Origin of the sequence: Nostoc paludosum FACHB-159, assembly GCF_014698835.1 — a bacterium.
Classification (GTDB): domain Bacteria; phylum Cyanobacteriota; class Cyanobacteriia; order Cyanobacteriales; family Nostocaceae; genus Nostoc; species Nostoc paludosum.
In genome coordinates, this window is record NZ_JACJTU010000006.1 from 57,672 (window position 1) to 173,014 (window position 115,343).

120 protein-coding genes, 1 tRNA gene and 2 pseudogenes (1 of these 123 only partly in view) are annotated in these 115,343 nt (G+C 41.8%); 84 read left to right on the plus strand and 39 right to left on the minus strand.

What is annotated here, in order from left to right; genetic code table 11:
* The 4 genes from H6H03_RS07925 to fabI form a co-directional block, all read right to left on the minus strand.
* On the minus strand, positions 1–641 hold the start of the coding sequence (locus tag H6H03_RS07925) for an SLBB domain-containing protein (protein WP_190954605.1). The gene continues 823 nt to the left of window position 1, outside the view; only the first 641 of its 1,464 coding nucleotides appear in the window; its start codon is at positions 639–641; its stop codon lies beyond the left edge, outside the window.
* Between the two features lie 387 nt (positions 642–1,028).
* Positions 1,029–2,027, minus strand: a complete 999-nt coding sequence (locus H6H03_RS07930) for an ABC transporter ATP-binding protein (protein WP_190954606.1) — start codon at positions 2,025–2,027, stop codon at positions 1,029–1,031.
* Positions 2,028–2,226: 199 nt separating this feature from the next.
* Entirely contained in the window at positions 2,227–2,868 is a 642-nt protein-coding gene (gene hisB / locus H6H03_RS07935; protein WP_190954607.1) for an imidazoleglycerol-phosphate dehydratase HisB, read from the minus strand.
* Between the two features lie 89 nt (positions 2,869–2,957).
* Positions 2,958–3,734, minus strand: coding sequence for an enoyl-ACP reductase FabI (gene fabI, locus H6H03_RS07940; protein WP_190954608.1), 777 nt, complete (start codon positions 3,732–3,734; stop codon positions 2,958–2,960).
* Positions 3,735–4,114: 380 nt separating this feature from the next.
* On the opposite strand from fabI, the gene ntcA reads away from it, so the two are divergent.
* From ntcA to H6H03_RS07955, 3 genes are all read left to right on the plus strand, one after another.
* Entirely contained in the window at positions 4,115–4,786 is a 672-nt protein-coding gene (ntcA, locus tag H6H03_RS07945; RefSeq protein ID WP_010998529.1) for a global nitrogen regulator NtcA, read from the plus strand.
* Between the two features lie 282 nt (positions 4,787–5,068).
* Positions 5,069–6,559, plus strand: coding sequence for a DUF3084 domain-containing protein (locus H6H03_RS07950; protein ID WP_190954609.1), 1,491 nt, complete (start codon positions 5,069–5,071; stop codon positions 6,557–6,559).
* A gap of 232 nt (positions 6,560–6,791) precedes the next feature.
* The gene (locus H6H03_RS07955; RefSeq protein ID WP_190954610.1) at positions 6,792–7,247 is read left to right on the plus strand and encodes a Holliday junction resolvase RuvX; all 456 of its coding nucleotides are present in this window, start codon (positions 6,792–6,794) and stop codon (positions 7,245–7,247) included.
* Between the two features lie 113 nt (positions 7,248–7,360).
* On the opposite strand, the gene H6H03_RS07960 is transcribed toward H6H03_RS07955, so the two are convergent.
* The gene (locus tag H6H03_RS07960; RefSeq protein WP_096537001.1) at positions 7,361–7,624 is read right to left on the minus strand and encodes a DUF3146 family protein; all 264 of its coding nucleotides are present in this window, start codon (positions 7,622–7,624) and stop codon (positions 7,361–7,363) included.
* 220 nt (positions 7,625–7,844) lie between these two features.
* On the opposite strand from H6H03_RS07960, the gene H6H03_RS07965 reads away from it, so the two are divergent.
* The 3 genes from H6H03_RS07965 to H6H03_RS07975 all read left to right on the plus strand — a co-directional run bounded on the left by H6H03_RS07965 (position 7,845) and on the right by H6H03_RS07975 (position 10,493).
* Positions 7,845–8,711 carry an aldo/keto reductase gene (locus H6H03_RS07965; RefSeq protein ID WP_190954782.1) on the plus strand — a complete coding sequence of 289 codons (867 nt, stop codon included), beginning with the start codon at positions 7,845–7,847 and terminating at the stop codon, positions 8,709–8,711.
* Between the two features lie 300 nt (positions 8,712–9,011).
* A complete protein-coding gene (locus tag H6H03_RS07970; protein ID WP_242057792.1) occupies positions 9,012–9,812 on the plus strand; it encodes an EndoU domain-containing protein in 801 nt (266 codons plus the stop codon).
* A 111-nt stretch (positions 9,813–9,923) separates the two neighbouring features.
* Positions 9,924–10,493, plus strand: a complete 570-nt coding sequence (locus tag H6H03_RS07975) for a GNAT family N-acetyltransferase (RefSeq protein ID WP_242057791.1) — start codon at positions 9,924–9,926, stop codon at positions 10,491–10,493.
* Positions 10,494–10,861: 368 nt separating this feature from the next.
* Here the strand turns inward: H6H03_RS07975 and H6H03_RS07980 are convergent, their stop codons facing one another.
* Both H6H03_RS07980 and H6H03_RS07985 read right to left on the minus strand, forming a co-directional pair.
* Positions 10,862–11,569 (minus strand): Crp/Fnr family transcriptional regulator, encoded by a 708-nt coding sequence (locus H6H03_RS07980; protein WP_190954612.1) that lies wholly within the window; start codon positions 11,567–11,569, stop codon positions 10,862–10,864.
* 2 nt (positions 11,570–11,571) lie between these two features.
* Complete coding sequence (locus H6H03_RS07985; RefSeq protein ID WP_190954613.1) at positions 11,572–12,975, minus strand: amidase; 1,404 nt, start codon at positions 12,973–12,975, stop codon at positions 11,572–11,574.
* Positions 12,976–13,184: 209 nt separating this feature from the next.
* Between H6H03_RS07985 and H6H03_RS07990 the strand changes: the two genes are divergently transcribed.
* Entirely contained in the window at positions 13,185–14,651 is a 1,467-nt protein-coding gene (locus tag H6H03_RS07990; protein ID WP_190954614.1) for a hypothetical protein, read from the plus strand.
* A 954-nt stretch (positions 14,652–15,605) separates the two neighbouring features.
* On the opposite strand, the gene H6H03_RS07995 is transcribed toward H6H03_RS07990, so the two are convergent.
* Positions 15,606–16,886: an ankyrin repeat domain-containing protein gene (locus H6H03_RS07995; protein WP_190954615.1), complete on the minus strand. Its 1,281-nt coding sequence runs from the start codon at positions 16,884–16,886 to the stop codon at positions 15,606–15,608.
* A gap of 202 nt (positions 16,887–17,088) precedes the next feature.
* Between H6H03_RS07995 and H6H03_RS08000 the strand changes: the two genes are divergently transcribed.
* Entirely contained in the window at positions 17,089–17,559 is a 471-nt protein-coding gene (locus H6H03_RS08000; RefSeq protein WP_190954616.1) for a DUF4079 domain-containing protein, read from the plus strand.
* A gap of 135 nt (positions 17,560–17,694) precedes the next feature.
* Here H6H03_RS08000 and H6H03_RS08005 read toward each other — a convergent pair whose 3' ends face one another.
* Positions 17,695–18,378 (minus strand): DUF1997 domain-containing protein, encoded by a 684-nt coding sequence (locus H6H03_RS08005; protein ID WP_190954617.1) that lies wholly within the window; start codon positions 18,376–18,378, stop codon positions 17,695–17,697.
* A gap of 178 nt (positions 18,379–18,556) precedes the next feature.
* Here H6H03_RS08005 and H6H03_RS08010 point away from each other — a divergent pair, with 178 nt between their 5' ends.
* Together H6H03_RS08010 and H6H03_RS08015 are read left to right on the plus strand one after the other, a co-directional pair.
* A complete protein-coding gene (locus H6H03_RS08010; RefSeq protein WP_190954618.1) occupies positions 18,557–19,213 on the plus strand; it encodes an SDR family oxidoreductase in 657 nt (218 codons plus the stop codon).
* 201 nt (positions 19,214–19,414) lie between these two features.
* Positions 19,415–19,978, plus strand: coding sequence for a Uma2 family endonuclease (locus H6H03_RS08015; RefSeq protein WP_190954619.1), 564 nt, complete (start codon positions 19,415–19,417; stop codon positions 19,976–19,978).
* 15 nt (positions 19,979–19,993) lie between these two features.
* On the opposite strand, the gene H6H03_RS08020 is transcribed toward H6H03_RS08015, so the two are convergent.
* Positions 19,994–22,315, minus strand: coding sequence for a WD40 repeat domain-containing protein (locus H6H03_RS08020; protein ID WP_190954620.1), 2,322 nt, complete (start codon positions 22,313–22,315; stop codon positions 19,994–19,996).
* 1 nt (position 22,316) lies between these two features.
* Positions 22,317–23,879 (minus strand): NACHT domain protein, encoded by a 1,563-nt coding sequence (locus H6H03_RS08025; protein WP_190954621.1) that lies wholly within the window; start codon positions 23,877–23,879, stop codon positions 22,317–22,319.
* 559 nt (positions 23,880–24,438) lie between these two features.
* Here H6H03_RS08025 and H6H03_RS08030 point away from each other — a divergent pair.
* The 7 genes from H6H03_RS08030 (at position 24,439) to H6H03_RS08060 (ending at position 31,675) form a co-directional block, all read left to right on the plus strand.
* Positions 24,439–24,591: a hypothetical protein gene (locus H6H03_RS08030; RefSeq protein WP_190954622.1), complete on the plus strand. Its 153-nt coding sequence runs from the start codon at positions 24,439–24,441 to the stop codon at positions 24,589–24,591.
* A 122-nt stretch (positions 24,592–24,713) separates the two neighbouring features.
* Entirely contained in the window at positions 24,714–25,430 is a 717-nt protein-coding gene (locus H6H03_RS08035; RefSeq protein ID WP_190954623.1) for a GDSL-type esterase/lipase family protein, read from the plus strand.
* A gap of 73 nt (positions 25,431–25,503) precedes the next feature.
* A complete protein-coding gene (locus tag H6H03_RS08040) occupies positions 25,504–25,938 on the plus strand; it encodes a hypothetical protein (RefSeq protein WP_190954624.1) in 435 nt (144 codons plus the stop codon).
* A 228-nt stretch (positions 25,939–26,166) separates the two neighbouring features.
* The gene (locus H6H03_RS08045; RefSeq protein WP_190954625.1) at positions 26,167–27,456 is read left to right on the plus strand and encodes a cation:proton antiporter; all 1,290 of its coding nucleotides are present in this window, start codon (positions 26,167–26,169) and stop codon (positions 27,454–27,456) included.
* Positions 27,457–27,878: 422 nt separating this feature from the next.
* The gene (locus H6H03_RS08050) at positions 27,879–30,095 is read left to right on the plus strand and encodes a cation:proton antiporter (protein ID WP_190954626.1); all 2,217 of its coding nucleotides are present in this window, start codon (positions 27,879–27,881) and stop codon (positions 30,093–30,095) included.
* Positions 30,092–30,601 carry a hypothetical protein gene (locus H6H03_RS08055; protein WP_190954627.1) on the plus strand — a complete coding sequence of 170 codons (510 nt, stop codon included), beginning with the start codon at positions 30,092–30,094 and terminating at the stop codon, positions 30,599–30,601. Before H6H03_RS08050 ends, H6H03_RS08055 begins: the two co-directional genes overlap by 4 nt.
* Before the next feature lie 225 nt (positions 30,602–30,826).
* The gene (locus H6H03_RS08060) at positions 30,827–31,675 is read left to right on the plus strand and encodes an AMIN domain-containing protein (RefSeq protein WP_190954628.1); all 849 of its coding nucleotides are present in this window, start codon (positions 30,827–30,829) and stop codon (positions 31,673–31,675) included.
* A 120-nt stretch (positions 31,676–31,795) separates the two neighbouring features.
* Here H6H03_RS08060 and H6H03_RS08065 read toward each other — a convergent pair whose 3' ends face one another.
* Positions 31,796–32,335, minus strand: a complete 540-nt coding sequence (locus H6H03_RS08065; RefSeq protein ID WP_190954629.1) for a DUF3172 domain-containing protein — start codon at positions 32,333–32,335, stop codon at positions 31,796–31,798.
* A 351-nt stretch (positions 32,336–32,686) separates the two neighbouring features.
* On the opposite strand from H6H03_RS08065, the gene H6H03_RS08070 reads away from it, so the two are divergent.
* Both H6H03_RS08070 and H6H03_RS08075 read left to right on the plus strand, forming a co-directional pair.
* Positions 32,687–33,514, plus strand: a complete 828-nt coding sequence (locus H6H03_RS08070) for an ABC transporter permease (protein WP_190954630.1) — start codon at positions 32,687–32,689, stop codon at positions 33,512–33,514.
* A 183-nt stretch (positions 33,515–33,697) separates the two neighbouring features.
* A complete protein-coding gene (locus H6H03_RS08075; RefSeq protein WP_190954631.1) occupies positions 33,698–34,165 on the plus strand; it encodes a GNAT family N-acetyltransferase in 468 nt (155 codons plus the stop codon).
* Between the two features lie 82 nt (positions 34,166–34,247).
* On the opposite strand, the gene ndhN is transcribed toward H6H03_RS08075, so the two are convergent.
* On the minus strand, positions 34,248–34,724 hold the full coding sequence (ndhN, locus tag H6H03_RS08080) for an NAD(P)H-quinone oxidoreductase subunit N (protein ID WP_190954632.1): 477 nt from the start codon (positions 34,722–34,724) through the stop codon (positions 34,248–34,250).
* A 1,015-nt stretch (positions 34,725–35,739) separates the two neighbouring features.
* On the opposite strand from ndhN, the gene rplC reads away from it, so the two are divergent.
* The 32 genes from rplC (at position 35,740) to prfA (ending at position 54,527) form a co-directional block, all read left to right on the plus strand.
* Positions 35,740–36,375 carry a 50S ribosomal protein L3 gene (gene rplC, locus H6H03_RS08085; RefSeq protein ID WP_190954633.1) on the plus strand — a complete coding sequence of 212 codons (636 nt, stop codon included), beginning with the start codon at positions 35,740–35,742 and terminating at the stop codon, positions 36,373–36,375.
* Between the two features lie 125 nt (positions 36,376–36,500).
* Entirely contained in the window at positions 36,501–37,133 is a 633-nt protein-coding gene (gene rplD / locus H6H03_RS08090; RefSeq protein WP_190954634.1) for a 50S ribosomal protein L4, read from the plus strand.
* Positions 37,126–37,440 carry a 50S ribosomal protein L23 gene (locus tag H6H03_RS08095; protein WP_190954635.1) on the plus strand — a complete coding sequence of 105 codons (315 nt, stop codon included), beginning with the start codon at positions 37,126–37,128 and terminating at the stop codon, positions 37,438–37,440. The genes rplD and H6H03_RS08095 overlap by 8 nt, the downstream gene beginning before the upstream one ends.
* Before the next feature lie 174 nt (positions 37,441–37,614).
* A complete protein-coding gene (gene rplB / locus H6H03_RS08100; protein ID WP_190954636.1) occupies positions 37,615–38,478 on the plus strand; it encodes a 50S ribosomal protein L2 in 864 nt (287 codons plus the stop codon).
* A gap of 163 nt (positions 38,479–38,641) precedes the next feature.
* Positions 38,642–38,920, plus strand: coding sequence for a 30S ribosomal protein S19 (gene rpsS / locus H6H03_RS08105; RefSeq protein WP_190954637.1), 279 nt, complete (start codon positions 38,642–38,644; stop codon positions 38,918–38,920).
* Between the two features lie 162 nt (positions 38,921–39,082).
* Positions 39,083–39,439, plus strand: coding sequence for a 50S ribosomal protein L22 (gene rplV, locus H6H03_RS08110; protein ID WP_190954638.1), 357 nt, complete (start codon positions 39,083–39,085; stop codon positions 39,437–39,439).
* A 33-nt stretch (positions 39,440–39,472) separates the two neighbouring features.
* Positions 39,473–40,258, plus strand: coding sequence for a 30S ribosomal protein S3 (gene rpsC / locus H6H03_RS08115; RefSeq protein ID WP_190954639.1), 786 nt, complete (start codon positions 39,473–39,475; stop codon positions 40,256–40,258).
* Between the two features lie 93 nt (positions 40,259–40,351).
* Positions 40,352–40,777, plus strand: a complete 426-nt coding sequence (gene rplP / locus H6H03_RS08120) for a 50S ribosomal protein L16 (RefSeq protein WP_190954640.1) — start codon at positions 40,352–40,354, stop codon at positions 40,775–40,777.
* Positions 40,778–40,780: 3 nt separating this feature from the next.
* Complete coding sequence (gene rpmC, locus H6H03_RS08125) at positions 40,781–41,011, plus strand: 50S ribosomal protein L29 (protein ID WP_190954641.1); 231 nt, start codon at positions 40,781–40,783, stop codon at positions 41,009–41,011.
* Between the two features lie 6 nt (positions 41,012–41,017).
* The gene (rpsQ, locus tag H6H03_RS08130; protein ID WP_190954642.1) at positions 41,018–41,266 is read left to right on the plus strand and encodes a 30S ribosomal protein S17; all 249 of its coding nucleotides are present in this window, start codon (positions 41,018–41,020) and stop codon (positions 41,264–41,266) included.
* 47 nt (positions 41,267–41,313) lie between these two features.
* A complete protein-coding gene (gene rplN, locus H6H03_RS08135) occupies positions 41,314–41,682 on the plus strand; it encodes a 50S ribosomal protein L14 (RefSeq protein ID WP_073641953.1) in 369 nt (122 codons plus the stop codon).
* Positions 41,682–42,035: a 50S ribosomal protein L24 gene (gene rplX / locus H6H03_RS08140; RefSeq protein WP_190954643.1), complete on the plus strand. Its 354-nt coding sequence runs from the start codon at positions 41,682–41,684 to the stop codon at positions 42,033–42,035. The genes rplN and rplX overlap by 1 nt, the downstream gene beginning before the upstream one ends.
* Before the next feature lie 113 nt (positions 42,036–42,148).
* Positions 42,149–42,697 (plus strand): 50S ribosomal protein L5, encoded by a 549-nt coding sequence (gene rplE, locus H6H03_RS08145; protein ID WP_190954644.1) that lies wholly within the window; start codon positions 42,149–42,151, stop codon positions 42,695–42,697.
* Positions 42,698–42,717: 20 nt separating this feature from the next.
* Positions 42,718–43,119 (plus strand): 30S ribosomal protein S8, encoded by a 402-nt coding sequence (gene rpsH / locus H6H03_RS08150; protein ID WP_190954645.1) that lies wholly within the window; start codon positions 42,718–42,720, stop codon positions 43,117–43,119.
* A 100-nt stretch (positions 43,120–43,219) separates the two neighbouring features.
* Positions 43,220–43,768: a 50S ribosomal protein L6 gene (gene rplF, locus H6H03_RS08155; RefSeq protein ID WP_096536967.1), complete on the plus strand. Its 549-nt coding sequence runs from the start codon at positions 43,220–43,222 to the stop codon at positions 43,766–43,768.
* A gap of 2 nt (positions 43,769–43,770) precedes the next feature.
* Positions 43,771–44,133 (plus strand): 50S ribosomal protein L18, encoded by a 363-nt coding sequence (gene rplR / locus H6H03_RS08160; RefSeq protein ID WP_190954646.1) that lies wholly within the window; start codon positions 43,771–43,773, stop codon positions 44,131–44,133.
* Positions 44,134–44,240: 107 nt separating this feature from the next.
* The gene (rpsE, locus tag H6H03_RS08165) at positions 44,241–44,768 is read left to right on the plus strand and encodes a 30S ribosomal protein S5 (protein WP_190954647.1); all 528 of its coding nucleotides are present in this window, start codon (positions 44,241–44,243) and stop codon (positions 44,766–44,768) included.
* Positions 44,769–44,869: 101 nt separating this feature from the next.
* Complete coding sequence (rplO, locus tag H6H03_RS08170) at positions 44,870–45,313, plus strand: 50S ribosomal protein L15 (RefSeq protein ID WP_190954648.1); 444 nt, start codon at positions 44,870–44,872, stop codon at positions 45,311–45,313.
* 74 nt (positions 45,314–45,387) lie between these two features.
* Complete coding sequence (secY, locus tag H6H03_RS08175; protein ID WP_190954649.1) at positions 45,388–46,698, plus strand: preprotein translocase subunit SecY; 1,311 nt, start codon at positions 45,388–45,390, stop codon at positions 46,696–46,698.
* Positions 46,699–46,700: 2 nt separating this feature from the next.
* A complete protein-coding gene (locus H6H03_RS08180) occupies positions 46,701–47,252 on the plus strand; it encodes an adenylate kinase (protein WP_190954650.1) in 552 nt (183 codons plus the stop codon).
* Positions 47,253–47,438: 186 nt separating this feature from the next.
* Positions 47,439–47,663, plus strand: a complete 225-nt coding sequence (gene infA, locus H6H03_RS08185) for a translation initiation factor IF-1 (RefSeq protein ID WP_006276978.1) — start codon at positions 47,439–47,441, stop codon at positions 47,661–47,663.
* A 36-nt stretch (positions 47,664–47,699) separates the two neighbouring features.
* Complete coding sequence (gene infA, locus H6H03_RS08190) at positions 47,700–47,963, plus strand: translation initiation factor IF-1 (protein ID WP_190954651.1); 264 nt, start codon at positions 47,700–47,702, stop codon at positions 47,961–47,963.
* A gap of 117 nt (positions 47,964–48,080) precedes the next feature.
* Positions 48,081–48,194 (plus strand): 50S ribosomal protein L36, encoded by a 114-nt coding sequence (gene rpmJ / locus H6H03_RS08195; protein ID WP_015129703.1) that lies wholly within the window; start codon positions 48,081–48,083, stop codon positions 48,192–48,194.
* 117 nt (positions 48,195–48,311) lie between these two features.
* On the plus strand, positions 48,312–48,692 hold the full coding sequence (gene rpsM / locus H6H03_RS08200; RefSeq protein ID WP_190954652.1) for a 30S ribosomal protein S13: 381 nt from the start codon (positions 48,312–48,314) through the stop codon (positions 48,690–48,692).
* A gap of 58 nt (positions 48,693–48,750) precedes the next feature.
* Positions 48,751–49,146: a 30S ribosomal protein S11 gene (gene rpsK, locus H6H03_RS08205; protein WP_096558115.1), complete on the plus strand. Its 396-nt coding sequence runs from the start codon at positions 48,751–48,753 to the stop codon at positions 49,144–49,146.
* 447 nt (positions 49,147–49,593) lie between these two features.
* Complete coding sequence (locus tag H6H03_RS08210) at positions 49,594–50,541, plus strand: DNA-directed RNA polymerase subunit alpha (protein ID WP_096536960.1); 948 nt, start codon at positions 49,594–49,596, stop codon at positions 50,539–50,541.
* A 136-nt stretch (positions 50,542–50,677) separates the two neighbouring features.
* Complete coding sequence (gene rplQ, locus H6H03_RS08215) at positions 50,678–51,028, plus strand: 50S ribosomal protein L17 (RefSeq protein WP_190954653.1); 351 nt, start codon at positions 50,678–50,680, stop codon at positions 51,026–51,028.
* A 154-nt stretch (positions 51,029–51,182) separates the two neighbouring features.
* Positions 51,183–52,010, plus strand: coding sequence for a tRNA pseudouridine(38-40) synthase TruA (gene truA, locus H6H03_RS08220; protein WP_190954654.1), 828 nt, complete (start codon positions 51,183–51,185; stop codon positions 52,008–52,010).
* A 71-nt stretch (positions 52,011–52,081) separates the two neighbouring features.
* Entirely contained in the window at positions 52,082–52,537 is a 456-nt protein-coding gene (gene rplM, locus H6H03_RS08225; RefSeq protein WP_190954784.1) for a 50S ribosomal protein L13, read from the plus strand.
* Positions 52,537–52,953 (plus strand): 30S ribosomal protein S9, encoded by a 417-nt coding sequence (gene rpsI, locus H6H03_RS08230; RefSeq protein WP_096536956.1) that lies wholly within the window; start codon positions 52,537–52,539, stop codon positions 52,951–52,953. Before rplM ends, rpsI begins: the two co-directional genes overlap by 1 nt.
* 131 nt (positions 52,954–53,084) lie before the next feature.
* A complete protein-coding gene (rpmE, locus tag H6H03_RS08235) occupies positions 53,085–53,324 on the plus strand; it encodes a 50S ribosomal protein L31 (RefSeq protein ID WP_073641968.1) in 240 nt (79 codons plus the stop codon).
* 105 nt (positions 53,325–53,429) lie between these two features.
* Positions 53,430–54,527, plus strand: coding sequence for a peptide chain release factor 1 (gene prfA, locus H6H03_RS08240; protein ID WP_190954655.1), 1,098 nt, complete (start codon positions 53,430–53,432; stop codon positions 54,525–54,527).
* 6 nt (positions 54,528–54,533) lie between these two features.
* On the opposite strand, the gene H6H03_RS08245 is transcribed toward prfA, so the two are convergent.
* The gene (locus H6H03_RS08245; RefSeq protein WP_190954656.1) at positions 54,534–54,983 is read right to left on the minus strand and encodes a hypothetical protein; all 450 of its coding nucleotides are present in this window, start codon (positions 54,981–54,983) and stop codon (positions 54,534–54,536) included.
* Between the two features lie 191 nt (positions 54,984–55,174).
* Here H6H03_RS08245 and H6H03_RS08250 point away from each other — a divergent pair, with 191 nt between their 5' ends.
* The 8 genes and pseudogenes from H6H03_RS08250 to H6H03_RS08285 all read left to right on the plus strand — a co-directional run bounded on the left by H6H03_RS08250 (position 55,175) and on the right by H6H03_RS08285 (position 62,870).
* The gene (locus tag H6H03_RS08250; RefSeq protein ID WP_190954657.1) at positions 55,175–55,537 is read left to right on the plus strand and encodes a helix-turn-helix domain-containing protein; all 363 of its coding nucleotides are present in this window, start codon (positions 55,175–55,177) and stop codon (positions 55,535–55,537) included.
* Positions 55,538–55,667: 130 nt separating this feature from the next.
* A complete protein-coding gene (locus H6H03_RS08255) occupies positions 55,668–56,126 on the plus strand; it encodes a DUF29 domain-containing protein (RefSeq protein ID WP_199338882.1) in 459 nt (152 codons plus the stop codon).
* A 204-nt stretch (positions 56,127–56,330) separates the two neighbouring features.
* Positions 56,331–56,828, plus strand: coding sequence for a hypothetical protein (locus H6H03_RS08260; RefSeq protein ID WP_190954659.1), 498 nt, complete (start codon positions 56,331–56,333; stop codon positions 56,826–56,828).
* Positions 56,829–56,863: 35 nt separating this feature from the next.
* Positions 56,864–57,661: pseudogene (locus H6H03_RS08265) on the plus strand (Rpn family recombination-promoting nuclease/putative transposase).
* Between the two features lie 152 nt (positions 57,662–57,813).
* Complete coding sequence (locus tag H6H03_RS08270) at positions 57,814–59,508, plus strand: ABC-F family ATP-binding cassette domain-containing protein (protein ID WP_190954660.1); 1,695 nt, start codon at positions 57,814–57,816, stop codon at positions 59,506–59,508.
* Positions 59,509–59,984: 476 nt separating this feature from the next.
* The gene (gene gpmI, locus H6H03_RS08275; RefSeq protein WP_190954661.1) at positions 59,985–61,583 is read left to right on the plus strand and encodes a 2,3-bisphosphoglycerate-independent phosphoglycerate mutase; all 1,599 of its coding nucleotides are present in this window, start codon (positions 59,985–59,987) and stop codon (positions 61,581–61,583) included.
* Positions 61,584–61,713: 130 nt separating this feature from the next.
* Complete coding sequence (secG, locus tag H6H03_RS08280) at positions 61,714–61,947, plus strand: preprotein translocase subunit SecG (RefSeq protein ID WP_096536948.1); 234 nt, start codon at positions 61,714–61,716, stop codon at positions 61,945–61,947.
* 17 nt (positions 61,948–61,964) lie between these two features.
* The gene (locus H6H03_RS08285; RefSeq protein ID WP_190954662.1) at positions 61,965–62,870 is read left to right on the plus strand and encodes a peptidase; all 906 of its coding nucleotides are present in this window, start codon (positions 61,965–61,967) and stop codon (positions 62,868–62,870) included.
* A gap of 9 nt (positions 62,871–62,879) precedes the next feature.
* On the opposite strand, the gene H6H03_RS08290 is transcribed toward H6H03_RS08285, so the two are convergent.
* The 6 genes from H6H03_RS08290 to H6H03_RS08315 all read right to left on the minus strand — a co-directional run bounded on the left by H6H03_RS08290 (position 62,880) and on the right by H6H03_RS08315 (position 69,632).
* Positions 62,880–63,338, minus strand: a complete 459-nt coding sequence (locus H6H03_RS08290; protein WP_190954663.1) for a DUF29 domain-containing protein — start codon at positions 63,336–63,338, stop codon at positions 62,880–62,882.
* 131 nt (positions 63,339–63,469) lie between these two features.
* A complete protein-coding gene (locus tag H6H03_RS08295) occupies positions 63,470–64,618 on the minus strand; it encodes a glycosyltransferase family 4 protein (protein WP_190954664.1) in 1,149 nt (382 codons plus the stop codon).
* Positions 64,619–64,963: 345 nt separating this feature from the next.
* On the minus strand, positions 64,964–66,619 hold the full coding sequence (locus H6H03_RS08300) for an MFS transporter (RefSeq protein WP_190954785.1): 1,656 nt from the start codon (positions 66,617–66,619) through the stop codon (positions 64,964–64,966).
* On the minus strand, positions 66,606–67,511 hold the full coding sequence (recO, locus tag H6H03_RS08305; protein ID WP_190954665.1) for a DNA repair protein RecO: 906 nt from the start codon (positions 67,509–67,511) through the stop codon (positions 66,606–66,608). The genes H6H03_RS08300 and recO overlap by 14 nt, the downstream gene beginning before the upstream one ends.
* Positions 67,512–67,599: 88 nt before the next feature.
* Positions 67,600–68,280: a deoxyribose-phosphate aldolase gene (deoC, locus tag H6H03_RS08310; protein WP_190954666.1), complete on the minus strand. Its 681-nt coding sequence runs from the start codon at positions 68,278–68,280 to the stop codon at positions 67,600–67,602.
* Positions 68,281–68,453: 173 nt separating this feature from the next.
* Positions 68,454–69,632, minus strand: a complete 1,179-nt coding sequence (locus H6H03_RS08315) for a DNA cytosine methyltransferase (protein ID WP_190954667.1) — start codon at positions 69,630–69,632, stop codon at positions 68,454–68,456.
* A 286-nt stretch (positions 69,633–69,918) separates the two neighbouring features.
* Between H6H03_RS08315 and H6H03_RS08320 the strand changes: the two genes are divergently transcribed.
* The 6 genes from H6H03_RS08320 (at position 69,919) to H6H03_RS08345 (ending at position 75,706) form a co-directional block, all read left to right on the plus strand.
* Entirely contained in the window at positions 69,919–71,190 is a 1,272-nt protein-coding gene (locus H6H03_RS08320; protein ID WP_190954668.1) for a glycosyltransferase family 4 protein, read from the plus strand.
* An 818-nt stretch (positions 71,191–72,008) separates the two neighbouring features.
* Entirely contained in the window at positions 72,009–72,467 is a 459-nt protein-coding gene (rsfS, locus tag H6H03_RS08325) for a ribosome silencing factor (RefSeq protein ID WP_190954669.1), read from the plus strand.
* Positions 72,464–72,964 (plus strand): CGLD27 family protein, encoded by a 501-nt coding sequence (locus H6H03_RS08330; RefSeq protein ID WP_190954670.1) that lies wholly within the window; start codon positions 72,464–72,466, stop codon positions 72,962–72,964. The genes rsfS and H6H03_RS08330 overlap by 4 nt, the downstream gene beginning before the upstream one ends.
* Before the next feature lie 105 nt (positions 72,965–73,069).
* Positions 73,070–74,023 (plus strand): asparaginase, encoded by a 954-nt coding sequence (locus H6H03_RS08335; RefSeq protein ID WP_185564983.1) that lies wholly within the window; start codon positions 73,070–73,072, stop codon positions 74,021–74,023.
* Between the two features lie 46 nt (positions 74,024–74,069).
* Positions 74,070–74,146, plus strand: a tRNA-Met gene (locus tag H6H03_RS08340).
* Between the two features lie 105 nt (positions 74,147–74,251).
* Entirely contained in the window at positions 74,252–75,706 is a 1,455-nt protein-coding gene (locus tag H6H03_RS08345; protein ID WP_190954671.1) for a YcjF family protein, read from the plus strand.
* 372 nt (positions 75,707–76,078) lie between these two features.
* Here H6H03_RS08345 and H6H03_RS08350 read toward each other — a convergent pair whose 3' ends face one another.
* Positions 76,079–77,128: an anti-sigma factor antagonist gene (locus H6H03_RS08350; RefSeq protein WP_190954672.1), complete on the minus strand. Its 1,050-nt coding sequence runs from the start codon at positions 77,126–77,128 to the stop codon at positions 76,079–76,081.
* A gap of 182 nt (positions 77,129–77,310) precedes the next feature.
* Between H6H03_RS08350 and H6H03_RS08355 the strand changes: the two genes are divergently transcribed.
* Positions 77,311–78,108: a 7-carboxy-7-deazaguanine synthase QueE gene (locus H6H03_RS08355; protein WP_190954673.1), complete on the plus strand. Its 798-nt coding sequence runs from the start codon at positions 77,311–77,313 to the stop codon at positions 78,106–78,108.
* Between the two features lie 226 nt (positions 78,109–78,334).
* Here the strand turns inward: H6H03_RS08355 and H6H03_RS08360 are convergent, their stop codons facing one another.
* Positions 78,335–78,979 carry a DUF3318 domain-containing protein gene (locus tag H6H03_RS08360; RefSeq protein ID WP_096536933.1) on the minus strand — a complete coding sequence of 215 codons (645 nt, stop codon included), beginning with the start codon at positions 78,977–78,979 and terminating at the stop codon, positions 78,335–78,337.
* A gap of 77 nt (positions 78,980–79,056) precedes the next feature.
* Entirely contained in the window at positions 79,057–79,614 is a 558-nt protein-coding gene (locus H6H03_RS08365) for a hypothetical protein (protein ID WP_099070206.1), read from the minus strand.
* A gap of 607 nt (positions 79,615–80,221) precedes the next feature.
* Here H6H03_RS08365 and H6H03_RS08370 point away from each other — a divergent pair.
* The 8 genes from H6H03_RS08370 (at position 80,222) to H6H03_RS08405 (ending at position 87,819) form a co-directional block, all read left to right on the plus strand.
* Complete coding sequence (locus H6H03_RS08370) at positions 80,222–81,310, plus strand: amino acid ABC transporter substrate-binding protein (protein WP_190954674.1); 1,089 nt, start codon at positions 80,222–80,224, stop codon at positions 81,308–81,310.
* 57 nt (positions 81,311–81,367) lie between these two features.
* Complete coding sequence (locus tag H6H03_RS08375) at positions 81,368–82,273, plus strand: amino acid ABC transporter permease (protein ID WP_190954675.1); 906 nt, start codon at positions 81,368–81,370, stop codon at positions 82,271–82,273.
* Between the two features lie 31 nt (positions 82,274–82,304).
* Positions 82,305–83,456, plus strand: a complete 1,152-nt coding sequence (locus tag H6H03_RS08380; RefSeq protein ID WP_190954676.1) for an amino acid ABC transporter permease — start codon at positions 82,305–82,307, stop codon at positions 83,454–83,456.
* Between the two features lie 37 nt (positions 83,457–83,493).
* Positions 83,494–84,240, plus strand: a complete 747-nt coding sequence (locus tag H6H03_RS08385) for an amino acid ABC transporter ATP-binding protein (protein WP_313931813.1) — start codon at positions 83,494–83,496, stop codon at positions 84,238–84,240.
* A 107-nt stretch (positions 84,241–84,347) separates the two neighbouring features.
* On the plus strand, positions 84,348–85,235 hold the full coding sequence (locus H6H03_RS08390) for a LysR family transcriptional regulator (RefSeq protein WP_190954677.1): 888 nt from the start codon (positions 84,348–84,350) through the stop codon (positions 85,233–85,235).
* Positions 85,236–85,365: 130 nt separating this feature from the next.
* Positions 85,366–85,782, plus strand: a complete 417-nt coding sequence (locus tag H6H03_RS08395) for a XisH family protein (protein WP_190954678.1) — start codon at positions 85,366–85,368, stop codon at positions 85,780–85,782.
* Positions 85,770–86,102 (plus strand): XisI protein, encoded by a 333-nt coding sequence (locus H6H03_RS08400; protein WP_190954679.1) that lies wholly within the window; start codon positions 85,770–85,772, stop codon positions 86,100–86,102. Before H6H03_RS08395 ends, H6H03_RS08400 begins: the two co-directional genes overlap by 13 nt.
* Positions 86,103–86,421: 319 nt before the next feature.
* Positions 86,422–87,819: a hypothetical protein gene (locus H6H03_RS08405; RefSeq protein WP_190954680.1), complete on the plus strand. Its 1,398-nt coding sequence runs from the start codon at positions 86,422–86,424 to the stop codon at positions 87,817–87,819.
* Positions 87,820–87,993: 174 nt separating this feature from the next.
* Here the strand turns inward: H6H03_RS08405 and H6H03_RS08410 are convergent, their stop codons facing one another.
* The 6 genes from H6H03_RS08410 to bchL all read right to left on the minus strand — a co-directional run bounded on the left by H6H03_RS08410 (position 87,994) and on the right by bchL (position 92,413).
* On the minus strand, positions 87,994–88,410 hold the full coding sequence (locus tag H6H03_RS08410) for a putative toxin-antitoxin system toxin component, PIN family (RefSeq protein ID WP_190954681.1): 417 nt from the start codon (positions 88,408–88,410) through the stop codon (positions 87,994–87,996).
* Positions 88,400–88,627, minus strand: a complete 228-nt coding sequence (locus H6H03_RS08415; protein ID WP_190875983.1) for a hypothetical protein — start codon at positions 88,625–88,627, stop codon at positions 88,400–88,402. The genes H6H03_RS08410 and H6H03_RS08415 overlap by 11 nt, the downstream gene beginning before the upstream one ends.
* A gap of 75 nt (positions 88,628–88,702) precedes the next feature.
* A complete protein-coding gene (locus tag H6H03_RS08420; RefSeq protein WP_190954682.1) occupies positions 88,703–88,951 on the minus strand; it encodes an AbrB/MazE/SpoVT family DNA-binding domain-containing protein in 249 nt (82 codons plus the stop codon).
* A gap of 172 nt (positions 88,952–89,123) precedes the next feature.
* A complete protein-coding gene (locus H6H03_RS08425; protein WP_190954683.1) occupies positions 89,124–90,527 on the minus strand; it encodes a ferredoxin:protochlorophyllide reductase (ATP-dependent) subunit N in 1,404 nt (467 codons plus the stop codon).
* A 198-nt stretch (positions 90,528–90,725) separates the two neighbouring features.
* Entirely contained in the window at positions 90,726–91,514 is a 789-nt protein-coding gene (locus H6H03_RS08430; protein WP_190954684.1) for a DUF5331 domain-containing protein, read from the minus strand.
* Between the two features lie 32 nt (positions 91,515–91,546).
* Positions 91,547–92,413: a ferredoxin:protochlorophyllide reductase (ATP-dependent) iron-sulfur ATP-binding protein gene (bchL, locus tag H6H03_RS08435; RefSeq protein ID WP_073642093.1), complete on the minus strand. Its 867-nt coding sequence runs from the start codon at positions 92,411–92,413 to the stop codon at positions 91,547–91,549.
* An 842-nt stretch (positions 92,414–93,255) separates the two neighbouring features.
* On the opposite strand from bchL, the gene H6H03_RS08440 reads away from it, so the two are divergent.
* Positions 93,256–93,966 (plus strand): hypothetical protein, encoded by a 711-nt coding sequence (locus tag H6H03_RS08440; protein ID WP_190954685.1) that lies wholly within the window; start codon positions 93,256–93,258, stop codon positions 93,964–93,966.
* Between the two features lie 4 nt (positions 93,967–93,970).
* On the opposite strand, the gene H6H03_RS08445 is transcribed toward H6H03_RS08440, so the two are convergent.
* Positions 93,971–94,249 carry a BrnA antitoxin family protein gene (locus H6H03_RS08445; RefSeq protein ID WP_190954686.1) on the minus strand — a complete coding sequence of 93 codons (279 nt, stop codon included), beginning with the start codon at positions 94,247–94,249 and terminating at the stop codon, positions 93,971–93,973.
* Positions 94,218–94,481, minus strand: coding sequence for a BrnT family toxin (locus tag H6H03_RS08450; protein ID WP_190954687.1), 264 nt, complete (start codon positions 94,479–94,481; stop codon positions 94,218–94,220). Before H6H03_RS08450 ends, H6H03_RS08445 begins: the two co-directional genes overlap by 32 nt.
* A gap of 242 nt (positions 94,482–94,723) precedes the next feature.
* On the opposite strand from H6H03_RS08450, the gene H6H03_RS08455 reads away from it, so the two are divergent.
* From H6H03_RS08455 to H6H03_RS08470, 4 genes are all read left to right on the plus strand, one after another.
* Positions 94,724–95,698, plus strand: a complete 975-nt coding sequence (locus H6H03_RS08455) for a hypothetical protein (RefSeq protein ID WP_190954688.1) — start codon at positions 94,724–94,726, stop codon at positions 95,696–95,698.
* A 2-nt stretch (positions 95,699–95,700) separates the two neighbouring features.
* Positions 95,701–96,093: a hypothetical protein gene (locus H6H03_RS08460; protein ID WP_190954689.1), complete on the plus strand. Its 393-nt coding sequence runs from the start codon at positions 95,701–95,703 to the stop codon at positions 96,091–96,093.
* Positions 96,094–96,275: 182 nt separating this feature from the next.
* Positions 96,276–96,518 carry a CopG family ribbon-helix-helix protein gene (locus H6H03_RS08465; RefSeq protein WP_185566578.1) on the plus strand — a complete coding sequence of 81 codons (243 nt, stop codon included), beginning with the start codon at positions 96,276–96,278 and terminating at the stop codon, positions 96,516–96,518.
* Positions 96,508–96,786, plus strand: a complete 279-nt coding sequence (locus H6H03_RS08470; RefSeq protein WP_190954690.1) for a type II toxin-antitoxin system RelE/ParE family toxin — start codon at positions 96,508–96,510, stop codon at positions 96,784–96,786. The genes H6H03_RS08465 and H6H03_RS08470 overlap by 11 nt, the downstream gene beginning before the upstream one ends.
* Positions 96,787–96,803: 17 nt before the next feature.
* Here H6H03_RS08470 and H6H03_RS08475 read toward each other — a convergent pair.
* The 3 genes and pseudogenes from H6H03_RS08475 to H6H03_RS08485 form a co-directional block, all read right to left on the minus strand.
* Positions 96,804–96,970 (minus strand): annotated as a pseudogene (locus H6H03_RS08475) (DUF433 domain-containing protein).
* Between the two features lie 70 nt (positions 96,971–97,040).
* Entirely contained in the window at positions 97,041–97,319 is a 279-nt protein-coding gene (locus H6H03_RS08480; RefSeq protein ID WP_190954691.1) for a LapA family protein, read from the minus strand.
* A gap of 184 nt (positions 97,320–97,503) precedes the next feature.
* Positions 97,504–98,943 carry a phosphoglucomutase/phosphomannomutase family protein gene (locus tag H6H03_RS08485; protein WP_190954692.1) on the minus strand — a complete coding sequence of 480 codons (1,440 nt, stop codon included), beginning with the start codon at positions 98,941–98,943 and terminating at the stop codon, positions 97,504–97,506.
* Positions 98,944–99,090: 147 nt separating this feature from the next.
* Here H6H03_RS08485 and H6H03_RS08490 point away from each other — a divergent pair, with 147 nt between their 5' ends.
* Positions 99,091–99,945, plus strand: a complete 855-nt coding sequence (locus H6H03_RS08490) for a PD-(D/E)XK nuclease family protein (protein WP_190954693.1) — start codon at positions 99,091–99,093, stop codon at positions 99,943–99,945.
* Here the strand turns inward: H6H03_RS08490 and H6H03_RS41185 are convergent.
* Entirely contained in the window at positions 99,942–100,070 is a 129-nt protein-coding gene (locus tag H6H03_RS41185; RefSeq protein WP_277926141.1) for a hypothetical protein, read from the minus strand. The two genes, H6H03_RS08490 and H6H03_RS41185, sit on opposite strands and share 4 nt — an antisense overlap.
* 61 nt (positions 100,071–100,131) lie before the next feature.
* Positions 100,132–101,802 carry a transglutaminase-like domain-containing protein gene (locus H6H03_RS08495; RefSeq protein ID WP_190954694.1) on the minus strand — a complete coding sequence of 557 codons (1,671 nt, stop codon included), beginning with the start codon at positions 101,800–101,802 and terminating at the stop codon, positions 100,132–100,134.
* Positions 101,803–102,485: 683 nt separating this feature from the next.
* Between H6H03_RS08495 and H6H03_RS08500 the strand changes: the two genes are divergently transcribed.
* Together H6H03_RS08500 and recF are read left to right on the plus strand one after the other, a co-directional pair.
* Positions 102,486–105,344: a cation-translocating P-type ATPase gene (locus H6H03_RS08500; protein ID WP_190954695.1), complete on the plus strand. Its 2,859-nt coding sequence runs from the start codon at positions 102,486–102,488 to the stop codon at positions 105,342–105,344.
* Positions 105,345–105,534: 190 nt separating this feature from the next.
* On the plus strand, positions 105,535–106,653 hold the full coding sequence (gene recF, locus H6H03_RS08505; RefSeq protein WP_190954696.1) for a DNA replication/repair protein RecF: 1,119 nt from the start codon (positions 105,535–105,537) through the stop codon (positions 106,651–106,653).
* A gap of 265 nt (positions 106,654–106,918) precedes the next feature.
* On the opposite strand, the gene H6H03_RS08510 is transcribed toward recF, so the two are convergent.
* Entirely contained in the window at positions 106,919–107,596 is a 678-nt protein-coding gene (locus H6H03_RS08510; protein ID WP_190954697.1) for a pentapeptide repeat-containing protein, read from the minus strand.
* Between the two features lie 32 nt (positions 107,597–107,628).
* Positions 107,629–108,087 carry an MgtC/SapB family protein gene (locus tag H6H03_RS08515; protein ID WP_190954698.1) on the minus strand — a complete coding sequence of 153 codons (459 nt, stop codon included), beginning with the start codon at positions 108,085–108,087 and terminating at the stop codon, positions 107,629–107,631.
* A gap of 333 nt (positions 108,088–108,420) precedes the next feature.
* On the opposite strand from H6H03_RS08515, the gene H6H03_RS08520 reads away from it, so the two are divergent.
* Together H6H03_RS08520 and H6H03_RS08525 are read left to right on the plus strand one after the other, a co-directional pair.
* Positions 108,421–110,859, plus strand: coding sequence for a putative PEP-binding protein (locus H6H03_RS08520; protein WP_190954699.1), 2,439 nt, complete (start codon positions 108,421–108,423; stop codon positions 110,857–110,859).
* A 711-nt stretch (positions 110,860–111,570) separates the two neighbouring features.
* Positions 111,571–113,781 carry an EAL domain-containing protein gene (locus tag H6H03_RS08525; RefSeq protein WP_190954700.1) on the plus strand — a complete coding sequence of 737 codons (2,211 nt, stop codon included), beginning with the start codon at positions 111,571–111,573 and terminating at the stop codon, positions 113,779–113,781.
* Positions 113,782–114,064: 283 nt separating this feature from the next.
* Here the strand turns inward: H6H03_RS08525 and H6H03_RS08530 are convergent, their stop codons facing one another.
* The gene (locus H6H03_RS08530; RefSeq protein WP_190954701.1) at positions 114,065–115,234 is read right to left on the minus strand and encodes a baeRF7 domain-containing protein; all 1,170 of its coding nucleotides are present in this window, start codon (positions 115,232–115,234) and stop codon (positions 114,065–114,067) included.
* Between the last annotated feature and the right edge of the window lie 109 nt (positions 115,235–115,343).

The window sequence follows — 115,343 nt, forward strand, 5'->3', positions numbered from 1 at the left end:
CGTAAGGTTATATCCTGTGATAATGTACCTGTTTGGATAAGTTCTTTTAAGTTGAGCGTGACGACTTGTTCTGAAGAACGTCCGAATTTACGTCGTAATTGAACTTGAGTCACATCCGCAGCCAGTGTAACTCCTTGGGCTGTTGTCAATGCAGCTAATACAGTGGGGTATTGTACGCCTGGATTGTCTCCGGCGCCTCCACTCAAGTTTAAAGTATAAGCCCCTGGACGTGTTACCTCTCCGGCAACAAAAACATTAATTGGACGAGGCGATAATAAATTAACTGAGATTAAAGGACGTTTGAGGAAGCGAGCATATCTTCTGGCAATTTCATCAGCGGCCTGTTCAGTTGTTAGCCCAAGAACTGGAACACTGCCAATTAAAGGTAAGTTGATTGCTCCTCCTGGAGGAACTTGGTATTCACCAGTATATTCAGGTACTTCAAAGACATTTACACGGATGCGATCGCCGCCTCCCAATAAATAATTAGTATCTAGTTGTGTATTGGGGATTTGTGTAGTTGGTGATGCTGGTTGTCCCTGAGCTAGGCTAGCAAAGGGTACGGCAACATTGACAGCAGTTAATAAAGCCGCACCCACAACTGGTTGAGTCAGCGATTTAAACAAATTTGTTTTAAGCATATTTCCTTGAGATTCTGAAATTACGATTAATAAAGTACTGTCTAAACATTTTTATTTTGACTATACCTAAGTATTCAAGTTCCCCAACACTCTTATTTTCCTTGAAAAGTGTAATTTTCCGGAGAAAATTTGTTTTTTGAATTTGAATTTTCAATGAAGATACTTTAAAGTTAACCGTGTTTGAATATGATAACTATTGAACAAGATCGGAGTTAAGTAAATTCAAGTAGTTTATACAATAATTTGTCTGCTTTCCAATGAGGCAATTACTAATAACTGTTTCCTAGTAAGTCATTTTAATAACACTTAAGTTTTAATTTGAAAGATTTAATAAGTAACATTTGTTGTCAAAATTAAAATCAGGAATCTTCAATTTTCAAGCAGGAATTATTTAGCGATCGGATTAGTTAAGTGAGTTATTTTTGTTTGAATTTGTTGAATAAAAAACTCTTCTAAGGACTGACGGGACAAGTTCATGGTAATAATTTTACCTTCCATTAGACGAAGGCTAGCAAGAAAATCATAGTAGTCATCTTGTAGTGTACCTTGCCAGGAACCATCAGGTTCAAATCTCAAAGTAGGTAGCCATTTTTTGAGAACTTCCCAGTCGCCACCTTGACCTTTAACATGATATGTGTTGTCGCCACCTAAAAGTTCATTGAGAGAACCAGAGCAAATTAATTCGCCTTGAGCGAGTATGGCAATGCGATCGCAAATCTGTTCTACTTCACTGAGAATGTGGCTGTTGAAAAAAATCGTCTTGCCAGCAGCTTTTAAAGCCAAAATAATTTCCCGCATTTGGTAGCGTCCCACGGGATCGAGTCCAGACATTGGTTCATCTAGAAAAACCAATTCTGGCTCGTTAATTAGCGCCTGTGCCATACCAACACGCTGTAACATTCCTTTGGAATAGCGGCGCAGCAGTTTTTTGCGGGCATCGGCTTGGGATAAACCTACTAATTCCAGCAGTTGGGGAATGCGTTGGCGTTGTATGCCCTCAGGAATTTGGAATAGCCCAGCTGCTAACTGCAAAAACTCCCAGCCGGTCAAATAATCATACAAATAGGGATTTTCAGGTAAATAGCCGATGTATTGTTTAACATGGCGATCGCCGATTGGCTTACCTAACAATAGTCCCCTTCCACTAGTCGGACGAATAATCCCCAACAATAGTTTTAGAAGGGTAGTTTTACCAGCACCGTTTGGCCCTAGCAGCCCAAAGGTTTCACCTTGATAAATTTTTAAAGAACAGCTTTTGAGAGATACGACTTTTTGATTTAGCCAAAAACCAGTACGATAAACTTTTCGCAACTCAGAAGTTACGACTACTGGCAAAGTGTTTGCCGTATTCAGTTGAGAATCAGCGTCATCTGCAACAGACTTCATCTCGTTTTAATCAACAATTAGCAGCTTGGTATTTATTACAAGTTACCCAACAGGGCGATCGTAATCACCACTTAGTTGGATAATTTTCGCAAACAGATTCAGTGCTGAGTCAAGAGTTAGGAGTTAGGAGTTAGGAGCTACTATTGTCCCCTCTGCTTCTTTGCCCCTCTGCTCCTTTGCCCCTTTGCCTCTTTGCCCTTTACAAGACGCCTTTAGAACTAGGAATCAAGCCAGCACGACGAAGGTCAATTTCTACTGCTAGCCGTGTTGCCCTCGCAAAGGCCTTAAATGTCGCCTCAATAATGTGATGAGAATTAATGCCATCCAGTTGCCGAATGTGTAGTGTCATTTGGCTATGATTCACCAATGCTACAAAGAATTCGCGCACCAGCTGAGTGTCATAAGTTCCTACACGCTGGGTAGGAATTTGTAAACCGTAGCTGAGGTGAGGGCGTCCAGAAAAGTCCAACACTACTTGAACTAAAGCTTCATCCAACGGTGCAAGGAAATTACCAAAACGAGCAATGCCTTTCCTATCACCTAATGCTTGGTTCAAAGCTTGTCCTAAGGTAATACCCACATCTTCGTTAGTATGGTGGTCATCAATTTCCCAGTCTCCCTTGGCTTGGATATCTAAATCAATCAACCCGTGGGAAGCGATTTGATGCAACATATGATCCAAAAACGGAATGCCTGTTGCTGCGGTGCATTTTCCTGTTCCATCAAGGTTGATGGTGACTTGGACATCGGTTTCCCCTGTGGTGCGATGAACAGTAGCAATTCGAGGGGTTTGGATTAACTGATCGTAGTTTGAATTGACTTGGCGATTGGTTGTTTGCATAGGGAAGAGTTAGAAGTTAAGAGTTAAGAGTGAGGAGTTAGGAGTTAAAAATTCATAACTCATAACTCATAACTCATAACTTTATCGCGTCACATTCCCATAATTTCATATCCTGCATCTACATACAGAACTTGTCCGGTGATGCCGCTGGACAAATCGCTACATAAAAAAGCCGCAGTGTTGCCAACTTCTAGCTGAGTCACAGTGCGTCGTAGCGGAGCTACTTGCTCTACATGATGAATCATATCTAATATTCCGCCTACTGCTGAAGAAGCCAAAGTGCGGATAGGGCCTGCGGAGATGGCATTGACGCGGATATTTTGCGGCCCTAGTTCAGCAGCTAGGTAACGCACACTCATTTCTAAACCCGCTTTGGCAACTCCCATAACATTATAGTTAGGAACTGCCCTAACACCGCCTAAATACGTCAGGGTGACGATACTACCTCCCTCTGTCATTAGGGGTTTAGCTGCACCGCTTAATTGCACCAGCGAATAAGTACTAATCTCTAAAGCAGTTTTGAAGCCAGAACGAGAGGTTTGGCTAAAATCTCCAGTCAAATCTTCTTTGTTGGCAAAGGCAAGACAATGAATCAGGATGTCTAGTTTTCCCCACTTATCGCGTATTGCCTCAAAGGTAGATTGAATTTGTTCGTCGTTTTGGACATTACACGGAACAAATAAGCTGGGGTTGAGGGGTTGAACTAATTCAGCTACTTTTGCTTCCATTTTGCCGCGTTCATCAGGCAGATAGGTAATTCCTAGATTAGCTCCTGCTTTGTGTAGTTGTTGGGCGATGCCCCAGGCGATGGAGCGGTTATTGGCAATACCTGTTACCAAAGCATTTTTTCCAGTCAGATTCAGCATAGGAATTGTTAATGCGATCGATCATTAGGAGCATACTAGAATCTGATGCACGTTTTGTCTTTGTTTTTCACAGGATTTGCAAAAATGAATATTGGTAAGGGTGTTTGCTCTCATCAAATTCTTGATTCTTTCTAAAGATATTCTCAAGTTGTCTTTATTTGTTCTTCAAAAAAGCTTTTTAATACAGCTACTTGGAACCATTTATCAACAATTTATAGCCTAAGAGATTGACAATTATGTATCATTATAAACAATGAGTTAAGAAGCAATTAGTTGGAGTATAGGAAAGTACAGAAAGGTTGACGGTGCTTTATTGAATTTTCGGGTGTATTCTTAGGTAATTAGTTTTTGTTTTTCCGGCATTGGGTAGGGGAAGGGAGATGATCGTGACACAAGATAAAGCCCTAGCAAATGTTTTTCGTCAGATGGCGACCGGGGCGTTTCCGCCAGTTGTGGAAACGTTTGAACGCAATAAAACGATCTTTTTTCCTGGCGATCCTGCCGAACGAGTTTATTTTCTTTTAAAAGGTGCTGTTAAGCTTTCCAGGGTGTACGAGGCAGGAGAGGAAATAACGGTAGCACTGCTGCGAGAAAATAGTGTTTTTGGTGTATTGTCATTGCTGACAGGAAATAAATCGGATAGGTTTTACCATGCGGTTGCATTTACCCCTGTGGAATTACTGTCGGCACCAATCGAACAAGTTGAGCAAGCACTCAAGGAAAATCCAGAATTATCAATGTTAATGCTGCGGGGTCTGTCTTCGCGAATTTTACAGACAGAGATGATGATTGAAACTCTTGCTCACCGAGATATGGGTTCCAGGTTAGTGAGTTTTTTATTAATTCTTTGTCGTGATTTTGGAGTTCCCTGTGCAGATGGAATCACAATTGATTTGAAGTTGTCTCATCAAGCGATCGCTGAGGCAATTGGTTCGACTCGTGTTACAGTTACAAGGCTACTAGGGGATTTGCGTGAGAAAAAGATGATTTCTATCCACAAGAAGAAGATTACTGTGCATAAACCCGTTACTTTAAGTCGGCAGTTCACATAAGCAATTGGCAGTTAGCAATTCTTAATTTTGTTTTGTCAGGGCGACTGCTAACCCAAAACAAGACAAACAACCCAAATGGAAGGGTTTAAAACCCCTTTTAGTAGGTAGGATAAAAACAATTGGAGTCAGCGGAGTCGGCACGTGTCGTGTTTTTCAAGATCGCACTAATAGCTAAAGGAACACCTAAAATTGAGTAATTTTCAGCTATTGCCAACCTCCACTTCTCCACAGACAATGGTCAAAAGTAGTAGGCTGTATCTGGAAGGATTTCGGTAGCTAAACATGACCACCGGATACATCCTCATCGCAGCAATTTTAATTCTGGGAGGCGTAATTGCAACCGTGGGCGATCGCATCGGCACACGAGTTGGCAAAGCCCGCCTCTCACTTTTTAACCTTCGTCCGAAAAATACCGCCGTACTAGTGACGATTTTTACTGGCGGTTTGATTTCAGCATCAACCTTAGGGATTTTATTCACTGCTGATGATAAATTGCGGCAGGGAGTCTTTGAGTTAGAGGATATTCAAACAGACCTCAGGCAAAAGCGGGAACAGCTAAAAACCGCAGAAAGCCAGAAAAGTCAAGTAGAAAGCGAGCTAAATCAAGCAAGGATCGCCCAAGCCAAGGCACAACAAGAGTTGCAAGCAATTAACCAATCCTTGCAGGCGGCCAATGCCAAGCAAAGGGAAACCCAAGCCCAACTCAACCGCACCATTGAGCAGCAAGCCCAAACTCAAACTCAACTCCAGCGCACTCAAGGGCAGCTAGATCGAGTTGTCAGTCAGTACCAAAAAGCCATAGCTGAACTGCAAAGCGTTTACAATCAGCGAAAGGAACTACAGGCAGCAGTTGAACTACTAAAAACAGAGCGTCAACGACTGTATGTTGAGGCAAAAAAAGCGATTGACGAAGCCAAAACAGCTATTGAAAAACGCGATCGCGAACTTGCTAACCGCCAAGAAGTAATAGAAGCACGCGATCGCAAAATTGCCCAACTCGATCAACTGATTCAAAAGCGTAATTTAGAAATTACAGCTAGAGAACAAGTGATTGCCAAACGTGAATCTCGTCTCAAAGAATTGGAAGCACAACAACAGCAACTAGAACAAGAAGTTGCAAGGCTGGAAAAATATTATCAGTCCTACCAAGACCTGCGTTTGGGTAAGCTAGCTTTAGTTCGCGGTCAAGTTCTGGCCGCTGCTGTAGTTCGCGTTACCCAAGCTGCTGCGGCTCGTCAAGCAGTGGTACAACTTTTACAGCAAGCCAATCGTAACGCCAACTTGGAATTAAGTGAGCCTGGTGGAAATTCTCCAAATGTAGAGCTTGTACGCGTAACTCAGGAGAGAGTTGAGCAATTGAGCAAGCAAATTGAAGATGGCCGAGAATACGTGGTGCGAATTTTCTCAGCGGGTAATTACGTCAGAGGAGAAAAGCAAATAGAATTTTTTGCTGACATAGCCAGGAATGAACTGGTTTTTTCTGGAGGCGCCCAGTTAGCAACAACTACTGCTGACCCCAAAAACATGACATCCTATCAGTTGCAGCAGCGATTGGAAATACTAATTTCTGCTTCGCAATTTCGTGCCCGTAACGCCGGAATTGTGGAAAATGTACAAGTAGATGGGACTTTTCTGCGTTTTGTCGCTCAATTAAGGCAGTACAATCAACCACTGGAAATTAAAGCGATCGCCGCAGAAGATACTTATACAGCTGGGCCTTTGAGGGTGAAATTAGTAGCAGTAGTCAACGGACAAATTATTTTTAGTACTTAAACAACAAGTCAGGAGTCAGAATTCAGAATTCAGAATTCAGAATACAATTAGTGGGAGATGAGCGCGGAAAGTCACCAGTGGCGGCTTACGCCGTAGAGGCTAGGAGGGCAGCTTGCCATAGGCATCATAACTTTCCAACACAGTATTTATGGGGTCATTAATTTTGAATTTTGAATCGCACCTTTGGTGCGCTTTCAGCGCAACTTGAATTTTGAATTCGGAGCGAAGCGACGTGACTTTCCGTGAATTTTTACCGACACAGCCAGTGATTTTGGGTTTCGATCCAGGTCGAGATAAGTGTGGTTTAGCCGTAATGGGACTGGATCGGCAATTATATTATCATCAAGTCGTGCCGGCAAAAGAGGCGATCGCTACCATTGAGACACTGCGTCAGAAATTTCCCATCTCGTTAATGGTGATGGGCAACCAAACAACAGCTAACCAGTGGAAACAGTTATTGTATCAAGAATTACCAGAACCGCTGAATATCATTTTAGTAGATGAGCGTTATACCACCTTAGAAGCACGCGATCGCTATTGGCAAATGTATCCGCCCACAGGGCTAATAAAACTATTGCCACAGGGTATGCGACAGCCTCCAAGACCTATAGATGACATTGTTGCCATCCTGCTAATCGAAAGATATCTAAATCGCCTCACGGAATCAGGAGTCAGGGGTGAGGAGTGAAGAGTTAAAAGCCAGGAGTGACGAGTCATTAGTTAGGAATTAATATCTTCATAACTCCTAAGTCCTAACTTCTAACTCCTACCTCCTAACTCCCAATTTCCAATTCCTAACTCCTAAATTTCCGCCCGAATAGTAAAAGCATAGTCTCCTCCAGGCTCTAGTTGATAATCTTGTTTCTCCAAAAATCGACCGAGGGGTTCTTTAATTAAGGCGCGACCTTGGGAGGGCTTGACGGCAAGTTCTCCCCTGCGAAAATGCCACTGGAAATGCCATTCAAACTCACCTGCACTCACTTCACCCTCAAGGAAGCCGTGTTGCCAGGATTGGCGGGTAATTTTGACATGGGCAATGGTTTCTGGCAGACGTTTAGCACTCACAATGCTTTATGTCAAGTGTGGAATAACTAGCCAATTATGTAGGCTACTTATTTTATTTACCAAACATAGCTTAAATAGACAAACTGACAAAATGGGTATTTGTAATTGAGGCGGTTATATTAATCAGCCGAAAGACTTAAAGGTAGGGAAGTTGCGGGGATCGCTAAAAAATTTTTGACTAAGTGCTTCATAATTAGGTCATAAAACTATGACTAAAAGCATGGAAACCAAACAGTTAGGAAAAACTGGTATCTTTATAAGTGCGATCGGTTTGGGTGGTATGCCGATGTCAATCTATAATCGCCCTCCAGAATCGGAATCAATCCAAGTGATTCATCGTGCTTTAGACCTGGGTATTACATTTATTGACACTGCCGACTCTTATTGCAAAGATGAGTCAGATAAACATCACAACGAGCAGTTAATTCACAAAGCACTTGCTACTTATCAAGGTGATATTAGCCAAGTGATTGTCGCAACTAAAGGCGGCTTGATGCGTCCCGATGGTAATTGGACACGCAACGGTAACCCAGAACACCTGCGTCAAACAATTAAAGTCAGCTTTGAGGCTTTGGGCGGCGCTAAACCCATTGATGTTTGGCAATACCATTCCCCGGATAATAATTACACCATCGAAGAATCTCTTGCACCAGTCAAAGAAGCAGTAGAAGCAGGTTTAATTCGGTTTGTCGGAGTTTCTAATTTTTCCGTTGAACAAATTAAGCGGGCGCAAGATGTGGTGGATATTGCCTCAGTCCAGAATCAATACAGCCCTTGGGAACGACAGCCAGAAATTGACGGCGTGCTGGAGTATTGCGAAGAGCAAGGATTGACTTTTTTACCTTGGAGTCCCTTTGGTGGTAGGCGTCGTCATCAAAACTTAGAAGAGATCCCAGCGATCGCTCAGTTAGCTAAAGAAAAAGGCGTGTCAGTGTACAATATCGTTCTGGCGTGGTTGCGTTCTAAATCACCTGCTATTTTGCCAATTCCTGGGGCTAGCAAAATTTCCAGTATTGAAGACTCAGCACAAGCTATCAATGTGAAACTATCTGATGAAGAAGTGCGAAAAATCGATCGGTCAACTTAATCATTATTTTAGAATTCAGAATTCAAGAGTCAGAAGTCAGAATTTATATCGGTTTGACATGATTATCGACGCAAGGAGATAAATTCAGAATTTGATTTTTTGACCTTCTGACTCCTGAATTATCATCATTATTCTAGAGCAACACACTTGCTAAATAATATTAGCAACCCGGTTTATTAAAAAAACTGGGTTTTTTATCAACTAGGCTATCCCTCGAATTAAACTTGGCATGGCACTATTATCCAAGTAATCAAATTAAAATCTATGCAGCCAAGTTTCGTAATCAATAGGTTCAAGCAGATGATAAAAGCGCTTGCTGTTTTGCTACTATTTTCACCGTTTTACTTGCAAAATCCAGTAGACGCACAGCCACAGCAAAATACCAAACTTCTGCCATTTTTTGACAATGTAGATAATCCCGTTCCTGTTGGTTTTCCCGCAGGACAACAACTAGATATCACACCACCGCCACCACAGCTAAATTCTTTTGACCAAGCTGTATTAAAAATTTGTGGGCCTATTAATACGAGAGTGAGTGCTAACAGTTTTAAACAATTGTTATCTTCTTATCCAGATGTGTTGCAGAAAGTTCAGGAGGCTAGCGGTGGCGAACTGCTTCCGGGACGTAGGAATAAAGCGCAATTTCTGGAAGATTTAACTAATATTTGGTTCAAGCGCCGGGGGTTTGAACATATATTTTGTGGTGAAATATATAACGCAAATGATATTGGTGGCTTACATTTTTACGGCAGGTATTTACAGCTACAAAATCAGGGCATAGCAGGACGCCTACCGTATAATCAAGGGCGAGAAGAAGTTGTTCCTGGGGTTATTTATACAATGGGTGTAGTAATTCAGCAGAAAAATCGTACAGTCACAGATGTCATTAAAGGCTATGGCTATCTTAGTAATGCTGAAGAAATACTTTTAGATACTACTAAAATATTTAAACTTCAAGGAAACAATGAAGGAGCGTGTATTTATAATGTACGCGATCGCCAAACCGATAAATCCTTTCCTACTGTCTTTGTAAGAGAAGAAAAAGCAATCATTACCTATTATCCTGATGCTACTCCTTTTGGTGCAAAATGTAAAACTTGAAGTGGCTATTGGTGACTAGAAACTGAGATAAACTTCGACCGATTAATAATACGTTCAAAGACATTTCACTGCATCTTATTAAAATTATGAAATCTCATATATAAAGCCCATATGATGATACTAGAAACAAACCGCTTGCTAATGCGTGACTTTGTAGATGCAGATTGGCAAGCAGTTTTTGTTTATCAATCCAATCCCTTATACTTGCTTTACTCGCACTGGACACATCCTACAGAGAATGATGTTTGTGAGTTTGTCCAGATGTTTATTAATCAGCAAAAAGAAAAACCCAGGACAAAGTTTCAGTTAGCTGTTGTTCTTAAAAAAGAAAATCGGCTGATTGGCAATTGTGGTATTCGTGTCAACGACTCTGAACTGCGAGAAGCAAACATTGGCTATGAACTAAACCCTCTATATTGGGGACAAGGTTATGCAACAGAAGCAGCACAGGCAATTTTAAAGTTTGGTTTTACAGAATTAAAAATGCATCGTATCTGGTCATGGTGTGTTGCAGAAAATATCGCCTCTTCTAGAGTTTTAGAAAAAATTGGTATGTGTCGTGAAGGTCATCTGCAAGAAAAAGGGTTAATTAAAGGTAGATGGCATGACAATTTTATTTACGCTATTCATGAAAATGACTGGAAAATATCACAAGATATAGCAATCCTAAATGAGTCGTGAAAAATATAGATAAGGAAACGAACCGCCAAGGACGCAAAGGACGCAAAGGTAAGAAAGAACAAAGAGATATATAATTTTCACAAATGATTTAGGACTGCTATATCTAGTGATACCAATTCTATATGAAGATGCACAGAATATTAAACGTAGACGCAAAGCGGCTTGCCGCAGGCTAACGCCTTGGCGTAGCGTCTCGCAGAGAAGTACGCCTTCGCGTTAGCGAAGCCTCTCGTAGAGAAGTGTCTCGTTCGCTCTTAGCGTCTCGTAGAGAAGAGCGCCAAGAATAGAGAGTTACTTATTTAGTGCAGCTTCACATTAAATTGGCATTATATAGTAGTTGTTTTTATAGGTCAAAATATTTTTAATAATCAAATAAGATTACTATCCAATCCAGAAGCGATCGCATTTAATTTTTTACCATCAAGTATTGTAATCTTACCACCCCGTTCGTAAGTAATTACTGACTTGAGACTTTTAATTAGCCGCACACATTCTTCGTAAGTAATGCCGCTACTTCTAGCCATACGGTAATAAGATAATCTGACTTTTAAACACTCTCCTTGTGGAGTTAAATCAGTTCCCGATTCTCCAGCAAAATATTCAATTAATTTCGCAAGCCTAACAATAGCTCTTTCGGAAACTAATCCGTGGACTATTTCATGTAATTGCTGAATCCGACTATTAAAAACCATCAGCATTCGTAATGCAATTTCGGGATTTTCCTGAATAGCTTTTAATAAAGCATCTCGCTCCAAAGTCAGAATCTCACAATCAGATTCAGCAGTTACAGTTGCCGGAGAAATGCCATTTCCTAATAAAGCGGGAGCCGCAAAAATTTCTCCAGCAGCTAAGACACGGAAAATAGTTTCTTTCCCTGTTGTTGCTGTTTTGCTAACTTGAATTAATCCACTGACAACAGCATACAGTTTTGCAGGTAAGCGATCGCCTTCATGGAGAATAATCTCTCCTTTGCGATAGCGTTGCACCTGGGTGTAAGGTTGCAAAGTTACTGTGTTTGCTGTTTCTAAACCAGCAAACACAGTAATTTGTGAAATTTGTTCCAACGATGCCTGCATAATTAGGCTGAGATTGCAAAGGCTGGACGATGCCCAATCCAAGGTTTAGCTGCTTCTATTTGTGCTGCTAGGCTGATGAGTGTGGCTTCAGCTGCCGGTTTGCCAATTAGCTGTACGCTGATGGGTAAACCCTTACTATCAAATCCTACAGGAATGGCGATCGCTGGTTGTCCAGTGGCATTCGCAGGCGGACAAGGGGCAACCCATTGAACAATATTTTGGAATGTCTCTTCAGGACTCAGATTAGCCCATTCTCCCACCCGAATGGGTGAATGCAAATAAACTGGTAATACCAGCACATCCACGCTATCGAAAAACGCCACAATTTGCCGTGCCGCTACCTGCATTTGGGCAACTCCTTGCAAGTACTCAGCTACAGAACCTGTGCGGGCAAATAGCCAGCGATTTAAAGGCTGCAAAGCTTCAATAGGAAGCCCTGACGCCGCTACCCCAGCTTGCCAGACAATTTGAAATGGTTCAATTAAACCGCTGAAATCTGGAGATTTCTGTTCAACTTGATGGCCGAGTTGTTCTAACAATTGGACTGTTTCTCGGACGCCTTGCTGACAGTTAGCGTCAGCTTCTCCCAAAGGAAAAATGCTCGTGTCAAAGGCTATTCGCAAAGCGCCGGGTTTTGCTTGGCTGGCGGCGAGAAATGATGTTTCGGGATCTGGCAGCCAGTAAGGATCGCCTGTGACATAGCCAGCTATGGCATCTAAAAGCGCAGCAGCATCAGCCACAGTCCGCGCTATTGGCCCGTTAGTGGCAATTCCAGCGAGACGTTCGCCCACGGGTGCTTTACTCACCCTACCCCGTGATGGCTTGAGTCCCACTAAACCACAACAAGCCGCAGGCCCCCGAATCGAACCACCGCCATCAGAACCTTGAGCGATAGCACATAATCCTGCTGCTAGCGCCGCCGCCGCACCACCACTAGAACCGCCAGGAGTGTATTCTAAATTCCACGGATTTCTTGCTGCGGGAAAAGCCGTAGGTTCGGTGTAAGGTAATGAACCTAATTCGGAAGTGGCTGTTTTACCGAGAATAATAAAACCAGCTTGCCTAATCTTGGTTACAACTAAATCATCATAACTAGCAATATTGTTAATTAATGCTGGATTTCCATAGGTACAGGTAACACCAGCTACAGCATTCAAGTCTTTAATGGAAATCGGGACACCAAAAAATGGCGGTAGTTCTGAGGTAGTTGTTAGTAATTCTGTTTTAGCTTTGGCATCTGCGATCGCCGTTTCAGCCGTGACTGTAAAATAACTTCCTAATTGGGGATTCAACTGTCCAATGCGTTCTAAATATATTTCTACCAACTCTAGCGGTGACACTTCTCGACGACGGATTAATTGGGCTAACTCTAGTGCTGGGGTAAATGCTAAATCAACTTCATTCATACGTTAGCGAATAGGTAGTTTCGTCTTTATTTTGGGATTTTTAAACTGAAATTGATACTTTAGTAGGATTTGCGGGAACTATATATTCTATAGTTCCTGAAATTTGTCATTCATTTAGGAAGCTCAGAGGCAATAGACGTGGTTATGTTCTTACTCCAGCCATTTTAATTGTTTCGCATATATTTTCGACAAATCCCTAAGGGGTATTTATGGCTAACCTCGAATTACTTGTTAGTGAATTGCCAAAATTGATTCAAAGTTTGAAGCTAACTATTGGCGATTCTCATGAAATCATGGAGCAAATTATCCTGATTAATAATGCTCAGGAAGAACTCAGAAATATTCAAAAGTTGATTATTCAGGAATTAAAATTTGGTAATATCAATAATTCGGCGATCGCTACACTTCCTCGAAATAATATAGTAGCCAGCTTGTTTATACCTCATATTGGACTAGTAGATCCAGCCCTAGCAGCAAAATTTGGTAATTGGGAAACTAAACTTTCATTAATTGATTTAGGAAAAAAAATTGATGCCTGGATTGAATGGGGCTATTTTTTGCAAGCCTTAGCAGCTGATATTCTCAGTGATGTTCAATTGGTAAACCAACTTAATTCTGACTGTCATCATGTCAGTTTACCCTGTAAATTTAAAGCAATCGCTGAAAACTTAAAACATAGCTTAGCCTTTAACAACTCGAAAAAATTAGAGTATCAACTTCAAAAAATCATTAATTCCCAAAAAGAATTATTACAATTAAAACAAAAGTTAAATTATATTTTTAATACTATTAAAACTAGTCATAGCTTGCTAACTATTTTACTAGGAATATCTGCTTTTTGCGGGAAATCTGGATTTACCTTAGAGTGGTTGGATGATGACCATGAATTAATTATATCAAGTGATGGTAAAATTCAAGAATTAACAGATATTTTGAATGATTGTGATGTTTTTCAAGAACAGATTGCTACTTTAATTATTCAAGGTGACTCTTTAAGAGAGCAAGCAGAACAAGCCCTAAAAAAGATAGAACAGCAAAGTACTAAAAAATTACTTGTTAGCAACGAATTAGAAAATTACATAAAAATCCCAACGCCAAAAATAGTCATTTCCGCTTTTTTTCTAGTCTCAAGTCTATTATTATTAGGTTTTTGCAGTCGGCAAACGCAAAACCAAAATCCCCAATTAGAAAGTAGAAATTTAACTCCAGAACAAAAAGCGATCGCTAATTTTAAATCTGCTCAAAAACTCGCTATGGAAGCAGCTTCTCTAGCTCAAAAACCACCACATTCTCTACAAGTATGGCAACAAGCAGAAACTAAATGGGATCGAGCAATCAAGTTATTAAATAGCATTCCCCCTAAAACATCAGTTTCTGAGCAAGCAAAGAATAAACTAACTCATTATCAGACTAACTATAACGCTATCAATAAAATAGTCTTAAGTGAAAAAATAGCAGTTAACAACTTAAAATCAGCCCAAAAGCTAGGAATAGAAGCTACGTTCTTTGTACAAAATTCGCCTCATTCACGAGTAACTCGTCAGCAAGCAAAAGATAAATGGAAGCAAGCTATTAATTTATTAGAAGCTATTCCAGAAAATAGTTCTGTTTCTGCACAAGCTAAAGAAACGCTGCCTATTTATAAAACGAACTATGCTGCTATTAGATCGAGATAATCCAAAACTAACATGATTTTAGATTTTGCAGAAACTCTCTTACCTTTGCCATTGCCATAACCCGCTGCAACTAAAAGTTTTGTAGGGTGTGTTATCGCGCCAGCCTCAGACACCCTACCAGACTCTTGATTTATCTATGGGTTATCCAACTATTGCCTGTTTTTCTAGCCTTGTTCTTTCTGAATACAGTGATTCTACTAAATTTAATATTTTATTTATATTCTCTGGGAGTTTCCGTAGCGATCGCCCAAATACTCACAAATCAAGCTTTTTTGATTACTAGCTTAGGTTTTCTGTCTAATATTATACATGAAAAATGATGTTTACAATACTTTTCTTATTAAATAAAAACTATATATTTTGCACATCTAGCACAGTAGGAAACGCCGAGGGGGAGACCGGGTAAAAGGTACAAGGTAAAAGCTACAAAGTAATTAAGGTAACTTCCCTTCTTGATTTTTGCTCGCTTTCTATCCTTGTGGCGCAAGCATTTTCCCTGCTCCATCTCGGCGTTTTAATTTTTCCTTCATCCGTTGCAGCAAGCTCACAACAGCTGCGACGGATTTTTGCTTTTTTTAGTTTCTGTTGTCTAATCCCTAGAATAATTCAGGAATTTATTTCTTACTTCACAGGAAGCATGAGACCCGCTATCCGTCTGTAAACATTTCGCGCTCTAGCCAAACGCGATAATGTAATTTGCTCAACTTTGGTTTTTTGTAAACCTTGTTGGTATTTAAGTAAATAACCTTGATTGAATACTTTGTCAATATCTTTGTAACAATACTTTATTAAAAATAATCAGAGCATCAGAATTTTGGGCTATAGGGCAAACAGAGCATAGGGTAAGGGAAAGGGGTAAGGGGAAAGATTAAATTTATTCCTTTTCCCTTTTCCCGGTTGGTGAGCTTGTCGAACCATTAACCTTTTCCCCTGCCTCAAGAGCCTCCCCTGCCCTTATTCCTGCGCCCCAGCTTTTTGCAAACTCCGCACAATATTCTGATAACCATTAAATTCTGCAATCATCAAAGCAGTGTAACCGCCTCGGTTTTTCAAATTCAAATCTGCCCCAGCTTGAACTAATGACCGCACAATCTCTCCATGACCTGCTGAAGCAGCCCACATCAATGCTGTTGCTTTCGCTGAGTCTTGAAAATTTACATCTGCGCCCTTTGCTAAGAGGATTTCTATTACCTCTATGTGCTGGCGTTCAGTTGCCTTAATCAAAGCACTTTTGCCATCATCTGCTGGAATATTCACATCAGCGCCATAGTCAAGCAATACTTTCACCGTTTGGGTGTGCCCTTGTGATGCAGCCAGGGTCAAAGGTAATTCACCGAGGTTTTTTCCATTAATATCTCCGCCAGAACGCAGCAGTGCTTCCACAATTTTGCTGTGTCCCTGCAAGGCTGCAACTAGCAATGGTGTGTCACCAAGGTGGTTTTTAATTTGGACATCCGCACCTTTATTAACTAACACTTCCACCACATCAATGTAACCTTCCAAAGCGGCAAGGTGTAAGGCAGTTTCACCATCTTGGTCTTGGAGATTAATTTCGGCTCGATCTAGTAAAGCAGATGCGATCGCACTATGTCCCGCCGCTGCGGCCGCTGATAACGCAGTTCCACCACCAGCGTTTTTCGCCTTCACATCAGCCCCCGCCGCCAACAGTGCTTGGACAATCTCCAGATGTCCTAAATCTGCCGCTAACATTAACAGTGTTTCACCATCCTCATCTGGGACATTGACATCTATACCAGTTTGGAGAATTGCTTTTATAACTTCTACGTGGCTGTGCTTAACTGCCAACTTTAAAGCCGTATCATCATCTTTATCGGCGATGTCCACTCCTGCACCAGCAGCTAACAAAAGTCGTACTACATCCACATGACCTTTAACTACTGCTGCCATTAAAGCTGTGCTGCCATCTTCATTAGTGGCGTTGACATCCGCGCCTCTAGATACTAAAAGTTGCACAATGTCAAGTTGTTTGGCGCTAGCTGCTAACATCAAAGCAGTCAAACCATAGAGTTTTCTTTTTAAATTGATATTTGCCCCAGCATCCAAGAGCGATCGCACAATTTCCGTATAGCCCAAATTAGCAGCAAACATTAACGCAGTAGTACCTTGGCGATCGCACGCATCCACCTTCGCACCAGCAGCTAGTAGCGCACACAGCCCCTTAATATCCCCACTTTTAGCAGCTTTCAGCAGCAAAGTATCGTTGTTTTCAATCATCGATGAAATCCCACACAGGGAAGTTTGATTCGTCTACCCTCAAAATTCAGCTTAAGCCAAAACAAGCCCAAGCGAGTGCCTCTACTTTCTTCTGAATCCTGAATAATGAATTCTGACTTCTTATTTAATTTGTGCAACTTTAAGCACAGAAAATAGAGTTATGCTAATTTTTATGAAGATTTAATACTTGGGCGAGGGCACGATGAGTCTGGAACTTTCTCCGTCGGTGAAATATTGGCTGAACTTCTTTCATCCGCTGATGATGTGGGCGCTATTAGTAGTCTCGATTTATGCCGCCTATTTGGGGTTGCAAGTACAGCGTACCAGAAATGCTCAGGGGGAAGAAAAGAAAGAACTAGTTAAAGGTAGATATAACGTCAGACATTATCAAATCGGGTCTATACTCCTAGCTTTGATGGTGACAGGCGCAATTGGAGGGATGGCTGTCACTTACATCAATAATGGCAAGTTATTTGTAGGGCCTCACCTGCTAGCAGGCTTAGGTATGACAGGTCTGATTGCATTTTCCGCGGCTTTGTCTCCCTATATGCAAAAAGGAGCAAATTGGGCGCGTGCAACTCACATTATCTTAAATTTCACCCTTTTAGGGCTTTTTGTTTGGCAGGCTGTGAGTGGGGTACAAATTGTCCAAAAAATTCTGACTCAAGCATAGTTAACTAGCCATTTGTCCTTTGTCATTAGTTTATGACAAGGGACAAACAACCGTTGACTAGCAACTTTAGATTTTTTTGGTTTATGTTCCACATTTGGTGGTTGAAATAAATCCAAAATCCAAAAATCGATTAACTCACCGCTTTTTCTTGGAATTAACACCAAAGGGTATTTGCAAAGATTGATGAAAATCTTCTTGGACTTTGCGAGTTAAGCGGCGGGAGACTTGGCGGACGATTTGATTGAGTAAGCGATCGCCTGTAGATTGAATTAAAGACTTGGGTAATCGCTGAATAAACCTGGGAAAGTGTATATAAACTACTAAATCCAACTCCCATTCAACTTTGGTCACCTCGGCAATATCAGTAGAAACATCACTTGCCGCGTTTTCTGTTAACCTCAGGGATGCTCGGTAATCTACGTCATAACCAGGCGGTTGATAATCAGGAATGGGAATTGTGCGGATGCGGTAAATACCCTCATCTGGAGGTAATAATTCCAAACCAATTTTCGGTTCTACTTCATAACCAAAGGAACCAAAACGACCGATTACTAAGGCATAGCCATTTTCCCCCAACGGTTGCACCTTCATGGGTTCAGCGCAACGCGAAAACCACAAATTGTGAGAATTCAGGTACTCAGCAACCTTGACTGCTGGAGCAAACATTTCCATACAGTCTTGATAACGACCATAAAATTTTGTGAGCGTCGCTGCATTTGGTTGTGTTAATGTCTCGTTTGCTTCTTCTTGGCTGGATGCTACTGGTAAAACTGTTTCTGTTATTTCCAAGGATTGGTATTCGCCGTCTCTTAAAAGCATAAATACATCACTGTATACTTTGGCGTTTGTCTATATTAATAATTCCCTGCCGACTTGGGTAGTTTCGCACAAATATCCTATTTTGACAGAAACCTCAAGAATCTGCCATCAGCTCCATAGAATCACTAAAATAAAGAACTGAACAAGCACACAATAGTTTCCCAGGATAGCATTTCTTATGAAAGCATTTGTAGCAGGGGCAACAGGTGAAACAGGTCGCCTGATCGTGCAAGAATTGGTAGCGCGGAATATCCCCGTCCGAGCGTTGGTGCGGGATATACAAAAAGCTAGGGGTATTCTGTCTCCTGAAGCCGAGTTAGTAGTAGGCGACGTGTTACAACCAGAAACTCTAACTGCTGCTTTGGGAGATAGCACAGTTGTGTTGGTTGCGACTGGGGCAAAACCTAGCTTTGACCCCACTGGCCCTTATAAAGTGGATTTTGAAGGGACGAAAAATTTAGTCGATGCTGCTAAGGCCAAGGGAATTGAGCATTTTGTCTTTGTTTCTTCTTTGTGTACTTCTTTGCTGTTCCATCCACTGAATTTGTTTTGGCTGATTTTGGTGTGGAAAAAGCAAGCTGAAGAATACATCCAAAAAAGTGGTCTGACCTATACAATTGTGCGGCCTGGTGGCTTAAAGAATGAAGATAATACTGACTCCATTGTGATGCAGGGTGCTGATACCCTGTTTGACGGTAGCATTCCTCGGCAAAAAGTCGCCAAAGTTAGCGTTGAGGCGCTGTTTGAGCCAGCTGCACGCAATAAAATTGTCGAGATTGTAGCTAAACCTGAAGTAGCGCCGAAAAGTTTTACAGAGCTATTTCAACAGTGCTAAGTTGAAAAAGGAACTAGAGACGCGATGAACCCTTGTCTGTACAAGAGTGGGGGAGAAATTTAGAAATTAGAGTTTAAGCGATCGCTCTTTGGTGTCAAGGCGATCGCTCTTTATCTTATTGTGATTAAAAAAGAATTGCATCATCTTTATTTCCTACTCTTTTTTTGAAGAATAATTAAATAAGCAGTAGTTGAGGTAGCTATGTCTGTGCAATTACTAAGACGGAAATTCACAGTTGACCAATATCATAAAATGGTTGAGTCCGGGATTCTCAAAGAGGATGACCGAGTGGAATTGATTCGGGGAGAAATTATTGAAATGTCGCCGATTGGGACAAAACACGCTGCTTGTGTAAATCGACTAGTTAATTTTTTGGTGCAGCTTTTGGGGAAACGCGTTATAGTTGCTGCTCAAAATCCAGTTGCGTTGAACAATAACTCAGAACCTCAGCCGGATGTGGCATTACTCAAACCCCGTGATGATTTCTACGCCACAGCACACCCCCAACCCCAGGATATTCTTTTATTAATTGAAGTGTCTGATTCGACTATCTTATATGACCGGGAAGAGAAAATTCGTTTATATGCAGAAGCTAACATTATTGAAGTTTGGTTAGTAGATATTAACGAGGAAATTGTGGCAGTTTATCAACAACCAACAGCCGCAGCATATCAACTGATGCAAAAGTTCACTAGGGGTCAAACTTTATCAATTCAAGCTTTCCCCGATGTCAAGATTACTGTTGATGAAATTTTTGGCAGATAATAATGACTTCTGCCCTTATCCCCCTTCTATCCCTTCAAGACGCAAAAAATGCACTCGACCTGATTTTTCGCCTCCAACAATTGTGACTCCATCTGAAGCAAGAGCGCAGCAACGAAATGGAGACTCTCCTGTAAAAGTGACAATTTCTTTTCCAGTTTGTAGATTCCAGAGTTTAAGTGTGTTGTCAGATGAAGCAGAAATTACATGCTTGCTATCACGGGTGAGAACTACTGCTGCTACCGAACCGCTATGGCCGTGAAAAGTACGCTCATCCTGGCCAGTTTCTAGATTCCAAAGTTTAAGTGTTTTGTCACGTGAAGCAGAAATCACCTGCTTGCCATCAGAAGTGAGGGCTACTGCATTTACTGAGTCACTATGACCGTAAAAAGTACGCTCATCCTCGCCAGTTTCCAAATTCCAGAGTTTGAGTGTGTTGTCCCATGAAGCTGAAATCACCTGTTTGCCATCAGGGGTGAGGACTACAGCTTTTACCAAGTCACGATGACCGCGGAAAGTACGCTCATCTTTGCCAGTTTCTAGATTCCAAAGTTTGAGTGTCTTGTCATCGGAACCAGAAATAACCTGCTTGCCATCAGGGGTAAAGACTACTGCTGTTACAGAGCCGCTATGACTGTGGAAAATACGCTTATCTTCCCCAGTTTGCAGATTCCAAAGTTTGAGTGTCTTGTCCCATGAAGCAGAAATCACATGCTTACCATCGGGCGTAAGGACTACTGCTGTTACCCAGTCGCTATGACCGTGGAAAGTACACTCATTTTTGCCAGTTTCCAGGTTCCAGAGTTTAAGCGTGTTGTCACCTGAACCAGAAATCACGTGTTTGCCATCAGAGGTTAGGGCTACTGCATTTACTGAGCCACTATGACCGTAGAAAGTACGTTCATCCTCGCCAGTTTCCAAATTCCAGAGTTTGAGTGTATTGTCAAATGAAGCAGAAATGAGTTGCTTGCCATCAGAGGTCAAGGCTACTGCTGTTACCAAATTGGTATGACCATGAAAAGTACGCTCATCTTCCCCAGCTTTGGAATTGTCTTTAAATAGTTTACCAATCGCCCAGTTAAAGCCAAAAAGTAGAGGCTGTAGAGGTGGGATTTTATTTTGACGTAAGTATGTTTCCAGATTCCAGAGTTTGAGTATGCCGTCATCTGAAGCGGAAACCACATGCTTGCCATCCGGGGCGAAGGCTACTGCTGTTACCGGACTGCTATGAATGTGGAAAGTACGCTCATTTTTATTAGTTTCGAGATTCCAGAGTTTGAGTGTTTTGTCATCGGAACCAGAAATCACGTGCTTGCCATCATAGGTCAGGGCTACTGCATTTACCGACCCGCTATGACCCTCAAAAGTACGCTTATTTTTGCGAGTTTCCAAATTCCAGAGCTTGAGTGTACAGTCATATGAACCAGAAATCACGTGCTTGCCATCGGGAGTGAGCGCTACTGTACTTACCGACCCACTATGACCCTCAAAAGTATGCTCATCCTCCCCAGTTTCTAGATTCCAGAGTTTGAGTATGCCGTCATCTGAAGCAGAAATCACCCGCTTACCATCAGGGGTGACGGCTATTGCTGTTACCCTGTCACTATGACTGCGGAAAGTACGTTTATCCTCTCCAGTTTCCAGATTCCAGAGCTTGAGTGTACAGTCATATGAACCAGAAATCACGTGCTTACCATCGGGTGTGATGGCTACTGCTGTTACTAAGTCGCGATGACCGTAGAAAGTACGCTTATCCTCTCCAGTTTCCAGATTCCAGAGCTTAAGTGTACAGTCATATGAACCAGAAATCACTCGTTTGCCATCTGAGGTAAGGGCTACTGCTTTTACTTCACCACTATGGCCTGTAAGAGTGAGAAGTAGACTTCCCCCAGGAGAAGTTAAGCTAGATATTAAAGGACGCAACCAAGGTGCAGTAGTCTGTTGCTTTATTTGTGTCAATAATGCCTGAATCTCCTCTGGTACTTTCTGATTTAGTAACCGTCCGTGCAATTGACTCGCTAATTGTTGCTTATCTGTTATTAAAATATGGGCTGACAGTCTCAATGCACCTTGAATCAATTTTAGACTTTTGATTTTTTCAGAGTTGTATTCTGGATAATTTAATGTCTCTGCATCATCAATCAAATCATAGTCTTCAATTAGCGGCTGTACCCCAAACTCAGGATGATTAATCTTGGCATTTATGAAATCAAAATCGGTCAGAGTTGCGTAATACTTCTCCAACTTTCCCGACTTCACCAAATTTGGAGCTAAACTACCCAAGTAAGCACGTTGAAAAGCAGGATTTTGTGCCGCTAATTTGTCTGCAAGTTCTCCCATTTCACGCCATCTTCCTTACAAAGTAGTCTGCAATGCGTTGATTAACTTCTTGGAATGGCTTACGTTTGGGATTTAATTCCCGTTTTGCTTTTAAGAAATCTAAAAAACTAGCGTGGTAGATGCTATAACAGGTTTCTCCTTCTAAATCCTGCGGCTTTAAATACTCAACCCACTCATCCAAAACTGATTGCACATTATCTTCATCTCGTTCAGCGATCGCTGCTATCATTTCACAGGTAATTGGTGTGCCAATCTCCACTAAAATAAACAGGATAAATACCTTTATATCCTGGAGTTTTTCATCCATGCCCATCCGTATCCAATGAACTTGATAATAGTCTTGTAGACCATCAGGTAATTGCTTTAAATTTAGATCGTTATATTTACCTTGAGCTATTCCTGGCAAAATATAGCGCAGGTACATGAAATTATTTTCACTTTTAGTTGCTACCTGCTCTACAAAATCTTTATCAGAAATATTGAGGTTTTGGATCCATTGTTTAATTGCGTCCTTATAGTCTTTATCGGCATTCAAAAAGAACCAAATATACTCTTTAATATCTTCACGACTCAAATTAATATTACTTTTCCTTAAATCTAGCTCTTCTACCGGGACATCTGGTGCAGAAAACCGTTTTTTATCTATAGTATATGGTCGTCTAGTTAGTATAAAATAGACTCGTTCAGGAAGTGATGGTGGTAAATCTAAAAGATTTCCTCCTGATTTTTGTTCTACTTCATCCAAAGCATCAACCACAATTACAAGACACTCCCCTGCGGTAAACTTTTTACTAACCTGTTCTAGTAAATCTGCTAAATTAGCCTTTTCAGCACTCTGCAACTGGTAACGCTTAATTAATTGTTTGCGAATACTTTCAAGAAATAGCTCAGGTCGATTGCGATTATCGGAACGAATATTAAAATAGCATGGTGATTTATTGTCCCAGACGTATTTAGCAGCAATGGTACTTTTTCCCATTCCCGCATCACCCACCACTGTAAAGTAACCATTGCGATGTTTCTCGGTAAATTGTTTAAATGTCTCAAAAACAAACTTACGTCCGCAAAATGAGCGAATTTTTTCTCTAATTAAGGATTTAAATTCCGCTGGATATTCATCTAAATTCCATTCTGGGAAAGGTTCAAAATCTCTGGATTTAGTTGTTTTAGCAACTTTAATAAAAGTTTCTCCAAACTCCTCTAACTCCGATCGCAGTTCAATTCTCATCAATCGAATATCAAATTCTGAATCCTTACCCTGCAAAAACTTTTCTACTTCCTTGTAGAAACCCAGGGGATTATTAGAAGTATAAGCACTCCAAAAAGCATATTTAATCTCTTTTTCTCGAAAAAGATTCAAAATCACTTCCGGCTTACCCACACCATACTCAATTAATGAGTAAACATAAACACCATCAACATCTTTCGGTGGTTGTACTGGGTCAAAATTGAATTGTTTTAAAGTTCTGACTACAGTTTCATTACGTTGAGCTTGATTAATAACCCAAGAAGCCCCAGGTTTAGCAATACTCTTAAGTGCATTAACTACAAGGTCAAGACTCATCTTTACTAGTGATAGAGATAACTTTTACACCTGTGACTTATCCTAACCACAGTTGACAAAAATTAGCCTATTGTAAAGCCATATTACAGCGATCGCTTCGGTAAGCTTCTCTACAAGACACTCTTGCTGGCTTGCTTAAGAGCAAGGATATGCTAACCCTCTCTCTTCTCTCTTTCTCTGTGTTCTCTGCGTCCTCTGCAGTTTGATTCTTACACTCATTCGGCAAATCTAATCGCCCCCTCATACCTAAAATAACCTGAAACTTCGTGCGTAGGCGTAGCCCGTCGTAGACATCGCCTACGCTTTTCAACTTCTAAACTCAACATTTGACCTTCTGAGGCTCGACGTTGACCTTCTGAGGCTCGACGTTGACCTTCTGAGGCTCGACGTTGACCTTCTGAGGCTCGACGTTGACCTTCTGAGGCTCGACGTTGATCTTCTGAGGCTCGACGTTGACCTTCTGAAGCTCGACGTTGACCTTCTGAGGCTCGACGTTGATCTTCTGAGGCTCAACTGCGGCAATATTAATACCAATTTAATTAATGATGGCAACACATCCTTGGGTCAAGACGCGATTCATCGCGTCTCTACAAACGGTCTATTTGTCGGCGTTGCATTATTGCGGGATGATTTTGGAATTTGCATCGACCATAATCCCCGCGTCCCCCTGTCTCCGTGTCCCCGTGTCAGCCTCAATCATCCCTTAATTTAGCAACGTCCTTTTTTCTAATAGGTTTAACTTTGCAACTACATAGATGTTTGGATCTTTCAAGATCGCCATGTATGGTATAGAAATGTATAGAATCTTGAAAAGATATAAAATATAGTTCTTAAATGCAAACATTTTCAGCATCTTCCTCAATGCAGCTGTCTGTACCACCAAAACACTTTCAGCCAAAGAAGATTGTCGCACTGGGAGACAGCTTAATATATGGATTTGGCGACCCGGAAAAAGGCGGATGGATTGAGCAACTACGGCGATGGTGGATGTTGCCTGATAGTGCAGGTCACGTTCTTTATAATTTAGGTGTAAGGGGCGATCGCACGCAACAGGTAGCCCAAAGGTTAGAAGTTGAGTTTCGCCATCGCGGCGAACTGCGAAATCGCGTTCCCGACTTGATTATTTTATCAGTAGGCGTGAACGACTCAGCTCGTTTGGCGCGTCACGATGGGCGAAGTTACACAGATTTTACCGTATTTGAAAAGGAAATCGCTTCTTTGCTAGATTTGGCACAACAACTCTGTCCTGTGTTATTTGTGGGCATGGTGCCAGTAGATGAAGCGAAGATGCCATTTTTAGATTGCTTTTACTATAATCATGCCGATCAGTACCGTTACAAAGAAGCAACGCGCATTGCTTGTCAGAAACGGCAAATTCCCTATTTAGATATTTTTGATATATGGATGGAACGCGGTGAAATTTGGCGGCTCAAACGCTTGAGTCATGACGGACTTCATCCCAATACACTAGGTTATCAAGCTTTGTTAGAAGATGTCATAAATTGGGATGCGATTACAAAATACCATTCTCTAGATTTAATTACTACCTGAAACCATGCCAATTTTAGATTTTGGATTTTAGATTCAATCCAAAATCTAAAATCTAAAATCTAAAATTATTCCTATGACACCAACTTTATTTGGCCGTTGGCAAACTCGATTATTATTACTTGCAACTGTAGGCGTACTCGTATCTTTACCCTTTGCAATGGGTTTAATTGGTTCGGGTGCTAACTCAGTTTATTTTTGGATACTTGGTTATGTCGCCGTCTTTGGCTTGGGTTGGGATGTGCTTTATAACTATCTCCAAAAATTCCGCTGGGACAGAGATTGGCCAGCAGTTTATCAACTTTTAGCTGGTATTTGGGAATTATTCTTTGTGTTCTGTGGAGTTAAACTGTTTGGGTTTTTACCAATACCTTTGCCAAAGGAAGAACTGTCACTAACAGATTTTTTATTACACTATACCATCGTCTGGCTAGCGGTTTTTATTAGCTCCCAAAGCATAATGCGAATTATATTTCTCCGTTGGCGTTTCCGTGGTGGAGAGTGGTTGTAATTTTTAATTGTTAATAGTTACATTTTATCTACATTTCTAAATACTTGTGTCTCTAGCCGTGTTTTAGAGCAATTTTTAACACAATAGAATACAGATAATCGTAGGGGTGCACAGCTGTGCGCCCCTACTTTGTATTCAATTTGGCACTTATAGACATTACTGTGCTAAAAAATATATCTGTATTATTATCTACCTTACTCAGATTTAATTTCTGCTTAATAAAGTACAATGTCAAATTTCGATCTGGTTATTCAGCTATTTCTGCAACTAACAGTAATTTTAGTCACTTGTCGCATAATTACAATTTTAGGACGCCGCTATCTTGGTCAAACTGATGTTGTTTGCGAAATGATTGCAGGTGTCATGCTAGGCCCATCACTTCTAGGTTTGATTGCACCAAATTTTCAGCAATGGTTATTTCCTAAGTTGCCGATTATCACTGCTTTAGGAGACAAAATACCCAATCCATCGATGTCGATTTTATATGCCATCAGCCAAATTGGGTTAGCAATTTATATGTTTTTGATTGGTTTAGAGTTCAATACCAAACTCTTGAAACACCATATCAAAAGTGCTGGTTTATTATCTGCTGCCGGAATTATTACCCCTTTTATTTTAGGAGCGATCGCTTCTGTTTTTTTATACCAAAATGGCAATTTCTTTCAACCAAAAGTACTGCCTTGGTCAGCGGCTTTATATCTAGGTGCGTCGATGACAATCACCGCTTTTCCAATGTTAGCTCGTATTCTTTACGAACGCGGACTTGCCCAAACTCGCTTCGGGACTTTGGCTTTAGGCGCAGCATCGGTAGATGATGGAGTTGCTTGGTGTTTATTGGCGATCGTCCTTGCCAGCGTGAAAAATTCCATCAACATCGCTATATTAGCAATTGGTGGTGGCATTTGTTATGTTTTATTTGCAATTTTTATCGGGCAACGTCTACTTAAAGCCTTCACAAACATGACAAAACGTGATGGAGGTGTGAGTAGACAAACTTTGACTTTATTCTTGATAGTTTTGATGTTTTGTGCATGGTTTACTGATATCACAGGTATCTATGCAATATTTGGCGCATTTGTGTTAGGAGCCGTAACACCACGCGGGGAATTTGCTCAACAAATTCGTCAATATACAGAGTTTTTTACCACTTCTTTTTTGCTGCCGATATTTTTTGTCTTTTCTGGATTAAATACACAAATCGGACTAGTAAACACGCCTGCATTATGGGGAATTACCCTCTTAATTTTAGCGATCGCAATTATCGGTAAAGGCATTGCTTGTATGTTGGCAGCAAAATTAGCAGGAGAAAATTGGCGGGAATCAGCAACTATCGGCGCGCTGATGAATGCTCGCGGTTTAATGGAGTTAATCATTCTCAATATTGGTCTTGAGCAAGGTATAATTACCCCCACTTTATTCACTATTATGGTTATTATGGCTGTAGTTACTACACTCATGGCATCACCCTTGGTTGCCTTTTTATTGCACGGTACAAGCTATGAAAAATTTACCGTTTAAGCACATCTCTATAGACAACTAAGAATTAATTCCTGATAGTAACTGTAGCAAAGCACTGAGTGTTGACTGAGAAGTTAGCAGTAGAGACGCGATTAAACCTTGTCTGTACAAGAGTTTGGAGTTATTATCCTTGTTCTCTTCTAACCCTCAGTACCTCATTTTCCCGAATCTTAAACTAACAGCAACTGACATCACAAATCAGTAGACATTAACCTTGAGTGTATTTTAAAAATTTGACCTATAGTTCGTAATTCATAATTAAAGTTAGAAGCTTATAAATTGATTTATGCAGGTGTTAATCCCTGAATTTGGAATTTGGAATTTCTAGTTTGTGTAGTCTATCGGTAAGAGCAGGGGTTGACATTTTCTAGTGTTTTAAACAATTATCTTAGGGAAACCAGATAGTTACTTTTGAGGAAACCATGCACACAGTTATTCTCGTTCTGGTTGAGGTACTGATTGTTATTGGACTTTCACGACTAGTAGGGCTAGGATTTCGTTCGATAAAGCAACCGCTGGTAATTGGTGAAATTGTCGCTGGGATTATGCTTGGGCCATCTTTATTTGGTTTACTAGCTCCCCACGTAGCAGTTACCTTATTTCCACCAGAAACTATTCCTTTCCTAAATGTTTTGTCTCAGGTGGGACTAATATTTTTCATGTTTCTGATTGGGTTAGAACTAAATCCAAAATACCTCAGCGGTCAGCTAGAAGTGGCAGTTTTGACTTCTCATGTCAGTATTTTGGTACCTTTTTCCTTAGGAACATTACTAGCAGTGGTGCTTTATCCCCTGGTTTCTAACGCTAGTGTATCGTTTACCGCCTTCGCTTTATTTTTGGGCGCGGCGATGTCGATTACTGCCTTTCCAGTGTTGGCACGAATCATTACTGAGAATAATTTACAAGGAACCCGCTTAGGAACATTAGCCTTAACTTGTGCAGCGGTGGATGATGTCACAGCTTGGTGTTTATTAGCAGTAGCAATAGCTGTAGCCCGCACTGGCGATTTTGCTGGTGCAATACCCACAATTATTGAGAGCATAGTCTACATCGGCTTCATGTTGACCGTAGGACGTTGGTTCCTCCAAGGTCTTGCCAAACATTACCAGCGTGCGGGACGCCTCAGCCAATTGCTTTTAGCTGGGATTTATATGGGAGTGGTTGCATCCGCATTAATCACCGAATTAATAGGCATTCACTTAATTTTTGGGGCATTCTTACTAGGAGCAGCAATGCCCAAAAATGAAGATTTAGTGCGGGAATTGGCAGTAAAAACCGAAGATTTTGTCCTGATATTCTTGCTGCCAATATTTTTTGCCTACAGTGGTTTGCGGACGCAGATTGGTTTGCTGAATCGTCCAGAATTATGGCTATTGTGTGCATTGGTTTTGGCAGTAGCGATCGCAGGTAAATATTTTGGCACTTATATCGCAGCTCGTGTTAGTGGCATTAATAAACGCGAAGCCTCGGCACTCGGTTGGTTAATGAATACTCGCGGTTTAACTGAGTTGATAGTGCTAAATATCGGTCTGGAGTTAGGAGTGATTTCTCCTTTAGTATTTACCATGCTGGTAATTATGGCACTGGTAACTACATTTATGACCTCGCCACTGTTGGAATGGACGTATCCGAAAAAACTAATCAGATTAGATGTTGTAGAAACGGAATCAGAAGCAGAAGGTGAAATAGATTTAGATAGAGAAGATACTACTGCTCAACAAAAAACTTACACTCATCCCTACCGGATTTTAGTACCAGTGGCTAATCCGAATTCCCAAAAAGGTTTAGTACAGTTAGCAGTAGCCATTGCTCTCAACTATCGACAACCAGCTGTTGTGCATCCCCTCAGCTTGATTGAATTTGAAGAAGACTATGCCTTTGAAAGTACTCCAGTTGAAGCAGACCGATTAATCGCTCAGCGCCGCCAGCAGTTAGAAGAATTAATTAATACTCTCGAACCTCCAGAAACACGCTCTTACGTGCATCCCATCGTCCGTACATCCAGCAATGTTGCACGGGAAACAGCCCAAATTGCTGCGCTAGACGAAGTTGATTTAATTCTCGTAGGATGGCATCGCCCAGCCTTTAGTAGCAACCGCTTAGGGGGAAGAGTCGGTCAAATTCTCACCACTGCACCAGTGGATGTAGCAGTATTTGTAGACCGGGGAAGCGAGCGATTAGAAAGTTTGTTAGTGCCTTATTCTGCAAACATCCATGATGATTTAGCATTAATACTTGCTTTAAGGCTGCTAATCAACCATGAAACTTGTATGTTGCAGGTTTTACACGTTTTACCAGAAAATCGCCTCAAGGATGAATTGAGTTACGAACTTGACACGATGATGGAGCAATTACCAACTAGTGTACGCGATCGCATAGAAATCAAAGTTGTCCAAGCTTCAGATCCCATTCAAGCCGTAGTCGAAGCCTCGAAAAATGTAGATCTGACAATCGCTGGTACCAGTCGCACTTGGGGTATTGAGCGTCAAACCCTGGGAAGATATACAGACCAATTAGCCATCCAATGTCGTTCTTCCCTGCTGATTACCCGTCGCTACAGTCAAGTCACTGCTCATCTGGCTTCCGTGCTTCCTGAAGTTAGTACTCAAGAGCCAACAACTCAGGAATTGAAATTATGAATCATTTCAACTTGAAATCCTTAGCTTTTTATGGAGTAGCCATCAGTTCAGTGCTACTGCTGTTTAAAACCGTAACCGCTTATGGAGAAAACAATCTTAAAGCTCCTCCTTTAGTTAGCGATCGCTATCGTCTAACACTAGCTGAAAATTTGCCCAACTGTGAAAAATCAGACACTCTGACATTAAACATTGAGCAGTCAGGTATTTACTTAAATGGCTCTGTATTACCAACAAACGCCAACGCCGATATTGACGAAAAGCATTCTCTCATAGGCATATTGAAAAATCAACAGTTAAATTTATCCGGGAAAGTTAACACATCAATCCTTTGCAATATCCCTCAGTCCCAGAAAGATGCTTTCAACTCAGTCACAATTCAAATGCAACTAGTCAACACAGGTGTTATACCAGGGCAATTAACCCTCAATGGCATTCCACAAACTCTAAAATTTACTGCTGTGCCAGAAAAAGTTCAGGAAAAATCTCAGAAGTCGAACAGCCATTAAAAGGGCATAGGGGATGGTGAGTGTGGGAAGCTTTTTTCTAATCTCCCCATCTCCCGACTCACTTTTTCATACGTTTAGCCTACGCACCCGATCGCACTTACTTAAAACACAAGTAAGTGTATATATTTATAGTGACAAGTGAGGAATAAAAAGTTAAAAGTATAATTTAATTCTTAGCTTATACTAGAAATTCCTCAGAACTCAATATTGAAGGCATAATTAAGAATGTCTCAGAGATTAAAGACATGGTATTGCCACTGGAGCAAAAAGCTACTTAGCTTGAGTGTATTTGGTTTTTATGCAGCGATCGCCCTTGAAGCTTCCAGCATTGCTGTTACACCAGTGGCAAAATTAGATAATTGGCGCTTTTCTCCGAAAACACAGCAACTCGAAATCACTGTCTCAACAGCCACGACCCCTCATTATTTCTACCTTGCCCAACCACCTCGCTTGGTTGTAGATTTACCGAATACTAAGTTAGGTTCTGTTACCACCCAACAAAGTTACTCTGGTGTCATCAAAAGTATTCGTGTTTCTCAGCTCAATGAAAATGCTACACGCATTGTTCTAGATTTAGCGCCCGGAACTGTTTTAAATCCCAACCAGGTAAAACTGCAACCAGTTTCTCGAAAAAACCCCACTCGCTGGGTATTACGTCCTGTTATTTCTGGTAAAACTACTGCGGTAAAACCAGCAAACTTAGCACCTTCAGCCAAAAAACCACCTCAAAAGCCGCCCGTAAATACTACTAACTTCCAACTACCTAATAACCTACCCGTACTTACTCCTAACTCACAACCGCCCTTACTGACAATTGAACCTGTATCGCGTCAACTGCCCTCAACAACTACCACTAACTCAAGTCAACCCTTTGTAACTGTACCTCCCTTAACCCCCAATGCACCGACTCAACAGCCCAGTTTTATTCTTCCCCCTCCTTCTTTCCCAAATCAACCCAGTACATTGAATAGCGTTCCTACTTTCGGTGTGTCTGAATTTCCAGTACCAACAGCCCCCAACGTCCCTAACCCTCAAGTTATTGAGTTTGGCCAACCTCTTCCTAAAAGTAGGTAGAGACGCGATTATACTCTTACGAGAAGCCGCTCTTCGAGCGTCTACGCGTCTGTAGGGAGTGGGGAGTAGAGGAGCAAAGGAAGCAAGGGAGACAAATGCCCCATGCCCCATACCCAAATCTTAAAATCTATCCGTTTCCTGAGGTGTTCCAACTGCTCCTGGTTGAGCTGTGAAGAAGTTTTGAGCAGCTTCATTCTGATATATGCATCTGATATCAGGGTTATCACTGTCCAAATTACCTGTAAAGCCAAAGGTATTTAAGCGATTCTTGCAATCTCTTACCTGGTCAGATGTCACCAGTTTACGTTGCTCTAAAAGTGCCCAGTTATTTTGTCGGATCACGCATCCAGGACGCATACTCGGCTGAGAAACATAGACATTGAACGGGTTGAGAGTCACGAACAGTCTAGCGTCCATCACCATAGCACTGGCTCCATACTGCACGCAGATCTCAGGGTTCGGTGCTTTGGTATCAATAAATTCACGGGAAGCGACATTTGATGGCGCCAATGTGGTTGTAGAACTAAAAGCAATGCCAATGCCAATTCCCAAAATCAACACCCCTCCCATAATTGCAATAGTGAAGAGGTTAAACATTGGGGATTGGAAATTAGAGGGTTTAGAAGTAGTAGCAGATCTACCAGTCGATTTACGTCTCATTGTTGCTTAATCACCTTCACGTCAATTAGCAGGAGTAGTCTAAATTTTTCTACCTTTTTTAGTATGCCTAGTTTTAACTCTAATTGTTTGGGAGTTTTTGGCAATTTTCTTGTTAAATGACAAAAATAGCAAATTCTTTAAATGTTTGAATGTAATTTCAATGTTGGTTGGTTACAGTTTTCATTTGCATTAACTAGCTAGTAATTTTATCTATTTTAGAATTAATAAATTTTTATTAGCGATTTACATGACAAATTTTTAGTTAGAGAGATTTTTATTACCCCTAGTATTTGATGTATAAAACAATGTAAATTAACTTTGAATACAATTTCAATACTTAACTAAAAGCAAGTGAAATTTCAAAGAGCGCTATTATCGGGCAAGAGGTTCAAAACTTCGCAATTTCAAATTCTCCTAGCTGATAGTCTAACTATTTTTTGGGGAGATTGGCTAGATTTACGTGTGAGGGTTGTGCAAGTTGCTGCATCAGGCTTAATTTCTCCACTGATATATATTTTAGCTTTTGGCTTAGGTTTGGGTAGTTCCATCAAACCCGGCTCAGCAATTAGTGGTAACTATGACAACTATTTAGAATTTATATTACCAGGGATGGTGGCGCTATCGTCAATGACCATTAGCTTTGGTGGCACGACATTTTCCATTTGTGGAGACAGATTATTTAGCAAAACTTTTGAGGAATTATTGTTAACTCCCATACATCCGTTAGCATTACACATCGGCAAAATGCTGGCGGGAGTAGTGCGGGGGTTGATGACATCTGGTTCGGTGATTTTAGTAGCGCTACTATTGACTGGAAACTGGAATTTTCTGAATCCTCTATTTCTAGCTTTAGTTGTACTCAATTGTGCTGTCTTTGCTGGGTTAGGTGTGATTGTCGGGTTGAGTGTGCGATCGCTCGAATCAGTCGGACTCTACAACAACTTTATAATTATCCCCATGTCTTTTTTAGGAGCGACCTTCTTTGACCCTGGTACATTACCAGCAGCCCTGAAAGTTGTAGTTTATTTGTTACCACTAACCTACGCCAGCATCGGGCTGCGTGCAGCTGCTCATTTACCCTTGTCTCAGTTTCCTTGGTATAGCATACCGATTTTGTTAGTAGCCGCGATCGCTCTTTCTCTCTGGGGTGGTTATAAATTTGCTCACCAACAAGATTAGAAACTTGAGAGATAGCAATCCTATTAGAATTGTGAAAAATATCAGTAGTGGCTGTTGAATGTTAAGTGTTAACAGCCTGAAAAGCAAAATTTCACTTTTTCATTTATGACTGCTATAGCTTGAGAAAATGTAGAGATACCAAAATATTCGCAATCTAAAATCCAAAATCCAAAATTTTCCATTATGCTGATTCGCCCCGCTTCCACAGGTGACGTACCCGCAGTTTTACCAATGGTTGCCAAAATTTGTGCTTTGCATGAGTTTTGGGATTCTGCCAAATACGGTTTTTTAACGCATCCAGAACAGCGCTATGAAAAATGGTTAACGCGGTTGGCTAATAGCGAGCGCAGTGTATTTTTAGTATCCGAAAACCAAGCACAACTTATAGGGTTTTTAGTGGCGACAATTGAGCAAGAAATCCCAATTTATCGGTTACAAGAATTTGCTTTTATCCACGATATTTGGGTTGAGTCAGAATATCGAAAAAATGGAATTGCGCGACAAATGATAATACAAGCAGTGGAACGCTTTTCTCAAATGGGCATCAAGCAAATTAGGCTAGATACAGCAAATGCAAACGAGGCATCGCGGCGCTTGTTTGCATCCTGTGGTTTTCGGATTAGCACTATTGAAATGTTGAGAGAATTATGAGTTAGGAGTTATGAGTTAGGAATTATCAGTTAGAAATTTTTAACTCCTCACTCCTCACTCCTAACTTTGTCTTTTGTAACTGCTAACTAGCTAACAGAGTCTTTTCTAGAGAAGTCCAACGAAAAGCGCGATCGCCACCCCTTTCAATGACTACTTTCACCCGTGGTTCTAGTTTAGGCAAATTGGCTAAATATTCGATTTCCTGATCGGAAAGAATATTTCCTTCAATAATCCACAACACCAGCCCCTTTGACTTTGGTGGTAGCTGTTCTAAATGAGTATCAAGAATTGGTGGAGCATAGTATACATAACCTACCGCTGCACCGCTACCAGTACTTTTTTTGCCCAGATGGGGAGGTCTGACTCCATGAACTCTTGTGAGATATGCAGCTACGTCGCCCAGTCCCTTGGCAGTAATGTGCAGCATAGTATAGCCAGCCGCACGAAGTCGGCGCTGATAGCGACCTTCATAACCTCCTTCCAGAGGTACATACACTCCAAGAGCGCCAAATTTTTCCAGATCCCGGATTAAAGCGTTGCCAGTGGTAATTAGTGCCATAGATTGATTGTTGTCTTATCCCACTTAGATATCTCTATTATTTACCGTGAACTGATAGATAGAGCATTTTTTTGGGAATTGCTCAAACAGTGGCTGTTGACTGTTGACCGTTGAATGAGGACTTAAAAGTTATTGTTTTTTTCCTCCGTTCGCGCAGCATCTCCTTTAGGAGAAGTTGGAGCGTAGACTTCTTTTGCTCCAACTTCTCTCGTTGTCTACCTTGTCTCCCTTATGCCTCCATACCCAATTCCAAAAAAATTACTGGACAATCATAAATAAATGATTTATATTATTAGATTGTGACCAAACGTGCAAATTAGCTTGCCGAACTTATGTCATTCTGAAATAGTGTTACCATCAAAGGCTGATTAGTCAATTTAAAGATGATAATTTAACGAAAGATTGTTCATAGGCTGGTAAACTAATAAAGCTTTTAGGTTAACATTGGAGCTTGTGAAGGAAAAAGCAAAGCTAATCCTCAGCTTCAGACTAAATTGACTCGTAAGCCCCTAAAAAAAAGGCAAAATCTTAAACTTTTGTTTAAGGTGTTTAGGAAACTAAAAACTGATTCACTAATACTGGCTCAGTCAATGGATACTGGGTGGTAAAAACCACTTAAGTCCAACTGCAACAAGGCAGTCGCCAATCTCAGGGAAGCCGTTCTTTGGGCAGATACAAATCGAAAACCCAGCGGCAACGCTGCCTGCTAAAAGTGCCACAGCAATTGCTTGAATAAAAGCATTGCTGCACACAGCTTAAAGCTGTAGCGCCTTGCATTCATTCCAGAAGTTACTCCTTCCCAAAGGGAAGAGACTTGTGGCTGTTATGGCGATCGCGTGAGTGAAACTAAACAGATTCGCCAAGCAGTACGGACACGGTTTGTTGTGTCCCAAAATATTTGGAGTGGTTGAGGCCATTCCAAATTTCCCAGGCTGTAGCCTAAACCGACACGTACAAAGCGTGTCCTCTAGAGTCGGATTCCAAGGTCAGCAAGTAGAAAGGAGAACCAGTTACTGTGTCTGTAGGTATTCTCGGCACCAAGCTGGGCATGACCCAAATATTTGACGAGGCAGGAGTAGCCATTCCTGTCACCGTTATCCAAGCAGGGCCATGCACTGTTACACAAGTTAAAACAAAACAAACCGATGGTTACGCCGCCATTCAAGTTGGTTATGGCGAAGTCAAACCAAAGGCATTAAACAGACCATTGTTGGGTCACTTAGCTAAATCATCTGCCCCAGCATTACGTCATTTAAATGAGTATCACACCGATAGCCCTAGCGATTATGCTTTAGGTCAACAGATTAAAGCAGATATTTTTAGTGCAGGTGAAATTGTAGATGTAATCGGTACAAGTATAGGTCGCGGCTTTGCGGGCAACCAGAAGCGCAACAACTTTGGTCGGGGGCCGATGTCACACGGTTCTAAAAACCATAGAGCGCCTGGTTCCATTGGTGCTGGTACTACACCCGGTCGTGTCTATCCAGGTAAGCGGATGGCAGGGCGTTTAGGCGGTAGCCGCGTCACAATTCGCAAGCTGACTGTAGTGCGAGTAGACCCAGAACGCAACTTATTGCTAATTAAAGGAGCCATTCCTGGCAAACCAGGCGCTTTAGTAAATGTTGTACCTGCAAAGAAAGTTGGTAAGTAGTCACTAGCCAATAGTCAACGGTCAACATTTGGACTAATGACTAATGACTAATGAACGCCACTTGTTTCAACGGGGCAACCCCCGCAACCCAGTGGCTCCTAATGACTAATGACTAAGGACTAAAAATGGTTGAAAGTGTAGTTAAAAATTGGCAAGGAGAAGAAGTCGGCCAGACGAGCTTTGAGTTGCGAGTTGCCAAAGAGGAAACGGCGTCTCATATTGTACACCGCGCTCTAGTACGGCAATTGAACAACGCTCGTCAAGGAACTGCCAGTACAAAGACTCGTTCAGAAGTTAGAGGCGGCGGACGCAAGCCTTGGCGGCAAAAAGGCACCGGTCGCGCTCGTGCTGGATCGATTCGTTCGCCATTATGGCGTGGTGGTGGTGTAATTTTTGGGCCCAAACCCAGAGATTTCAACCTGAAAATGAACCGCAAAGAACGGCGCTTAGCACTGCGAACAGCATTCGTCGACCGTATTGGCGATTTGATTGTGGTGGAAGAATTTAGCGAACAGCTATCGCGGCCAAAAACCAAAGATTTGGTAGCAGCATTGGCTCGTTGGGGAGCAGAACCAGAAAATAAGACATTATTAATATTGTCTGAATTTCCAGAAAACGTTTATTTGTCAGCCCGCAACATCGAAAACTTAAAGGTAATTGCAGCTGACCAGTTAAATGTTTACGATTTACTGCACGCTGACAAGATTGTGCTTACAACATCAGCCCTAGAAAAAATTCAGGAGGTCTACAGTGCCTAGCTTTGACCCCCGCGACCTAGCTGACTTAGTGCGTCGCCCAATTGTTACGGAGAAAGCGACGATCCTAATGGAGCAGAATAAATACACCTTTGAAGTAACTCCAAAAGCATCTAAGCCAGAAATCAAGGCGGCGATCGAAGACTTATTTCAAGTTAAGGTTGTAAAAGTCAATACCGCAGTGCCACCACGTAAAAAACGCCGTGTTGGGAAATTTGTTGGTTTTAAGCCCCTGTATAAGCGAGCCATTGTTACCGTTGCTCCAGGGGATGTAGAGAAGATTAGACAAGTTTTATTCCCTGATGTCTAGGAATTTTAGATTTTAGATTGAGGAGTTTACTGAAAAATTACCATCAATGGTTGTAATTAGTTAAACACTCATTAAATCGAAAATCCAAAATTCAGTAAATCCGTCTTGGAAAGTTCCGCTCGGCAAAAGCCGCGGCTGACATTTTCCGCAAAATCTCAAAATCCAAAATAGATTATGGGTACTCGTTCCTATCGCCCTTATACCCCCAGTACTCGGCAAGTTACAATTTCTGACTTTTCAGAAATCACCAAAACTGAGCCAGAGAAATCTCTAACTAAATCCGTACACCGTCCTAAAGGTCGGAATAATCAAGGGCGGATAACCAGTCGTCGCCGGGGTGGCGGACACAAACGGCTTTACCGGATTATTGATTTTAAAAGGGATAAGCGTAATATTCCCGCACAAGTTGTAGCGATCGAATACGATCCTAACCGCAATGCCCGGATTGCGCTGTTGCATTACGAAGATGGCGAAAAACGCTATATTATCCAACCTAATGGCTTGAAAGTCGGGACAACAATTATTGCTGGCCCCGAAGCTCCTTTTGAAGACGGTAATGCCTTACCACTATCGAATATTCCCTTGGGTACTAGCGTTCATAACGTAGAACTGACCCCTGGTAAAGGTGGTCAAATTGTACGTGCGGCTGGTGCTAGCGCACAAGTAGTGGCAAAAGAAGGTAATTACGTAACTCTTAAGCTGCCTTCAGGAGAAGTCCGGTTGATTCGGCGTGAATGCTACGCCACCATTGGGCAAGTAGGCAACACCGACGCGAGAAACCTGAGTGCAGGTAAAGCAGGACGAAATCGTTGGAAAGGTCGTCGTCCTAAGGTCAGAGGTAGCGTGATGAACCCAGTAGATCACCCACATGGTGGTGGTGAAGGTAGAGCGCCTATCGGTAGATCCGGCCCTGTAACACCTTGGGGTAAACCAACTTTGGGTGCCAAGACACGCAATCCCAAGAAACTCAGCAGCAAATACATTGTGCGTCGCCGCCGTAAGTCTTCTAAACGCGGTCGCGGCGGTCGTGAGTCATAGAATTTTAGATTTGAGATTTTGGATTTTAGATTGGGTGTAGTAAATTAAAAATTCTTCTAGACCAATTAGATATCTAATCATCCAAAATCCAAAATCCAAGTTGCGCTGGAAGCGCACCAAAGGTGCGACCAAAATCCTTTCATCCAAAATCCAAAATTGAACTATGGGTCGTTCTCTAAAAAAAGGTCCTTTCGTTGCGGATCATCTGCTTAAAAAAATTGAAAAGCTCAACGACACTAACAAAAAAGAAGTTATTAAAACTTGGTCACGAGCTTCGACAATTTTGCCTCTAATGGTTGGTCATACCATAGCTGTTCATAACGGACGCCAACACGTTCCAGTTTTTGTAAATGAACAAATGGTAGGGCACAAGTTGGGTGAATTCGCCCCAACACGTACCTACAGGGGTCATGGGAAAAGTGACAAGAAATCAGGTAGGTAGTCATTAGTCATTAGTCATCGGTCATTGGTCATTGGTCATTAGTTCTCGATAAAGAACAAAGGACAAAGACAAATGACAAAGCGCAAAGTCTGAGCTAAGGCTTCCTTAGATCAGAACTTTGTAAGAGAGGGCAGAAGACAAATGGCAAAAATGGAGAAAATTATGGCTACTGATACTACTGAAGTGAAAGCGATCGCCCGTTTTATACGCATTTCTCCCTTGAAAGTGCGTCGCGTACTCGATCAAATCCGGGGGCGCTCGTATAGAGAAGCGTTAATTATTCTGGAATTCATGCCCTATCGCGCTACTGAACCTATATTGAAGGTTCTCAGAAGCGCTGCTGCTAATGCCGAACACAATGCTGGTTTAGATCGGACTCAACTAATAATTACCCAGGCTTATGCCGACCAAGGGCCTGTCCTGAAACGATTCCAGCCAAGGGCGCAAGGTCGAGCTTACCAAATCCGCAAGCCGACGTGTCATATTACTGTCGCCGTTGGAGCAGCTCCAGAAAAATAACGATCTTAGTCAGAAATTTTAGAGGAAGCATTCGTGGGACAGAAAATTCATCCAGTCGGTTTTCGCCTGGGTATTACACAAGAACATCAATCCCGTTGGTTTGCAGTTCCGGAACGTTATCCAGAACTTTTACAAGAAGACCATAAACTCCGTACATACATAGAACAAAAGCTCGGTAGACTCGCTCAAAACAACGCCGGAATTTCCGAAGTACGGATTGAGCGCAAAGCCGACCAAATCGACCTAGAAGTACGCACAGCTCGACCAGGGGTAGTAGTAGGTCGCGGCGGGCAAGGCATAGAATCCTTGCGTACTGGACTCCAAGGACTATTGGGTAGTAATCGCCAAATTCGCATTAACGTAGTTGAAGTGCAACGAGTTGATGCTGATGCCTACCTGATTGCTGAATACATTGCTCAACAATTAGAACGCCGTGTTTCTTTCCGTCGGGTAGTGCGACAAGCGATTCAGCGTGCCCAACGTGCTGGTGTCCAAGGTATTAAAATCCAAGTCAGCGGCCGCCTCAACGGTGCTGAAATTGCTCGGACAGAGTGGACTCGTGAAGGTAGAGTCCCTCTACATACCTTACGAGCTGACATTGACTACTCTTATTGCACTGCAAAAACTATTTACGGCATTTTGGGCATCAAAGTATGGGTGTTTAAGGGAGAAATTATCCCTGGACAGGAAGAAACTGCACCACCACCCGCCGCTCGCGATCGCGAGCGGGGCGATCGGGGCGATCGCGATCGCGAACCCCGTCGTCGTCAACAACAACGCCGTCGTCAACAATTTGAAGATCGTTCAAATGAAGGATAAATGGGAATGGGGCATGAAGCATGAGGCATTAAGAATTGACAATGCCCAATGCCCAATGCCCAATGCCCAATGCCCAGTACCCAGTACCTAATCATGTTAAGTCCTAGAAGAACTAAATTCCGCAAACAACAGCGCGGACGGATGGAGGGACTAGCCACCCGTGGTAGTACCCTCAACTTCGGTGATTTTGCACTCCAAGCTCAAGAACCTGCTTGGATTACCTCTCGGCAAATAGAAGCTTCTCGGCGGGCAATGACTCGTTATATTCGCCGGGGTGGACAAATCTGGATTCGGATTTTCCCTGATAAGCCTGTAACCATGCGTCCTGCGGAAACCCGGATGGGTTCCGGTAAGGGTTCGCCAGAGTTTTGGGTAGCTGTAGTCAAGCCAGGGCGGATTATGTTTGAAATCGCTGGCGTTTCTGAAGAAATCGCCCGTGAAGCCATGCGCTTGGCTGCATATAAGCTGCCAATAAAAACCAAATTTATTGTGCGCTCTCAACCACAGGAGCAGGAGTAGGTCATGCCTCTTCCCAAAATTACAGAAGCAAGAGAATTAAGCGACGATAAACTTTCTGAAGAAATTCTTGCTGTTAAAAGACAACTATTTCAGTTGCGCTTGCAAAAAGCAACAAGACAGCTAGACAAGCCCCACCAGTTCCGACATGCTAAGCACCGCCTAGCGCAATTGCTGACGGTCGAGGGAGAACGCAAACGGGCAGCAAATCAAACGCCGCAAGCACAAGAAGAGTAGGAGATTATGGCAGTCAAAGAGCGAGTTGGCTTGGTAGTGAGCGACAAAATGCAAAAAACGGTGGTAGTCGCCGTAGAAAACCGCGCTCCTCATCCCAAGTACGGCAAGATTGTAGTCAACACCCAGCGCTATAAAGTTCACGACGAAGAAAATCAGTGTAAAGTGGGCGATCGCGTCCGGATTCAGGAAACAAGACCCCTGAGTAAAACTAAGCGCTGGAAAATCACAGAAATCCTGAACGTCAAACCTGCTTAAACCTCATAGTTGTTAGAAAACTAACAACATTACAAGGGAGTAAAATCGTGATTCAACCCCAGACTTATTTAAATGTCGCTGATAATAGCGGTGCCCGAAAACTAATGTGCATCCGCGTATTGGGTGGAGGTAACCGCCGTTATGGTTTTATTGGCGATAAGATTATTGCTGTTGTCAAAGACGCTACACCCAATATGGCTGTCAAGAAGTCTGATGTTGTGGAAGCAGTAATTGTCCGTACTCGCAAAGCCGTAAATCGTGATAGCGGTATGAGTATTCGCTTTGACGATAACGCCGCTGTAATTATTAACAAAGACGGTAATCCCAGAGGCACACGGGTTTTCGGGCCAGTTGCTAGGGAACTCCGCGATAAAAACTTTACCAAAATTGTTTCTCTGGCTCCGGAGGTGCTGTAATGGCAACCAAACAGGGTACGCCCAAAGTATTCCACAAAATGCACGTCAAAACTGGCGACACCGTACAAGTAATTGCTGGTAAAGACAAAGGAAAAGTTGGTGAAATTATCCAAGCACTTCCCCAACTGAGTAAAGTTGTCGTCAAAGGTGTCAATATTAAAACAAAGCACGTCAAACCCCAGCAAGAAGGTGAATCAGGGCGGATTGTCACCCAAGAATTCCCGATTCATAGCTCCAACGTCATGCTTTATTCCACCAAGCAAAACGTTGCCAGTCGTGTTTGTTACACCTTTACGCCAGAAGGCAAAAAAGTCAGAAAGCTCAAGAAAACTGGTGAAATTCTTGATAAATAACAAGAATTAGCCGACTTGAAATTTTAGATTTTAAATTTAATCCCAAATCCAAAATCTAAAATCCCAAATAAAAGGTTCCCTGACCAAGCCCAGGGATATCAGGACAAAAAACTATGGCGACAACAAGACTCAAAACTTTATATCACGAGACAATCGTCCCAAAACTCACGCAGCAGTTTCAATTTACCAACGTTCATCAAGTACCGAAGCTGGTAAAAATTACTATTAACCGTGGTTTGGGCGAAGCGGCTCAAAACGCGAAGGCGCTAGAAGCATCTATTAACGAAATTGCGACGATTACTGGTCAAAAACCAGTAGTGACGCGGGCGAAAAAAGCGATCGCTGGCTTTAAAATTCGTCAAGGAATGCCTGTGGGTATTATGGTGACCCTCAGAGGCGAGAGAATGTATGCCTTTCTCGACCGACTCGTTAGCCTTTCACTACCTAGAATTAGAGATTTTCGCGGCGTCAGCCCTAAAAGCTTTGACGGGCGGGGAAACTATACCCTGGGTGTTAGAGAACAGCTAATTTTTCCAGAGGTCGAGTACGATAGCATCGATCAAGTCCGTGGTTTGGATATTTCCATCATCACCACAGCGAAAAACGACGAAGAGGGTCGCGCCTTACTCAAAGAATTAGGAATGCCCTTTCGCGATCAATAAGTTCATCTATAGAGGGAACGATGGCGGCTAACGACACAATTGCAGATATGCTGACGCGCATCCGCAATGCCAACCTGGCGCGGCATCAAACTACACAAGTGCCAGCTACAAAAATGACCCGTAGTATTGCCAAAGTACTGCGGGAGGAAGGTTTTATTGGTGAATTTGAAGAAGCAGGGGATGAGGTAAAACGCAATCTGGTGATTTCCTTGAAATACAAAGGTAAGAATCGTCAGCCTCTGATCACCGCCCTCAAGCGAGTCAGTAAACCTGGTTTGCGTGTTTACTCCAACAAAAAAGAATTACCAAGAGTATTAGGTGGCATTGGCATCGCCATTATTTCTACATCCAGTGGCATTATGACTGACCGTGAAGCCCGGCGTCAGAATTTGGGTGGCGAAGTACTTTGCTACGTTTGGTAATCAAGAAAAGTGAAGAGTTAGAAATGAGGAGTGAAAAGTTAGTCATAAAAACTCATAACTCATAACTCATAGCTCATAACTCCATAAAGGACAAAAAGTCATGTCTCGTATTGGTAAACGTCCAATTACTATTCCCGCCAAAGTACAAGTGGCGATCGATGGTACCAAGGTTGTGGTGAAAGGGCCCAAAGGAGAACTTTCTCGCAATTTACCTGCTAACGTTATAGTTTCCCAAGAGGGAGAAGTATTACAAGTAACTCGTCGAGATGATACTCGGACTTCAAGGCAATTGCATGGCTTGAGCCGTACCTTAGTTGCCAACATGGTTGAGGGAGTTTCCCAAGGTTTTCAACGCCGTTTGGAAATTCAAGGGGTTGGTTACCGGGCACAAGTTCAAGGACGTAACCTAGTTTTGAATATGGGTTACAGCCATCAGGTACAAATTGAACCCCCAGAAGGAGTTCAGTTTGCAGTAGAAGGAACCACTAACGTCATCGTCAGCGGCTACGACAAAGAAATTGTCGGCAACACAGCAGCTAAAATTCGTGCCGTTCGCGCACCAGAACCTTACAAAGGCAAAGGTATTCGCTATGCCGGTGAAGTGGTAAGACGTAAAGCTGGTAAGACTGGTAAGAGTGGTAAGAAGTAAAAATGAAACTTACTCGTAGAGAATCAAAACAGCGTCGCCATCGACGCGTTCGTGGGAGAGTTATTGGCTCCCCAGAACGGCCCCGTTTAGCAGTATTTCGTTCTAATGAGCATATTTATGCCCAAGTGATTGATGATACACAGCATCACACCATAGTGGCAGCATCAACTGTAGAACCAGAGTTGAAATCGAGTTTAGCCTCAGGCGCTAACCGCGATGCATCGGTGCAAGTTGGTAAGTTGATTGCAGCGCGATCGCTAGAAAAAGGGATCGTCAAAGTAGTCTTCGATCGCGGTGGCAACCTATATCACGGTCGTGTCAAAGCCCTAGCTGACGCAGCCCGCGAAGCCGGTTTAGATTTCTAAAGTCATTGGTCATTAGTCATTGGTCATTTAGTCATTGGACAAATGACAAAGGACAAATGACAACTGACTTTTGACAACTGACAAATGACACTAAGAGAACATTGATTATGGCAACAGAGCGTAAAGGTAGAACCAAGCGTGCCAAAAAAGAAGAAACCACTTGGCAAGAGCGGGTAATTCAGATTCGACGGGTGAGTAAGGTCGTCAAAGGCGGTAAAAAACTTAGCTTCCGTGCGATCGTTGTCGTTGGTAACGAACGCGGTCAAGTTGGTGTCGGAGTAGGCAAAGCCTCAGATGTAATTGGAGCAGTGAAAAAAGGTGTAGCCGATGGTAAAAAACACCTAATTGATATTCCCATCACCAAATCCAACTCCATACCTCACCCCATTGATGGCATCGGTGGTGGCGCAAAAGTAATTATGCGTCCAGCCGCACCTGGTACTGGTGTAATTGCTGGTGGTGCTGTGCGTACAGTATTGGAATTGGCAGGAGTTCGCAACGTCCTAGCTAAGCAACTTGGCTCGAACAATCCACTCAACAATGCTAGAGCCGCAGTCAACGCTTTGTCTACACTGCGTACTCTTTCTGAAGTTGCTGAAGATCGCGGTATTCCTATTGAAAATCTCTACATCTAATTTAGTCATGAGTTATTAGTCATTGGTCATTAGTGAATAACAAACGGCAAATGACAAACGACAAATGGCATCAGACCAACGACAAATGACATTTTTAGCTTATGAGACTCAACGATGTTAAGCCACAAAAAGGCTCAAAAAAACGCCGCCGCCGCGTAGGTAGGGGTATTGCTGCTGGGCAAGGTGCTAGTGCTGGTCTAGGTATGCGGGGTCAAAAATCTCGTTCTGGTAGTGGCACCAGACCAGGTTTTGAAGGTGGTCAACAGCCATTGTACCGCCGCTTACCCAAACTCAAGGGCTTTCCGATTGTGAATCGGAAGAATTACACTACGATTAATGTAGAGAAGCTAGCCTCACTTCCCGCTAATACAGAAGTAACTTTGACCTCCTTGAAAGCAGCAGGTATTATCACTGGTGCTAAAGGCCCATTGAAAATTTTGGGTAACGGGGAATTGAGCGTTCCGCTCAAGGTACAAGCGGCAGCTTTCACAGGTACAGCTCGGAGCAAAATTGAGGCAGCTGGTGGGAGTTGTGAAGTCTTATGAGTGAGCCGGAATAGGGCACTTAGATGCAAGCCAACTCGCAGCCAGCGCCTGGTTCACAATAAAGGTAGCACTCTATGATCAGTCGAGACAAAGCCCCAACGGCTCAAGAAACTTTTATGCAGATGGCACAAGCAGCCGGGCTCAGAGGTAGGCTGCTTGTCACTGTCGGTATTCTAATTTTGGTTCGCTTAGGCATCTTCTTGCCTGTGCCAGGGATTGATAGAGATCGGTTTGCCGCAGCCATCTCAGGAAATAACGCGATATTTGGTTTGTTGGATATCTTTTCTGGGCGAGGACTTTCGACCTTGGGAGTCTTTGCTTTAGGGATTTTGCCCTTCATCAATGCGTCCATTATCATCCAATTGCTCACAGCTGCAATTCCATCTTTGGAAAATTTACAGAAAAATGAAGGTGAAGCGGGTCGGCGAAGAATATCCCAAATTACCCGCTATGTATCCTTGGGGTGGGCAATTATTCAAAGTACAGCTTTTTCGGCATTATTCTTGCAGCAGTTTGCTTTAAACCCAGGACCACTGTTTGTAGCTGAAACCGCGATCTCCCTCACTGCTGGTTCTATGTTCGTGATGTGGGCATCAGAACTGATTACAGAACGGGGAATTGGAAATGGTGCATCATTGTTGATTTTTGTCAACATTGTCGCATCATTACCAAAAGCTTTAGGCGATACCATCGATTTGGTGCAAGTCGGCGGTCGGGAAACAGTAGGTCGCGTGATCGTGTTAATCTTAGTGTTCCTGGCAACAATTGTTGGTATTGTGGTTGTGCAAGAAGGAATGCGTCGCATCCCAATTATTTCAGCTCGTCGTCAAGTAGGTCGGCGAGTTTTGGCAGAACAACGCAGCTATCTGCCCCTACGCCTAAATCAAGGCGGCGTAATGCCAATTATTTTTGCTGCTGCCATCCTCAGTTTGCCACTGCTGATCGCCAATTTTACTAAAAATGCTGAATTGGCGAATATAGTTAACACTTATTTGAGTCCAAGCGGTTCTAGTTCTTGGGTCTATGCATTGGTATACATGGTTTCCATCGTTTTCTTCAGCTACTTCTATTCTTCATTGATTCTCAACCCAGTAGATGTAGCCCAGAACTTGAAGAAAATGGGTTCTAGTATTCCTGGAATTAGACCCGGTAAGGCAACTAGCGAGTATATCGAACGCGTTTCTAACCGACTCACTTTTTTGGGTGCGATCTTTTTAGGCTTTGTTGCTATTATTCCCACCGCAGTGGAAAGCGCTTTGAATGTAAAAACTTTCCAGGGAATAGGTGCCACGTCTTTGTTAATTTTGGTTGGTGTGGCTATTGAGACAGCCAAACAAGTCCAAACTTATGTCATCTCTCAGCGCTATGAAGGAATGGTGAAATAATAGTGACGCGACTAATCTTCTTGGGACCGCCTGGAGCTGGTAAAGGAACACAAGCTAAAACATTAGCTGACCATCGGCATGTTCCCCATGTTTCTACGGGTGACATATTGCGCGAAGCATTGTCCAAGCAAACCCGTTTGGGCTTAAAAGCTCAAAGTTATATGGATAAAGGGGAACTAGTCCCAGACATTTTAGTACAGGAAATGGTCCAAGAACGGCTGAGTCAGTTAGATGCCAAGCATGGTTGGATTCTCGATGGTTTTCCTAGGACTGTCAAGCAAGCAGTTTTTCTTGAGGAATTACTCGAACAATTAGACCAGTCTGGTGAAAGAGTAGTTAGTCTGGAAGTCCCAGATGATGTAGTAGTAGGGCGTTTACTTGCACGAGGACGAAAAGATGATAGCGAAGAAGTAATTCGTCGTCGTTTAGAAGTTTACCGTGCTGAAACTGCACCTTTGATTGATTACTACCGCGATCGCCAAAAACTTGTAACAGTCAATGGCAACCAGTCCCAAGAAGAAGTCACTGATGAACTCCAAAAGATAATTGCTTGAAAAGCACAAGGGAGTAGAGAGTAGATAATTGACCACTCCCCACTCCCAAATCCCATCGAATCAAGAAGTTGAACAATTTTAGCTAAAATATATTAAGAAAGTGTTGATATATTTCTCAAAGTGTGTTGTCTTGCGGATGAAGTGCTGCAAACGAACATGAGATTATTGAGTTGAGGAAAAAACAAATTGTCTAAGCAAGATTTGATTGAAATGGAAGGCACGGTTACAGAGTCTTTGCCCAATGCGATGTTTCGCGTTGACTTGGATAATGGCTTTAACGTGTTGGCACACATTTCCGGCAAGATTCGCCGTAACTATATTAAGATTTTGCCTGGCGATCGGGTCAAGGTAGAGCTAACTCCTTACGACTTGACTAAGGGCAGAATCACCTATCGCTTACGTAAGAAGTAAATCCAACTAAAATTTTCATCGGAGGTAAGTAAATCATTGACTCAGCCACAAGCTATTCAAATGGAAGGAAGTGTTACAGAGGTATTACCTCGTGACAGCTTTCTACTTGAACGAGACGATGGCTCAATCGTAAATGCTCAGAAGTTCCGAGTTGAATTAGACAATGGGGATTCGGTCTTGGCATATCTTACTGTGAAGCGCCACTATAGCAAAATTTTAACTGGCGATCGGGTCAAGGTAGAGCTAACTCCTTACGACTTGACTAAAGGCAGAATCACCTACCGACTGAGAAAGAAGTAGATATATGTAGAGAATTTTACCATAAAACCATCATTTTGACTGTTTCCTAGTCAACTTAGCTGAATAATTCCCCAAGAAATGTTATAATCTAATATTTGGAGTCAAAGTAAAAAAGGCATGAAAGTTAGAGCCTCAGTCAAGAAAATCTGTGAAAAGTGTAACGTGATCAAACGCCGTGGTCGCGTTATGGTGATTTGCGTTAACCCTAAACACAAGCAACGTCAAGGATAAAGCTCTGAATCAACAGAGGATGTTGCAAAACGCATAATCTTTATTAAAACGAAAAGACGGCATTAATCACGTTTTTTTAAGTACTAGTAATTGCGAGAACAATAGGGAGAGTTGATTGTGGCACGTATTGCCGGAGTAGACCTTCCACGCGATAAGCGCGTCGAGATTGGTCTGACTTACATTTACGGGATAGGGTTATCGCGATCGCAGGAAATTCTAAAGACTACAGGTGTAAATCCAGACACCCGTGTTAAAGAGTTAAGTGACAGCGATGTAGCGAAACTACGAGCAGAAATAGAAACCAACTATGAAGTTGAAGGAGACTTGCGCCGCTGGGAGTCAATGAACATCAAGCGCTTAGTTGACATTGGCACCTACAGAGGGCGTCGTCATCGCATGGGCTTACCGGTCAGAGGGCAAAGAACCCGCACCAACGCTAGAACCCGTCGAGGTAGAAGGCAGACAGTGGCTGGTAAGAAGAAGGCGCCAGGGAAATAAATAATTTGACAACGCTTCCTAAACAGAGCAAGTTTTACCTTAAATCAACTAAACAAGTATGGCGAGACAACCAACTAAAAAAACTGGGAGCAAAAAGCAGAAACGGAACGTCCCCAATGGGATGGCGTATATCCAGTCTACTTTCAACAATAGCATTGTCACCATTACCGATCAAAATGGAGATGTTATCTCCTGGGCTAGTGCTGGTTCTAGCGGCTTTAAGGGAGCAAAAAAGGGAACTCCCTTTGCAGCGCAAACCGCAGCTGAAAGTGCAGCCCGTCGAGCTATCGATCAAGGTATGCGCCAAATTGAGGTAATGGTCAGTGGCCCAGGAGCAGGTAGAGAAACCGCTATCCGCGCACTTCAAGGAGCAGGACTGGAAATTACACTGATTCGGGATATTACCCCAATTCCTCACAATGGTTGCCGTCCACCGAAACGCCGTCGAGTTTAATCATCAAAACTGGGCATTGAGGACGAGAAGTTGCAGCCAAAGTCAAATGAAGTAACTTGCGATGACCCCTTAGAGGTCTATTGTTGAAACTACATTGAATTAAGGCTAAAACTTTGGACGGTTTGGGCGACTAGAAGGGTGTCAGACTATTCCACATGGAAAGCTGTGAAACTTCGGTCAACCCAAAATATTATTAATCAATTTTGGATTTGAGATTTGCGATTTTAGATTAATCCCTAACAAAGCTTGGGGCTTTGTGCATTTGAAGTTGATAATAGCGTAGCTAACCCATCGAGAATCTTTGAGATTTGTTCCGCCCAGAAGACTGGATAAATTAACCGAAAAAGCATAATCAAAAATCAAAAATCGAAAATCGAAAATTGACACTAAATTCGGGAGGCAATAGATTTGTCTGCTAGCAGCACCTTAAAAAAGGGAGGCTAATCCGTGGCGCAGTTTCAAATTGAATGTGTAGAGTCTAATACTGAAGAAAGCCGCAACCATTACAGTAAATTTGTTTTGGAACCTCTAGAGCGCGGTCAAGGAACAACGGTTGGCAACGCGCTGCGCCGGGTTTTACTGTCTAATCTAGAGGGTACGGCAGTTACAGCAGTCCGGATTGCAGGCGTATCACATGAGTTTGCTACTGTCCCTGGCGTGCGGGAAGATGTACTGGAAATCCTCATGAGAATGAAGGAAGTTATCCTGAAAAACTATTCCTCGCAACCCCAAATTGGTAGGTTACTCGTTAACGGGCCAGCAACAATTACTGCGGCGCATTTTGATTTACCCAGTGAAGTAGAAGTCATCGATCCGACACAGTATGTAGCCACCATTGCCGAGGGTGGAAAACTGGAAATGGAATTTCGGATCGAGAGAGGTAAAGGTTATCGCACTGTAGAACGAGGACGAGAGGAAGCTACATCGTTGGACTTTCTTCAAATCGACTCAGTGTTTATGCCAGTGCGAAAAGTCAATTATAGTGTGGAAGAAGCTCGTGGGGATGGCTCAATTACCAAAGACCGACTATTGTTGGAAGTTTGGACAAATGGCAGCATTTCCCCCCAAGAAGCACTATCCTCCGCTGCTGGAATCTTGGTAGATTTATTCAACCCTTTGAAAGACATTTCCCTAGAGCCAACAGATACAGGTTCGGAAATTTCAGAAGACCCAACTGCTCAGATTCCAATCGAAGAGTTGCAACTTTCTGTACGGGCATATAACTGTCTCAAACGGGCACAAGTGAATTCTGTCGCTGACTTGTTGGATTATACCCAAGAAGACCTCTTAGAAATTAAAAACTTTGGTCAAAAATCAGCAGAAGAGGTCGTAGAAGCTTTACAGCGTCGCTTGGGCATTACTTTGCCCCAAGAAAGAGGCTCTAAACACCCTTAAGTATATCGAGTCCGGTTGATTGCTTATCATTTAGACAGACGCGGGGACGCGAAGACGCAAACACGCAAAGAGTTTTTTGATAAGTGATTAAGTGGACATGATATGAAAATTGTTTGTAGTTCATAAGTGCTTAATTATGCGTCACCGTTGTCGCGTCAAACAACTTAGTAAACCAGCAGACCAGCGCCGCGCTTTATTGCGATCGCTTACCACCGAACTGATCCGTCATGGTAAAATCACCACCACTTTAGTTCGCGCTAAAGTTGTACGGAGTGAAGTAGATAAAATGATTACCCTAGCCAAAAACGGCTCCTTGGCTGCACGTCGGGAAGCCCTTGGCTACATCTTCGACAAAGCTTTAGTTCATGCTTTGTTTGAACAAGCTCCCAATCGGTATGCTAATCGCCAAGGCGGTTATACCCGTATCATCCATACCGTACCCCGTCGGGGTGATAAGGCCGAGATGGCAATACTGGAATTGGTTTAAGTCATTAGTCATTAGTCCTTAGCAAAAGACAAACGACAAATGACAAAGCGCAAAGTCGAGCCACTGCTACCTCAGCGCCCTGCGTCGGAAAGCAAGTGGCGTTGAGCGCCAGCTTCCGGCGAACGGAACTTTGTAACAGAGAACAAAAATCTGTATGTTAGAAAGCCACCAGCCTAGACAAACTCAGCGAGTAGCCTTGGTAATTCAATACCTGGGCACTCATTTTCATGGCTGGCAACGGCAAAAGAACCAGCGTACAGTCCAAGAAGAGATCGAAAAAGCGATCGCTACTATTCTCGGACATCATGTGACATTACACGGCGCCGGACGAACCGATGCTGGAGTCCATGCTGCTGCTCAAGTCGCTCATTTTGAAGCAACAGGTTTAATTCCCGCTCACAAGTGGGCAACAATCCTCAACAGCTATGTGCCATCAGATATATTAATCAGGGCTTCAGCTGGTGTAGATGGCCGATGGCACGCTCGGTTTAGTGCAGCCTATCGGCGATATCGCTACACAATATACACTGAAGATCGACTTAACTTGTTCGTGAAACCCTTCAGTTGGCATTATTATTATGCACCCCTCGATGAATCATTAATCCAAGCTGCCCTCAAACCTCTGTTGGGAAAGCATCACTTAGCTGCTTTTCATCGTGCGGGATCAAAGCGTTCGCATTCATGGGTAGAGGTACAAGCAGCAGAGTGTCGTCGCAGTGGGCCATTTATCCATATTGAAATACAGGCAGATGGATTTTTGTATGGCATGGTACGGCTGTTGGTAGGAATGTTGGTACAAGTAGGATCTGGAGAACGTACACTTTCCAACTTCACCGAACTGTGGAAAGAAGAACGTCGCCAAGAAGTCAAACATGCCGCACCATCTCAAGGTTTGTGTTTGTTGCGAGTCGGCTATCCAGATTTTCCCTTTCCAAAAGAGATTTGGTACGATACCCTGCCAAAGTTAGTCATTGGTCATTAGTACAGACGCGATTAACCCTTGTTTGTACAATTGACAAATTACAAAGGACAAAGGACAAATCACAAATGACAATAGTTAAAACATACCTTCCCCCTCAAGCATCCCTTGAGCGTGAGTGGTACGTAGTAGATGCTACCGATAAACGCCTTGGACGGCTCGCCAGTGAAATCGCTCAAGTCCTCAGAGGCAAAAACAAACCCGAATTTACACCCCACCTAGATACAGGTGACTTCGTAATCGTTGTTAATGCCGAGAAAGTAGCAGTCACAGGTAAAAAGCGCACTCAAAAAGTGTACCGTCGCCATTCTGGTCGTCCCGGCGGCATGAAAACGGAAACCTTTGTGAAACTACAACAGCGCCTGCCAGAGCGGATTATAGAACACGCTGTCAAAGGTATGCTACCCAAAAATAGCCTGGGTAAGCAGTTATTCACCAAGCTGAAAGTTTACGCCGGGCCTACGCATCCTCATGAAGCTCAAAAGCCCAAAGAACTAAAAATTAATACAATTCCTGGAGAACAAAGTTAATGGTAGCAGTAGATACCAATAGCGGCCGTGCTGTTTACTGGGGTACTGGTCGTCGGAAGTCAGCAGTAGCAAGAGTACGCCTCGTTCCAGGTACTGGAAAACTGACTGTCAATGGTAAAGATGGAGACTTGTATTTCCAATTTAATGCCAATTACTTGGGAGTCATCAAAGCACCGTTGGAAACTTTGGGGCTAGAAAACGAATACGACATTTTGGTAAAAGCAGAAGGTGGCGGCTTGACTGGACAGGCTGATTCTGTTCGCTTGGGAGTTGCTCGTGCTTTGTGCCAACTAGACCCAGATAACCGCCCACCTTTGAAAACCGAAGGTTATCTCACTCGCGATCCCAGGGCAAAGGAACGGAAAAAATATGGTTTACACAAAGCCCGGAAAGCTCCTCAGTACTCTAAGCGTTAGGATATTAGGCATGGGGTATGGGGCATGGGGCATTGGTTATTATCCCTCACTCCCTCATGTCCCCAGTCCCGACTCCTTAACCTGATTCCAACCGAAAAGTTATAATTCTTATAGATTCACCACAAAAAACAATGGCTAAATCTGATATTCACCCCAAGTGGTATCCAGACGCGAAAGTCTACTGTAACGGTCAAGTTGTGATGACCGTTGGCTCTACTAAGCCAGAATTACACGTAGATGTTTGGTCTGGAAATCACCCATTTTACACTGGTACTCAGAAGATTATTGACACTGAGGGTCGAGTTGAGCGGTTCCTCCGCAAATACGGTATGTCCAGCGAACAAAGCACCGGCACCAAAAAGAAAAAGTAGCGGGTTGGCTCTGCTGTTAACGACGACCCTGCATTTTTCGGGGTCGATTGTCATTTATATGCTCGAGCCAATTTGTTATTTTTTTAAGGAGCGATCGCACTCGTCATGGCTGAAACATACTTACTGGAAAAACTCAAATCCGTTGAACAAACCTTTAATGAATTAACTCGTCGTCTTGGCGACCCCGATACCGCTAGCAACCCTGATGAGTATCAACAAATTGCTAAGTCTCGTTCTTCTTTGGAAGAGGTAGTTAATACCTATGAAACTTGGAAAACAGCCCAAGAAGACTTGATCGGAGCGCGTCAGGTTTACAAAGAATCTGCAAGCGATCCAGAGTTGCAAGAAATGGCAGCACTGGAAGTAGATGAACTTGAGGAAAAAATAAAATATTTAGAGAGTCGCTTGAAAGTCTTACTGCTACCACGCGACCCCAATGATGAAAAGAATATCATGTTGGAAATTCGCGCTGGTACAGGTGGCGATGAAGCCAGTATTTGGGCTGGCGATTTGATGCGGATGTACACTCGCTACGCCCAAACTCAAGGTTGGAAAGTTTCTCTGGTGAGTGAATCTCTCGGAGAAATGGGCGGTTGGAAAGAAGTCATTCTGGAAATTAAAGGTGACGACGTTTACAGTCAGCTAAAGTTTGAAGCTGGAGTGCATCGCGTACAGCGGGTGCCGCTTACAGAAGCAGGTGGACGGGTTCACACTTCCACTGCGACGGTGGCGATTATGCCAGAGGTGGATGATGTGGAAATCCACATTGATCCGAAGGATATTGAAATGACGACGGCTCGTTCTGGCGGTGCTGGTGGACAAAACGTCAACAAGGTGGAAACAGCCGTTGACTTGATGCACAAACCAACGGGTATTCGGATTTTCTGTACCGAAGAACGCAGCCAGTTGCAAAACAAAGAACGGGCGATGCAAATTCTCCGGGCGAAGTTGTATGAAATGAAGTTACGCGAACAACAAGAAGCTGTAACTTCCATGCGGCGATCGCAAGTTGGAACAGGATCGCGATCGGAAAAAATTCGCACTTACAATTATAAAGACAACCGCGTTACCGACCACCGTTTAGGTCAAAACTATTCTCTTAATCCCGTCTTGGAAGGCGATTTGGAGACTATTATCCAATCTTGCATCTCCCAAGACCAACAGGAACGTCTAGCTGAATTAGCAACTGCTAGCGCTAATTAATTTTTATTAGTAAAAATTTTGAGAAACCGCTTGTTGTAATGTTTCTTTTAACACATACAAGCGGTTTTCTAATGCAGCGCGGAGTACATCTTCAATTTCACTGGGATAGCTATAATAAGCAAGTTCGTATTTCATAACGTAATTTACCTTTGCCCATTCCTTCAGTGTTTGGCAAGTATAAATTAAAGATTCTACTTCTTGTTGCCAACGCCCAAAAATTCGGTAGCTGAAAAAACTACTACAGATGTTACCTGCCGTATCCCAGTAAGAGATACACACCTGATGCTTTAAACAGTGGATTTTCTTGATTTGCTTAATCTGATAGCCTTTGGTTTTGAGAGCTTGTTTTGCTTCACGGTTTGAAATTTGCCACTGCTCTGGTTTAATTTTATTAGAGGCGATGAAATTTCGACCTTTACGGCGATATTTTTTTATTTGGCGTGGCTTGGAAAACATGATGCACCTTTTGTGTGATTGGCAACAATGCCAAATAACGTAGCAGCGTCTATAGTCTATAATTAAAATGAACATTGCTTAATTACAATGTTTATTTAAAGTATCATTAACAACTAAACTTGTCAATATAAAATCAAAATTTTAAACTTTCTCACTAAACTAATAAATGCAGTTGACTAGCTACACAAGCAGTGAACATCGAAAGCAGAGAAAAACTGATTGAAATCATCAAACTAGCTCGCGGTTCCATGAGCCAGCGAGCTTTTGGCAAGCTTTTGGGAGTTTCTGCTACTGCTGTTCAGTTGTGGGAAAAGGGTGTGAATGTGCCAGATACTGAATATTTGGCAAAAATCGCAGCGAGAGCGGGTTACACACTTCAAGAGTTACTTAGTTGCTTGGATGGCAAGCCAATACAAGAAACCTCAGATTTAAGTTTGATTCTCAGACAAATACAGCACATGCCTCTTAGCCAAGTGGCTCAAATCGTTCAGGCTGCTGCGGATAGGTTTGCTGCTGTAGCTGAAGCGTCAGGCGACGAAGCAAAAGCCAGTTGAATATTAAAATAATTCGTAATTCGTAATTCGTAATTCGTAATTCGTAATTAAGTGTTTTAAGGACGATTTAAGGCAAAATCCGATCGAACTAGCTTGTGGTTTCTTGCTGTCAAGATTCATTTATATGGATATGGACAAACCTTGTTTGTATGACGAAGACTTTTATGGGTGGACACAGCAGCAGGCTAAAGCGTTAGAGCAGAGGCTAGTTATGGAACTAGACTGGCCACACCTGCAAGAGGAAATTCAAGCTTTGGGGAGACAGGAGTATCGGGAACTCGTGAGTCGTCTGAGTGTATTACTCGGTCATCTCTTGAAGTGGGAATATCAACCAGAACAAAGGTCTCGCAGTTGGTTTTTAACAATTCGAGAACAGCGTCGTGCTATCCATAGGCATTTGCGACAGAACCTTAGCTTAAAGTATCGAATAGAAGAAGCCTTGTTAGATGGCTTTGAAGCAGGAGTCGATTTGGCGCTACGAGAAACTAACCTACCATTACGAACTTTTCCAGAGTATTGCCCCTATTTATTTGATGATGCGATCGCAGAGAATTTTCTGTGCGATACTCGTCAAGACTGGGAAGGATAATTACTACCATTTTTTCTAATTAATTTATAACATGCAAATTGCCAAAATACTTAAGGCGATCGCATTGGAAAAGATATAATCCAGAACTAGATCCCTGACTTATCGAAGAAGTCGGGGATTTGTATTTAAGCCTAAATATAACTACTGGCGACTCCGTATAAATAGTTTTAAAATGGGGAGCATCAAATTTCGGCAGGTGCAGCTATGTCGTTACGCAATGAACCTTTAGATTGGCAAGTCGAAAGTAATAATTTTTACGTACCTATTTATCACAAAGGTGATTTAGTTGGTTTTTTCAAACAAGAGTATGCTAGTGAAGTTATTAAATTCCTAAACGAAGAAGAAGTTTTAAAGAAAGCCCTAAAAATGGCTTGTACTGATTTAATTAAAAAAATAGGCGGTGATACAAGTAAAGTCAATTATTTAATGGAAAAATATGTAAAAACTAGCGAACGTCCCAAATATGGAACTAGAGCGATCGCTCTTTTACTTTACGAACGTCAAAAGGAACTTGACCTCAGTAATCAAGAATTTGCTAAATTCTGCGATACTTTTAAACTATCCCCTACTGAACTCAATAATATTTATGCTGGAGAAGCATTTGATGATAGTTTATTAGCACCGCTTTCACGGATATTAGGAATAGCAAAAGAACGCTTACTAGAAGTACGAGATGGTTCAGAGAAAGAAAGTAACGTATGAGCAGTAAATCGTAAGTTCATAAATTGTAAAAAATCATGAAGACAGACAGTATTTTTTACCGTCTATTTCAAGAATTTCCTAGTATCTTTTTTGAACTGATTGGTAATCTACCTGAAGAAGCTAGCCTTTACCAATTTTCATCAATTGAAATTAAACAAACAGCCTTCAGAATCGATAGTGTATTTTTCCCCAGAGAAGAAAATGACTACCAGATTTATTTTGTTGAAGTACAGTTTCAGCCTGATGCAGAAATTTATTCACGACTATTTGCCGAAATATCTTTATAGCTCCGTCAAAACAAACCACAAAATAATTGGAGTGCTGTGATTTTGTACCCCAATAGAAGTATAGATATAGGAGATATTAAACATTATCGTGACTTTTTCGTCAGTCAGCGAGTTAGACGAATTTATTTAGATGAATTAGGTGAAACTGCATCGCTTCCTATTGGCATTGCAACTGTTAAATTAGTAATTGCAGCCGAAGATATAGCAATCCGAGAAGCAAGGGAGTTAATAGACACAACCAAGTCCGGAATCAACTCACCACTAAAACAGCAGCAATTATTACAATTTATAAAAACTATTGTGGCTTACAAGTTTCCGACAATGAGTAGGGAGGATATGGAAAAAATGTTTGGGTTAAGCGAGTTAAAACAAACCAGATTTTATCAGGAAGCCTTTCAAGAAGGTATTGAACAAGGTATTCAACAAGGTAAACTGCAAACAGTACGACCCATGTTGGCAGCAGGTCTGACTGTAGAGTACATAGCACAAGTGTTAGATTTAAGTGTTGAAGAAGTCAGACAATTAACACAAAGTCAGTCTGAATGAGGGTGTGGTAATTTTAAGGCCTCACTCTAGGCAAATTTGATTTCGAGTTGCAGAACTTTCCAGCGAGGAATTTATAGTTAATTTTTGTTAATATTGGAAGCGGTGTTACCACTTCGTCCTCAATCACCCATTCCCTACCTGAGAGAAACTTAATGCTGCGACTTGAACATATTAGTAAAATTTATCCTACAGGCGAAGTTCTCAAAGATATCAACTGGGAAGTTAAACCAGGCGATCGCATTGGCTTAGTCGGTGTCAACGGTGCTGGAAAATCTACCCAACTCAAAATTATCACTGGGGAAATGGAACCTAGCTCAGGGGAAATCATTCGTCCTGCCAGCTTACACATAGCTTACCTCAACCAAGAGTTTGAAGTAGATCCCACCCGCACCGTTAGAGAAGAATTTTGGACAGTTTTCAAAGAAGCAAACCAAGTACAGTTATCTCTAACCCAAGTACAACGTGACATGGAAGCAGCTGAGCCAGATGATCTAGATCGGTTAATCAACAAATTGGATCGTTTGCAGCGGCAATTTGAAGCTTTAGATGGTTATGGATTAGACGCACGCATTGGGAAAATCTTACCAGAAATGGGATTTGGAGTAGAAGATGGCGATCGCCTTGTCAGCGCTTTTAGTGGCGGCTGGCAAATGCGGATGAGTTTGGGTAAAATCCTGCTGCAAAAACCCGACTTATTATTGCTGGACGAACCAACTAACCATCTCGATTTAGAAACCATTGAGTGGCTGGAAAATTACCTCAAGGGGCTAATTACCCCGATGGTTATAGTCTCCCATGACCGCGAATTTCTTGACCGTCTGTGCACCCAAATAGTGGAAACCGAACGCGGTGTTTCTAGTACTTACCTCGGCAATTATTCTGCATATTTACAACAGAAAGCCGAAAATCAATCAGCACAACTGAGTGCTTACGAACGCCAGCAAAAAGAGTTAGAAAAACAACAAGTTTTTGTTGATAGATTTCGCGCCAGTGCTACCCGCAGTACCCAGGCAAAAAGCCGGGAAAAGCAACTGGAAAAAATTGAGCGTATCGAAGCACCTGTAGCTGGAGTAAGAACTCTACACTTCCGTTTTCCTCCTGCACCACGCAGTGGACGCGAAGTGGTAAACATTAAAGATTTTACTCATATCTATGATGATAAAATTTTGTTTTTGGGGGCAAATCTTTTAATTGAAAGAGGCGATCGTATTGCTTTTCTCGGCCCCAACGGTGCTGGCAAATCTACACTTCTGCGCCTAATTATGGGTATGGAACCACCAACAGAAGGGACTGTAGAATTAGGCGAGCATAATGTTATTCCTGGTTATTTTGAACAAAATCAAGCTGAAGCTTTAGACTTGAAGAAAACTGTCATGGAAACAATCCATGATGAAGTTCCCGATTGGAAAAATGAAGAAGTCCGTACACTCTTAGGACGGTTTTTATTTACTGGCGACACAGTATTCAAGGCAGTTGGGGCATTAAGTGGGGGAGAAAAAGCTCGCTTGGCATTGGCAAAAATGCTTTTACGTCCCGCAAACTTATTAATCTTGGATGAGCCGACAAATCACCTAGACATTCCAGCTAAAGAAATGCTGGAAGAAGCCCTCCAAAATTATGATGGTACGGCGATTGTTGTATCACACGATCGCTACTTTATCTCTCAGGTAGCCAACAAAATTGTCGAAATTCGCGATGGTGAATTCCGCGTTTATTTAGGAGATTATCATTACTATCTCCAGAAAATTGCCGAAGAAAAAGAACAAGCGAAGTTAGCTGCAATAGAAGCTGAGAAAGCTGCTAAAAAGGCTGCCAAAGCTGCCAAAGCTGCCACTAAACGAAAATGAAAAACTGGAAAATTGCTTAATAGTAAAGTTCAACAGTTATCATTTGTCACTTATTTGTCTTGGTTAAGAGCCACTTTGTTCAACAGTTATCTGTTACTAATTACTAGTGTTACTGATAACTGTTGACTTGATTGATAACCATACAGCGAATAACTGTTAACTTGCTTCATTGTTACTAAAGCTAAGACGCCTTGATGTTGCATTTGTTTATCCAGATTGTCATTCGTTATTAGTGACTTTCAAATGGCAAAGGACAACCTCACAAGTTAATGTGTAACAAAAATGGATGAAAGCTTACTCAATAATTACTCATTATTCAAGAGCAAAAACAACGTAGAAAGATTACTAATATTTAAAAAATATCTCAAAAAGCTTTAAGTCGTTCATAAAAGAAGTTAATAAGCAGAAATTCACTTGCGTCGGCGATTAGCAATGGTATCATTCGGGTATTACAAAAAGTAAAGGGCAATTTTACTATGACCAAAGCACCTGTTGCTCCTGTGGTGCTAGTCATTTTAGACGGATGGGGGTACTGTGAGCAGACGCGAGGAAACGCTATTGCTGCTGCTAAAACTCCCATTGTGGACAGTTTATGGGCAGCTTACCCGCATACCCTCATCCACACATCAGGAAAAGCCGTAGGGTTGCCAGATGGTCAAATGGGCAACTCAGAAGTTGGTCATTTGAACATTGGTGCTGGACGAGTGGTACCACAAGAACTGGTACGCATCTCCGATGCGGTCGAAGATGGTTCTATTACCTCAAACCCAGCACTTGTCAAAATTTGCCAGGAAGTTCGCTCTCGCAATGGCAAGCTGCATCTAGTAGGGCTTTGTTCTGAGGGAGGGGTACATTCCCATATCACCCATCTGTTTGGACTACTTGACTTAGCTAAAGAGCAGCGAATTTCAGAAGTTTGTATCCACGCGATTACCGATGGTCGTGACACCGCCCCAACCGAGGGCGTAAAAGCGATCGCCATGCTACAAGATTATATAGACCGCATAGGAATCGGGCGCATAGTCACCCTCAGCGGTCGCTACTACGCGATGGATCGCGATCGCCGCTGGGATCGGGTAAAACGTGCCTACGATGTCATGACACAAGATACGGTGGCTGATAACCGTAAAGCTGTAGAAATCTTGCAAGCCTCTTACGCCGAAGGGGTAAAAGATGAATTTGTCAACCCCGTTAGAATTGCTCCTGGTGCGATAGAAGCAGAGGATGGAGTGATATTTTTCAACTTCCGCCCCGACCGCGCCAGACAACTGACTCAAGCCTTTGTCAGCCCTGAATTTAACGGTTTTGAAAGACAGCAAATTAAACCGCTTTCATTTGTCACGTTTACCCAATACGACCCAGACTTAACCGTGGCTGTGGCTTTTGAGCCGCAGAATCTCAACAATATTCTGGGACAAGTGATAGCCAATCACAATCTCAAGCAATTCCGCACTGCTGAAACTGAAAAATACGCCCACGTCACGTATTTCTTTAATGGCGGTTTGGAGGAACCTTTTCCTGGTGAAGATCGGGAATTAGTCAGCAGCCCAATGGTAGCGACTTATGACCACGCCCCAGCGATGTCAGCAACAGCAGTTACAGACGTAGCGATCGCTGCCATTCAAAAGGGTTTATATTCTTTAGTTGTGATTAATTATGCCAATCCAGACATGGTAGGGCATACTGGTCAAATCGAAGCCACCATTACAGCCATTGAAACAGTCGATCGCTGTTTGGGACGCTTATTAGAAAGCGTTAGCAAAGTCGGCGGCACAACAATTATTACTGCCGATCATGGCAACGCTGAGTATATGCTAGATGAAGAGGGTAACCCCTGGACAGCTCACACAACTAACCCAGTCCCCTTTATCCTCGTGGAAGGAGAAAAAGTCAAAATCCCTGGATATGGTACAAATGTCGAACTGCGAAGCGATGGCAAGCTAGCCGACATCGCACCCACCATTCTAGAGATTTTACAGCTGCCTCAACCACCAGAAATGACAGGGCGATCGCTGCTCAAAACGGCAGAATATGACCTGCAACGCACTCGCACCCCCGTACAAGTAGGCTTGTAAAAAAGTTAAGAGTGAAGAGTTAAGAGTGAGGAGTTAATAATTAAGACTGAGCAATTAAAACTTTCCTAACTCCTAACTCCTAACTCCTAACTCCTGTTTTTTAAAACTTGTTATAAATGAGATTGCTACCATGACAGTTACTAATATCGTGCAAGGCATTTGGGCTTTTTCCGCTGTTGGTCTAATTATCTTAGTTTTGCTGCATAGCCCCAAAGGTGATGGTATTGGAGCCATTGGTGGGCAAGCTCAGCTATTTAGCAGCACCAAAAGTGCAGAAAACACTTTGAACCGAGTTACTTGGGCGTTAACAGTCATTTTTCTTGGTTTGACAGTAGTTTTAAGTGCTGGTTGGTTGCCTAAATAAAAATCGGTGAGGGGGAGATGAGGAACAAAACACAATACCTAATACCTAAAATCCCCAAAAATTTTATTAGACAGCGATTCTTAGCAGTTCTGGGCTTAATTATTGGCACAGGACTGCTAGTTGTTTTTACGAACCTGGGGCATAGGGCATGGGGGAGCCACTGCGTTGGGCGGCTCTGCCGACTTGAAGCAAGTGGCGTCATTGGGTATGGGGCATCAGTTATTGTTTCCCCCCATCACCCCATCACCCCATCACCCCATCACCTTATCTCCTCATCTCCCCTGACCTTAAAACCTCATCCGTTACCGCCCACGCTCGCACAGTGGCAAGATAACACCAACAGTGGCGACTACTTTTCCCAAGTCACAACAACTCAAGTTGGCTATTTGGTTTGGTCACAATTTCCGATTAAAGTTTACATAGAAACCCCAAAAGCCGTGAGTGAAAAACAAGCTCAAGCATGGGTGAGCAGTGTCTTACAGGCTGTGCAGGAATGGAATACTTATTTGCCTTTGACGGTAGTCCAACACCCAGAAGTTGCTGATATTAGGATTATGCGAAAAGCGCCACCTCTACAAATTTCTCCAGGTAGTAATATACCCCGTGCGCGATCGGCACAAACCACTTACGAGTTATACACCAACAATAATGTTTTATCCCACCGCTTCACTATCTTGCTAAGCCCCAGTCAAACAGGTGAGTATATTCAAGCAGCAGCCCGCCACGAACTGGGACACGCTTTAGGAATTTGGGGCCATAGTCAGCTACAAACTGATGCTTTATACTTTTCCCAAGTTCGTAAACCGTTGCCTATTTCTGTTAGAGATGTGAATACTTTGAAGCGGATTTATGAACAGCCAACAACTTTGGGATGGCCTTTAGTAGATAATTCAAAAATGAATATATTTCGTGCAAATAATTAAAGTTCAAAATTAAGGCAACCAATCTTTGTCCAAACTTTGCTCTAAGCTATAAGGACATAATTCAGGTAAATTAGTCAGCTTTGTTTTAGCTTTAAGATAATCTAATGCATTACTGTAAATTATGCTGAAATTCTCCTCCAAATGGTTGCGTAAATTGGCAGTTAAATCTTCATTGATTTGATTACGAAAACCAATAATTTCCGCAACCCGATGATTAGCATTTCTTGGCTTTTCTACATCCCAATATTGATAAAGCAATAAATGTCTAATAATCTGTTCCAACAGACTTCTAACTCGCCTTTTTTCGTTTTTCGCCAAATCTTCCAGTTCTTCTATTAAGTTTTCATAGTCAACCTTTTCTAATTGCCTGGTTTTGAGACATTTAATAGTCTCTTCTAACCATTGCAGGTAATTGGATTTATATAATTCTGGAGTCAGTCGAATAGTCACAACTTCACTTTGGGACATCAATAACTCTCCTTTTATCAGTCATTCTAGCCATGTATATACGGCTTATACAAGCGAAGACTAATGAAGAAAAGGTGTATCTGCACAACAATGATGAGCCAAAAAATTAAGGTTGCACTTTTCCCCTTTGCCTATGCTCTCCGACTGAGCGGTAAAGGTCGCTGTGTTAAAACTTCTTTATAAAGTTCTTCCACCAGAGTAATATTTTTACTGAGGGTATAGCGGTCTAAGACACGCTGTCTAGCTTTTTGCCCCAGTAGTGTTGTTAACTCTGGATGATCTTGTAACACTGGTAAGAGAGTTCTCAATTGCGATCGCACTGTTTTAGTATTAATAACTATACCTGCTCCCTTTTCTAAGACTTCTCCGTCTGCACCAACATCTGTTGCTAAACAAGCCATGCCACATGACATTGCTTCTAACAAAGACAAAGATAGTCCCTCTACCAATGAAGGCAAAATAAATACATCCGCGCCCCGCAAAATTTCAATCCGCCGATTTTCATCAGCAACAAATCCTAACCAAATAATCCCGTATTCCCAACCGTAAAACGGCTCTAAAGAAGACTTCAAAGGACCATCGCCAACAATCAACAACTTGGTATTAGTCTCCATCGGCGACTGCTTCCAAGCTCTCAGTAGAGCTTCAACATTTTTCTCTGGTGCTATTCTACCTTGATAAACAAACAAGCGTTCGGCTTGAAATTCTGCTTTCACTCTAGAAGCCCCTGGAGAATACTTGATGGTATCAACACCGTTGGGGATTATTGCAATATTTTCTTCCCTTACACCCATCCCTGACAATAATTCCCGCTGAATTTGGGAAAATACAATCACGCGATCGTAGTTAACCAAAAAAGGTGCGTAGAGTTGATAAGCCAAAAGTTGTGTTCCCGATATCAGTTTTGCTCCCTTCCCAGCAAAAGGCGTATGAAAAGTAGCAATTAGGGGTAACCTTAGTTCCTCACATATTTCCGGTAGAAAAAAGTCTAGAGGAGATAAAGTTAAGGAAGCATGGACGATATCTGGCTTAATTTCCCGGAGTGAATCGGTTAAAACTTTGGTCGCTTTAAAAGTGGGAATTGTGTAAACCTGGGACTTATAAATGAAAGGTAGGGGAACTTCCCGGAAATTTGGCCAATTTTCAGGTTCTGATTCTTCTTGAGCGAAGTGAAGAAAGCTAACTTGATGTCCCCTGTCTAGCAAGGCATTTGTAATTTCTCGACTATAGGTGACATTACCGCAAAAGGGCGATTTTTTTCCAATCCAGGCTATACGCATTCTTTATTTGGCTGTAAAAAAAGCGGGTTTGATGTATTAATTTTGCGTCCTTTGTTGCTTTTATCGTGTTATACTTGCTGCTTTATTATTGTTAGAAAATATACGCCAAAAATTAGTTCAAAAAGCTAATTTTTTAGCTAATTAAACTGGTAAATTTATGGCTGTATTGATTCTAGTTATAAGTTGTTAATTTGTTATATTTAAACAACTTATTCTGCATAACGTCAGATTTATATGCGGCAAGTATGCGATAAATTTTGACTGGCCTTAGTTTAACACGAACACAAAACTTTTAAGAAAATTAGTAATTATTTCAAGGTAATTAATAATCTCTCCTGTTAATAACTACTGATGTGAGTTATACCAGGTTAATATTCCTCCTGAAAAAGCGATCGCCGCTAATCCGAAAAAAACTACCTGTAAGCCTACAAAAGTTTCTGCTACACCAGCTAATGCCAAAGGTAAAGACAGAGCAATATTAATTACATTGTTCTGTAAACCAAAAACTTTACCACGCATTTCTGGAGGTGTTTCTGTCTGAATCGCAGTTTGCATAGGAATGCCGACTAGTGCGCCAAATATCCCTAACAAGGTAATCAGTAACAAAATTATCCACAAATGTGTTGTAAACACAGAAATACCAATCAGCGAGGCCGCCATACCAAAACAACCGCACAGGCTTAGCTGTTTATAGGAGAAGCGTTGACCAAATTGGCCGAGAATTGTTGCTCCAGCAGCAATGCCGACACCACCTGCTGCAAGTAAAAAGCCGAATTGGGAGGCTTTCATATTGGGAATTATTTCTGCCATCCGAACAGCTAAAACAGTTAAAGCTGCGAAGATAGAAAACAAGATAATTAGCTGGAGTAAAGCATTACGAACACGATGATTTGCTTGGAGGTAAGATAGACCATCTCGCAAATCAGAGAATACGTGAGGAAATTCGGTTTCGGGTGCGTGAGGTTTTTCGTTAGTTCTCAGCAGAAACAAAATGATTCCAGCGATCGCATAACTGCCACCTACTAAAAGTTCTTTCCCCAAACCATTACTACCACTAAACTGCAACCAAAGTCTATCAGCAATCGCTAATAACGGTTCTCCAACAGCAAACCCAATGATTACCGATGCCATCATTGTTGTTGTATATAGCGAATTAGCCGAGAGTAAATGCTGTTCTTCTACTACTAAAGGAATTGCTGCTTGTTCGGCTGGTGCAAAAAACTGCGTCAGTGTGGAAACTAAAAAAGTCACAGCCAAAATGATTAAAAAACCTACTGGTAAAACTCCTATAGGTCTCCAATCATGAGTCAACCACAACAGAAAGGGAATTGACAAAACCAGGATACCGCGCCAAACATTCGTAGCCACGAGCACAGCCTTTTTCGACCAGCGGTCTACAAACACACCTGCGACAGAACCAAACAATACTGCTGGAATAGTAAAAGCCATCATTAAAGCTGATACCCATCCACTAATGCTCTGATTCCCAGCCTGAAACTGAGTATTAATCAAAGCAATCATTAAGACCAAATAAACTTTATCTGCTAGTTGGCAAAAAACTTGACCGCCCCAAAGAGCCAGGAAATTAAAGTTTTTTAAGACTGGCACAAACCCCAGCTGTTTTCCATTCTCCGATCCAGCCCCATCTAATTTCGGCGGTTCTGTTTCTGGAATAATGTTTCCTGGTAAATCCTTCCCATTTCGTAGGTCTAGCCCATTACCGCTATCATTCTTTTTATCAGCTTGACCATTGGTTAATGGGTCTTGGTTTGGTGCTTCTGATTGACTTGGAACATGAGTTTTTGGTGTTTCTTCTGTCCTCCTACCATCGCTTTTAGAAACATCTTTTGGGGACATTTCTTGGTCATTTATTTGATGAGGTGTAGACTTAGAGACGGCACTCAGGTGATTAGTTACTGTCTGGTCTGATGCCCTATTCTGTTTTTTAATCAGGCTTGGTGATAAAGGTAGAATTTTTGTATCCAAATCAGACGATTGCATCATGGTTGGCAGCAAAATAAGAGTCGATCAAGGTAGCAGAGCGAATAGGGCGGCCTAATTGATACTGAGCATACTGGCGTAAAATCTGCTCAACAGATAACCAGTTTTCATCTCTAGCACGATCAATTTGCATTATCTCTGGTTGCGATAGATGTTGAAGCAAAGCTAGTTCCATTGCACCAGGACGACTGGAAATTACAGGTATTTCTTGCCGATGGACAACAACTGTTTGGGCGTTGGGTATGGGGGATGGGGCATTGGTTATTTCTCCATCATCTCCCCATCTCTCTATCTCTCCATCTCTTCGCAAACTTTTCCAAGCTTCTAAACAAACTGTTCCACCCGCAGGGCTGCTAAATCCTACCTGCCAGTTGGGGTCTGTAAAGTCTGGCCTCAAGGGTCGCCCAGACAAACAACAAATTTGGACTTGCGGCGTTAGCCCTGCTAGGGCTAAAAGGTGAAACACCCCATGAGCCAGATGAGCTAAAACACCAGATGTATTTCCACTAGGTAACACCTCTAATCGATGGAGATGTTCATTGAATAGCTCATAAAGTTCTTCTTGGGGTTGTTCGCTCAAAGCTTGACACAGCACTATTTCTGCTAAATACTGACTCGCAGCCAATTTTCCCAAATCTTTGGCTAGACCTGGATAAGTTTTTAACGTCTGTGCTTGGGTAATTTTATCAAGCGATCGCCCCTTAGCAATCAATAGTTCATTCACAACGAACATACCGCTCCTACCGCCCAAGCTGGAGTTGTGCTTGCGTGCCCCTGGAGCTACTGCTCGAACTAGACCGAATTCTGGTGTCAAAATTGTCACTATTTTATCCGATTCTCCGAGCGCCTGGGTTTTAAGATTAATTCCGGTTGCTTTGTAGGTTCTACTCATTAGTCATTAGTCATTGGTCATTGGTCATTAGTCATTAGTAAATAAACAAAGGACAAATGACAGACGATAAAAGACAAAGGACAAATGACTATTTACCCTTTTCCAGGTTATCGCGCTGGCGGATCAAATCGATACCGCGAGATGTCCCTAATCTAGTAGCACCTGCTACGATTAAGTCTAGAGCTTGATTGATAGTACGAATACCACCTGAAGCTTTAATTCCTACCCTTTCTTTTGCTAATTCCTTCAAAAGTCGCACATCTGCGACTGTAGCACCACCATTCCAACCAGTACTGGTTTTTAAGAAACTTGCTCCTGCATCCATAGAAATTTCAGCAGCTATTTTTTTTTCTGCATCTGTCAAAAGGTTAGTTTCCAAAATTACCTTCACAGTTTTTCCAGTCTCCTCGCAAATTTCGGCAATCTCGCGATGCACCTGTTCCGTTTTGCCAGCTTTCAACCAGCCCAAGTTGATTACCACATCCAACTCACTAGCCCCACTTTCCGCTGCTTCTTGAGCCTCATACAACTTGACTGCTGAAGTCGTCGCACCAGTGGGAAAACCAATCACTGTAGAGACTTTTGGGTTCTTACCGTGGAGGAGTTCAACTGCTTGTTTGACATAGACGGGGTATAGGCAAACGGCCGCAAAATTGAATCTGTATGCTTCTTCACACCATTGCTCAACTTGCTCTGGAGTCGCAGTTGGCGTTAACAGGGCGTGCTCGATAAATGGCGCAATATCAATGTCTGGATAGTCTGCTGCCATCGTGTCTTCTGCCAGTGATTGATTATTAAAGTTTATAAAAAATTAAAACATTTCTTATATATATATATTAAACCATATTTATTACGAGTTTATCCTGAAAATAAGTTGCTGACTGAATCTGGGATGATATTTGTGCAGATCTCCCATAATTAATGCAAGTATTTAAGTTGACATTAAGTGCCAGTAAGGTTAAGAATATCAACAGTATTTTTTACGTCACTTACTAAAAACTTAATAATAGTTTGAGCTAATGCTTTCGATGCTAAATATGGTACACCGTTACCAATAGTTTTAAACATATTGGTCAGTGACATATTCTCTGGAAGTACAAAATTTGCAGGCAAAGATTGAATGGCTAAAGCTTCGGCTACAGAAATTCGTCGGACTTTATAAGGATGTAAATGGACTTCATTATTACCATAGCAAGCTGTTGGAGAATAGCGCCATCTGTGAAGGCGCTTAAAAGATTTTTTAGAATCATCTCCTTCATCAACAAGAGCAAATTTTGTGATAGCAGCCCTTGGTTGAAAATAATGTCTAGCATTGGGATGTATTAGGACATTATTTTTTCTAAACCAGTATTCAACTGTTAATTCTTGAGGAATATTATCAGGACAAGGCATAAGAGAATTTTCTTGGAAGAAATCGCGCTTAGGCCAAGGGTAAGCAAAAACATTTTTTCGTTCGTATAAAATGTGATTTTCCCAAGATAAAATCTCTTTATTTAGAAACTCTTGTCTACTAAATTCTCTTGCTATATTATTGAGAAAATTATTTTGGAATCCAATCAAAATAATTCTTTCCCTATCTTGGGGTACACCATATTCAAAAGAATTAATTAAGCGCTCTGTTAATATATATCCCGCTTGTTGTAATCGTTGCTTCAGTGATTCAAAAAATAAACGATGTTTTTTCGTCTTCCACAAACCCTTAACATTCTCAAATAAAAAGAAATCTGGAAGATTTTGACAAATTAATTCCACATAAGAGTCCGAAAGCTTGCCATTATCTCCTAAATATCCTCTGTTTTTTCCTCCAATAGAAAAATCAGGGCAGGGAGGCCCGCCAATAAAGCCAACAATATCATTAAATTTACGGCAGTCTTTGACTAACTCGTAAATGCGTTGTGCTTGTGAATCTTCCGTAAGTTTACTTACGTCCCCTGCTTCACCCTGATGATAACCGTATTCCGGCAAGCCTAGATTAAGAACCTGCCGTGAATAGCGGTATGCTGCCATGAATGGAGAAAAAATTTCATTAACATAAACAATGTTAAATCCACTGGTTTCAAAACCCAAATCTAGGAAACCTGAACCAGCAAAAAAAGAGAAAATACAAGGGCGATCGCTCATTCAATCACTATTATTATGAAATATTGATACTAATATTCTAAAATTGGGGATTTTTACTTACGTACCAGTCAGAAGTAAACACTTGAAATCCTCTATTAACGGGTAAAAATTATTCTCCTACCTCCTAAGAATTCAATATAAAAGTTTACTCAATCTTTAAGGAAAATCCCTGACATAAAAACACTCTGAAGCCACAATTAAATATGGGAGTTTCCAAGCTGCCAGAGATATTTAAGACAAGTTTTGTCATTAAATAAACAACCGGGGTACTTCAGACTAATTTTCTATGCGAATTTTAATTTACTCATACAACTATCACCCAGAACCAATAGGTATTGCCCCACTAATGACTGAATTAGCAGAGGGACTAGCAAAGCGGGGACACCAAGTGCGCGTAGTTACTGCCATGCCTAACTACCCTGAGCGTCAAATTTACCAGGAATATCGGGGCAAGTGGTATGTCACAGAATACAAAAATGGTGTTGAAATCCAACGTAGTTATGTTTGGATTCGTCCACAACCTAATTTACTAGATCGAGTCTTGCTAGATGCTAGTTTTGTTGTCACTAGTTTTGTACCAGCCCTAATGGGTTGGCGTCCAGATGTTATCCTTTCCACCTCACCGTCCCTACCAAGCTGTGTACCAGTCGCTCTTTTAGGATGGTTACGTGCTTGCCCTGTAATTTTAAATCTACAAGATATATTACCAGAGGCAGCTGTTCACGTAGGTTTACTTAAAAATAAATTGCTCATCCAGTTGTTTACATTATTGGAAAAATTTGCTTACCACAGTGCCAGTAAAATTAGCGTCATTGCTGATGGATTTGTGGAAAATTTGCGATCTAAGGGTGTAGAAGCTAACAAAATTGTGCAAATTCCTAACTGGGTTGATGTCAATTTTATTCGCCCCTTGCCTCAAGAAAATAACCCTTTCCGCACCACGCATAACCTAAATGGTAAATTTGTAGTACTTTATTCTGGTAACATTGCCCTCACTCAAGGCTTAGAAAGCGTTGTCAAAGCTGCTTCTGTGTTGCGCCACATCTCAGATATTGCCTTTGTCATTGTCGGGGAGGCAAAAGGTTTACAGCGACTGCAAGAGGAATGTTTAGACTGTGGTGCAGATAATGTTTTGCTACTGCCATTTCAACCCCGCAAAAATTTACCAGAAATGTTGGCCGCTGCGGATGTTGGTTTAGTGGTGCAAAAGAAAAATGTTATATCCTTCAATATGCCGTCAAAAATTCAGGTGCTACTTGCTAGCGGACGGGCTTTAGTTGCCTCTGTGCCTGATAATGGGACGGCAGCAAGGGCTATCAGGCAAAGTGGTGGTGGACTTATCGTTCCTCCAGAAGATCCCCAAGCTTTAGCAATGGCAATTTTAGACTTGTATCAAAATCCTGAAAAAGTTAAAACTCTGGGTTATAAAAGTCGGCAATATGCCGTTGAGCAGTATGCTTTTGACCAAGCTTTAAATCAGTATGAGTCGTTGTGTTACTCATTAATCGCAAATCGTAGAGCAATTCACTCGACAATAGTTACCAAACAAGAAGTTTAATCTACGGCAGTGGAGTTACGTTGCATACAGCAGAATTCAGAAGTAAAACAGTCTGTAGTCATAGCTTTGGAAGTTAGGATTTGTACTTTACCAAGCTGAAATCCGCTGTATTTGCACCTCCTGTAGGGTTGATGTCAAAATATTAATTACAGAGAGTTTAAGAGCTTAACCGCATCAAATTTTACTTAGTAATTTCAATACAGAAGCAATTTTTTAGCTGCATTGGTATTGAATCAAAAATCCCACAGCTTCACTTCATTCAATTCAAACCGTGGGAATATAAATTTTTTATTTAAAAAGTAACAAAGGTGCTTGGTATACCCAAACACCAAATAGTGATTTACGCTAATCAGACTTTTGGGAGATCGGGTATGAGTGCGTTCTCTTGTATCGTAAATTTTAATAGACGACCTAAAGTCTAGTTGTCTGGCGGAAAAATTTTGAGAGTTGAAAGCTCAAACGAAGACACGGAAAATTTTAAAGCCTGCAAAATTAATGCGATGAACGAGATGTGCTGCAAAGCAAGATTTGTAATACTCCTATAAAGGCGAGAACTAATCGCATCCTAATTTTTAATTCGGATTCTCAGGCTAGACGGTCATGCAATAAATTACACAACGGTGGTATGAAAATATTTCTTGCCAGTCTCTAGTCCCTACTCCCCATTCCCTACTACTTTTTCAAGCTAGCCTCCATAGACACCTATTTTTTTGTTAGTATTCAAAAAAACCCATTGACACATTTTCAGATCGATTGTTTGTTACTTGTTAAGTAAATGTAAACAATTGTTTCAAAAGGAAGAAAGCACCTGAGGTTTAATGACTGATTATTTCCAAGGAAATTTCCCATTACAATCTGTCCCACTAACAAAGAGTGTGCTGAGAAACCCCACCCAAATAGAAGAAGCAAGCGGAAAATTAGCTGCGATAATTGCTGAAGCTGCATCAGATCGCAAAGCTGGTGATATTTTATTGCTCAGAGTAGCAGACGTATCTTACCTAGCAGATTATTTTGTGATGATGACTGGTTATTCTAGGGTACAGGTAAGGGCGATCGCTCAAGCAATTGAAGAAAAAGTCGAAACACAGTTACAGCGACGCCCCTTGAGGACGGAAGGAAAAGCCGAGGGGAGTTGGGTACTACAAGATTACGGTGAAGTGATCGTTCACATCATGATGCCCAAGGAACGGGAGTTTTATAATTTAGAAGCGTTCTGGATTCATGCAGAACGTATTTCCCTTCCAGAATCTGATGAGGGTGGGGGTAAGCCAACATGATTAGGTCTTCAGTTTCAAATTGCCCAGTTCCCGCAGACCAACAACCGCTCAATGAATACGAACAGTTAAAAGGTTCTTGGTTGTTTCGTGATAGCACTTTACATTGGCGGGAGTATATCACGAAAATACTTTGGATTTGGGGTTTATCTTGGTTAGTAGCTGGCCCTGTGGCAGCAGCAAGTTTTCCCCCACAAAAGTATTTTGCCCATTTTATTCTCTGTGGTGCAGGAGGGGCAAGTATTGGCGTATTGCTGGCCGTGGTAAGGTTGTATTTAGGCTGGTTTTACGTGTGCGATCGCCTTTGCTCTGGCACAGTATTCTATGAAGAGTCAGGCTGGTACGACGGTCAAACCTGGACAAAACCACAAGAAGTCCTCAATCGCGATCGCTTAATTGTGGCATACGAAATTAAACCTATCCTACGACGGTTGCAATTTACCTTTGCTGGCTTGGCGGGAATGTTCGTTATTGGTACTATAGTTTGGCATTTGTTGTAAACAGTGATTGGGCATTGGGCATTGGGCATGGGGCATAGGGTATTGACCAATGACTAATGACTAATGACCAATGACTAATAATAAAAAAGTGATAAAAATAAACCCATGACAATGGGAAAACGAACTCAAGCCACAGCACTGGAAGTCCGGTTGCTGCGTGAAGGTATCATTGAATCCAAGCATATAGTCCAGGCTGTTGTATGCGACGAACGCGGACGGGTTTTAACCGTGGCCGGAAACTCTGAAACTGCTGCATTTATTCGTTCAGCACTCAAACCATTTCAGGCACTCGCAGTCACTACTACAGGTACACTGGAACGCTATGACCTCAGCGATCGCGATTTAGCAATTATCACCAGTTCCCATAAAGGAACAATAGAGCAAGTCAGACAGGTATTTAACATCCTTTGGCGGGCGGATCTTGACCCCACTGTACTCCAGTGTCCAATTCCTGAAGGTAAGCGCAGTCCTCTGGAATACAATTGCTCTGGGAAACATGCTGGGATGCTAGCTGTTTGTCAGCAACGCCATTGGCCTTTAAATAACTACTTGGAACGCAAACACCCAATACAGCAGTTGATTTTAGGCAAAGTAGCAGAATTGCTACGAATGCCAGCAGAGGAATTTATCAGCGCCCATGATGACTGCGGCGCACCGACTTATTTGATGCAACTCGGTCAAATGGCCTCTTTATACGCCCTCCTAGCCTCTAGTAGCAACTTGGATATGGAGCGCATTGTCCGTGCCATGACTCATCACCCAGCTATGGTAGCAGGGGATGGAGAATTTGATACGGAACTAATGCGTTTAACTCCAGGGGAACTGGTGAGCAAATCTGGGGCTGAAGGAGTGCAGTGTATCGGTAGACTCGGTGAAGGTATGGGATTAGCAATTAAAGTTATGGATGGGGCAAAACGCGCAAAACACGCCGTTGCGATTCACTTACTCCAACAAATGGGTTGGATTAGTCCCAGCGCCGCCGAAAGCCTCAGTGAGAAGTTTGTCACCTTAGGAAAATACAAGCGTTTAGAAGTAATTGGAGAATTATCGTTTTTGTAGTTGCCAAACTCTTGACTTTAAGTTAGACTAGAAAAGTCAAGAGCGACGCGGGATAGAGCAGCCTGGTAGCTCGTCGGGCTCATAACCCGAAGGTCAGTGGTTCAAATCCACTTCCCGCCACCAAATTGAAGATAATGCAAAACTCCTACAATCGGTAAAGATTGGGGAGTTTTTGTTTTATTTTGATCTATTCTGGAAGAAATAGCCATCCAAAAAGCGCGGAGAGTCATGGTTGTGAAGTTGCAGCGACCAATTTTAGTGGGAGGATTGGGACTGTCCTTTTCTCTGTGGATGTTACAAAGTTGGCATCATTCAATAATGCAGGTGGGTGAGTTTGGTTTATTGAGCGCCTTAGCTGTTGGCGGTGGTTTGTGGTTATTCCAACAAAATCGCCCAAAAGACAATTTAGAACAGCTAGATAGTATGGTTGTAAATCGGGCGACTGTGGAAAGTGCGATCGCTAAAGCTGAAGCTGTAATTAACCAACTGGCACAAGAAGCAGAAAACCATAGGGCATTAGAGACGCTGAGAGAACAAGTTGCCCAATTGTGGTGGGAATTAGACAGGCAAGAAATTAAAGTGGCTGTGACTGGTGGTAAATCTGTTGGTAAAAGCACTTTAATTCAAGTGTTAGAAAAAAATCTACAGACAGAAAATCTTTCTCTACAAGAGACTGCACCTTTGTTTAGAGAAGCAGGTGAGAATTCAGATGCAGCTGTTTTAGCAGAAGTGGCAAAATCTGATTTTGTGCTGTTCTTGACAAACGGCGATTTGACAGATACAGAATTTCAAACTCTACAGCAGTTAAAAGCAGCAAATCAGCCTGCAATGCTGGTTTTTAACAAACAAGACCAGTATTTAGCCGATGAACGTGCTAGCGTCCTGCTGTCATTAAAACAGCGGATGCTAGGAAATGTAGTTGCAACTGCGGCCTCTCCCATCCCCGTCAAAGTCCGAAAGCATGATGCTGATGGTTCTGTGCAAGAGTGGATGGAACAACCAGCACCAGATATCCAGCAATTAACCCAGCAGTTTAGTGAAATTTTGGCACAGCAAAAACAACGGCTAGTTTGGATAACTACCATCAGGAAAGCCGGTGTGTTGAAAGCTGAAGCGAAAAACTGGCTCAATGGAATCAGATGCGATCGCGCCACCCCAATTATTGAACAATATCAGTGGATAGCTGCTGCTGCTGCCTTTGCTAACCCAGTACCAGCACTTGATATTCTGGCGACTGCGGCCATTAATGCTCAGATGGTAATGGATTTGGGTAAGATTTATCAGCAGAAATTTTCCCTAGAACAGGCACAAACCGTAGCCGGAACAATGGGAAGCTTGATGCTGAAACTCGGTTTAGTTGAACTTTCTACCAAGGCTATTGGTACTGTTCTCAAAAGTAATGCTGTTACCTTTGTTGCTGGTGGTTTGGTGCAGGGAGTAAGTGCAGCTTATCTAACCAGAGTTGCAGGATTGAGTTTAGTTGAATATTTCCAACAACAAGAAATAGCAGTAGATTCTGGAACTAATTTGAATTTGGAGAAATTGCGAGAAACTCTGCAAAAGGTATTTGGGCAAAATCAACAAATTGGCTTTTTGCAGGGCTTTGTGAAGCAAGGCGTCAAGCGTTTGTTGCCAGAAGTGCAGCAGGTTGAAGTAGTTGGTGTTCAGAAGGCGATGGGATAATCTCATACAGGCCATTAGCGAATTTTAGATTTTGGATTTTGGATTGAATAATTCAAAATCTACAAACTTACACCTTTAGGACTTATATTCAGAACTCTCTGAAACTCTTATTTCTCGGTGTCCTCTGCGTCCTCTGCGGTTCGATTTATCTCTAAGTCCTGAAGCTAATTTTTTTCACGAACCACAGAGGCGCAGAGGGCACAGAGAGAAACAAAAGGAAGAGATACTTAATTGAACTGTGTTGAATCCAAAATCCAAAATCTCAATTAAGTAAATCTAAAAATTTACCCAAGCTCATTTCGGGCTTGGGTGTATTTAACAATTATCGTGAGAATTGCGAGTTAGCAAAAAATTGTAAATAAGGGTAATTAGCTAAACAGCACCACTGTTTTTGTTAAACAGAATCGCTATAGTTTTGAAAATTAGCTTTAAATCGTACACCAAACTCCAATTTTTTTGATACTGCAAATCTAGGCGAATTACATCTTCAAAACTCCGGACTGTAGACCGCCCATTTACTTGCCATTCGCCAGTCATGCCGGGCTTGACATCTAAACGTTGCCATTCCGGTACTTCGTAGCGTTCCACTTCGTCGGGTGTGGGTGGTCTGGTACCGACTAAACTCATTTCTCCTTTAAGGACGTTCCAAAACTGAGGTAGTTCATCAAGACTAGTTCGCCGTAAAAAACGCCCCACTTTGGTAATTCTGGGGTCATTTTCGTTCTTGAAAAATGCACCTTGCACTTGGTTTTTAACTTCAGATTTTTTTGCTTCCGCATCCACACACATAGAGCGGAATTTCCAAATTTTAAACCGTTTTCCCATCCAACCGCAGCGGGTTTGACTAAAGAAAATGGGGCCTGGATCGTTAATTTGAATAGCGATCGCAATGGGAATACACAAAACTCCTGTAATTAATAACCCAACGATTGACCCTATAATATCTAAGAACCGTTTCATCCAAGATGCCACAGAAGGATGAGTCTTGGGTAACTGCTCGACTTGACGAGAAGTTGTCCTCCGATTATCCATTAGGTCTTGTTGTTCTATTAGCGACCCATTGTCTACAGACTCTAGGGGAAAGACTTGATCCAATCCTGTGAGTTTTAAAACTGCCATCACTTGAGGTGTTACATTACGCAATCTGAATGCAATACCTTCAGCCTGGGCGTATTTAAAATTACTGACCAAGGCACCTAAACCACTACTATCCATAAAAGTAGTTTGGTGAAAGTCAATGATAATTTGCTTGAGATATGAATTGGGTTGGATTAAGCCTTGGCAGGTTTGCTTAAAGCCTAAAGCCTCCAGCACGCTCAACCGTGTGGGAACCTGCACTATAACCGTGTCGTTTAGGGAATGAACTGGAAAATCGACCTCTGTCGGTTGGCTAGTCATGAAGCTCTGCACTTTCGTTGCCATGTATAATGTAATCTGCCAAACATTATTTTGTCCTTTGAAAATTACTTAACAGTAATCAGGACTAATTACTATTTGCTCTTTCTCAGATTGTCAATCGCCAGCGACGATTCACAATAGAACAAGAAGCTAAAAAATATTCTTGCTGTTGTGCCGACGCAATGCGATCGCGTTGCTTGGATCAAATGATTGCTAAAACTACGGTTACACCTACCGCACGCCTGGTTGAGGTCTTCTCTGCCATTCAAGGGGAAGGACTGAATGTAGGGACTCGTCAGATTTTTATTCGCTTTGCTTTGTGTGATTTGCGCTGCCACTTTTGTGATAGTGCCCACACTTGGAATGCACCTGTTAGTTGCCGGATAGAGCGATCGCCTGGATTGCGCGACTTTGAAATTTACTCTAATCCTGTCCCATTACCCATATTAATTGAATGGGTAGAAAGGCAAAATCTACCTTCCTTACACGATAGCATTAGCTTAACTGGGGGCGAACCACTTCTTCATGCTCCATTTTTAACTCAGTTTCTACCCAAAGTGCGAGACATAACTGGCTTACCTATATATTTAGAAACTGGCGGACACCGCCCAGAACAATTGGCAATGATTCTCCCCTACTTAGACTCTGTAGGAATGGATTTCAAATTGCCCAGTGTTAGCGGCGAAAGTCATTGGCAAGAACATGCAAAATCTCTCCAATTATGTCACGATTCATATTTAAATGTTTTTGTCAAGATAATTGTGTCTCAAAACACAGATCCCGCTGAATTGGAACGTTCAGCTTTATTGGTGGCAGATATCAGTCCAGATATACCAGTATTTTTACAACCTGTTACGCCTTTAGCAGAGTCTGAACAATTTTCTCCAATACCTGTACTTGCCCCTACACCAGATCGAGTTTTGATGTGGCAAGCTTTGATGAAACAGTCTCTCAAACAAGTGCGGGTAATACCCCAGACACATAAAATGCTCAATCAACTGTAAAACTTGCTGCTACATCTACGTATTACTAAAGATTTCGTGAAAGTCAAAATAAATTTATATGAAATTTTATTAGCTAAAAAAATATATTAATTTTTATTAAGCTTTTATCGAGCAATAAAGTTGCTAGCTATCAAAAAGCAGCTTTGCTGAAGCTAAAAGATTTTGGATTTACTTATTGAGATATTTTTAGGGGTGGGTATCGCCCACCCAACCTACTTTCTGGTTGCTACAGTGCGCTTTCGTCCATCGTTCTGGACTTAGCTTTTGCTTTATTAGCACTGCGTTTGAGGGCAGAGAGCCTTGCTTCGTATTTAGAGCGCTGACGCTTGCTAGGAGTGTTATCAATCAGGGTTTTCAAGGCGCTACCAAGACTTTTGTAGGCGTTGGGGAGGGTATAACCAAAACGAGTTGCCAAGGCGATCGCTTTTTCATCAGCATTGAGCAGCTCTTTTAGTTGCTTTTCCCCATTGTTCTTTTGATACAATCGCCAGCCTGACACGCCACACAGCGCTAAAGCTAACACCAAAAGCAATCCATCTTGTACCCACAATTCGCCGACAGCACCACCTAAACCGATGGCTAGTGCTGCCATTTCCCAGCCATCTTTGGGAATTGTGTCGTTTTGAACGCGAGCAACTTCATGCCAGAACAGCAGATTACGCTGATCCATTGCGAGGGTGTCCCATTTCACCAAGTCAATTTGAATTTCTACTTGGTCTTTACCAATTTCTTCGCAGCGGATCAGGGGTGGATTGACCTCAGTGGTGCCTTCTACCGTGACCCAGCTCTGCAATTCTGGCGGTAGTAAGCCTTTCAACCGCCGGAGTTCACTCATTTCCGCTTTAGCAGAGGAGGTTGCATAGGATGTCATAATATCCAGCCCCAGAAAATTTCAGTATATAGTGAGGGTATCACTTTGGAGTATAGCTATTTCAGTAACGATCCGTCTCACTCGTTGGGAAAACTTCCTCGTTTTTTTCGTGCTTCCATTGCCTTCTCCAGTAAATCTAGCAATCCTGGGGCTTCTTCCTGGATACTAAGTAATAGTCTTTCTCCAAGTTCTATATTTCCCGGATCGAGACCTGTCGCCATAACTTCTTTCAGGCGAGGGATCGCTATGCCATCGACAATCTGAATTAATCCACTCAAACAACGGTGAAATTGCTTTTCTGTAAGAATTGAGTCTTCCAGAGGGAACTCAATAATGGCACGGATTTCACCATCAGATGGGTCATACTCCCATTGGAGCATTTTCGTTTCCCAGGAAATGGCAAGCATTGTCTGTAGGATAGCTCCCTTGTGAGGATGGTCTTGAATTCCTGCCAGAACTTGAGGTGCAAATACCCGAAAAAATTTTCCTTCTTCATCCAACTGAACAACTATTAGAAAATCTTCTAAGTTATCTGCTTCTACACCTGTTATAATCCGGTCTTCTTCATCATCAAAACGATAGTCCCAACCAAGGTTATCTAAATACTTGGCAATTTGTTTGAGGTTAGCTCCCATAAAAGCCTCATAAGGAATGCTGGAGCAGCTGTTACCAGACCTAGTTTAACCTGCGAGTGGTAGTTGTTTGAGTTAGTATGGCTACTTATAGTAAATAGGGCATGGGACATTGGGCATAGGGGAGCCACTGTATTAGCCATTGCCGACTTGTACTCCTTCGGAGAACCCGCAGAGTAGCAAGTGGCTTCATGGGGTATTGGAGATGAAAAAAATAGATTTTCATGCTGGCGTGTGAACATTTTTTCTGAGAATCTTTTGTCCATTATTAAAGATGCGATAATTCTTTTTTACCAACTCTTAGGCAGTGGAAAATATAGAATTGGTATCAGTGAGATTTTAGTATTATCTTCCAGGTTTGATAAATAGATTGCTATTAAGTATGCTGAGAGAATTTTAAATAAAAATGCAAATTTGAAGCTAAATTGAAAGAATTTATCCAAACGATACCAAGCTTTTCAAAATCACTAAAAACACCAACTACCGCTTTGAAAGGTGAATAAATATAGCGCAGAGGCTGGTAGAGTTTTATATGACAAGCAATAAATTGTTTTTACTAAAATAATTGTAGTGAATAATACATTTTTATTGTCTAGTAAGTATGAAGTTTATGCATAAATCAGGTTTCATTGTAGCGATCGCCCCTCTAATATTTGCCATTACTGCTTGTGGTGGAGGGTCAGGGCAAACAACAAATACAGCCAGCAGCCCAGGTAGTAATCCAAATAATCCACCAGTACCAGCAACTCGAAATCGTTTGGATAGTATTAAAAGCCGCGGTCAGGTAATTTGCGGTGTGAGTGGTGAAATTCCAGGCTTCAGCTTTGTGGGAACTGACGGGAAATACAGCGGTATAGATGTAGATATTTGCAGGGCAATGGCAGCCGCTTTGTTTGACAAACCAGATGCAGTAGAATTTCGGAATCTCAATGCCAAAGAACGATTTACAGCCTTGCAAACTGGGGAAGTAGACGTTCTTAGCCGTAACACTACTTGGACTCTAAGTCGTGATACTTCAGTTGGTCTACAATTTGCACCCGTGGTCTTTTACGACGGACAAAGCATTATGGTTCGTAAAAATAGCAATATTAAATCCTTGGCAGATTTGAAAGATAAAGCTATTTGTGTTCAAACTGGCACTACTACCGAACAAAACTTAGCAGACCAAATGCGAAAAAGAGGCATCACTTATAAACAGATTGTCTTTGAAGACGTTAATGTTACCTTTGCCACCTATGCTCAAGGGCGTTGCGATGGCATCACAGCCGATCGCTCGGCGTTGGTTTCTCGGCGCATAACCCTACCCAAACCAGAAGACAATGTGATTCTTGAAGAAGTGATTTCTTCAGAACCCCTTGCACCAGCAATTGCTAAAGGAGACACCAGACTCAGTGATACCCTCAGGTGGGTGGTTTATTCTTTGGTAAAAGCTGAAGAGTTGGGCATTACTTCTGAGAATGTAGGTCAATTTGCCACTAGTAACGACCCAGATATTAAGCGCTTTTTAGGAACAGAAGGCAACCTTGGTGAAGGACTCGGCTTAACAAATGACTTTGCAGCACGAGTAATTAGGCACGTCGGCAACTATGGTGAGATTTACGATCGCAACCTCGGCCCCAAAACAAAACTGAATCTACCTCGCAGCCAAAACCAACTCTGGAATAAAGGCGGACTACTTTATTCTCCACCCTTCCGTTAGGACTGGGGATTGGAAACTAGGGACTAGTAAAGTTTGAATTATTATTACCAATGGCTAATGACTAATGATTACCGTATTTGGAAAATTGTTGGGCAATTTTTTGCAGTATTTTTAATAGTAGTTATAGTCGTAATATTGTGGGAAAATCTCAACCGAAATTTGCAGCAATTGGGCATTCAGTTTGGATTTGATTTTCTCAAGCAACAAGCTTCTTTTGTTATTGGTGAAACGCCTATTAGCTACAAACCAACAGATACGTATAGCCGTGCTTTATGGGTAGGGTTAATTAACTCTTTGCGAGTGGCGATCGCCGGAATTTTTCTCACCACAATTGTGGGTATCACTGCTGGAATTGCCCGACTTTCTGACAACTGGCTGGTACGGAATATCACAATGGTTTATGTGGAAGCTTTCCGTAATACGCCCTTACTGCTGCAATTATTATTTTGGTACTTTGCTGTTTTTCTTAGTTTTCCGAAAACAGAAAATAAAATATCCCTTTGGGGTTTTATTAGCCTGAGTCAAAGTGGTTTAGAACTGCCTTGGTTTACTCTATCACCAGAGTTTTCCGCTTTATTGTTGGGGTTAACTTTTTACACGGGTGCGTTTATTGCCGAAATCGTTCGAGGTGGAATTCGCTCAGTATCTCAGGGACAATGGGAAGCAGGGCGATCGCTAGGATTAAAACCAGGGTTGGTGATGCGGCTGATAATTTTTCCCCAGGCTTTGCGGGTAATTATTCCACCGTTGACGAGTCAATATCTGAACTTAACGAAAAATTCTAGCTTAGCGATCGCGATCGGCTACCCTGATATTTATTTTGTCGCTTCCACAACTTTTAATCAAACTGGCAGAGCCGTAGAAGTAATATTACTAATTATGCTCACCTATCTCATACTAAGTTTGAGTATCTCTCTAGTAATGAATTTGTTTAATCGCACCGTGCAAATTAAAGAGAGATGAGAAGGTGAGGAGATAGGAGAGAAATAACCTAATGACAAATGAAAAATTGATTTGGTTACGTAAAAATCTATTCAGTACTTGGTACAACAGCTTGTTAACTGTTGTGTCTTTGGTATTGTTGTTTTGGATAGCACAAAAAGTGATAAATTGGGCAACGACTCAAGCACAATGGGCAGTAATTCAGGTTAATTTACGTTTATTTTTAGTTGGTAGATTTCCTCAAACACTATATTGGCGACCTTGGATTGTACTGGCGATCGCTGCAATTTTAACCGCTATTACTGGGGGTGTATTCTTTAGCAAGCAACAGTTAACAAAACGCAAAATTGCTTTTTTTACATTTATAATTGGTGTTTTTTTAGTTATTTTACCGCTAGATTTTATCTACCGCTTGCAGTTACTATTAATTGGAGTTTTAATATTTGCAGGTTTTGGGATTGGAAGAAGATTTGCTAAAGTACTAACTCCTTGGCTTTGCCTATTATGGTTATTATGTTTCCCCATAATTCTGTGGTTAATTGGCGGTGGATTTGGATTGCAATCTGTACCAACTAACTTGTGGAATGGTTTACTACTTACCCTACTAATGGCAGCAGTTAGTATTGTGCTTTCATTTCCCATTGGCGTTTTACTGGCTTTGGGACGAACAAGTGATTTACCGGTCGTGCGTTGGTTTTCTATCCTCTACATTGAAATCATTAGAGGAGTTCCATTGATTGGCATTTTGTTCCTTGCTCAGGTAATGCTTCCCTTATTTTTGCCAGCAGATGTGCGTTTAGATCGCGTATTACGAGGAATTGCTGGATTGGTTTTATTTAGTGCTGCTTATATGGCAGAAAATGTACGCGGTGGACTTCAATCAATTTCAAGAGGGCAAATTGAAGCTGCTAAAGCATTAGGATTAAACACAGCTTTGGTGGTTTTATTAATTGTTTTGCCCCAAGCTTTGCGTGCGGTGATTCCTGCGATCGTTGGACAATTTATCGGTTTATTTAAAGATACTTCGCTTTTATCTTTGTTGGGATTAATAGAACTCACAGGTATTGCCCGTTCTATCTTGGCCCAACCAGAATTTCTTAGTCGCTATGCAGAAGTTTATCTATTTATTGGATTAATTTACTGGGTATTTTGTTATTCAATGTCTTTGGCTTCTCGGCGTTTAGAAAAACAGTTAAATCAGTAGTAAGGAAATTATAAAAAATAAACTGAGGTGCATATCTGTGTCAACAACAGAAGAAAAACCGATAATTATTGCTGAAAATGTTCACAAGTGGTATGGCAAATTCCACGTTCTTCAAGGTGTGAGTTTGAGGGTAAATCGTAAAGAAGTTGTAGTTTTAATGGGGCCTTCTGGTTCTGGGAAATCTACTTTCATTCGCACATTCAATGCTTTAGAAGAATACCAACAAGGAAGGATTGAAATTGATGGTATTACTATAAGCCACGACTTGCGAAATATTGAAGCAATTCGCCGAGAAGTCGGAATGGTATTTCAACAGTTTAATTTATTTCCCCATTTGACTGTGTTGCAAAATATTACTTTGGCGCCGATTTGGGTAAGGCGATCGCCAAAAATACAAGCTCAAGAATCGGCGATGAAACTACTAGAAAGAGTAGGTATTTTAGAACAAGCGCACAAATATCCAGGACAGTTATCTGGCGGACAACAGCAACGGGTAGCGATCGCTCGTGCTTTAGCGATGCAACCTAAAATTATGTTGTTTGATGAACCCACCTCAGCCTTAGATCCAGAAATGGTACGGGAAGTTTTAGATGTAATGCGAAGTCTCGCCCGCGATGGAATGACAATGGTAGTCGTCACCCACGAAGTTGGATTTGCCCGCGAAGTCGCCGACCGAGTTATCCTCATGGATAGCGGTACTCTTGTCGAGTCAGCTACCCCAGAAACATTTTTCAGCAACCCTAAAGAAGAAAGAACGCGCAAATTTTTATCGCAAATTCTCTAAAACCTCTGCGCCTCTTTGCGCTTACCTCTGCGCGACGGCAGTCGCTACAACGGGGGGAACCCCCGCAACACGCTGCCTCCCCTTTGCGTTTCACTTCTATCCCTTATATGGAATTGCGACATCTGCGCTACTTTATCGCTGTGGCTGAAGAACTACACTTCAGTAAAGCCGCCGAACGACTGCATATTGCTCAACCGCCGTTAAGCCAGCAAATTCAGCAACTAGAGGCGCAATTGGGAGTAGAACTGTTTCAGCGCAAAACCAAGCGACAGGTGCAATTAACCGAAGCTGGACAAGTATTTTTGCAAGAAGCTTATCAACTTTTAGCTCAACTCCAAAAAGCAATTGAGCTAACTCAAAAAATTGGCAGAGGTGAAAAGGGACAATTACGAATTGGGTTTACTAGTTTGGTAACCTATAATTTGCTTCCTGTAATTTTGCGACAATTTCGAGAACAGTTTCCCGAAGTAGAGTTGATTTTGCAGGAATTAACTACAACTGAGCAAGAACGATCGCTACAAGAGAGCCGCATTCATGTAGGCTTTGCTCATCCACCATTGGAAGACAACACGCTCAATCAAAAGTGCATTCAGCAAGAAGCTTTAATTGCCGCTTTACCAGAAACTCATTTCTTAGCTGAACGAGAAAAGATTTCAGTGCGATCGCTAATCAACGAAAACTTTATCATGTTCCCTCGGCATTTAGGCTCTGGACTTTACGACCAAATTGTAAGCCTTTGCCAGCAAGGAAATTTTAGCCCGAAAGTCACTCAAGAAGCGATTCAAATGCAGACAATTATCGGGCTAGTTTCAGCAGGAATGGGAATTGCGCTCGTGCCGTCTTCGTTACAAAATCTTCAAAGAACTGGTGTAGTTTATCGTAGTTTCGAGGAGAAAACACCATTAGTAGAAACGGCTATAGTTTGGCGGGAAGAAGATATAAAGCCTGTAGTAAGGGAATTTCTACAAGTTGCAATGAGTATCTATAACAAATGAAGACCGTTACGAGTTAGGCTTATTCGTAGCAACCTATTTATTGGGTTAAAAAAAATTTCACTAGATTGGCAATATATTATTGAAATGGAAATATTTAAATCAAGTACCGCGATAAATTGGAATTACACCTGTGTCTGCTAAAGATGCTTTTCATACAGTTGTCAAAACAGCACTTGAGAAAGATGGCTGGTTAATCACTCACGATCCTTATACACTCCAAGCAGGAACCCTTGAGCTATATATTGATTTAGGAGCAGAAAAAGTTATTGCAGCCGAAAGACAAGGACAAAAAATAGCTGTTGAAATTAAAAGTTTTTTGAGTCCTTCAAAAATCACAGAGCTTTATGCTGCATTAGGACAATTTATTATTTACCGAATTGCTTTACTAGAGCAAGAAGCCAGTCGCACTTTATATTTAGCAGTTCCTAGTACTGTTTATAATGATTTTTTTATTCTTCCATTTATCCAATCTGTTATTAAAACTAATCAACTCTGTTTACTAATTTATAATATTGAACAGGAGGCGATAGAAGAATGGCAAAGCTAGACAAATATCGACAATATATTAAGAATTTGCTTCAAGAACACGCTAATATTGTTTGGGATAATCGTATTCAAGCACAGACAATTTTTGATACAGAACACGACCATTATCAACTAGTTTATGTAGGTTGGCGTAATCAAAACCGTATCTATGGGCCTGTTCTACATCTAGATATTATTGACGAAAAAATTTGGATTCAGCAGGATGGCACAGAAGTAGGAATTGCTAATGAATTGGTTGAATTAGGTGTCCCAAAAGAGGATATTGTTTTAGGTTTTCAGTTACCATCTGTTCGTAAATATACAGATTTTGCTGTTAGTTAATCGAGTTGATTTAGAATAGCGATCACTTTCTCCTTAGAGGTTTGTTTAATCATTCTGAGGTTTTTAAAAGTAGCGATCGTTATTTAATTAACAAAAAGATTCATTTAACTTTCCAAAAGGGATTTAATCTCTGCTTATTGTAACTGTGTTTGACTGAGATGATATTTGGGCGATCGCCATATTTTTTTGACGTTTTTTAAAAGAGCGATCGTTATTAGACAGAATAGAGCTCCCATTAGTATTAGCTGAATTGTTAGACAACATATCAATGGGGGAATACTGAGTAAAGAGTAGATATTTTTGCAATCAAAAGAAGATTATGACTATACCATTGACAGTAACCTTTACACTTGCTAGTTGGATTGTCAAAGGGCTACAAGATGGAACTTTAGAAAGGGTTGGGGGTGTAATTATAAATACAGCGAGCAAGCATATTGTTACCTGGTTAAGAGAACCGAATAATCCTTTAGTTCCAGCACGAAGTTGTTCCCCTAACAATTTACTTAACCTTGTTTTCTCAGGTGCAAATCTCGTTGCTTCAGGGGCTAATGCAGCTGTTACAGGAAAAGGGCTAGCTGATGTCAACGGACGTTTAGGTGGAATTGAACAAGTAAATTTAGGCAATATAGCTGTTTCAGGGGCTAATTTAGTTGCAACAGTCGCTAATGCTGCTATTTCAGGAAAAGGACTAGCTGATGTCAACGGACGTTTAGGTGGAATTGAAAATCAATTAGGAGAACTTGGTCAAACTTTACAACTTCATCAAGGAATTCTACAAATAACTACTGCTGCTAGTGTGCTTAATCTTGGAGTATCTGTGATGGCTTTTGCTGTCATCTCCCAGCGTCTCAAAGAACTAGAAGAAAGGCTACAACAAGCACAAGAATTGTTAAACAAGATTAATCGTAAAATCGACCTTAGTTTTTACGCTAACTTTCGTGCTGCGCTTGATTTAGCTATTAATGCCTTTACGATGACCAAACTTGAAAATCGTAGAAGTAGCGCCTTACAAGCTATTAATCGTTTCTTGGAAGCAGAACATATTTACGCTGAATATACTGATAGCGAAATCGAGCAAAAAAGCCAAATTGCTGATGAGTATTTGCTAACTTTATCTTTAGCTTACCTAGCTGAAGCACGTTGCTATTTAGAATTAGAAGAACATGAAACAGCACTTCTCCGCTTCCAAGAAGGGGCTAAAGTTATTCGTTCTCGAATTCAAAAATATGTTGACCTTTTGCTAACTTCTAACCCAGGAGCATATTTACAACCTGAGTTCAAAGGCCAGATTAATTTGCGAAGACTAACACGGATTTACCAATGGATTGACCCAACTTTGGATGAAAATGCTGTCTTTGATTTGCAACGAGAGAATTTGTTTAAGATGGCACAAGATTCTAGCAAATGGTTAGATTCATTGCCAGCAGCAATTTTAACTCGTGTAGAGGTTCAAGGAGGTTGGTTTGGTCCGAGTCAAAATGATTTGAAGCAAGAAGCTTACAAACGTCTTCCACAAGTATTTGAAGTCATGGAATCTATGATTGAAACGAATCGCCGTTTTGAATCTTACCAAACAGAAGTACAAGCAATCTCTCAACTAGGAATCAGCTTTCATGACTGGCTAAAATTAACTCCATCCACAGAAGTAAAACCTGAAAGCGCAGAATTGATGTATATAATTCCATCCGAACCATTAGATTTACAGCCTTCCATCTGAACTAATTACAGGATTAAAGATCAATACGGTTCAGTTAAGGTCAAAACTCTTTTTTTTTAACGTAGACGCGCAGCGGCTTGCCGCAGGCTACCGCCAACGCGCAGCGTCTCGTTAGAGAAGGACGCAAAAAGAAGAAAGAAATACTTAACTGAACTGTATTGGATTAAAGATGAATTAATCAAGGTCAATAAAGTCTTTGGGAGTAATAATCTGGTTTTGATATTCGGCTAGGGTTTTGAGTGATAAAAGGTCTTGATCTCCTGTGACTAAAAATTTTGCATTGGCATCTTTAGCAAGTTCTAACAATTTGTTGTCATCTGGATCTCTACACATATTTATTTGAGATTTTATTTCTATAAATTGACTGTATTTTTTAACTACATCCAAAAAATCTTGTCGGTCTTCATCTGAGATATATTTATCGAACTTACGTTTGTAAATTCGTGTGTTTAATTCTTGATAAGTTTCATTGCTTTGAGCAATTTTGAATTCTTTATAGGCTTTCTCTAGGGCTTTACGGGCTGTTCCATTAGGACTTAGGGCTGCACTCAGTAAAACATTTGTGTCAATGACAATTAGTTTATGATTCATCGGCGAGTAATTCTTCTAGAGTTTCTTCGGTTAATCCTTTGGCTTGAGCATTTCTGCCGATTCTGTCAAAAACACTAAGTAAATCTTCATCTTTATTATTTGAAGAGGTTTTCTTTATTTCTTGAATAAGTTGTTCTTGTTCTTGTGCGGGAAGTTGTAAGACAAGATTAAGAATTTGCTCGAAGGTTAAGGAGAGTTGATAGTTTTTTTGAGTCATGGTGAGTTCTAGAGTTAGGGAATAGAAACTTGTTAGCTTTTTTAATCAGGTTTGAGCCAGTTTTCTACTTTTAAATCAGGATTCCTCTATACCTTGGCGAATTGCACTATCTATATCATCAATAGTTTTAGGTTGAGCTTGATATTTTAAACACCCTGCTACATCATCTAATTTAGTTTCTGTAAAAGGTTTATTAGGCTTTAAAAGAATTCCATTACCTATATTAATAATCATAAATTCTTGACCTACTTCCCATTGATGAGCTTCCCGCAAACATTGGGGAATAATTACTTGTCCTTGAGGAGACAATTTTGTAATTTCCATGATATCTACAACTAAAAAACTAACACTAATAAACAAATCTTAGCAGTTTCAACTATTCTCAATTCTTTCTCTGCGTCCTCTGCGCCTCTGCGGTTCGTAAAAAAAAGGACGAACCCAAAAGTTCGCCCCCACTCATATAGTCTTATGGTGTTGCTCAATAAAAACCCAAATTTTAAATCTTCGCTTCTTCCTTCACCAACTTTTCCCAACCTAAATCTTTCAAATTATTATTCCGACGCAACGGACGAGTCACCAACTCTAACATGTCACGCGCATTTGTAAAGCCGTGAATTTGGGCAAAAGTGAACTCCACAGACCATTTTGTATTAATACCGCGTGCTTCCAACGGGTTAGCATGAGCCATACCAGTAATTACCAAATCTGGTTTCAACTCATAAATTCGCTGGAGTTGATTGTAATTATCCGGCTTTTCCACAATCTTTGGCAGAGGCGAACCCATTTCCTGGCAAGTTTTCTCCAGTAGCGCCAACTCAGCAGCTTGATAGCGTTTATCCATGTAAGGAATGCCAATTTCGTGAACCGTCATCCCACAGCGCACCAAAAACCGTGCTTGGGAGATTTCCAGCAAGTTATCACCCATGAAGAAAACAGACTTACCGCGAATCAGTTTCACGTAATCTTCCAGGCTTTCCCAAATTTGGGCTTCCCGTTCATCCAAACCTTTGGGAGTAATACCGAACACCGAGCAGATTTTCTCAATCCAAGCGCGGGTACCATCGGGGCCAATGGGGAACGGTGCGCCGATAAGTTTACACTTGCGGCGGCGCATTAAAGTTGTAGCTGTGCGGCTGAGGAAGGGGTTGACACCAGCGACATAATACCCTTCTTCCAGTACTGGCAGTTCAGTGAAGCGTTTAGCGGGTAGCCAGCCAGAAACTTTGATGCCTTGTTTCTTCAGTTCCAAGGTTAACTGAGTAACCACTGGGTCGGGAAGGGAACCAAAGAGAACTAAGGGTGGGTGGTCTACGTACTCAGATTCTTCTTGGACGACATCTTCTTTCTTCTTGCCGAAGTTTAGCAATTTAGCGATCGCATTGCGTTCAGTTTTCTCTGTTTCCGCCACCGGAGCCTTATCAGGACAACGATTAGCCATTGCAGCTAATACGGTGTCTTCTCCTTGGGTGAAGGCGTAATCTAGACCGTTTGCACGCGCCACAACGATGGGGATACCAATTTCGGATTCGAGTTTTGGTGCTAAACCTTCTAAATCTGTTTTGATAATTTCAGTGGTGCAAGTGCCAATCCAGACAATTACACTAGGATTGCGATCGCGTTTAATCTGCAAACACAACCGCTTTAACTCTTCATAATCATTCAGCTGTGCCGAAATATCCCCCTCTTCCAACTCAGCCATTGCATAGCGGGGTTCAGCAAAAATCATCACCCCCATTGCATTTTGCAGGAAGTAGCCACAAGTTTTTGTCCCAATCACCAAAAAGAAACTATCTTCAATTTTTTGATATAACCACGCCACGCAGCTGATTGGGCAAAAGGTATGGTAATTCCCAGTTTCACACTCAAAGTTTAAAGCTTCTGGTTGTTGAGCGACAGTCATTTTGGTTTTTTCTCCCCTTGATTTTTCCAGTTAGGAGTCATTAAGTTAGGAGTTGTAAGTTATGAATTATGAATTATGAATTATGAGTTGTAAGTTATGAGTTTTTATTACTAACTCCTAACTTTTTAACTCCTAACTCCTAACTCCTAACTCTTAACTTTTTTTCACTCATAACTTTTTTTACTCCTAACTGAGTAATTAAGCGTTGGGGAAGAGACGGGCAATTTCGGATTCATCAAAAACGCCAGCTGGCAGTTCTTCCCCTAACAAATCATTATTTTCTTCAGCCTTTTGCAGTGATGTTTCATCACCCCAGACATCTGATAGCACGTCACTAAACGCATTCTCGTCTAATGGACTATCTTCAAGTGCCTGGTCATCCAGCTTTACTTCTATTGCAGCTGTTGTTGCATCGAAAGTAATTTCCCCAAACTCATCTGCTTCTAGACTAGAGGTTTGGAGTGGCTCATCTTTTAAGCCTTCGTCATTGGATAAGGAAATATCACCAAAGCCATTTTCACTTTCCTGAGCCTCGCTTAACGCCAGATTTTCATCATCGGAATCCACCATTGTGAACTGTTGAGCTACTGCCACCGACTCAAAGCCATTTGTATGGGAATGTGTCAATGTTTCATCTTCAAGTCTTTCATCAATGGCAACTACGGCATTATGCACATAATTCTCTTGTTCTGGTGTGACTTGGAAGCGATTACCGAGAGCAAAATCTGGGTCAAAATGCAAATCCAGCACTTCAATCAGGGTATCAGCATCAGGATTAAGCTTGGCAAAGGGCAACATCAATTGCGCTAACTTTGGTTCTAGGGCGTTGACTACTCCCAGGATGAGGTAAGAAGGTGGTCGCTTCCCGCCATCAGGCGTGTAGACTGATTCCACTTCCATGTGCAGCGTAATCCAGTCCCGATTTGTTTGAAAAAATTGCAACCACTTCTGCTTTAATGAATCTGTAAAACTGTGAAAGAATGCCATGTTATTGTCCCCCATCCTGAGAACTTGGTGATTTATACAATCATCAAGTCTAGTTCCTCTTCGGAATTAGCAACCTGGGGTTTACCCGGATTTAGATAAAAATCGGACAACAAAGAGAACAATTCACGATCTGGTGAGTCGTTAGGTACAACGCCTTCGGGACGCGCCAAAATTTGATCGGCAATGTTGAGATAGTAATCGCAAACGTAGTCCAGGGAAGGATCTTGCTCTGCCATTTCAAACAAAGTCTTACCTTTAACGCGAGAAACGCGGATATCTTCAATTAAAGGTAAAACCTCTAGAACTGGCATTGGCACAGCTTCTATATATTTTTCAATTAAGTCGCGCTTCGAGGTGCGATTGCCAATTAACCCAGCTAAACGCAATGGGTGAGTTCGTGCTTTCTCCCGCACTGAAGCAGCAATGCGATTAGCAGCAAATAACGCATCAAAGCCATTGTCAGTAACAATCAGGCAGTAATCTGCATAGTTGAGTGGTGCTGCAAATCCACCGCAAACTACGTCGCCGAGAACGTCAAACAAAATTACATCGTACTCATCAAAAGCATTGAGTTCTTTCAGTAATTTTACTGTCTCGCCAACTACATAACCGCCACATCCCGCACCCGCAGGCGGCCCACCAGCCTCTACGCAATCAACACCACCGTAGCCTTTGTAAATCACGTCTTCTGGCCAGACATCTTCGTAGTGATAATCTTTTTCTTGGAGAGTGTCAATAATTGTGGGAATTAAAAACCCTGTCAGGGTGAAGGTGCTGTCATGTTTTGGGTCGCAGCCAATTTGCAGCACTTTCTTGCCACGTTTAGCTAGGGCGACGGATATGTTACAGCTAGTTGTGGATTTGCCAATACCACCTTTTCCGTAGACTGCTAGTTTCACTGTTGTTTGCCTCTTATAGCTTCTTATCAAACTTGTGGCTCAAACATTTTCCTTCACCCAGCCTGAGACGGCGATGCGTGAGGTGTCTGGATGCCATTATTGGGCAAATTACATAGAAAAGAAAGTGGTCCTTAATTTGTAAAACCTTGCTATTTTGTGACAGCGATTTTAAAAATGATTATTTAGGCTTAAATGACCTTAAAAGACTTATATAAACGTAAAAATCTTTTTTAAAAGCTTTTTATTAACTATTTTTATAAAAAAAGTTACAAAATACAAAAAGCTGTAATTCCCTTTTTTAAATGGTTTTCATAGAATTAGCTGATTCTCATACAAGGTGTTTTCAAAGGATTGGGGCGCAGTGCCAAGGGTAGACGGAGGTATATGCAGCCCTATGTTGCAAATACCACTGAAATTTAAAATCTGCTCTAAATTCGCAACTTTCAGACGGTAGCCAACACCATTTAATTGCTGCTTGAGAGCAAGTTAGTCTGATTTTGTAAAATATTATTAAATTGACAAATATTTTCTAAAATTCTTGAAATTTCTAGGCTGGATCAAAAATAAATAGGTACTAGTGAAGAAATATTAAGATATCTAAACTAAAGGCCATTAGTATAAATTTCAGAATGAATTTGTCTCACGCAGAGGCGCAGAGATAAAGAGTTGAGAAGAGTTGATATAGGAATCCAATTTTATTTTTGAAAAAATCTAAATACTTGTGTTGTTAATTTGCTTGTTGGCCAGGGAATTATATTTACAAGGTAATTCATCGCTTGATGGTGTAAATTGTTAATCCTTGTTCGCAAATAAATCTATTTACAAAAATCTTCATTAAAAATATGGAAGTTAAATTAGGATTCGGAGCTATTCCCAAACCTCAATATGTCTTTGTTAGCAGAGAAGCCGATCACTGTTGGTATATGCTATCTGAAGATGAAAAACGCATCCCGATTTATGAGAGAGCTTTAACTGGAGTAATTACGAAGATAGAAACTTATAAAAAGGTTGAAACTAAATTTAAAATAGTTGAAAAAAATGATTTATATATTTTAGCAGATAAACCTTATATTATTCGTTCAGGAAGTGAATCTTACTTTTCTAAAAGTTTGTTGTTATCGTTAGATGTCCTGATTTATCAACAACTACGCAGCCCGCTGACTATTTCTGTTAGCCCAGGCGATAGTAATGTGGTTTTTTGTAGTATTTACGATCCAGTTACTTATCAGTCTGTGGGTGTTAGTTGGGATGGACACAGGGAAATTGACTGGCAAGCTTTAGGAGAAAAAGTAAGTTTAAAAATTAATTCTCTTCAAAATTTAAATCAAGAAGCAATACAATTATCTACTAATACAACCCCTTCAGAAGTCCATGCAGTTTTAATAGCTCAAACTGACAGATATTTAGCACAATTAAATTGGACTCCAGAACAAGGTAGGGAGTATTTGCAGCAAAAATATGGCAAGCGATCGCGTTTACAACTTACTGATACAGAAATTCTGGAATTCATTGATTATCTAAAGCTAGAACTACCTCAAAACTGCCAAATGTAGCTTGTTAGGTTGACAGCCCTTGAGAGCCAGGATAAGCTTTGTGTGCCTCTGCATAAATCTTTAATGCTACAGACATCTGCTGTTCGGCAGTCTCTCCCTGTGCTTTGAACCAAGCAAAAGTTTCAGGATCTATCTGAATTGTAATTTTTACAGGTGACTTGGGCATTCGTAATTGTGCTTTAGCAAAAAATTCTTCTGACAAAGGTGGAATATCTGAGGTATCGATGTCCTCGTCACTCATAGCATCGATTCTAGCCCAATCGGTTTTTGAGGTATTGGTCATAGCGTTTTCGTTCGTGAGACAGTGCTTTTCTTAATGAGATGATACGAACTATTTCTTCACCAGGTTCGGTGTAAACAATTACTACAATTCTTCCATCCAGTAGCCCAATACCTATATACCGATCCTCTCCATAGTCTTCTAGTTCTTTGAGAATAAGCGCAGCAATGGCATCTTGCTCAGTTTCAGGAAGCTGTTTTACTCGTGCGATCGCTTGTTCAAGTAACTTAGTCATGGCCGTTATGCTGCCCTCAAAAAGCCCTGCTGACTATTTTACTGTTTTCTTCTAGTTGACCAGCGATCGCACTTAAGACGAAAAGGATTGTCAACTATATTCATTACGCAATCAAATTTATACCTTTTTAATGTTTATTACTAAGTATCTCAGGGAAAAATAAGTATAAGGTGATGCCTTGTTTTCATGTTTAAACCGTAGACAAGAACTAACCAAATACTAATCACAATCAGGAGTATTTCATGATTCCACTGATTTTGGGTGCTGCTGCTTTGGCTACTGGAGCTTTTGGAGCGCTAAAAGGTGCTGAAGGCATTAGCAATATGAATCAGGCAAAAGAAATTGGTGAACAGGCTCAACAAAAATACGAAAGTAGCTTGCAAAACTTAAAAGCAGCCTGGGAAATTACCAACCAGTCAGCAGAAACCTATGGTCAAATGCAACTTCGTATTAAGCAGGGTACAATTTCACGTTTTATAGCTTTTATTGAGAGAATTGGTCAGCGAGCTTCCCAAAACAATCTGGATATTCTAACTGGCTTAGACATCTCCACTCAACAAATTCAGGAGTACAAAACAGAAGTTATCAAAGCTGAACAGTGGGTGAAAGGTGGTGTATCAGCGGCCGTTGCAGCCTCAGCAGCAGGTTCTAGTGCAATTACTTTAGCAAGAAGTGTAGGTACTGTTACTGTTTCCAAGTTCTTTGGATTGTGGGCTGGTGAAGTCGCTATTTCACAAGTTAGTGGTGCTGCGGCTTGGACTGGAGCCATAACTTGGTTAGGTGGTGGTACTAGTATGGCGGTTGGTGGTGCTGTATTGGGAGGTATCACGCTCGGCCCAGCGTTGATGGTTGGAGGTTTTCAACTTGCTGGTAAGGGTGAGGAAGCTTTGACTAAAGCACGAGAGTACGAAGCTAGGGTAAACATAGAAATTGCCAATATTGAAGCAGCTCAAGATTTTCTATTACAGGTTAAACGGCGAACAGTGGAACTTGCTAATTTAGTGTGTAATTTAAACAGCCGTGCTAAATCTGTACTTGAGCAGCTTGAAGCTCAACCTTTTAATCGCGATCGCGATGCTAGAAAATTTCAAGAGGTAGCACTTTTAATTAAAGCACTTGCAGAAATTATGAAAATTCCTATTTTAAATAATGAAGGACTGTTAAACCCTGCTACTTTAACTATCCAAGCCAAGTATTCTACTTTGGGAGATCAATAGGAATGTCGGTCAAAGTAGTCAAAGAATTTATTAATCCTGCTGAATGCTTACAGCAAATGGTTTCAGCTTACACCGATTACCTTAAGGTTGCTGAAGAGGAACAGACAAACAGACGAGAGATTGATGCTTGGGAAAAAGAAACAATCACCAAGATTAATGCCCAGCGAGATTTGCTGATGGCGTATTTAGATCGCTCTTTTGATGAACGTGCAAAAAACTTTCGCGCTTTATTTGCTGTTGTTGATAGTGCGATCGCATCCGGCAATAATGAACAACTAGCCCTTACCTTAAACTCAATTACAGAAATAGCTAAATCCAGCCCATTCAAAGAACTTGCAAATTTAGCTTCTGTTCGCGCTGCCCTTGACGATCCAGATCATGAATGGACATTTTAATTTTATAGAAGTGCGATCGCTCTCTTAAAACTTTCCAAAAAAGCCTGTCAGCGCAGGCTTTTTTCATGTATTACCAAGCTTACAGGCAACAAGCACTTTGAGAAAATAGCGAACACCACTATCTTTGCATTACTACGTATTGCAATATGATATTATGCAAGATAGATTGATTTGACAGAACCATGAGCAAAGAAAACATTACGTTTCGGATAGATAGCGATAAGAAAGCTGCGCTTGATGCGATCGCATCTGGAATCAACCGCGATCGCAGCTACGTACTTAATGAGGCGGTAGCTGCTTATGTTGAAATGTATCAATGGCAAATCGATCAGATTCAAAGCGGGATTACTGAAGCGGATGCTGGAGATTTTGCCAGTGATGAAGAAGTAAAAGCAATTTTTGCAAGACTAACTAATGCGGATTAAGTGGCTGCGCCGTGCGCTTCGGAACTTGGAACAAGCCCATAGTTACATCTCGAAAGAGAATCCAGAAGCAGCACAGGAAGTAATATTGAGGATTCAACTTGCTGTTAGTCAACTTGAGAATTACCCTTTTATGGGGCGACCTGGACGTATAGAAGGTACGAGGGAGCTAGTAATTTCTAGCACGCCTTATATTGTTATTTATCGAGTCAAAGAAGAGTCAGTAGAAATTCTTCGGGTTCTGCACACGTCAAAGCGGTATCCAGATTAGCGAGTCAAACAATAACTTCATGCTTGGATTGTCAGCATTTGCCGTTCTCTATCGGCAGCATAGCTTAGGCAAGCTAATATATCCTCTTGTGTCAAATAAGGAAAATCATCAAGCACTTCCTCGTAGGTCATGCCAGAGGCCAGATAAGAAAAACATCGTATACGGTAATTCGCATTCCTCGAATACAAGGCTTGCCACCTCACTTCCCTGGCTCGATTGTAATAATGTTTTGGTACTGCACAGCTTTTCAATCCTCAAAAATCTTCATCATCAACAAAAAATTCGGCATCGTCTTCTAATCGAGAATTACCCTGTCCATAACCACCAAGGTTCCAGAGGGGTTGCAGCAGTGCCGTACCAATTAATCCTATAACTGCACTAAAAGCTAAAACTAAACCTGCTGGTATTTGTATTGATTGAAATGTTAAGAATTTTAACGATACTGGTGTGGCATTTTGAACTGAAATAATTGCGATCGCCACTACCCAAACAGCTACAACTAGGATTGTCAATAAAGGAGCTAAAGTTTTCATATCTTAATAAAAGTTAGGAGTTAGGAGTCAGCAGTTTGGAGTTAGAAGTTTGGAGTTATTAATTCAGAACTCATCATTCATAACTCTTAACAAGAGTGAAAAGTTAAGAATTGCGAATTTACAACTCTTAACTCCTAACTCCTAACTCTTAACTTATAACTCTTAACCCCTAACTCTGATTGAATTAAACTGCTACTGCTTCTAGCTTAGCAATGACACTTTCCATCTCTTGAGAGATTTGGGTGAGTTTTTCGGGAGAGTTGGTTTCTAGGTAAACGCGCACCAAGGGTTCTGTACCGGAAGGACGCAGCAGTACCCAGCTACCTTCTTCTAAATAGAGTTTGATACCATCTTTACGCCCGACTTCCTTGACTTTAATTCCGGCTACCTCTGTGGGTGGATTTTTGGTGAAGGAGTCGATAACAGCGGTTTTGTGAGACTCGGTGAGGTGTAAGTCAAGACGGGTATTGTAAAGCGGGCCGTCAGCTTCAGCGATCGCTTCTTTCACTAGCTGACTTAGGGGTTTACCTTCATAAGCAATGGCTTCTGCCACTAGCATATCCGCTAAAACACCGTCTTTTTCGGGAATATGCCCAATTACACTTAATCCGCCTGATTCTTCCCCACCAATCAGTACGGCAGTTTCCCGCATTTTTTCACCGATGTATTTAAAGCCTACTGGTGTTTCATAAATTTGCAGCCCATATTTAGCTGCAAAGTTATCCAGCAGGTGGGTTGTAGCCACAGTGCGAACAATGGCGCCGCTTTTACCTTTATTTTTGATTAAATGTCGTGCTAAAACTAACAGCACAGTATTCGGAGTGAGGACAGTACCTTGTTCATCAACAATACCAAAGCGATCGCTATCTCCATCTGTGGCCAAACCCAAATCGGCACGATCCTTCACTACTGCTTCTACTAACTCAACTAATTGTTCTCCTTTGGGTTCTGGCATTCCGCCGCCAAATAATACATCCCTCCAAGTGTGGAAACTTTCTAACTGAACACCACTATGTTGCAAAACTTCATCTAAATAACCGCGAGAAGTAGAATAGAGAGCATCGTATTTTACTTTTAAATTAGCGCTCTTAATTTTTTCTACATCCAGTAGGGTATAGATAAATTCCAGGTAATCTGGCTTGGGATCGAAAGTAGAAATTAAATCGGATCGGTTGCTACTAGGCAGTTCATCCGATGCACTTTCTATATTTGCCACAATAGTATCAGTAATCTCTGGAGTGGCAGGTCCAGCATAATCAGGGATATATTTAATTCCACAGTATGGTGCTGGATTATGGCTAGCAGTAAACATTAACGCCCCAGCGGAATTTAAGTGACGGGCGTTGTAGGCAATTACTGGTGTGGGACAATCCCGATCGGTAATTTTCACAGTCCAACCCAAATCTGCCAAGACTTGGGCTGCTGTGCGGGCAAACTGGTCAGCTAAAAACCGAGTATCGTAGGCTATAAGTACTGGTCTATCTTTTGTATAGGCTGTTTCGAGGTAACTGGCGATCGCTCTTGTTACTTTCCGCACATTGGGGAAAGTAAAGTCATCGGCAATAATGCCTCGCCATCCATCGGTACCAAATTTTATCTTGCTGGAATTGCTACTAGCGCTCATTTTTGCCACTTGCTCCCGTACATCATCAGTACTATTAAAAGCTTCCCGCAAAGCGTGTGTAGCAGCAAGTATCCTCCGGAGTTATGTTCGGCGGAAACTGCCGAACATAGTTTTTCCCACCGTACTTTCTCTCACTGTTTTGGAGCAATGTCAATCCCCGATCGACCTTTTGCCAGTTATCACCTTTGGTCTTTAGTTGCCCCAGCGTCAGGGCAAGAACGCTGGCATTGCCAGATGAGACGGGGGTTTATCAAAGCGCGGCAAAACGAACCACAAGTCAAAGCACTATTAGCGAAAGCCACCGCACCCCAGCGGATTGGCATACTTGCCCAAAAAGGCGTTTATGAGTTTCATAATCACAGACACCTCCTACAGCGATCGGATGGTGTAGAAAAAGTTGCACAGCTGCTAAAATTAGCCAGTTCAAGCGAACAAGTTCGACAACGAGTGCTGCAAATTTTGAAAAAATATCATGATGCGCCGTTGCTATTGGATAAAAATATTATCCAATTAACTCCCGGCGATGAAGGTTTTCCGAAGCCGATTGTCATTGAACAACAAGATTCTTGCTTTCGCTTATATGCGGCAATGGACTGCGTTTTTATTGAGAGCGATCGCACTTTACATATTTTAGATTTCAAAACTGGAAAATCAGCTTTTGACCGAAGACAAGCTTTAGTTTATTTATTAGCAGCTCGTTATCTATATCCTGGTAGACAAGCTGTAGCTTCATTTTATAATTTAGAGATTTGTAAAAAATCCGAGCTAATTAGCATCAATAATAGTGAGTTAGAATCCTTAAAATTTGAGTTAGCTAATATTGCCCACAAACACCAGCGCGATTTACAAAATTATCAAGAAGAAACGACTAATTTTAGTAAAATCTTCCCCCCGAATCCTGGTTCGCACTGCCGCTTTTGTCCATTTAATTCTATTTGCGAGTTTGCCGATTTCAAGCAGCATCAATCGTATCCATTGCCCAGTTTAAGAGTGAATAGCTAATATTTTTGGCATGGGGCATGGGAAGAGGGAGATGTGGGAGATGGGGGAGACAAGTAAGAAAGATTGCTACCTTGTCCTCCTTGTCCCCCTTGTCCTCTTCTCATGCCCAATGCCCCCTGCCCCATACTTCTGGAGCGAGAGGCTGCGCCAACGACTACGCTCAGTACAAGTGCCCAATGCCCAAATTTAAAAAGGTGGCAATTCTTTAAGAATTGTGAACCGAATATGATTGATTGCCAAATCCCCAATGGGAATATCTTCTTTTGTCAACCGCGCACCTTGACTAGTTACAGTTTCAAAAGTGATACCCTTACCAATTTCAATGTGATACCAGCACAAGCCCATAAAAAAGCGTGTGGGATATGGGCCCCCCTGACCGACATCATCGGGATTTGATTCCATTGGTAACCAACCAAAATTCGGTACGTAGAACTCCAGCCAAACGTGATTAAAATCAGGTTGTAGCGGTACGCCTTGGTGTTCGCCGTTAGGCGGACATTTATACCTGCCAACTGTGCGACAGGGAATGCCATTTAAACGGCATAGAGCGAGTAAAACGCCTACATACTCGCCACAGGAACCAACGCCGCGTTCTAAAACTACATCTGGCGTATCTATATAAGGCTTAATACCATAAGATAGCTCATCGTAAACATAATTACGGATACTATACATTTTCCGCAACAGATTGGTTTCAGATCCAATTGCTTCTCTGGCGGCACGGCGGACAATGGTAGTATCCATTGCTAAGTCGTCGTCGTCCACTAGGTAGCGGCTTTGCAATTCTGGTGAAAGTTCGGGTATATCTTCCACATCTTTGGGTGTGATGCGATACTTAATATTGCGAACTTCTAAAAGAGCTTTCCAACCAAATATATGGCGTTCGCCTGGGGTGAGGGCATCAAATTTAAATACTGCTACACGTTGACCATCTATCACTTCTTCGGTGAAGGGAAGGCCAATGGGTTCAACGTGTTTGAGCTTTTGACGTTCTGTTTCCGATGGTAGAGCAATGCGCCATTCTACATCCGGTAAATAAACCTCATCTAAGGGCGCAATTTCTTCAGCATAGGACATTTCAATAAGATAGCCATTAGACAGGGCATAGCGCTTATCTGGCTCGTAATGATAATACAGCGGGTGAATAAAAGTGCGATCGCGGTAGGTTAGCTCATGATTCGGGTCAGCATTTGGGTTATCCCGGATATATGGCTCCTCCGAGGCATAGGCGACATAGAGACTTTCTTTGCCTGTTTCGCCATCTTTATGTATTGCTATGCCTGTAGGCGATTCAAAGGGCGTCAGAACGCTAAATTGAACTTCTCCAGTGGCCCTATCCATCGCGTAAACTGTTTGTTCTGTGCGATCGCAAATCCACAACATTTCCTCACTGACTGCCAAATTTTCTATCCCAACTCCAGGGGCATAAAACCTGGTAATTTCTTTTCGACTTTCGCGATCGAAAATCAAAATGTAGCCTAACCTTTGGCAGCTGATGTAGACTGTTGTTTCCCAGACAGCAACGCCGTCAGCTGGATAAGGCAATGTGACGAAATGTTCCAGACCTAAAGCATTCAACTTGCACAAATAAACGTTATGGTCGCGGCTCACCCACAGTGTGTCTTCCCATATCGCTAAACCAGTAACATCAGTAAATTCCTTAACTTGATGCGGATTAAGAATTTTACTGTTGTCAGAGGTAGGATCGATCTCCAGTAGATGCCCTTTGAGACTGTCAATGGCAATCAGGCTATCTTTAATGAAAGCAATACCGCACAGGGTAGCAGCAGTAAGCGGTCGAATTGTTTTTTGCCCAAACATCTGGCTAGCAGTCAAAGTGGGGAGTACAAAACTCATATTAAATATTTATTAAATGGTTTAGCACGTTTAAGCAATTCCAAATTTCTTTGGAAAAGTTTGCTACAAACCTAGACCCGGCTGGCAAATTGACCAACAAAGGGGTGTAGGGTGTAAGGGTGTAGGGGTGTAAGGGATGAGGGGAGTGCCAAACTCCTACACCCCAGAAGTTACAAGCCTCTGACACCAGTCGTTCAGACAAACAAATATTTTTTGAGAGGATCGCTTGCCCGAAAAAACTTGCGCCTCCTTTGAACAAACCCCTCAATAAATTATTGATGGGTTTCCCCTACACCCTTATCCCTTTACACCCTGCGCCAAGCGCATCGATCCAAAATTCAAAATCTAGAAATGCGATAGTACCATGCATCCTGGCTAAAAACTGGATGCAAGTTCAAGCAATAGGAGCCTAAAATTTATTGTGGCATATCCTCTGTAGCCAAACTTCAAGCTTCTATTACTTACAATTATCAGTACAATGTGTTTCAAAAAACTCTTTCGTAAGAAATAACACATTTATGTCACACATATGTCAACGGAAGAGAAATTTGCAAATCAAAAGCATGGCCTCTACACTCATAAGATTTAGTATTGCTTTAATGTAACTTTAGGAGATGGTTTTCCAGTCATCATTAAATTATGATTATGATCGAATTTTGTAACCATTTCCTGTGACTTACACGATGTCTGCTAATTCTCTGCCTGAAGGTGCCGCCGTTTGGCATAGTTTAGAAGTTGATAAAGCGCTAGACCTGCTTGATAGTAACGCAGACAGTGGCTTAACACGCGAAGATATTCAACAAAGGTTGCAAAAATACGGCCCCAACGAACTCGAAGAACATGGTGGCCGCAGTGCTTGGGAAATTCTGCTCGATCAGTTCAAGAACATTATGTTGTTGATGCTGATTGGCGTAGCTCTGATTTCTGGGGTTTTAGACTTAATTGCTTGGCAGTCGGGCAGCTTGAAGCCTGGTGAGGTGCCATTTAAAGATACCATCGCTATCTTAGCGATCGTTATCCTCAATGGCATACTCGGCTACGTTCAAGAAAGCCGTGCAGAAAAAGCCCTAGCAGCCTTGAAAAAACTCACCTCTCCCTTAGTACGAGTCATCCGCGACGCCAGATTAGTGGAGGTAGCAGCTAAGGAACTAGTCCCAGGAGATGTGATGCTGCTGGAAGCCGGGATGCAGATAGCCGCAGATGGAAGGCTAATCGAACAGTCTAATTTACAAGTACGAGAGTCGGCACTGACTGGGGAAGCCGAAGCTGTCAACAAACAGGCAACACTAAATTTACCAGAAGAAACAGATTTAGGCGATCGCATTAATTTGGTCTTCCAAGGAACTGAAGTTGTCCAAGGACGGGCAAAGGTTCTGGTAACCAACACCGGCATGACAACAGAACTAGGCAAAATTGCTGCCATGTTGCAGTCGGTGGAAAGTGAACCTACGCCTTTACAACAACGGATGACTCAACTGGGCAATGTCCTAGTTACGGGTTCTTTGATTCTCGTGGCGATAGTTGTTATTGGCGGCGTCATCCAAGCCAGAGGTTTTAGCAATATCCAAGAACTCTTGGAAGTCTCCTTGAGTATGGCGGTTGCTGTGGTGCCAGAAGGTCTGCCCGCTGTAATTACCGTCACTTTGGCCTTGGGAACTCAGCGAATGGTACGCCAGAATGCTTTGATTCGCAAACTACCAGCCGTAGAAACATTAGGTTCTGTAACCACCATCTGTTCTGATAAAACAGGCACCCTAACTCAAAATAAAATGGTGGTGCAATCGGTGTTCACCAATGACAAAACTTTTGGTGTCACCGGACAAGGTTATGCCCCCACAGGAGATTTTCTCTTAGGTAGTGAAAAAGTTACCCCAGAAGACTCACCAGAAATCTCAGCTTTGTCAGTAGCCTGTGCTGTTTGTAATGATTCGGTGTTGCAAAAAGAAAAAGGCGAATGGGCGATTTTGGGAGATCCCACAGAAGGGGCATTAGTCACCCTAGCGGGGAAAGCAGGAATTGAAAAAGAACAGTGGAATAGTAAATTACCCCGCGTTAGCGAGTTTCCTTTCTCCTCCGAACGCAAACGGATGAGTGTAATTTCTCAGGTGCAGGAAGTCGCTACAGGTGAAGGGTCTTTGAATGCCGTTGACCCAGCCATTGCCAACTTCTTACAATCTGAATCTTACTTAATGTTTACCAAAGGTTCGCCAGAATTAATCTTAGGACGTTCCACTAAGATTTATTTGGGCGATCGCTCGGCAGCCTTGAGTGAAGAACAACGTCAGAGAGTTCTGGCAGAAAACGACAAAATGGCAAGTAAAGGTTTGCGGGTGCTAGGTTTTGCCTACAAACCCCTAGCGGAGATTCCACCAGAAGGTTCAGACGAAACATCCGAACAAGATTTGGTCTGGCTGGGATTAGTGGGAATGCTAGATGCACCACGTCCAGAAGTTAGGGCAGCCGTGCAAGAATGTCGGGAAGCAGGAATTCGCCCAGTCATGATTACTGGTGACCACCAGTTAACAGCACGAGCGATCGCCACGGATTTAGGAATTGCCAAAGAAGATGACAGATTGCTCACAGGTCACGAATTGCAGCGCATGAGCGACCAAGAACTAGAGCAAAACGTTGATTTGGTGAGCATCTATGCCAGAGTCGCGCCAGAACACAAACTGCGAATTGTCCAAGCACTGCAACGCCGTGGCAGATTTGTGGCCATGACAGGCGATGGCGTTAATGATGCCCCAGCCCTCAAACAAGCTGATATTGGTATTGCAATGGGCATAACTGGCACGGATGTGAGTAAAGAAGCCAGCGATATGGTGTTACTGGATGACAACTTCGCCACCATTGTCACCGCTACCAAGGAAGGTAGAGTGGTTTACACCAATATCCGCCGCTTTATTAAATACATCCTCGGCAGTAACATTGGCGAAGTTCTGACAATTGCCGCCGCCCCCTTGATCGGTTTGGGAGGCGTTCCCCTGACCCCCTTGCAAATTCTGTGGATGAACTTGGTAACAGATGGTTTGCCAGCCCTAGCACTAGCTGTGGAACCCCCGGAACCAGATGTGATGAAACGTCCGCCTTTTAGTCCCCGCGAAAGTATTTTTGCCAGAGGATTGGGTTCTTACATGATTCGCATTGGTATAATATTTGCCATTATCACCATTGCTTTGATGTGGTGGGCTTATCAATACACCCATGCCGCTGGTTATCCCGGAAATCCTGACTCTTGGAAAACAATGGTATTTACTACCTTGTGTATTGCCCAAATGGGTCATGCGATCGCCATTCGCTCCAACAATCGACTGACTATCGAAATGAATCCCTTCTCTAATATATTTGTACTAGGGGCTGTGGTCGTGACCACGATTTTACAGTTAATGCTAGTTTACGTCCCACCCCTGCGAGACTTCTTTGGCACTCACTACCTGACTCTGCAAGAATTGGGAGTTTGTATTGGCTTCAGTGCCTTAATGTTTGTCTGGATTGAATTGGAGAAGATATTCTTACGCGTTATGGGCAAGAAGGCTGTGTGAAAAAGTTAGGAGTTAGGAGTTAGGAGTTACGAGTTGAAGAAAATTTTGTATTCAAAACTTAATAGGAGTTAGAAGTTCGGAGTTAGGAGTTAAAAAAGATTTTGCATTCAAAACTCAAAATTCCTCACTCCTCACTCTTAACTCCTAACTTTTTTCTTAACTCTTAACTTCTCACTCCTAACTTTTCGCTATGTACCTCAAAACTCTAAACCTGAGACAATTTCGGAATTATCAAGACCAGAAGGTTGAGTTTACTGCTGCCAAAACAATTTTGGTAGGTAATAACGCTCAGGGAAAGTCGAATTTGTTGGAGGCGGTGGAGTTGTTAGCGACATTGCGATCGCACCGTATGGCACGCGATCGCGATTTAGTTAAAGAAGGGGAAACCATAGCCCAAATTAATGCTCATCTTGAGCGACAAACAGGCAGCAGCGATCTGACTTTAACTCTCCGACGCAATGGTCGCCGTAGCGTTGCTCTCAATGGCGAGTTTGTACGCCGTCAAATGGATTTTCTCGGCGTTCTCAATGCAGTCCAATTTTCCAGCCTGGATTTAGAACTAGTACGCGGCGGCCCGGAAGGCCGCCGCAATTGGTTAGATACACTTTTGATTCAACTCGAACCAGTTTATGCTTACATTTTGCAGCAGTATAACCATGTGTTACGCCAGCGCAATGCCTTTTTGAAAAACAATCTAGAGACGTTGCATACAACGTCTTTAAATTCAGAACTCGCTTTGTGGGATGCACAGCTAGCTACCGCAGGCACACGGGTAATTAGACGGCGCGATCGTGCCATACAGCGATTAGCTCACATTGCTACTGCTTGGCACGCTAGCATTAGCGGCAGTACAGAAATTTTGGAAATCAAGTACGCACCCAATATTCCCTTAGAAGACAACCAACCAGAACAAGTCCAGCAAGCTTTTTTAACAAAAATTCAACAGCGAAGCCTAGCCGAACTGCATCAAGGTACTACCCTTGTAGGCCCCCATCGCGACGAAGTAGAATTAACCATTAACCACACACCAGCTCGTCAATACGGTTCTCAAGGTCAACAACGAACCCTCGTTTTGGCCTTAAAATTAGCAGAACTACAATTAATTGAAGAAGTTGTCAAAGAACCACCATTGCTATTACTTGATGATGTTTTAGCCGAACTAGATTTATCCCGCCAAAATCAATTACTTGATGCTATTCAAGACCGCTTTCAAACACTGATTACTACTACTCATTTAGGTTCTTTTGATTCACAATGGTTGAAATCTTCACAAATTCTTTTTGTGAAGGCAGGAGAATTAACAATTTAAAATTCAAAATTATTACATTAAGAAAGTCATACTTAGCATAGGTTTCAAGGTTTGCATTTATATCAAAAATAACATAGTGTAAAAAAACAAAATATATAGCGAAAAGTAAAATTACTCAAAAAGCTTTTTCCTCCTGCCTCCTGCCTTGTCATAACGATAATTTTCAACACCGATCTACTTATTTTTCGTGAATTGGTATTACATAAGAATAACGTTTTCGCTCACATCTGGCAAAAGTCCTGATTTTATTAAGTTGCTAATATTTTTAGAAATTATCCCCAATTTCTTCATCCACAGGTTTAACTATTACATTTGCATACCTTTGAAGAATATAAGCAGCTTGAAATGGATCTAAAGTTACACCTTGAAGCTGATTTATATGAATTTGCAAGCCTTCTAAATTAGAACCTCGAAAATCAGTATCTTTAAATTTAGCATCAGCAAGGATAATATTATTCATTTGGCAATTTATAAATTTTACATTTGTTAGAGATGCTTCTAAAAATGTAGAATTTTCCAATATACAATTTTCAAAAATTACACGTTCAAACTTACTAAAGTTAAACTGGGCAAACTGGCCTTGACAGCCTTTAAAAATAACATTTCTTAATCTGGACTTAATTATTTTAAATCCTAGCAATCTACAGTCAAAAAACTCAACTCTATTAAGTGAACCCTCTTCCCATTCAGTATTAGCAAAATCACTTTTAGTAATTCTCACATCTTGTAGAGAAAGCTTGTTAAAGTAAGTATTTATAGTTTTAACATTATCAAAATAGGCATACTTAAAATCTACTCCTCTACTTCCTTCAAGCTGGCAATTTGATAAATGTAGATTTTTATAGCTCTCTAATTCATCTAATTGGTTATTTGGTATTCCGCGATCGAGGATTTCAAATGAAGGTAAATTAGGAGGCTCAATAGCTCTATTTTTGCTAGGCATATTTTTGATTCAAAATACTATATAACTAATCGCTAATTCCGTTTCTCTAACCTTTTAAAAACCTTGAGAATTAAGAAAGTGAGGATAGCACCGATTAATCCTAACTGCCATAAACCACAGCCGGCAGCAATTCCCAAACCAGCCGAAACCCAAATAGCTGCTGCCGATGTGAGTCCTTTAATTTCTAGTTGCTCTGATGGTTGGGAAGATTGCCGCACAATTTCTCCAGCACCGAGAAATCCCACGCCAGTTGCAATTCCCTGAATCACACGGCTGAGTGCATCGGGACTGGTCTGTAGCTCACCTGTTTGCAGAGGTATGATGGTGAATAAGGCTGAACCCAAAGTTACCAGCATGTAAGTTCTTAAACCAGCTGGTTTGCGTCTAATTTCCCGTTCCCAACCGATAATTCCTCCAATCAGCAATGCGATGCATAGTCGGAAGCTGATATTTAACCAATCATTAGTTGCAAGATAGTAAGTGTTTGGCAAGGTTGGTTCTGGTATGGATAATTATATTTACTACGTTAATTGGTAATATATCTTTTAAGAAACATGGAAACTAGGGACTAGGGAGTAAGGAGTGGGGGAAAGAGAAATAGTTTGTTTCATTTGTAGCGGGTGGTGTGCCGTTCGTCGGCTGCTTTGAAGAAGAATGCACAATTGAGAATACCATCGCGTTGGGATTCAAGCGTTATACGATTTTAGACTTTTGTAAGGATTATTTCCCAATAAAATATTATTTTGACCAATAAATATAGGTTTACATTCTTAAATAAGGAATGGCTGTGGCTAGGAATAGATAACTGACAACTAACAAATTGAGTGGAAAAACTCTACTGGCTAGACCAAATTAAACTACAAGACCGCGCCAAAGTAGGTGACAAAGCTTTTCACTTAAGCAGAATTATCCAACGTGGCTATCCGGTGGTGCCTGGCTTTGTGGTTCCGGCAGAAGCTTTGCGGCAATTTCTAGAAAATCTCAACAGTTCAGAATCATTAGTTGCTGATTTACCTTATTCTTCATTACACCTAGATGTCAGTAATTGGCGTCAACTTCAGCAGGTGGCTGGCCGTTTGCGCGAAGAAATTCTCACTGCAACTGTGCCACAGGAGTGGGTGAGTAAAATTTTCACAGCAGCTAGAGAATGGCAAACTAGCTGTTTGATTTTACGACCTAGTTTGTCAGTAGGGGATAGTACTCAAACTATGGAAAATATATCTGGGTTACTGGAGTCAGTATTTTGCCATTGCCAAGAAGAGGCGATCGCCACAGCATTAAAACGTACCTGGAGTCAAGTATTTCGTGCTAGAAGTTTATTGTATTGGCGGCACATAGGAATTAACCTGCAAAAAATTAATTTCGGAGTTTTGGTACAACCTGTGGAAAATACCATCGCCAGTGGTTTGCTCAAAGCCAACTCCTCTGGGTGGGAAATTGAAGCCACTTGGGGATTAGGAATTGCGATCGCTCAGGGCGAAGTATTGCCAGATGTCTACTACATTCAAAATGAAACTGCGACTATCCTAGAGCAACAGCTCGGCAATAAAATGCTGGCTTACGATGTTAATGATGGTTCCCCTACAACTTTTTCCCAACCTCTTGTAGACTCAGCACTCACAGCAGAGAAAACTTGTCTGATTACCTACGTACTTCAGGAAGCCCAACAAAAACAGTACGCTTTACAACCAGAATACTTACAACAAATAATTAGTCTGGGAACTCAATTAGTAGCTGAACTAGGTAAAACCTTTATTCTTAAATGGACTATCGCTAGCCAAACTACATCTAGCAAACTCTATTTAACACAAGTTACTAGTCCCCAATTCATAATCCCCCAGGTATACTTCATCAGGGGACTGCCAGCCGCAGGCGGACGTACTGTGGCAAATGCTTTAGTCGCCATCGATTCTCAGCAAAAACCCGAACAAATCCCAAAAGGAGTAATTTTAGTAGTCCCAACAATTACACCTGATTGGTTGCCATTATTGCAAAATGTTGCTGGCATTATCACTGAGCAGGGAGGATTAACCAGCCATGCTGCAATTCTAGCCAGAGAATTAGGGATTGCAGCAGTAGTAAATGCAACATCAGCGACAAGCTTAATTCAAACTGGCGAACGGCTTTTGCTTGATGGCGACAGAGGAGAAGTTTATCGCATCGAAACAGAAACCAGAGATGGGGAGACTTGTACTGAGCGAAGCCGAAGTATGGGGAAACTTGTACTGAGCGAAGCCGTTGGCGCAGCCTCTCGTAGAGAAGTATGGGGAGATGGGGACATGGGTGAAACTACTTCCATCCCGCCACCACTCCATTACCCCACCATCTCATCACCCCATCTACCTATGATTGCTACCAAACTGCTGGTTAACTTGAGTCAGTCCAGCTTGATAGAGCAAGTAAAAACCTTGCCTGCGGACGGAATAGGATTGCTGCGCTCAGAATTGATGGTACTAAATATATTGGATGGACAACATCCTAATAGTTGGATTTTGGGCGGGCGGCAAGCAGAATTGTTAGAGCGTTGGTCTCTTGCGATTATGGAGTTTGCTCGCGCCTTTACACCAAGACCAGTTTTTTATCGTTCTTTAGATTGGCGATCGTCAGATTTGCCATCATTGAGTGATAGTTTACAATCTTCTCCACAATCGATGTTAGGTGAACGCGGCACCTTTAGCTATCTACGAAATTCGACTGTGTTTGAGTTGGAACTAAAAGCTTTAGCTAGCGTACAGCAATCTGGCTACAGCAATATTCATTTACTGCTACCTTTTGTTCGGACTGTGGAAGAATTCGTGTTTTGTCGTCGCAAAGTCGAGCAAGCTTTTTTAACACAGGTGGCAGAATTTGAATTGTGGATGATGGCAGAAGTGCCAAGCGTGCTGTTTTTATTGCCAGAATATGTCAAAGCAGGCGTAGCCGGAATTTCCATTGGTACAAATGACTTGACCCAATTATTGCTAGGGGTAGATCGAGAACAAGGACAGCTAGCAAAAGTATTTAACGAACGTCATCCAGCAGTTATGGGTGCGATCGCTCAATTGATCCACATGTCTAAAAGTGCTGGTATCCCTTGTTCAATTTGCGGTCAAGCACCAGCACTGTATCCAGAAATTATCGATCGCTTAGTGGAATGGGGGATAACTTCCATTTCCGTGGAACCCGAAGCGATCGAGCGGACATATCAGGCGATCGCACGTGCTGAACAACGCCTCATTCTAGCAGCAGCACGACGTAAATTAAAAGAGGAAACATCTCGATGAAAATAGTCAAAAGTATCGAGGTAATTTTCTTGTTTTTATGTATACCAACTTTTATATTAGGAATAATTTACTTTCATGAAGATGTTCTCATCAGATTATTTGGTGAGCTTTTGACATCATCTTTAAGCCAACGAGTTCATCAATTCACAACAATATATTTGATATTTTTATGTTGGAGTTTGTTCTCGATTCCCATTGGTTTAGGATTAACAGTTATCAAAATTTTAAAAAGATATTGGTTTTCATCAGTAATTTTGTTAATAGCAACAATTATGAACAGTATGTTAGTAATTGATTTTATGACAGCTTGGTATCAAATCAGTCGTGGCTGGTAATCAGTAGTCAAACTTAGTTATAGCATTTCCTAATCTGCTGAGGTACAAAACCAATGTTTTTAAACGCAGAGGGTCGCAGAGTCAAGCGCAAAGTTACGCAGAGGTTTACTCAATTATATTAGGAATGTACTAAGTACTTCACTTAACTGGGAATCGCTATAAAATAATCTTCAGGTGATATATTCCTGGCTTTTTTTATGAGTCAGCTTCTATCACCAGTTGATGGATAATTCCTGTTAATCCAAGTTGATTGCGCCAATAGGGAATTAACTTTTTAATTCTCATCAAATCTTCATCTACTTGAACTGTAGTTCATTTTTTATAGGAAGTTTGAGGGGAACACTAAAATTAATCAGGTTGAGCAAGGTAGTTATCAATGAGCCAAAAATGTCCTCTCTCCAAGACTTGTGCTTGTCATAATATTGTGCGCTGCGAGACTGGGAAAGCAGGCAGGTTATTTCTTTGGTTCCCCGTTTCACATACCTTGACAAAGGTCATGTCATACTTAAAGAAGTTAGACATTGAGTATGAACTGATGCACCAGCGGCCAGGCCTAAGTTTGAACTGTAAACCTGGACAGGCTCAAGAAATTGCCCGTAACTTGTCTCAACTTCTTGCGCCAAGAGAATTAAGAGAAACACAAGTTCTTTTCATTCAAGGTGCTATCCAACCTCAACTACAAGATTTTAGTGATATCGCTTCATTGCAGCGGTTTATTAAGTTCAGCCAGTCCGAGTGGTTAGTGGAAATGTTGGCAAGGGAACGATTCACTAGTCACTTTCAACCGATTGTTTCAATTCAAGACACATCCCAGATTTATGGATATGAATCGCTGTTCCGAGGGATGGATGAAGAAAGCAATTTAGTACCACCCGAATCAATCTTCGAGTTAGCAAGTGAAGCCGGACTGCTGCCACAACTCGACCGAGTTGCTCGTCTCAACACAATCAAGGAATTTACCAGCCATCAAGTGAATGGGTGCATTTTCATCAATTTTGCACCAACGGCGCTTTATGACCCTGTTTATTGCCTACGCAGTACAGTAGAAGCAATAGATCGAGCAGGGATTGACCATCGAAGGGTTGTCTTTGAAGTTGTGGAGTCAGACAACCCTCAAGATTTAGCCCATCTGAAAGCTGTGCTTCAATATTATCGGGATAGTGGGTTTTTAGTCGCCCTTGATGACCTTGGTTCTGGCTATTCCAGCCTGAACTTGCTGCATCAATTACGCCCAGATTTTATCAAATTAGACATGCAGTTAATTCGAGATGTGCATCAAGACCTATATAAAGCTTCAATTACGGAAAAACTTCTAGAAATTACTGAAAAGTTAAATATCCAAACCGTTGCCGAAGGAATTGAGTGCATTGAGGAACTGAACTGGCTGCGAGAACGAGGCGCAACCTTTGGTCAAGGTTATTTAATTGCTAAACCAAGTGCGGTGCCTATTACTACAACCCCTAACTTTGATACCTTAGCTGTAGCATCAACATCTCGTCAGCAAATTGAGCAGCGCGTCCAACACCGAACCCAATTCGAGCGAATTGTTGCGGCTGTTACCCAGCGTATTCGCCAGTCGTTAGAGTTAGATGAAATATTGCAAACTACGGCAGACGAAGTAAGACAACTGTTTGATATAGACCGAGTAGTAATCTATAAGTTTAAGCCAGATTGGAGTGGGCTAGTTGCTGTAGAATCCTTAGCACAAGGGTGTATGTCCATTCTGGGATTTAATGTGATGGATACATGCTTTCAGTCCACTGGTGCAATTTACTACCAACAAGGTAATACTAGAGCGACTGAAGACATTGAAACTGCTGGACTATCGCCGTGTCATGTTGAGCTATTGCGGAGTTTGCAAATTCGGGCAAATCTTGTGGTGCCGATTTTACAGCAAAAGCGTTTGTGGGGATTATTAATTGCTCACCAATGCTCTAGTACTAGACTATGGCAGCAATCAGAAATTAACTTGTTTAATCAGGTGGCAAGTCAAGCTGCGATCGCTATTCAGCAATCAGAACTTTACCACCAATTACAACAAGCAAACCAAGAATTACAGCGCCTTGCCTCTTCCGATGGCCTTACCCAAGTGGCAAATCGCCGCTGCTTTGATAACACCTTCAACGCCGAGTGGCAAAGATTAGCACCAGAGCAAGCCTCACTATCTTTGATTTTATGTGATGTCGATTACTTTAAACTTTATAACGATACTCATGGGCATTTGGCGGGAGATGATGCACTCAGACATGTTGCCAAGGTAATCTCTCAGACAGTTAAACACCCTAATGATTTAGTTGCTCGGTATGGTGGAGAAGAGTTTGCAGTCATCTTACCAAATACTAATTCCGAAGAGGCTATTGCAGTTGCCAAAGAAATCCAAACAAATATTAGTGCATTACAATTGCCTCATCCAAATTCTCAGGTTAGTGAATTCATCACCCTCAGCCTTGGTGTGGCAACAATTACTCCTCATAATCAATCATCTCCCGCAACCTTAATTGCTGCTGCTGACCAAGGACTTTATCAGGCAAAAGCACAAGGTAGAAATTGTGTAGTCAAGATAGACTGTGGAAATACTCAAGGTTGAGGGAGTAGGCAATAGGCAATAGGCAATGGGCAATGGGCAATGGGCAATAGGTTTTTCCCTCATTATTTAGGGTTAGCATAAGACATAAACTGATGAACTGATTGTGAAATTTTCAACTCAACGGTTTTGAAAGCGTCCGATAGACGGCGCAACACCCGCTACGAATGAAAAAAACACTTTTTTTCCCCTACACCCCCACACCCGTGTTTCTTGAAAGCCTATTGCCTGTCCCTTGCCTACTGCCTATTGCCTATTGCCCCTTGCCTATTGCCTGCTACCAACATCAAAATCGGAAAATTGCTGCTGCTGATGCATTATTAGGCATTTCTTCTGGCTCAACAGCATACACTTGTCCACCATTTAAAAGCGTATGAATGGCAGCAAAATCTAATAAATCGTAGTCTTCTGGTTCTGGTTCTAGGTGTAAATTTACAGCCATTGTTTCTGGATCGAATTTACCCCAAATTTGCTGTCTGACTGGCACAAACAAATTATCGACTCTTTGGTAATAGGCCGCTGCAATAATTTCTTGAAGATTACTAGAAGCTTTGCCAGTACCTTCACCAGCTATTTGTTGGTAAAGTTCCATTATTTCTTTTTGGTTTTGATGAAATAGAGGTTCGACAATGTGCCAAGCTTGGTCTTGTAATTCTTCCGGCTTGGTGAATTGCGGATTGCCTGTAATCGATTCTTCCACCAAATGATTATAAGTATTTGCTTCCTGATAAATCGGGAAAAGATACTCAACCCCAGCCAAAACTAAAGGTGCTTTTTGCTTGTGTAACTTCTCATGCAATGCCGCATCAATGGCGTGACAAAATTGTAAGATATGTTCTTGGGGCTTATCTGTGTCAGAACTTCCCTGACCGTGAAATGTACCTGGTTGCTGAAAACTATTGGCGGTTCCCCCTTTGTATGTACCGCTCCGCTGTTGCATCCCTTTTTGGATTTCGTCCTCTTGCAAGGCTTCATCCAAACTTTTAGGCATATTTTCTACTTCTATTTCGTTAATGCTGTAGCGCGTTCCCTCAAAAAACCGCACATCCTTTTGGGCAAGAGCTAAGAGGTAGAACTTACCATCATTATTGAGCAAGTGTAGCAGCGGTTTCAAGTGGAAGCGATCGCTCACAACCACTAATTCTGGAAACTCCATTGGCAGTTGGTAGTAGCGAAATACTTGTGGTGAAATAAATATTACTAATCCGTGGTCTTGGTGTTCCCAAAACTCACTCGTATCTAGTTCCATCCCTGGCTGGAGAAGATCTAGCGCTTGGGTATGGTCAATTTCCATCGCATCCAAGCGTTCTTCAGCTTCCCGGATTAGATTTTTGAAGCGAATCGGGTTTTGCCGAATCTCTGGCCCTGCTTTTTGCATAGGCATATACAGAGAAATACTTGGGGTTTGAGAATTTTCTGCTAAAGTTTTGAGTTCATCAATAGATAATAGACTCATATTTTTCAACTCCGAATCTAAGTCAATAAAAACTAAACAACCTAGATTCATTTCAAATCTTCACGGTGTCAGGTGCATCTTTCTTTTGATACGGAATTTATGGGTGTGT

Coding starts and splice junctions, on each gene's coding strand:
- H6H03_RS07930 (WP_190954606.1), bottom strand. CDS start 2,027: ATGAAGTCTGTTGCAGATGACGCTGATTCTCAACTGAATACGGCAAAC.
- hisB (WP_190954607.1), bottom strand. CDS start 2,868: ATGCAAACAACCAATCGCCAAGTCAATTCAAACTACGATCAGTTAATC.
- fabI (WP_190954608.1), bottom strand. CDS start 3,734: ATGCTGAATCTGACTGGAAAAAATGCTTTGGTAACAGGTATTGCCAAT.
- ntcA (WP_010998529.1), top strand. CDS start 4,115: ATGATCGTGACACAAGATAAAGCCCTAGCAAATGTTTTTCGTCAGATG.
- H6H03_RS07950 (WP_190954609.1), top strand. CDS start 5,069: ATGACCACCGGATACATCCTCATCGCAGCAATTTTAATTCTGGGAGGC.
- H6H03_RS07965 (WP_190954782.1), top strand. CDS start 7,845: ATGGAAACCAAACAGTTAGGAAAAACTGGTATCTTTATAAGTGCGATC.
- H6H03_RS07970 (WP_242057792.1), top strand. CDS start 9,012: ATGATAAAAGCGCTTGCTGTTTTGCTACTATTTTCACCGTTTTACTTG.
- H6H03_RS07975 (WP_242057791.1), top strand. CDS start 9,924: ATGATGATACTAGAAACAAACCGCTTGCTAATGCGTGACTTTGTAGAT.
- H6H03_RS07980 (WP_190954612.1), bottom strand. CDS start 11,569: ATGCAGGCATCGTTGGAACAAATTTCACAAATTACTGTGTTTGCTGGT.
- H6H03_RS07985 (WP_190954613.1), bottom strand. CDS start 12,975: ATGAATGAAGTTGATTTAGCATTTACCCCAGCACTAGAGTTAGCCCAA.
- H6H03_RS07990 (WP_190954614.1), top strand. CDS start 13,185: ATGGCTAACCTCGAATTACTTGTTAGTGAATTGCCAAAATTGATTCAA.
- H6H03_RS07995 (WP_190954615.1), bottom strand. CDS start 16,886: ATGATTGAAAACAACGATACTTTGCTGCTGAAAGCTGCTAAAAGTGGG.
- H6H03_RS08000 (WP_190954616.1), top strand. CDS start 17,089: ATGAGTCTGGAACTTTCTCCGTCGGTGAAATATTGGCTGAACTTCTTT.
- H6H03_RS08005 (WP_190954617.1), bottom strand. CDS start 18,378: ATGCTTTTAAGAGACGGCGAATACCAATCCTTGGAAATAACAGAAACA.
- H6H03_RS08010 (WP_190954618.1), top strand. CDS start 18,557: ATGAAAGCATTTGTAGCAGGGGCAACAGGTGAAACAGGTCGCCTGATC.
- H6H03_RS08015 (WP_190954619.1), top strand. CDS start 19,415: ATGTCTGTGCAATTACTAAGACGGAAATTCACAGTTGACCAATATCAT.
- H6H03_RS08020 (WP_190954620.1), bottom strand. CDS start 22,315: ATGGGAGAACTTGCAGACAAATTAGCGGCACAAAATCCTGCTTTTCAA.
- H6H03_RS08025 (WP_190954621.1), bottom strand. CDS start 23,879: ATGAGTCTTGACCTTGTAGTTAATGCACTTAAGAGTATTGCTAAACCT.
- H6H03_RS08035 (WP_190954623.1), top strand. CDS start 24,714: ATGCAAACATTTTCAGCATCTTCCTCAATGCAGCTGTCTGTACCACCA.
- H6H03_RS08040 (WP_190954624.1), top strand. CDS start 25,504: ATGACACCAACTTTATTTGGCCGTTGGCAAACTCGATTATTATTACTT.
- H6H03_RS08045 (WP_190954625.1), top strand. CDS start 26,167: ATGTCAAATTTCGATCTGGTTATTCAGCTATTTCTGCAACTAACAGTA.
- H6H03_RS08050 (WP_190954626.1), top strand. CDS start 27,879: ATGCACACAGTTATTCTCGTTCTGGTTGAGGTACTGATTGTTATTGGA.
- H6H03_RS08055 (WP_190954627.1), top strand. CDS start 30,092: ATGAATCATTTCAACTTGAAATCCTTAGCTTTTTATGGAGTAGCCATC.
- H6H03_RS08060 (WP_190954628.1), top strand. CDS start 30,827: ATGTCTCAGAGATTAAAGACATGGTATTGCCACTGGAGCAAAAAGCTA.
- H6H03_RS08065 (WP_190954629.1), bottom strand. CDS start 32,335: ATGAGACGTAAATCGACTGGTAGATCTGCTACTACTTCTAAACCCTCT.
- H6H03_RS08075 (WP_190954631.1), top strand. CDS start 33,698: ATGCTGATTCGCCCCGCTTCCACAGGTGACGTACCCGCAGTTTTACCA.
- ndhN (WP_190954632.1), bottom strand. CDS start 34,724: ATGGCACTAATTACCACTGGCAACGCTTTAATCCGGGATCTGGAAAAA.
- rplD (WP_190954634.1), top strand. CDS start 36,501: ATGGTTGAAAGTGTAGTTAAAAATTGGCAAGGAGAAGAAGTCGGCCAG.
- rplB (WP_190954636.1), top strand. CDS start 37,615: ATGGGTACTCGTTCCTATCGCCCTTATACCCCCAGTACTCGGCAAGTT.
- rpsS (WP_190954637.1), top strand. CDS start 38,642: ATGGGTCGTTCTCTAAAAAAAGGTCCTTTCGTTGCGGATCATCTGCTT.
- rplV (WP_190954638.1), top strand. CDS start 39,083: ATGGCTACTGATACTACTGAAGTGAAAGCGATCGCCCGTTTTATACGC.
- rplP (WP_190954640.1), top strand. CDS start 40,352: ATGTTAAGTCCTAGAAGAACTAAATTCCGCAAACAACAGCGCGGACGG.
- rpmC (WP_190954641.1), top strand. CDS start 40,781: ATGCCTCTTCCCAAAATTACAGAAGCAAGAGAATTAAGCGACGATAAA.
- rpsQ (WP_190954642.1), top strand. CDS start 41,018: ATGGCAGTCAAAGAGCGAGTTGGCTTGGTAGTGAGCGACAAAATGCAA.
- rplX (WP_190954643.1), top strand. CDS start 41,682: ATGGCAACCAAACAGGGTACGCCCAAAGTATTCCACAAAATGCACGTC.
- rplE (WP_190954644.1), top strand. CDS start 42,149: ATGGCGACAACAAGACTCAAAACTTTATATCACGAGACAATCGTCCCA.
- rpsH (WP_190954645.1), top strand. CDS start 42,718: ATGGCGGCTAACGACACAATTGCAGATATGCTGACGCGCATCCGCAAT.
- rplF (WP_096536967.1), top strand. CDS start 43,220: ATGTCTCGTATTGGTAAACGTCCAATTACTATTCCCGCCAAAGTACAA.
- rplR (WP_190954646.1), top strand. CDS start 43,771: ATGAAACTTACTCGTAGAGAATCAAAACAGCGTCGCCATCGACGCGTT.
- rpsE (WP_190954647.1), top strand. CDS start 44,241: ATGGCAACAGAGCGTAAAGGTAGAACCAAGCGTGCCAAAAAAGAAGAA.
- rplO (WP_190954648.1), top strand. CDS start 44,870: ATGAGACTCAACGATGTTAAGCCACAAAAAGGCTCAAAAAAACGCCGC.
- secY (WP_190954649.1), top strand. CDS start 45,388: ATGATCAGTCGAGACAAAGCCCCAACGGCTCAAGAAACTTTTATGCAG.
- rpmJ (WP_015129703.1), top strand. CDS start 48,081: ATGAAAGTTAGAGCCTCAGTCAAGAAAATCTGTGAAAAGTGTAACGTG.
- rpsK (WP_096558115.1), top strand. CDS start 48,751: ATGGCGAGACAACCAACTAAAAAAACTGGGAGCAAAAAGCAGAAACGG.
- rplQ (WP_190954653.1), top strand. CDS start 50,678: ATGCGTCACCGTTGTCGCGTCAAACAACTTAGTAAACCAGCAGACCAG.
- truA (WP_190954654.1), top strand. CDS start 51,183: ATGTTAGAAAGCCACCAGCCTAGACAAACTCAGCGAGTAGCCTTGGTA.
- rpsI (WP_096536956.1), top strand. CDS start 52,537: ATGGTAGCAGTAGATACCAATAGCGGCCGTGCTGTTTACTGGGGTACT.
- rpmE (WP_073641968.1), top strand. CDS start 53,085: ATGGCTAAATCTGATATTCACCCCAAGTGGTATCCAGACGCGAAAGTC.
- prfA (WP_190954655.1), top strand. CDS start 53,430: ATGGCTGAAACATACTTACTGGAAAAACTCAAATCCGTTGAACAAACC.
- H6H03_RS08245 (WP_190954656.1), bottom strand. CDS start 54,983: ATGTTTTCCAAGCCACGCCAAATAAAAAAATATCGCCGTAAAGGTCGA.
- H6H03_RS08255 (WP_199338882.1), top strand. CDS start 55,668: ATGGACAAACCTTGTTTGTATGACGAAGACTTTTATGGGTGGACACAG.
- H6H03_RS08260 (WP_190954659.1), top strand. CDS start 56,331: ATGTCGTTACGCAATGAACCTTTAGATTGGCAAGTCGAAAGTAATAAT.
- H6H03_RS08270 (WP_190954660.1), top strand. CDS start 57,814: ATGCTGCGACTTGAACATATTAGTAAAATTTATCCTACAGGCGAAGTT.
- gpmI (WP_190954661.1), top strand. CDS start 59,985: ATGACCAAAGCACCTGTTGCTCCTGTGGTGCTAGTCATTTTAGACGGA.
- secG (WP_096536948.1), top strand. CDS start 61,714: ATGACAGTTACTAATATCGTGCAAGGCATTTGGGCTTTTTCCGCTGTT.
- H6H03_RS08285 (WP_190954662.1), top strand. CDS start 61,965: ATGAGGAACAAAACACAATACCTAATACCTAAAATCCCCAAAAATTTT.
- H6H03_RS08290 (WP_190954663.1), bottom strand. CDS start 63,338: ATGTCCCAAAGTGAAGTTGTGACTATTCGACTGACTCCAGAATTATAT.
- H6H03_RS08295 (WP_190954664.1), bottom strand. CDS start 64,618: ATGCGTATAGCCTGGATTGGAAAAAAATCGCCCTTTTGCGGTAATGTC.
- H6H03_RS08300 (WP_190954785.1), bottom strand. CDS start 66,619: ATGCAATCGTCTGATTTGGATACAAAAATTCTACCTTTATCACCAAGC.
- recO (WP_190954665.1), bottom strand. CDS start 67,511: ATGAGTAGAACCTACAAAGCAACCGGAATTAATCTTAAAACCCAGGCG.
- deoC (WP_190954666.1), bottom strand. CDS start 68,280: ATGGCAGCAGACTATCCAGACATTGATATTGCGCCATTTATCGAGCAC.
- H6H03_RS08315 (WP_190954667.1), bottom strand. CDS start 69,632: ATGAGCGATCGCCCTTGTATTTTCTCTTTTTTTGCTGGTTCAGGTTTC.
- H6H03_RS08320 (WP_190954668.1), top strand. CDS start 69,919: ATGCGAATTTTAATTTACTCATACAACTATCACCCAGAACCAATAGGT.
- rsfS (WP_190954669.1), top strand. CDS start 72,009: ATGACTGATTATTTCCAAGGAAATTTCCCATTACAATCTGTCCCACTA.
- H6H03_RS08330 (WP_190954670.1), top strand. CDS start 72,464: ATGATTAGGTCTTCAGTTTCAAATTGCCCAGTTCCCGCAGACCAACAA.
- H6H03_RS08335 (WP_185564983.1), top strand. CDS start 73,070: ATGACAATGGGAAAACGAACTCAAGCCACAGCACTGGAAGTCCGGTTG.
- H6H03_RS08345 (WP_190954671.1), top strand. CDS start 74,252: ATGGTTGTGAAGTTGCAGCGACCAATTTTAGTGGGAGGATTGGGACTG.
- H6H03_RS08350 (WP_190954672.1), bottom strand. CDS start 77,128: ATGGCAACGAAAGTGCAGAGCTTCATGACTAGCCAACCGACAGAGGTC.
- H6H03_RS08355 (WP_190954673.1), top strand. CDS start 77,311: ATGATTGCTAAAACTACGGTTACACCTACCGCACGCCTGGTTGAGGTC.
- H6H03_RS08360 (WP_096536933.1), bottom strand. CDS start 78,979: ATGACATCCTATGCAACCTCCTCTGCTAAAGCGGAAATGAGTGAACTC.
- H6H03_RS08365 (WP_099070206.1), bottom strand. CDS start 79,614: ATGGGAGCTAACCTCAAACAAATTGCCAAGTATTTAGATAACCTTGGT.
- H6H03_RS08370 (WP_190954674.1), top strand. CDS start 80,222: ATGCATAAATCAGGTTTCATTGTAGCGATCGCCCCTCTAATATTTGCC.
- H6H03_RS08375 (WP_190954675.1), top strand. CDS start 81,368: ATGACTAATGATTACCGTATTTGGAAAATTGTTGGGCAATTTTTTGCA.
- H6H03_RS08380 (WP_190954676.1), top strand. CDS start 82,305: ATGACAAATGAAAAATTGATTTGGTTACGTAAAAATCTATTCAGTACT.
- H6H03_RS08390 (WP_190954677.1), top strand. CDS start 84,348: ATGGAATTGCGACATCTGCGCTACTTTATCGCTGTGGCTGAAGAACTA.
- H6H03_RS08400 (WP_190954679.1), top strand. CDS start 85,770: ATGGCAAAGCTAGACAAATATCGACAATATATTAAGAATTTGCTTCAA.
- H6H03_RS08405 (WP_190954680.1), top strand. CDS start 86,422: ATGACTATACCATTGACAGTAACCTTTACACTTGCTAGTTGGATTGTC.
- H6H03_RS08410 (WP_190954681.1), bottom strand. CDS start 88,410: ATGAATCATAAACTAATTGTCATTGACACAAATGTTTTACTGAGTGCA.
- H6H03_RS08415 (WP_190875983.1), bottom strand. CDS start 88,627: ATGACTCAAAAAAACTATCAACTCTCCTTAACCTTCGAGCAAATTCTT.
- H6H03_RS08420 (WP_190954682.1), bottom strand. CDS start 88,951: ATGGAAATTACAAAATTGTCTCCTCAAGGACAAGTAATTATTCCCCAA.
- H6H03_RS08425 (WP_190954683.1), bottom strand. CDS start 90,527: ATGACTGTCGCTCAACAACCAGAAGCTTTAAACTTTGAGTGTGAAACT.
- H6H03_RS08430 (WP_190954684.1), bottom strand. CDS start 91,514: ATGGCATTCTTTCACAGTTTTACAGATTCATTAAAGCAGAAGTGGTTG.
- H6H03_RS08440 (WP_190954685.1), top strand. CDS start 93,256: ATGGAAGTTAAATTAGGATTCGGAGCTATTCCCAAACCTCAATATGTC.
- H6H03_RS08445 (WP_190954686.1), bottom strand. CDS start 94,249: ATGACCAATACCTCAAAAACCGATTGGGCTAGAATCGATGCTATGAGT.
- H6H03_RS08450 (WP_190954687.1), bottom strand. CDS start 94,481: ATGACTAAGTTACTTGAACAAGCGATCGCACGAGTAAAACAGCTTCCT.
- H6H03_RS08455 (WP_190954688.1), top strand. CDS start 94,724: ATGATTCCACTGATTTTGGGTGCTGCTGCTTTGGCTACTGGAGCTTTT.
- H6H03_RS08460 (WP_190954689.1), top strand. CDS start 95,701: ATGTCGGTCAAAGTAGTCAAAGAATTTATTAATCCTGCTGAATGCTTA.
- H6H03_RS08465 (WP_185566578.1), top strand. CDS start 96,276: ATGAGCAAAGAAAACATTACGTTTCGGATAGATAGCGATAAGAAAGCT.
- H6H03_RS08470 (WP_190954690.1), top strand. CDS start 96,508: ATGCGGATTAAGTGGCTGCGCCGTGCGCTTCGGAACTTGGAACAAGCC.
- H6H03_RS08480 (WP_190954691.1), bottom strand. CDS start 97,319: ATGAAAACTTTAGCTCCTTTATTGACAATCCTAGTTGTAGCTGTTTGG.
- H6H03_RS08485 (WP_190954692.1), bottom strand. CDS start 98,943: ATGAGCGCTAGTAGCAATTCCAGCAAGATAAAATTTGGTACCGATGGA.
- H6H03_RS08490 (WP_190954693.1), top strand. CDS start 99,091: ATGTCAATCCCCGATCGACCTTTTGCCAGTTATCACCTTTGGTCTTTA.
- H6H03_RS41185 (WP_277926141.1), bottom strand. CDS start 100,070: ATGGGGCAGGGGGCATTGGGCATGAGAAGAGGACAAGGGGGACAAGGA.
- H6H03_RS08495 (WP_190954694.1), bottom strand. CDS start 101,802: ATGAGTTTTGTACTCCCCACTTTGACTGCTAGCCAGATGTTTGGGCAA.
- H6H03_RS08500 (WP_190954695.1), top strand. CDS start 102,486: ATGTCTGCTAATTCTCTGCCTGAAGGTGCCGCCGTTTGGCATAGTTTA.
- recF (WP_190954696.1), top strand. CDS start 105,535: ATGTACCTCAAAACTCTAAACCTGAGACAATTTCGGAATTATCAAGAC.
- H6H03_RS08510 (WP_190954697.1), bottom strand. CDS start 107,596: ATGCCTAGCAAAAATAGAGCTATTGAGCCTCCTAATTTACCTTCATTT.
- H6H03_RS08525 (WP_190954700.1), top strand. CDS start 111,571: ATGAGCCAAAAATGTCCTCTCTCCAAGACTTGTGCTTGTCATAATATT.
- H6H03_RS08530 (WP_190954701.1), bottom strand. CDS start 115,234: ATGAGTCTATTATCTATTGATGAACTCAAAACTTTAGCAGAAAATTCT.